Below are 115,343 nucleotides of genomic sequence, written 5' to 3'. Positions count from 1 at the left end.
TTCAATGGAGATGTTGCGGCGCAGAAAGTCGTTCTCGAAGTCCGTGAAAATCCTGTCACCGTACAAGCCTAGATAAGCGGCCGTGAAACTGCCACCGGAGACTGAGCTGATGATGTCGATCTTGTCCAGCAGTCGTTGTGAGCGGCCATCGAGCGTGACGCGGGTATCGCGTAGCGCTTGCAGAACGCCATACGCCAGCGCGGCAGCGCGCGTGCCGCCGCCTGAAAACGCCAGGATCATTGTCGCGTCATCGGAACGACCGGAATGCACCGCTTGCGTCATCGAGTATCTTGCAGACGGCTCGACCTCGGCGATGGGTGCGTTGCTGATCTTCCCGTACGACACGCAGGCAGAAAGCAGCGGCAGGGAAAGCGCGAGCACGCCTGAAAGACGCAGAGGGTAGAAGAAGGAATTGGTCATTTGATCCTTTTGAGCGGGTGCTGAATCAGCGAGCCAGCAGCGGTACAGGGTTCGCCACCGATACTCACCATGCCGTGGCCTTTGCCACGCGGCGCTGCCGCGGCGGCCAGCGGGGCGCCTCACCGCCGCCGTCGCTCCACTAGAGGGTCTTGAGAAATTCTAGCAGGGCTTGCTTGTCCGGCGCTGCCAGTTCGATGCCGTAGCGATGGCCGCCGTTGCCGTTGCCGCGCTGGCGGGTGTCGAAACGGAAGCCGTTCGCTTGCGCTGCGTCACCACTGGCGACGAATCCCACCTTGGTCGTGTCGAGCACGTCGTAGCCCCGATAGAATACGGTCGGGCGCTGCGCCGGCGGCGCCAACAGATCTTGCAGCGTCGGCACCGAACCGTTGTGCAGGTAGGGCGCAAGCAACCATATACCCACCAGCGGGCGCGCCACATAGCCTTCTGCGCCTTGCAGTTCGGCGTTGTCCATGCCAAGCGTCGCGGTCACACGATTCATGCGCTGGGCGTCGCCGGCCTGGAAAGTCAGCACGTGCTCCGGATCGGTGCCGACTTCCATGACTGGGATTGCCTGTCCGGTGCGTTCGCCACCGCTGCCGTGACAGCCGGCGCAATGGCTGGCGAACACCTCGCCGCCGCGTGCGGTCAACGCAGGGTCGGTCGGGGCCGGGAACGGTGGCGGCGCGAGAGCGCTCAGAAAGCTTTCGAGCCAGCGATTGCGGGCGTCAAATCCTCCCCAGGGCAGGGCGCCGGTGCCGAGCATGGAACTGGCGATCACGGCGGTGACGCTACGCGCCTCGCCGCCGGAGTGCAAGAGATGTCCGCTGCGTTCGCCGAGCCGCCACAGCGCGGGGAAATCGGTATTGCCGACGGTATCGTCCCAGGGGGCTTGGGTGAGGACGAATTTCGGCAGGTTGAAAGCGTCGTCGCGTCCCGGCCCCCAGGCAGGTTTTTCTTCCATCCAGGAGAGCTGATCGCCGGCGATGCGCAGCGCCAGGCGCGTCAGCGGGATCCACAGCGCTGCATACATTGCCCTTTCGCTCAAGTCCAGCGTCGATTGCTGTTCAATAATCGGCAACATTCCGGAAGCAGTGAAGCGCGGGTCGTGCGCAGCGGCAAACAGGAAGCGCAGCCAACCCTGAATGTTGACCGTGTGTCCGGGGCCGCCGTGAGCGTGGCGCGGCGCCTCATCCGGGGTGAGGCGATAGGTCGTCGTGTGGCATAGCGCGCAATTGATGGTGACACGCTCTACGCCCAGGCGCTTGATGGAGAAGCCGATCGGCAGGGGGCGGTCGGCTTCTACTGCGAGTCCGAACGCATCGTAAGCCGCGCCCCCGGATCTGTCGGCGCCCGGTCCCAGGCTGGCGTGGCGTTCGAGCAGATCGGGGAAGACCTGCGGCAAGGCGCGAAAGATCGGATAGGGAATGCCGGCGACCAGTTCAGCGCCCAGTGAGCCGTATTTGAAGCGATCGAGCTCGTTCGCGAAGTCTTGCTTGCCGCCGCGGAACAACTGCCAGCCGACGAAGACGAGGAGCAGGACAAGTGCGGAAATCAGATAGTGCTTTGTCTTCCTTCGACTCATGCTTCGTCCTCACGACTATTTCTGTTGTTCGCGCCCGGCAGCTTCCGGGTGGCGTAGGCGGGTCCCGTAACGCACTGGAACGGTGATCGGCACTCGACCCGGGGAAGAGTACTGCGCTGCGGCGAACATGCCAAACCGTGGCGCGAATACCGCTGGCGGATCGCCGACGTAGAAGTTGAAGGGTAGCGAGATCGCCGTCAAGCGATCACCCGCGCGCAACACCGTTTGTACAGCGAAATGAAGGTGTGGCCCGGAGGAATAGCCCGTAGAGCCGGACAGGCCGATCTGCATTCCGGCCTTGACCCGTTGTCCGGGGTAAACGCTCACCCCACCATGGGCCAGGTGCGCGTAGAGGGCGATGGTCCCGTCGCTGTGCTGTATGCGCACTGCGTTGGCCCTGCTGATCAGGTCGGGGTGCCGCCCGCCATAGCTCTGCCTGGCCTCGGTGTAGACCACTATCCCATCGCGCGCAGCGAGCACGGGCGTGCGCTCGGGCATGCCGATATCGACCGCGTACTCGCTGTCGGGTGTGCCGTGCGTGCTCAGCGGGCCGCCGGGCGCCTGGCCAATGTGGAAGGCCAGTCCGTTCGCGTAGGGCAGGCGATAGATCGCGCCGGCGCTCTGTCGTGCATGGTAATCGCCGAGCAGCCACGCACTTTCCGTGCGGAAACTGTAGCCCGTCCCGGTCACCGCTGGTCGAATGCGCGCCAGAGGGACGCTTCCGCTTTCCGGGGGAAGCACGACGTAGAGCGGAAATAAGCGATCTGCGGCGGCATTGCGCGAATTGGCGAGAGAAATCCTGAGCGAGACTGCTGCCGCGCCGTTGTTGCGAGCGACGATACGGTGGCCATTGCCTTCCTTCCTCGTCTCCACGGCAAAGGGGTAGTTCTCCCGAGCGGCAATCGGCTGCAGGTTGCAGAACACGGCCAGGAAGATGAGCAGGATCCTTTTCAACGCGACATCCCCGGAAATCCTCGTCGACGCCGATGATAGCGCAGCCACCCGTGGCTGCCGCCTGCCGAGGTCGCTGGCTGGACCAGAAAAGCTCACTGTGCCTACGAATGCTCACCAATCGGCAAGCGCTGAGCATTTCCTGGATCGGTCATTGCGATTGACCGCGATTGATTGGGCCAAATATACTTTCGTGGCTGGCCGGCTGCTCTTTCGGCGCACCCGCGCGCACACCTAGGCAACGACCATAGCAGGAGGATCAACGGCATGAGAGTCTTTCAGATCCAGGACGACTGGGGCATGGATCGCTTGCAGATGGCCAGCCGACCGGATCCCCGGCCTGGTCCGGGACAGGTCCTGCTGCGCATCAAGGCGGCCTCGTTGAACTACCGCGACCTGGTCGTTCCGAATCGGGGCTACGGCGCCTTCACCGGCGTGCTGCCGTTGATTCCCGTTTCCGACGGCGTTGGAGAAGTCGTCGAGCTGGGTGCCGGGGTGACTCGTGTCGCGGTTGGCGATCGCGCCTGCCCGTGCTTTCATCAAGGCTGGATCGCCGGCGCGCCTGACCTTGAGCGGATGACGCAGACGTTGGGTGGCCCGGTTGACGGGATGATGGCCGATATGGTCTGCCTACCCGAAGACGGAATGGTCAAGGTGCCAGAGCATCTCAGCGACGCAGAGGCGGCGACACTGCCCTGCGCGGCGCTCACCGCCTGGAGCGCAATCGTCAGCCACGACGCCCTCGGTCCGGGGTCGCGGGTCCTTGTGCAGGGGACCGGCGGGGTGGCGATTTTCGCCCTGCAGTTCGCGAAATTGCTCGGCGCCCACGTGACGGTGATCTCGTCGAGCGACGCCAAGCTCGAACGCGCTGAGGCGCTCGGCGCGGACGCGGGTATCAACTATACGACGACCCCCGAATGGGCGAAGCCGGCGCGCGCCCTCACCGCTGGCCGCGGTTTCGACCACATCGTCGAGCTCGGCGGCGAAAAAACCTTGCCGCAGTCGCTACGCTGCATCCGTCCGGGCGGGACCTTGTCGATGATTGGTGTGTTGTCCGGTTCGAGTCTGGCGGCGCCGCTGGGGCTGGTGGTCACCCGCCTGGTACGTCTGCAAGGCATTACGGTGGGTTCCCGAGACGACTTCGAGGCGATGCTGCGCGCCATCGACCAGCATCGGCTGCAGCCGGTGGTCGATCGCGTCTTTGCCTTCGAAGAACTCAAGGAGGCGCTGGCCTACCTCAAGAGCGGCGCACACTTTGGAAAGGTTTGCATCCGGCACTGAAGGGCCGCGAGTGGCCACTTCACGCATGGCGTGTGCGGCGCATGCCAGGAGCGCACTGCCGCCCTCCGCAGGCGCTTGCCGTCCGCCGGAAGCTGCGTCGCCTCGGTACGCGCTGGCTTTGCGCGGCCGGAATTGCTGGCCGCAGGGCTTCAGCTACGGTAGTCTGACGTTGCGTCATCTTGCCGTTTGCTCGACGATGGTTCGGTGGGAATGCTTTTCGGCTGTAATACGCCGGTGAACTGCTGCTGCGATGGCTTGTGCACAAGCCATCGAACAAGCGGCAAAGACGGAGCCGCCTTTGATAAGATGCACAGCGACAATGTTGTCAGCGCAGTGCCATGCTGTCGCTTTGTCGATGCAACGGCGAGCGCGTGTCTACCCGCAGCCGGGTCGCGGGTGCTTCCGACCGTCGTGGTGCACAGGGGGTGGTGATGTTCAGAAAACTAGTCTTGCCGGTACGGAAACTACTGCACGGGACCTTGAGAAAGCTGTTCAACGTCCTCCCCAAGAAGAGGCGTTTCGCTGTCTATCGCAACTTCGTCGATTGCGATCCCGCGCCAAGTGAGCGGCTGGTATTGAAGATCGCCGACACTCAGGAGGAGCTCGAAGCCTGCTTTACCCTGCTGCACGATGCCTATGTCGGTAGTGGCTTCATGACCCCGGATCCGTCCGGAATGCGCGTCACCCTCTACCACGCCCTGCCGACGACGACGACCTTGTGCGCGAAGTATGATGGGCAGGTGGTTGGCACGCTGTCCCTGATCCGGGAGAGCGTGCTGGGTTTTCCGCTGCAGAGGATTTTCGATCTGACCGCAGTGCGCGAGAAGACGGGGAACATTGCCGAGGTTTCGGCACTGGCCGTGCACCGGAAGTTCCGCCGCACGGGTGGCAGCATCCTGTTTCCGCTGATGAAGTTCATGTACGAGTATTGCACGACCTTTTTCGATACCCGTCATCTCGTCATCGCCGTCAATCCACGCCATATCGAGATGTACGAATCACTGTTGTTCTTCCGCCGCCTGACGCAGAACGTCGTCGAAAATTATGATTTCGTCAATGGTGCTCCCGCGGTCGGTGCGACGCTGGATCTTCGTGCGGCGCAGGAGATCTTCCGGAAGTACTACGGGAGCAAGCCGCCGAGGCGGAATCTGTACGCATTTTTCACGCAGGTCAATCTGCCCAATATCCGCCTTCCACAACGTCGTTTCTACACCACCAACGACCCCGTGCTGACGCCTGAATTGCTCGATCACTTCTTCAACGTGCGTACGAACGTCTTCGCCGAGCTCAGCGATCAAAGGAAATGCCTGCTGCACACGATCTACAATCTGCCCGCCTACAAGGCCGTGCTGCCCGCTGTCGAGGAAAGCAGCCAGGACGAGAGGGAGCGTCTGCGCCATCGGCGCTTTTCGGTGCGCTGCCCGGCGAAGTTCGCAATTACTTCGGCAGACGGTGCGGAGAGCAAGATCAGCCTGGAGATCATCCAGCTTTCGCGCGAAGGCTTCCAGGCACTCGCGCGGGTCCCGGTTCCGCTTGGCGTCTGGGGTGACATCACGATTCAACTCGGCCCTGCCGAAACCTCGCAAATCAAGGTTGCGGCCAACAGGGTGTCGGACGGCGGGGTCTACGGTTTCCGTCTCGGCGAACCGGATTTGATCTGGCGAAAATTTGTCAATGCCCTGTACAGTGGTAGTACCCACGCCGACCTCGAAAACGCGACGCGTTTCATGACCGATCGTTGACGCTGCGCCGTTCCCGTTCCCGCCATTCTGCCTCACCCCCTTCTGTCTGCACGTTACCCGCTGCTTGCGGCCGACGCGCCTGGTCATCTGCTGGCGGGCGATTATTCTGCTGCCCCGTCCGATGCCACCGGCGACGCAGCAGAGTCCTGGCGGCGTTTTTTTGGCCCATTCCCGGTTGCCGCGTGCAGCCGCCGTCGATAGTACGCTGGCGCCATGCCGGTCCAGCGCACGAAGGCGCGGTAAAAGGCCGCGGCGTCGGCGAAGCCCAGTTCAGCGGCGATCTGGGCCAGCGCCTGCTTGCTCTTGGCCAGACGGTCAATGGCCAGGTCTCGCCGCAAGGCGTCCTTGGTGGCCTGAAAGCTGGACCCCTCGTCTTCGAGCCGACGATGCAGGGTGCGTGGCGATAGGTGCAGTTGATGCGCGATGGCCGCCAGCGACGGAGAAGCGGGCAGTGCATCGCGCAGCGCGTTGCGCACGCGCAGCGCCATTTCGCGGTCGCGGCGGTAGAGGGTCGTCAGCTTGCCCGGCGCGCCGGTGAGGAAGGTCTGCAGGGTCGCCTCGTCGCGGCGGATCGGCCAGTCGAGCAGATTGGCGGCGAAGCTGGCGGTCAGCGTCGCAGCATCGAAAGTCGAGTCGGCCGTGAAGATCAGTGCGTAATCGCCGGCGTGTTGCGGGCGAGGGTAGGGAAAGGCCACCGAGTCAAGGACGATGCCGCGGCCGATCAGCCAGGATAGCAGCCCGTGCAGCAGGCGCAGCAGCCATTCGAAGGCGAATACCCGTCCGATCAACAGCGGGCGAGTTTCGGTGATGCACAGGCGGGCCTGCTCGTGGGTGGTCTCGAGGCGGACGCTGAGGTCGGGAAGCACCAAGCGGAGAAAGCGGACGCTGCGTTCGATGGCCTCGGACAGTGTCGGCGCGGTGATCGTGCTGCGGCAGAGGAACTCGAAGGCGCCGCAGCGCATGGGCTGCGAGAAAAGCCCGAAGCCTTCGTCGTCGAGTTGCTCGTTGATCAGGTTGTAAAGCGTCGCATAGCGGTCGACAGGAATCCGCGCGCTCGGCTCATCGAGCAGTGCCGGCGTGATGTTGGCGCTTTCGAGCAGCGGCGCCGTAGGGCAGCCCGCATGCCGCAGACCGGCCAGCATTCCCCGGACGAAGGCAATGGCCACCGTCGCGCGGCCGGCGGCGGACACGCGGGTCGCGGCGGTGCTTGTCGGCAGATGTCTGGCAGTCTTCTCAGCGTGGGGCATGGTCTTCTTGCAAGGCTGTGAATTGACAGCATATTTCAAGTTGGCGAGATTTACACTGTTCAAGGCGTGTAGGGTAATGGCTTTATCGGGGTCAAGTTCCTACCATGGATGTACCCGTGAAATTCCCGATCACCGAGACATCTTCAATTTTCGTGGAGCACAAACGTCATGACCGATCTTTCGCTTGCCAAGAAGCTTGTACCGTACAAACCCAAGCACAAACTGCGCTTCGTTACCGCAGCTTCCTTGTTTGACGGCCACGATGCGTCGATCAACATCATGCGTCGCATCCTGCAGGGGACCGGCGCGGAAGTGATCCATCTTGGTCACAACCGTTCGGTGCAGGAAATCGTGAACGCGGCCTTGCAGGAGGATGTGCAGGGAATTGCCATCACCTCGTACCAGGGCGGCCACGTCGAGTTCTTCAAGTACATGATCGACCTGCTGAAAGCGGGCGGCGGCGAGAAGGTCAGGGTCTTCGGCGGCGGCGGCGGGGTGATCGTGCCCAGCGAAATCGACGAGCTGCATGCCTACGGCGTGGCGCGCATCTATTCGCCGGAAGACGGTCAGTCGATGGGCCTGCAGGGAATGATCAATGACGTCGCGGAACACTCCGACTTCGACCTCGCGGCGCTGGCGCCGCTGGATCCTGAAGTGGTGCTCACGACGCTGAAAGGTGGCGATCGCCGTCAACTGGCGCAGGTGATCACGGCGCTGGAGAACGGTGTCTATTCCGCAGCGCTGCGCAAGAAGATCGTCGACGCGGCAGCCGGACTGAAAGTCCCGATGCTGGGCATCACCGGTACCGGCGGCGCTGGCAAGTCATCGCTGACCGACGAGCTGGTGCGCCGCTTCCGGCTCGACCAGAGCGACCGCATCAAGCTGGCGATCATCTCCATCGACCCCTCGCGAAAGCGCACCGGTGGTGCCTTGCTCGGCGACCGCATCCGGATGAACGCCATCGAACATGCGAACATCTACATGCGCTCGCTGGCGACGCGCGAGACGGGCTCCGAGCTTTCCGCCGCCCTGCCCGAGGTGCTTGCCGCCTGCAAGCTGGCCGGTTTCGATCTGGTGATCGTCGAAACCTCGGGGATCGGTCAGGGCAATGCGGCGATCGTGCCTCTGGTCGACGCCTCGCTGTACGTGATGACGCCGGAGTTCGGTGCCGCGTCGCAGCTGGAGAAGATCGACATGCTCGATTTCGCCGATTTCGTGGCCATCAACAAGTTCGATCGCAAGGGCTCCGAGGACGCGCTGCGCGACGTGCGCAAGCAGTATCAGCGCAACCACGAGGCCTTCGGTCAGCGTAGCGAGGAGATGCCGGTCTTCGGCACCATGGCTGCGCGCTTCAACGACGACGGTGTCACCGCGCTGTATCAGGCGATGCTGCCGCGCCTGCGCGATCTCGGTCTGCCGCTCAAGAAGGGCAAGCTGCCGCCGGTCGGCGTTCGGCAATCGTCCAACCAGCGCGCGATTGTCCCGGCTCAGCGCGTGCGCTACCTGGCCGAGATTGCCGACACCGTGCGTGCTTACCACGCACACACCGCCGAACAGGCCGAGCTGGCCCGCGAGCGGCAGTCGCTGCGCACCGCCAAGGACCTCTTTCAGGCCCGCGGTAAACCAGCAGGTGGCGATTTCGACGAACTGATCGAATGGAAAGACGGGCAGCTCGACGCGCGCGCCAGGAAGCTTCTCGACATGTGGCCGAAAACCGTCGAGCTGTACGCGCAGGACGAGTACGTCGTCAGGATCCGCGACAAGGAGAAACGTACGCGCCTGACCAGCACCTCGCTATCCGGGTCGCGCATTCGCAAGGTTTCGCTGCCGACCTACAAGGACGACGGTGAAGTGCTGCGCTTCCTGATGCGCGAGAACGTTCCCGGCTCGTTCCCATTCACCGCCGGCGTCTTCGCCTTCAAGCGCGAGAACGAGGATCCGACGCGCATGTTCGCCGGCGAAGGCGACGCTTTCCGCACCAATCGTCGCTTCAAGCGCGTCTCCGAGGGAATGCCCGCGAAGCGTCTGTCGACCGCCTTCGACTCGGTCACGCTCTACGGCTGCGACCCCGACGCCCGGCCGGACATCTACGGAAAGGTCGGGAATTCCGGCGTCTCGATCGCCACCCTCGACGACATGAAAGTGCTCTTCGACGGTTTCGATCTGTGCGCGCCGACGACTTCGGTGTCGCTGACCATCAACGGTCCGGCGCCGATCATCCTGGCGATGTTCTTCAACGCGGCGATCGATCAGCAGATCGAGAAATTCCAGAGCGAAAACGGCCGCCAGCCGACCGAAGACGAGATCGACAAAATCCGCGAGTGGGTGCTGGCCAATGTTCGCGGCACCGTCCAGGCGGACATTCTCAAGGAAGACCAGGGGCAGAATACCTGCATCTTCTCGACCGAATTCGCGCTCAAGATGATGGGTGACATCCAGGAGTTCTTCGTCCATAACAACATCCGCAATTTCTACTCTGTATCCATTTCCGGGTATCACATTGCCGAAGCCGGTGCCAACCCGATTTCGCAGCTGGCATTCACCCTGGCCAACGGTTTCACCTACGCCGAGGCCTATCTGGCGCGCGGCATGCACATCGACGACTTCGCGCCGAACCTGTCGTTCTTCTTCAGCAACGGCATGGACCCCGAGTATTCAGTGATCGGCCGGGTTGCCCGTCGTATCTGGGCAGTGGCAATGAAGAACAAGTACGGCGCCAGCGAGCGCAGCCAGAAGCTCAAGTACCATATCCAGACTTCGGGACGTTCGCTGCACGCGCAGGAAATGTCGTTCAACGACATCCGCACGACGCTGCAGGCGCTGATCGCCGTCTACGACAACTGCAACTCGCTGCACACCAACGCCTACGACGAAGCGATCACCACACCGACCGAAGAGTCCGTTCGCCGCGCCATGGCCATCCAGTTGGTGATCAACCGCGAGTGGGGTCTGGCGATGAACGAGAACCCCAATCAGGGCTCGTTCATCATCGACGAGCTGACCGATCTGGTCGAAGAGGCGGTGCTCAAGGAGTTCGAAGCCCTCGCCTCGCGCGGTGGCGTTCTCGGGGCCATGGAAACCGGTTATCAGCGTGGCAAAATCCAGGAAGAGTCGCTACATTACGAGCACAAGAAGCACGACGGTTCGTTCCCCATCGTCGGCGTCAATACTTTCCGCAACCCGAAGGGTGACGCGCAGATCGAAATCGAGCTGGCGCGCTCGACCGAAGAAGAAAAGCAGTCGCAGCTCAATCGCCTACGCGACTTCCAGGGGCGCAACGCCGCGGCGTCTGCTGCGCTACTCGAACGCCTGCAGCAGACGGTCATCGAAGACGGCAACGTTTTCGCGGTGCTGATCGACGCCGTTCGCGTTTGCTCGCTCGGACAGATCACCAATGCTCTTTACGACGTTGGTGGCCAATATCGTCGTAGCATGTAGCATGCAGGACCGGTCGGCGGGATGCGCTCTATGCGTGCCCCGCCTGCTGCTCTGGTGCAGGCAGGCAAGGCATCCAGAAAAATGCGCGTAGCCGGGTAGCGTCTAGTGCCGGAATACGGTTTGTTGGCCAATAGGACGGAGGGGATGAAACATGTCGGATATTTACCAGCGTATCTACCAGAGCAAGAAAATGACGGCAGCGGACGCCATGGGTCTGGTCGAGAACGGCGATCTGATCAGCGTGCCAACCGGCGTCGGCGAGCCACCGACCCTGTTGACGGCCCTGTCCGAGCAGCGGCAGCGTTTTCACGGGGTGACCGTGGCGCAGATTCTGCCGCTTCGCAAATACGCCTATTTCGACCCCGAGACGGTCGACAACGTCCGCCATCTCGCTTTTTTCTATGGCGGTGCGAGCCGGGCGGGTGGTCAGGAAGGCTGGATCGACTACCTTCCTAGCTATTTCTCCGAAATGCCGTTGCTGATCAAGAATCGACAGATTCGTGTCGACGTCGTCTTCACCATGGCCTCGCCAATGGACGAGCACGGCTATTTCTCGATCAGCCTGGCCACCGACTACACCATGGCGGCGATCAGTACCGCCCGGGTGGTGATCCTCGAGGTCAATCCCAACGTCCCGTTTACCAACGGCAACTGCCACGTGCATGTCTCGCAGATTGCGGGTCTCGTCGAGAGCGAGGATCCGGTACTCGAAGTGGGCCTGCCGCAGATCGGCAAAGTGCAGGAGGCGATCGGCGAATACGTGACCGATATCATCGAGGACGGGTCGACGCTGCAGATCGGTTACGGCGCCATTCCCGACGCGGTGGTCATGCAACTCGTCAACAAGCACGACCTGGGAATCCACACCGAGATGATCGGGGACGGCATCCTCAAGCTGCTCGAGTGCGGCGCGGTGACCAATCGCAAGAAGACCTACCTGCCCGGCAAGATGGTCGCCACTTTTGCGCTCGGTTCGCAGCGGCTCTATCGCTTCATGAATCGCAATCCGATGCTCGAAATGCATCCGGTCGACTACACCAACGATCCGTTTCTGGCGGCGCGCAACGACAAGCTGGTGACCATCAACGCCACGCTGCAGGTCGATCTGATTGGCCAGTGCTGCTCGGAGAGTTTCGGTCCGCAGTCGTACTCCGGTACCGGTGGGCAGGTCGACTTCGTGCGCGCAGCCAACCGCTCACGAGACGGCAAGTCGTTCATCGTCCTGCCGGCCACGGCCAAGGGCGACACCATTTCCCGAATCGTACCGACGCTGACCACCGGGGCGCACGTGACGACGAGCAAGAACGACGTCAACTACGTGGTCACCGAATACGGTCTTGCGCAGTTGCGCGGCAAAAGCGCCAAGCAAAGGGCGCAGGCGCTGATCGGCATTGCTCACCCTGATTTCCGCGGCGAACTGAGCGAAGCGGCGCGCAAATTGAAATTGCTCTAGCGCCGGCAACACGTAGCGCCGGCAAGTCTGCTCCGCACGCCGTCCTGCGGCAGCCGCACATCAAGGCTGCCGCAGAGTCGGTGATTGGGGACTTGCCCTGACCTGACGCCGTGAGCCTGTGGCCCGTCTGCTGACGGCAGCTGCCCGAATCGGGAACTCAGCGTCTTTCGTACACCAGTTCGACCTTGCGCATGCTCTGACGACAGGTTTCGCTGTCGCAGGCCTCCTTGCCGCTCTGTTCGCTGGCGCGCGGCAAGCGCCGCAGTTGGTTCCGTGGCACGCCAAGCGAGCGCAGTTTGTCGCTCGCCGCTTCGGCGCGTTTGTCGGCGACCGCTAGATTGTAGGCCGCGCTGCCGAGATTGTCCGTATGGCCGACCAGCGTCACGACCAGTTGCGGGTCATTCTTCAGGTGCATGGCGTTCTCGCGCAGGACCTCGATGCCCTCGCGGCTGATCGTCGCTTCGCCGAGGGCGAAATAGATCGTCCTCTTGGCCGGTTCGTCGGCAAAGGGGGTGTTTGGCAGCGCCGGCGTAGGCGGCGTCGGCTCTCGCGCAGCCTTGGCAACCCGCGCGGAAGGGTCAGCTGCTGGTTGGTCGAGGGTGCCGCAGGCGCTTAGCAACACGGCACCGGCCAAGCAGAGAAGGCGAAGACGAAGGTATGAAGGCATTGGCGATGCACCGGCAGGTCGAGACACAACTCCCAAGTCGGGAGCCGGCTAGTTTAGCAATGATTCGCGTGCGATAGGGGCGCTGGCGAAAAGGCGGCGCCGTGACCGCTCTTGCCGTAGCCTGGTGCGTCTTCGTGCAGGCACCGCTTGACCGGCCCCTGGTCGCTCCCGATACTACGGGGTTTTCAGCCACTTCGTGTTCCCATGCCTGCCTCTTGCCCGCGCCGCTTCGCTCTTGCTCTGCTCGGCTCTCAGCTTCTCGGCCTGCCCGTGTCGGCTGCGCTGGCCGAAAGCGTTTCCTGCCACGTCACCTACGGCGGCGAAACCCGGCTAGTGCAGGCGCAGCCGGTCGCCTCGCCCTACGCCGTCCCGGTGGAGAAGATCGGCTCGTATTTCCTTTTTCGCGTCGTCTTCCAGAAGGAGCCGGCCGATCTGGCGGCGATCAAGGTCTATGTGCTGGCCGCCAGAGACATCGGCCCGACGCCGATCCACCAGGCCACGCATGCCTACCCTCCGCTGACGATGAAGGCCGCGCCTTGGGGCTTCACCGGAGTCAATCAAGTCTACGAGCCGCTCAGGGACGGTGAATTGCGCTACTGGTGCGAGTGGTCCGGCGCGGGGCGGCAATCGTGAGCGAGAGACGCCCCCTTCTTTTCCTGCTTGCTCTCCTACTCGGCCTGACGCTGGTCCACCCCGTCAGTGCACAGAACGTACGCCTGATCTTCGTTGGCGACATCATGCTCGACGATGGGCCGGGCAGTCTGATCCGTCGTGGCGGCGATCCGCTGGCCGCATTCGCGTCGCAGCTGCAAGATGCCGACTACCGTATCGGTAACCTCGAATGCCCGATCGCCACCCAGGGCCAGGCACTGGACAGCAAAATCTACAGCTTTCGCGCCGCTCCGCGCGTGGCGGCCGTTCTCAAGGGTCGCTTCGATGCCCTGGCGGTGGCTAACAATCATTCCGGGGACTACGGGCAGCAGGCTTTTCTGGAAACGCTCGACCATGTTGCCGGGCAGGGGATCGCCGCGTTTGGGGGTGGCCGCAATCTCGAAGAAGCGCACCGACCGCTGTGGATAGCGCGTGGCGGTCTGCGCATCGCCGTACTGGCGTACAACGAATTCAAGCCGCGTTCTTTCGAGGCCGGGGCTGACTGGCCGGGGATCGCCTGGAGCGAGGACAGCCATGTCGTCGCCGACATCCGTGCCGCTCGTGCGGCCGGCGCCGACCTCGTGATCCCGTTCATGCACTGGGGTTGGGAGCGCGAGGAACAGCCGAGCGAGCGGCAGCGGCAGCTGGCGCGGACGATGATCGACGCCGGTGCCGACGTCGTCGTTGGCGGCCATCCGCACGTCACCCAGGGTGCCGAGTACTATCGCGGCAAGTTGATCGTCCACAGCCTGGGAAATTTTGTCTTCGATGGCTTCGACAACGCCGCCACGCGTACCGGCTGGCTGCTGCGCCTGACCCTCGACAGGAGCGGGCTGGTCGCCTGGGAGACGCTGGCCGCGCACATGGACGATGACGGCAGCCCGCAGCCGATTGCCGGCGTTGCGACTCCCTGTGGTCGTGTCGGGGAGAGCATCGTTGGGGAGTGCGTTGGCAATCCCTGAAGGTCGTCCGGGCGGCCGCTCCTCAGGGTTGCTTCTCGGCGTCAGGTCGCCATTGCGGCGGCACGGCGCTGGTCCATTCGAGGCGCGCCAGCAGGCGGTAGAAGTCGTTCGCCAGCGGCGCGCGCAGGGTAAGCGGTGCGCCGCTGACCGGATGCGCCAGGCGCAGCTCGGTGCATGCCAGGAGCAGCCGGTGGCAAGTGAACAGCGTTTGAAAAAGGCGGTTGTGGCGCCCCTTGCCATGAGTGGCATCGCCGACGATCGGGTGCGCGATGTGTTTGAGATGCCGGCGCAGCTGATGGCGGCGTCCGCTCAGCGGCTCGAGCTCGACCAGGGCGTAGCGGCTCGACGGATAGCGGTCGACGCGGTACGGCAGTTCGACCGTTGCCAGCGTCCTGTAGCGGGTGAACGCGTCCTGCGCCGGGGCGTCGGCGGCGGGAGCGCCTTCGGACGTGTCGATATGACGACGCAAGGGATGGTCGATTTCGCCGGCGAGCGGCGGATGGCCGCGTACCACGGCCAGGTAGTTCTTGCCCACCTGGCGCTGTTCGAAGCAGCTGCTCAACGACCGCCCGATCGCGCTGCTGAGCGCGAACAGAAGGACCCCGGAGGTTCCCTTGTCGAGGCGGTGTACCGCGTAGACGCGCTGGCCGAGCTGCTCGCGCAGCATCTGCAGCGCAAAGCGTCGCTCACGGCGGTCGATGGCGCTGCGATGGACCAGTAAGCCCGCCGGCTTGTGGATGGCGACCAGATGCTGGTCCTGATACAGGATCGGCAGCGTGGCGCCGCCAGTCTCAGTCATTGCCGCCCACTTGCGCTCTTCGCAGACGCGTTGCCTTTTCGGCCCGCGTGTATGGTGGCTGCCGGTGATTTGCCTGCCGACGACTCGCCGGTTGCCGCCGGGAACTCGCCGTCGACGTAGTACCAGCGGCCGGCTTGCTGCACGAAGTGGCTGACTTCGTGCAGGCGCTGGGCGCGGCCGCCGACGCAATAGCGGGCGACAAACTCGACGATCGCCGATGCCGGTCCGGTGGTCACGTGGCGGCGCACTTGCAGCCCAAGCCACTGCGGCGCCAGTGCGCCATCAGGGTCGATCCGTGCCGGACGGGTCGACGGATGCCAGGTCGCCAGGAGGTAGGCTTCGATGGCCAGGACGTAGGCGCTGTAGCGCGAGCGCATCAGCGCTGCCGCGTCAGGCGCCGCAGCCCCGTCGTGCAGAGGGCCGCAGCATTCGGCGTACGCGAGTCGACTGCCGCAGGGGCAAGCGCTCCTTGAAGCCTCGCTCACTGCCGACTCCCGAGCGGACCTTGACATGGGTCAAGCCGGGTTGACGTTGGCACCGGCATCCGCAGCCGCGGGGCCTCAGCCGCCGCGCCGCGCCGGGCTGCGAAACAGTGCCGCCGTGGCGACGCCGCTCTCCGCGCGTGGACGTTGCGGTGCGCGCGGCGGGTTGTGCGGCGTGGTCGGATTGGCGCGGGCGGGGGACGGCGTCGCTCCCGGTCGCGCCGGTGGCGTCGCCGCCTTGGCCGGCGTGCGTGCGCGTCCGTCACGAGCGGGGCCGGCACCGCGCCGGTTGCCGTCGTGGCTGCCGCGTGGCGCGGGCGTTGCCACCGCTGGGGCAGCTGTCTTGCCAGGCTCGAAGCCTTCGACGACCTGTTTTTCAATGCGCCGGGTGAGCAGCTTTTCGATCGCCGCCAGCAGCGGGCGCTCTTCGGCCGAAACCAGCGACAGCGCTTCACCCGAACTACCCGCGCGGCCGGTGCGACCGATGCGATGGACGTAGTCCTCGGGGACGTTCGGCAGCTCGAAGTTCACCACGTGCGGCAGCTCCTCGATGTCCAGACCGCGCGCGGCGATGTCGGTGGCCACCAGCACGCGCACCGTGCCGTTCTTGAAACCGGCCAGGGCACGCGTGCGCGCCGGCTGGCTCTTGTTGCCGTGGATCGCGGTGGCCTCGATGCCGGCTTTGCACAGATATTCGGAGAGGCGGTTGGCGCCGCTCTTCATGCGCGTGAACACCAGTACCTGTTTCCAGTCGCCCGACGACACCAGGTGCACCAGCAGGTCGCGCTTGCACCAGCTATCGACCGGGTGTACCCGCTGCGCGACGAGCTCGGACTCGGCGTTGCGGCGTGCGACTTCGACCATCGCCGGGTTGTGCAGCAGGCCGTCGGCGAGCTTGCGGATCTCTTCCGAGAAGGTCGCCGAGAAGAGCAGGTTCTGGCGTTTCGCCGGCAGCACCGCGAGGACGCGGCGGATGTCGCGGATGAAGCCCATGTCCAGCATGCGGTCGGCTTCGTCGAGCACCAGGATCTCGACGTTCGACAGTTCGAGCGTCTTCTGCTGCAGGTGATCGAGCAGCCGCCCGGGTGTGGCGACCAGGATGTCGACGCCACGGCGCAGGGCGTCGATCTGCGGGTTGATGTTCACGCCGCCATAGATCAGCGTCGACTTCAGTTTCATGTACTTGCCGTAGGTGCGTACGCTTTCCTCGATCTGCGCCGCAAGTTCGCGCGTCGGGGTCAGGATCAGCGCCCGCACACGCTGGCGTGGCAGGGCGCTGGCGTCCGCACGGGCGGGCATGGTGGCCAGGCGTTGCAGCAGGGGCAGCGTGAAACCGGCGGTCTTGCCGGTGCCGGTTTGCGCGCCCGCGAGGACGTCGCGGCCCTCGAGAATGAGTGGAATGGCCTGCGCCTGTACCGGCGTCGGGTCGGTGTAGCCTTGTTCGGCGACAACACGGGTGAGCTCGGCCGACAGGCCGAGAACGGAAAACGATTGAGTCAAGGTGAATCTCCGGTGAACGACCTGCTGCGGCATGATGCCAACAGAGCCGGTTCAGGCGTTTGGAACTTTGGGGGAGGGGTGTGCCGCGGGGCGATCGGCAGGTGCCGATGGGGGATCAACCGCGAGAGGACCGAGCTGCCGACCGGATGAAACGCGGCTCAGTTCTGCTCGGCACTATACACGCTTTGTTGCCGCATCACGAAAAAAGGCCGTCGCGCATGCGCAGCCGGCAAGCGATCGACGCTGCCGGATCCCCGCGCCGGCTGGCTGATGCACGATCTACAGAATGACTCTCCTCTGGCGCGATGGCCGGTTTTGCCTCCGCGGCCAAGGCACGCCATCACGCCGCTCACATCGGCAAATCCTTCGGAAAGCCGACCAGTTCGTCGTGGTCGAGCTTTTCAATCGCCTCCGGCCCCAACTCGCGGCTATTCCAAGCGTAGTTGAGCTTGGCGTAGACCGCTGGCAGCAACTGTGGCAGCAACTCGTCGACCGCGTCTGGATCCGATTCCAGTTCGCCGATCGCTTCTTCGAGCGCTTCCATGGCGTCGGTGAGGGTGGTGAGAACCCATTCAGCGTCCATTTCCTGTTCCTTCAAGTCTGGTGTGGGTGCGAATGTTAATCCGGGAAAGCTGCTTTGGCGATGGCGGCACTCGCATGCTCGCTCCCCGCTTCGGGTACGGCGCGCCCCAGGCAATGGTACTTGGCCACGGTGGCGACCGGGTTCAGAATGGGCAGGATGGCGGAGCCTGCCAGTTGCAGGCACTCTGCCGGGCGATCGCGCTGTGTCGCCGGCAGGGCCGGTGATGAGGCTCAAGGCAAGGTAAATCGCCATTTCTTCCAAGGAGAACAGCGATGCTGCCGCTATGTTTCGTACTCATGCCCTTCGGCAAGAAACCCATACCGTCCGGAGTCACTGTCGATTTCGATGCCGTTTACCACGACCTGATCGCGCCGGCCATCGAGGCGGCGGGGTTGGAAGCGCTGCGTGCCGACCAGGAGGTCAGCGGCGGGGTGATTCACAAACCGATGTACGAGCGGCTGATTCTCTGTGACTTCGCCGTTGCCGACCTCACCGGCGCCAACGCCAACGTCTTCTACGAGCTCGGTCTGCGCCACGGTGTTCGCCCCTCGACCACGGTGCTGCTCTACGCCGGGAGCGAGCGCATGCCTTTTGATGTTGCGCCTCTGCGCGCGCTGCCCTACAAGTTGGCGGCGGACGGCAAGCCGAGCGATGTCGAGGGCGCACGCCAGGGTTTGCGCAAGCTGCTCGAAATCGCCAAGGCCGCGCGTGGTGACGAGAATACCGACAGCCCGGTATTCCAGTTGGTCGATGGCTACACCGCTCCCGATATCGCGCGCCTGAAGACCGACGTCTTCCGTGATCGGGCGCACTATGCGGTCGAGGCGCGCAAGCGGCTCGCCGACGCTCGCCGCGCCGGAACGGACGCCCTCAAGAAAGCTGCTGGCGAACTTGGCGAGGTGCAGAATCTCGAATCGGGGGTGGTCGTCGACCTCTTTCTCTCGTATCGCGCGCTCAGTGACTGGCAGGCGATGGTCGAGCTGGCGGCGCAGATGCCGGCGCCGCTTGCGCGCAGCGTGCTGGTGCGCGAACAGCTGGGCTTTGCCCTCAATCGGCTCAAGCGCCGCGACGAAGCCGAACAGTTGTTGGCCGAACTGATCAAGGAGCGCGGCCCGAGCAGCGAAACCAATGGGCTGCTCGGACGCGTGTACAAGGATCGCTGGGACGAGGCCCGCAACGCGAATGACCTGCTGAAGGCTGCGGGCTGGCTGAGCAAGGCGATTGACACCTATCTGCTGGGTTTCGAAGCCGACTGGCGCGACGCCTATCCGGGCATCAACGCGGTGACGCTGATGGAGCTGAAGAACCCGCCCGATCCGCGCCGGCTTGAACTGCTGCCGGTTGTCAGCTATGCGGTCAAGCGGCGCCTGGCCAAGGGAACGCCCGATTACTGGGACCATGCGACGCTGCTCGAACTGGCCGTCCTGCAAAAGGACGAGGGCGCGGCGATCGAGGCCGCGGGCAACGCCCTGGCCGCGGTTCGCGAAACATGGGAAGCGGAAACCACGGCCCGCAACCTGGCGTTGATCCGCGCCGCGCGTGAGCTGCGTGACGACGAAGTCGCCTGGGCGGCAATGATCGAGGACGAACTCACCAAGCGTTCTGCCGGCTGACGCGCGCGGCGGCGCTGGCCGCCTGGGCCACTACTTCGGCGCGCTCTGCCTGGCCAGAAAGCGATCGAGCTGCGCGGCAAAAGCCTGCCGGTCGCTGGCGCCGAAAGCCGCCGGTCCGGAAATGTCGACGCCGCTGCCGCGCAGTTCTTCCATGAAGTTGCGCATGCTCAGGCGTTCGCTGATGTTTTCCGGAGTGTAGAACTCGCCGCGTGGATTCAGGGCGTGCGCCTGGCGTTCGATGACCAGCGCGGCGAGCGGGATGTCGGCGGTGATCACCAGGTCGCCCGGCTGCACGTCCTGGACGATGCGCTGGTCGGCGACGTCGAAACCGGACGGCACCTGCCGGGCGCGGATGTACGGCGAGGGCGGCACGCGCAGCATCTGGTTGGCGACCAGCGTGGTCATGATGCGTGTCCGCTGCGCGGCGCGAAAGAGGATTTCCTTGATCACGCCGGGGCAGGCGTCGGCGTCAACCCAGATTTGCATTCTTTGCTATCTTCATGAAGGCCGCTACGGGTCGCGAAGGCGGCGCTTCGCTTGCCGCATACCCAGGGCTGGGGCTATTTCTTCTGCCTGGCGAGCGCCGCCATGGCTGTGGCGTGCGTCTTGTCCGCTGCCGCCTTGCGCGCGGCAACATAGGCCTGGAGGGTATCGTTGATCGATTCACCGGTCTTGCCATGGGTATCGAGGGCGGCGAGCAGCTCGAGCTGGCTGGCCTTGATCTGCGCGGCGTCGCGCAGATGACCCGCGTAGCGCCGGCAGGCAGCGAAGATTGCCGTAGCGTCATCACCGCTGCGCTTGCTGACCTGCTCGAGCATCGTTCGCGTTCTGATCACGGCCGGATCGCCGGCGGCGACTGGGTGGCCGAGCGACAGCGAGGCCATCTCCTGGGCGACGGTGTCGGTCGACATCGCTGCGGCGCTGCCGCAGGTCATTGCGGCCAGCGAGATCAGGGCGAGCATGGCGAAAGTCTGTTTCATCGGGTGGGAGGCTTTCAGGTGAGTGGCTGGGATCAGCGTGGTTGGCGACTCTCGCGCAGCCGCTTCTCGACGCCGACGACAAGATAGGCGAACAAACCGACAGCAACGATCTCCAGCCACTGGCGCAGGCCGATCGGCGCCGTGGCGAACAGGCGGTTGAGCAGCGGCAGGTAGGTGAGCAGCGCCTGCAGCACGGCCATGGTCAGCACACCGTACCAGACCGCCGGGTTGGAGAACAGGCCGACGTGCAGCGCCGAGCGGGTCAGCGAGCGGCAGTTGAAGAGGTACATCGCTTCGACGACGACGAAGACGTTGAGTGCGACGGTGCGTGCTTCAGCCAGCGGATTGCCCAGCGACAGTTCGCGCAGGAAAAGCCCGAAGGAGCCGGCCAGCAGCAGCAGGCTGACCAGCACGATCCGCCAGACCAGCGCGGCGTCGAGAATCGGCGTTCCCGGCCTGCGCGGGCGGCGCTGCATGACGTTCTCCTCGATCGGCTCGAACGCCAGCATCAGGCCGAGGAAAACGGCGGTGGTCATGTTGATCCAGAGAATCTGCAGCGGCGTGATCGGCAGGGTGGCGCCGGCAAGAACTGCCGCCAGGATGACCAGCCCTTCGCCGAAGTTGGTGGGTAGCGTCCAGGTGATGAATTTGACCAGATTGTCGTAGACGCCGCGTCCTTCCTCGACGGCCGCTTCGATGGCCGCAAAATCGTCGTCGGTGAGGACCATGTCGGCGGCGTCCTTGGCCACCTCGGTGCCGGCCAGGCCCATGGCGATGCCGATGTCGGCCTGCTTCAGCGCCGGCGCGTCGTTGACGCCGTCGCCGGTCATCGCTACCACCTCGCCGTTCGCCTGCAGCGCCCGTACCAGACGCAGTTTCTGCTCCGGCTCGACGCGGGCGAAGACGTTGACTTCCTGGGCCACCCGGCGCAGCGCCTGGTCATCGAGCGCCGCCAGTTCGACACCGGTGAGCGCCGTCTCTCCTTCCTTGGCGATATCGAGCTGGCGGGCGATCGACAGCGCGGTGACGGCGTGATCGCCGGTGATCATCTTGACCGTGATGCCGGCGACGTGACAGGTGTCCACCGCGGCAATCGCTTTCGGACGCGGTGGGTCGATCATGCCGATCAGGCCAATGAATACCAGGCCGGCGTCAGCACTGTCCTCGTCGAGCGCCGTCGCCGTGCCATTGCTGACGCTGGCCAGCCGGGCGATCGCCAGTACGCGCAAGCCCTCCCTGGCCATGGCGCGCGCCGCATTTTCGATTTCGTCGTGGCGCAGCGCCACCGGCTGGCCGGACGCGTCGAGCATCTGTGGCGAGCGCGGCAGCAACTGTTCTAGAGCGCCCTTGAAATACGCCACGCGCTGGCCGTCGATTTCGTGCGCCGTGGCCATGTACTGACGCGCGGAATCGAAGGGAATTTCGTCGAGGCGGGGGAAGCTCTTGTGCAGGCTTGTTTCGTCGAGGCCGGCCTTGCGGGCGACGACGAGCAGCGCGCCCTCTGTCGGGTCGCCGACGATGACCCATTGCTCGCCGTGTTCGCCGTCCGCGTCTTCCTTGCTCAGCGCGGCGTCGTTGCACAGCACTCCGGCGAGCAGGCACTCGCGCAAGGCGCCGCCGATCGCCGCGCCGTCGCCGACCTTGCCTTCCGGCGAGTAACCGTTGCCGCTGACCGTCGTCTGCACGCCGCCCGCGTAGAGTTCGCGGACGGTCATCTGGTTTTCGGTCAGCGTGCCGGTCTTGTCGGAACAGATGATCGTCGTGCTGCCCAGCGTTTCGACCGCCGTCAGCTTGCGGATGATTGCGCGTCGTTTGGCCATTCGCGCGACGCCGATGGCCAGGGTGATGGTCATGGCCGCCGGCAGCCCCTCGGGGATCGCACCGACGGCCAGCGCGACGGCGGCCATGAACATTTCGAAAGCCGAAGAACCCCGCCACATGCCGACAATGAAGGTGAGCACCGCCAGCAGGCCAATGGCGATCAGCAGCCAGTTGCTGAAAACCGCCATCTTGCGCGTCAGGGGTGTGGTCAGATCGGGGGCTTCGGCGATCAATTGCGAAATGCGGCCGGTTTCGGTGTGGTCGCCGGTCGCCACCACTACCCCCGCGCCGCGGCCGGTGATCATCACCGTGCCGGCGTAAGCCATATTGCAGCGGTCGGCGAGGACGGTTGCTTCGGGCAGCACGTCACCGTGTTTGGCCACCGCCGTCGATTCGCCAGTCAATGCCGATTCTATGGCCTGCAAGTCCTTGGCGCGGAACAGGCGCAGGTCGGCCGGCACCTTGTCGCCGGCCGCCAGCAGAACAACGTCGCCGGGAACCAGTTCGGTCGATGGCAGGCGTTGCTTGCAGCCTTCGCGCAGGACGGTGACTTCGCTGCTTACCGAACGTGCCAGCGCCGCTAGGGCATCCTCCGCACGGCCCTCCTGGATGAAACCAATCGCCGCGTTGATCAGGGTGACGCCAAAGATCACGCCCGAGTCGACCCATTCTCCGAGGAAGGCAGTGACCGCGCCGGCCAGCAGCAGCACCAGCACCAGCGGCTGGACGAACTGCAGCGCAAAGCGCAGCAGCGGTCCCTTGCCCGCTTTCGGGGTGATCCGGTTCTCGCCGTGCACGGCGCGGCGGCTGAGGACTTCACCTTCGGCCAATCCCTCGTCGTAGCTGGCCTGCAGGCGCGTTGCCGCTTCCTCAGCGGCGATGAAATGCCAGGCGACTCGTTCCGGGGTTTTCGCGTTCATTCTTCCCTCTGGTCAAGGCCGGCCGCTGGTCTTGGAAGATCGGCGGTTTCAGTGCATTTTTCTGAATTATAGGGCAGTCTTGGACTCGCCCCTGCGCACCCATCCCTTCTGTCACGGTAGCCTGGCAGCCGCGCCAGCGCCGGGCGATGGTGTCGGGAAACTTGACAATGGCCAGATCGCTGGTCCCGGGTTGCGGGCAATGCGCTTGATTTAAAGCGCTGTTAGAAATAGGCGTGATTTTTGCTTCTATGTTTCGGAATCTTTCGGATCCTTGGCATGATGGCACGTTTCAAGCGACCGCGCGGGTTCCCCGGTCTTCTCGTCGGGGTCCTCCTTGCAACTCAGGCGGCCGCGCACCCTCTTGACGACTATGACCTGGCACCGAAAGCCGGTGTCGGTCGCGACGCGTTCGTCGAGTTGCCGGCGGCCACGAACGCCAATGGCGACCCCTGGTCGACCGGCTCCTTGCTCGGCATTGACCGCGAGATGCCCGTCCCCTTGTTCGTTGACTCACCGGCCGTCGGACACCAGGACGCAGACTTTGCCAGCCCGGCGCAGGCCGACCCGCTCGGACGGGCGCTGCGTTCGGTGGTCAACGTGACTGCCAGACGGCAGCCGGGATCGTCTGTGCCGCGTGTGACTTTGCCCGCGGAACAGCTCGACCAGGTTAGCCCAATTCTGGTCGAGGACATCGCGGCAGCCGTTGTCAGAATGGAGGAAGGGCTTGCTCAAGTGATTACCGAAGCCCTTGACGCGCGCGTCGACGGCGAAGGTCGGGTCACTTTTTCCCTGCTTGGTGTGCAAGGTTTTCACGTGACCGCTGGCGACGGTCAGCTGTCGTTGGGCCATGGCGAGACTGCGGTGGCCTTCAACCAGGGAGCGGGGGCCCAGCTTGAGCGGCGGATCGCCGCGCTCGATGCTGCCCGCGAAGCCGCGCAGCAGGCGCCGCGCAGTACTTTCAATCCGGTGCGTGAGCTGGCCGAGCTGGGCTCCCGCATGGTTCAGTATCCTCTGTTCTGGGTCCTGGTCGTTCTGGCGCTGATCGGTAAGCTGGCGCTGGTGATTGCCAGCTCGCACAGCCGCCGGCACTCGCGTCGGACGAGTTCGGGCGGCGAGCAGCCCAAGGTCAAACGCACTCGCACCCGTATCAGGCTCAAGCGGGTGCGTACCCGAATCAGGCTGCGGCAGCCTTCGTAGGTGGTGCCGGCGGCGTTGCCGCCGTGGGGCCTTGGCGCCCGGCGTGCCCGCCCATGAGAAGACAATCTGTTCGCTCCTGCCGGGGTCGGCGGCTGCCCGTCTGCGCGAACACGATTCCTCGCCGATCCCGGCCAGACGGGCTTGGGGGTATACTGCAGCTGACGTCGCGGGCTTATCGCTTGTTCGGGTTCCTGCGGCCTACCTTCTGACCTCTCCACTCCCCAGGAATCCATCATGTTGCAGAAATCTGCCTCTTTCCCCGGTATTCGGGGCCCGATTGTAACCATCGTCATGGACGGCTACGGGATTGCCAAGTCCGCCGTCGGCAGCGCCATTGCTGCCGCCACGAAGCCGACCCTGGATCGCCTGTTTGCCAATTATCCGAACATCACCCTGCGCGCGCACGGCGTCGCTGTCGGCATGCCTTCCGACGACGACATGGGCAACTCCGAAGTTGGCCACAACGCCATCGGCGCCGGCCAGGTCTACAGCCAGGGCGCATCGCTGGTCGCCGACGCCATCGCCGCCGGCTCGATCTGGCAGGGTGCGGCGTGGCGGGAAGTCGTCGCCGCTGTCAAGGGCGGCCGCGGCGTGCTGCACTTCCTGGGCCTCTTTTCCGACGGCAACGTGCACAGTCACGTCGACCATCTGCGGGCGATGATCGCGCGCGCCAAGGAAGAGGGCGTCAAGGCGGTACGGGTGCACATCCTGCTCGACGGCCGGGACGTTCCCGAGACCAGCGCGCTCGACTACGTGCTGCCCTTCGAGGCCTTCCTGGCCGAGACCAGCGACGACAGCTTCGACGCCCGTATCGCCTCGGGTGGTGGGCGCATGAACATCACCATGGACCGCTACGAGGCGAACTGGAACATGGTCGACAAGGGCTGGCACACGCACGTCCTCGGGGAAGGTCCGCAATATGACAGTGCTGCCGCCGCGATCGAGGCGCTGCGCGCCGAATTCCCAGGGACGATCGACCAGGACCTGCCGGCATTCGTCATCGGGCGCGCCGGGGTTCCCGTCGGGACGATCAATGACGGCGACGCGGTGGTGTTCTTCAACTTTCGCGGCGACCGTTCGATCGAGATCACGCGTGCTTTCGAAGACGCCGAATTCGACAAGTTCGATCGCCTGCGCGTGCCCAGTGTTACCTACGCCGGCATGCTGCAATACGATGGCGACCTCAAGCTGCCGAAGCGCTTCCTGGTCGATCCGCCAGCGATCCTCGACACCATGGGCGAGTGGTTTGCCAAAGCCGGGATCACCCAGTTCGCCTGCTCGGAAACCCAGAAATTCGGCCACGTGACCTATTTCTGGAATGGCAACCGCTCGAACAAGTTCGACGGTGAAACCTACCAGGAGGTGCCCAGCGACGTGGTGCCCTTCGAGCAGCGTCCGTGGATGAAGGCTGCTGAAATCGCCGACGCCATGATCGACGCGCTGAAAAGTGGCAAGTACAAGACGCTGCGCTGCAATTTCGCCAACGGCGATATGGTCGGCCACACCGGCAGTTTCCGTGCTGCGACGATGGCCATCGAGGCGGTTGACCTGGAACTGGCGCGCCTCCTGCCGGTCATCGACGCGCTGGGCGGCGTTGCCTTGATCACGGCCGACCACGGCAATGCCGACGAGATGTACGAAATCGACAAGAAGAGCAAGCAACCGGCGAAAAATGCCGATGGCTCGTTCAAGGCGAAGACGGCGCACACTCTCAATCCGGTGCCCCTCATCCTCTACGACAATGTTTCCGGCGGCAAGCTTGCTCTACAGGCGAGTGAGACCGCGGGCCTCTCAAACATCGCAGCGACGATCGCCAACCTGCTCGGCTTCGAGAAGCACGTCAAGTGGGATGACAGCCTGCTGGTCGTCAAGTAGCGCTGAAGGGGCGTTTCAGGAAAGCTCAGACGGCCGCCGCAAGGCGGCCGTTCTGCTTGCCAAGTTGCCCTACCCGTGTCGACGCCAGCGGTCACCGGAAATCGACGCGCCGAAGAACCGGGTGGCGATCAGGATTTGCAGGGCCTCTTCTCGGATCGATTGGGGCCGGGGCAAAGCTTCCGTAGAATGAGCGAATATTTGCTCAGGGAACTGCCGTGGCCACTGCTCGCAAGAAAGCGTCTTCGACGCTGCTTACCTTGAAGATCGAACTCGTCGACACGACACCACTCATCTGGCGCCGGCTGGTAATTGGTGGGCAGGCGAGCTTCGCCACGCTTCACCACGTCATTCAGGCCGCGATGGGTTGGCACGACGCTCATCTGCACGAGTTTCGCGTCGGCGATATGAGAATCGGCGTTCCGGACGAAGAGTTCGACGAGCCCGACCACCCGACCGTGTTCGAAAAGCGCGTTCGACTAGACAGGCTGCTCGCGACGGGCGCCACCTTCACGTATCTCTACGACTTTGGCGACAGTTGGCTGCATCGCATCAGCGTCGAGCAGGTGCGGAAGCACGCCAATCAATACGACGACGGACTCGCTGTCGGCGTCGAAGGGGGCGAGCGTGCGTGCCCGCCAGAGGATGCCGGTGGCGTTGGTCAATACCAGGAGTTCGTGGCCAGCTTCGAGAACGACCCGTACGGCGAGGAGACCGAGCCGGTACGCACCTGGGCGGGGCTGGACTTTGATCCCGCCCGTTTCGATCGACCGGCGGCGAACGCGGCGATCGCCCGCATGTTGTGGAACGGCTGGATCAAATGATCCACCTTCTTACGGCGACAAGAAGCCCTCACATCCGGGAGGCGGCTGGCCGGCCCGTATTCTTCGCCTGGACGAGTTTGCGGGTTTGCGGAAGCGGGCGAGAAACCGGGGGGCTGACGTGATTCATCAGCTTTTGCGGGTGGCTTGGCTTGGCCTTGCCTGCGTCTTGATGGCTGGATGCGTCAGATTTCCGGCGGGTTCTGAACGGGCCATCGTGGTGCCCTCGCCAAACCACAATGCCCGGCGGCCAAATTTCGTGATCCTCCACGACACCACGAGCAGCAACGTCGAGCATGCCCTCCGGACGCTGACCAACCCGGTCCGCGAAGTCAGCTCGCATTACCTGATCGGACGCGATGGTACCCTATACCAACTGGTCGATGAAGAAAGGCGCGCCTGGCACGCGGGGATCTCTTACTGGGCAGGCAACACTGATCTCAACTCGGCGTCGATTGGCATTGAGCTCGACAACACGGGTGCCGAACCATATTCGGAAGTACAGATCATGGTTCTCCTCGATCTGTTGAAAGGCTTGCAGCAGCGCTACCGGATTCCGACGAACAATTTCCTCGGGCACGGAGATGTGGCTCCACGCCGAAAAATAGATCCGAGTCGGCTCTTCCCCTGGGAGCGCCTGGCGGCGGAGGGGTTTGGCTTGTGGTGCCGCGAACCAGCGGCGATGCCGGTTGCGGAATCTTTCGATCCTCAACTTGCGCTCCAGGACATCGGCTACGACACTTCGGACCCGGCCGCCGCCCTGGCGGCGTTTCGGCGGCATTTTCTTGGCGTTGATAGAGGAGGGGAAGCGACAGAGGCGGAACAACAGTTGATGCAGTGCCTGGTCGTCGCGAAGCGCCCGAAAGGCGCCTCCTGAATCCAAACGCTGCTCCAGCGCTTTGCGCCTGGCGATCAGGTCGGCCGCCTCATCGGTCGGTCAGCCCCGCAGCGATCGACAAACGACGCGGCCGCGCTCGCCTCATTGCTGCTGGCTTGGACGTAGTGTTAAATATGTCCTCTACTTCGTGGTGCGGCCTTCGCTAGACTCGAGGCATGTCGAAGCAGATTCCGCCTCCAACTCCGGAAATCAACCGTCTCAGGGCTGCCGCAGCCCTGATCCCGATCATTGAGTCTGGCTTGTTGGCCTCAAAGCTCTCCATCGAGCGTGCTTCACTCATGGCCTCGTTCTGCGAATGGACGGTGGAACGACCATCCGACGATCCAAACGTGGTCAAGCTGGCGGAAACGGTGGGTAGTGGCCTCAAACGCATCAAGATGGTGTTGTCTTCGGCAGGGTGAAACCTCCCGGCGGCTCTTGCTTTCATAAGCTTGCCGTCCATTGATTCTGGGTCGCAGATCATCGACGAAGTGCCATAGAAAATCGCTGAACGACTGTCCATCGGCGGTGAGCGCCAGGTACGCTTTGGCGTTGTGGATGGCGGCGGCGACCTTGGCTCGATTCCGGACGATCCCCGGATCCGCCAACAGGGCTGCAACTTTTTCTTCGTCATAGCAGGCAATCCGGGCCGGATCGAAGGCATCGAAGGCACGTCGGTGGTTTTCTCGCTTCTTGAGGATGGTCGCCCAAGACAAACCGGCCTGCGCGCCTTCCAGAAGCAGCCGTTCAAACAGGGATCGATCATCGTAGAGCGGCACGCCCCATTCCGAATCATGGTATTCACGGTAAAGGTCGAAGCCTTCGCACCAAGGACAACGTTGCATCGGCGGCAGCTTGGCAGACAAAAATTCAGTCTATGCGAAGTGCCCAGAAATCGCCGGTTTCCGGATGTCCGGGGTGAGCGGCTACCGACGACCAGATCGCTTGCCGGGCTTTTCCGGGCAGCTTCCGCTCCGCCGGGTCGCTTGTTTCTGGCAGGCCCGGGCCTTGATGAGAGGCGGCTCCTGCGCGGTTCGTCGGGTTGCCAAGCAGGCGCGCAGTCAACGGTGCTTGGGGTGCGCGCGTTAGTAGACGACATCTACACCTACAGGGCCAGCATGAAACGTCTTTTCCTCGCCGCCGCACTGATCGTCTCGACATCGCCTGTGCTTTCCGCCGACCTTGGCGTATCGGTAAGCATCGGCCAGCCTGGTTTCTACGGGCGCATCGACATCGGCGGCTATCCGCCGCCACAACTGATCTACCCACAGCCGATCATCATTGAGCGAGTGCCGGTCATGCGCCCGCCGATCTACATGAACGTGCCTCCTGGTCATGCAAAGCACTGGAGCAAGAACTGCCACAAGTACCGCGCCTGCGGGGAGCGGGTCTATTTTGTGCAGAACAACTGGTACAGCCGCGAATACGTTCCGTACTATCAGGATCAGCAGCGCTATCGACGTGAGGAATACCGCGAGGACTACCGCCGCGACTACCGTCATGACCACGATGATCAGCGCTGGGATGACGATCGCGGCAAGCAGAAGAAGGACAAGGGCCACGGCAACAAGGGTAACCACGGCGGCAATCGCCAGGATTAGCGAACGCCGTACTGCCTTCGCCCCGGGGTTCGAACCTTGCCATAGCCTTCTCGTTAGGTTTCGACCCACAGTGCAGCGCACCTAATAGCCTGAACCGGCCGAGGGGGCAACCGGTGCCCTGTGAAATGTTCCCTATCCAGAAGGGGATTCTCGCGGTCGGGGCGATTCCCCAGTCCATGCGTTTTTGCGGCCGCCGTGAGCGTGATACCGCTCAGGGCGCTGCAAAGAACTTCTTCAGCGCCGCCGCAAATTGCGGCGCGCTGCGCGGATCGGCCTCGTAGGTCTGGCAGCGGCGCTTGGCCACTGCAGGCAAAGCGGCTTTCACCAGCCGTTCGGTGCCCTGCTCGCCGATCAGAAGCGTCGGGCGGCCGAGCGCGTCGGCGATGCCCAGTTCGAGGCAGACGTTCGGGTTGAAGCCGCTGATGTCGACCGTGACGTGTGTCGCGCGGCAGATCTCGTGCCAGATTGATTCGATGATCTCCTGCCCATCGGCCTGGTCGCCACGCACCGGCTCTACGCCCGCTTGCCGCGCGCTGGCTTCAATCACCGCATAGGCCGCCTCACGCTCGCGGCGGAACGGCATGACGGCGAAGGTGCGCCGCGCACGCGGGACCGGGTACAGGCCGGGCCAGCGCGTTTGCAGCAGCTCGTGCTGACCTGTGCCGAGATAGGTATTGAAAGTCGTCAGCGCATTGCGGAACTTGATCGGATCATCGCCCGCGGCACACATCACCTTCAGTGCAACGGCGAGCAGTGGGTTGCCTGGCTCGCCGGTGGCCACCCGTTGGGCATAGTCGAGTGTCGCTGCCAGACTTGATTCCTTGCCGCCCCTGACCTGCAAGCCGTAGATCGCCGTGTGCACTTCGTTGGCCAGCCATGGGCGCAGCGCCTCCCCCGGGCGGTAACGACTGACATTCTGCGCGATGTCGAACGGGATCTCGGTATCGTCGGCGGCAATCAGCAGAATCTGAGTGCCGATTGTCAGTGCAATCCCCAGTTCGTAGTAAACCTGCGCCTGCGCCTCGGAAAGATCGAACACCGCGACGTTCGAGGATTGCAGCTCCTGCCATCGATGGGTTGCGAAATCCGCCCCTACGGGAGCGTCCACGGCGAGTTCCAGGCCCGAGAACATCAGTGCCCCCGCCAGCTCCTTGCGCATGCGCAAGCCGCCCGAGAAGAAGATTCTATTGGCATCGGTCGTTGCTTCGCCACGTGGCCAGACTGGCTGCGCCAATAGCGGGTGCCGGCGTGCGGCATACAGGCGAACCTCGTGTGCCAGCGCACGTGCCTGATCGCGCTCGAGCTTGTCCAGCGTCGCCGTGTCGTCGCCGGCCTGGCTGACCCAGGTGGTCAGCCGTCCGAGCCGCGCGAACAGGTCCATCGCGGCTTCACGCATTTCGGCTGAACTGTCCGGCGCCATGCCGGCCGCGCCGACGAACATTTTCAGCTCCTGCAGCGCGGCCAGTAGCCGTCCGCCGCGCGAGCCTTGCGCCGCACCCGGCCCCTTGAGGCTCGGGTTACGGGCCTGAGGGCTGAGTTCGCGTTTGAGCGCATCAATTTTTCCGCGATTGGCCATCATCGCTTCGAGCGACAAGCCCTCTGATGTTGTCGATTCCACCACTCCTTGCAGCCGTTGCATGAGACTCGAAAGTCCCGCCTGGCGGGTCGGATCGAGCGAGGGTTTCTCTTTCTCGAACTGTTGATTGAGGACATCGAACATGGCGCTGATGTGCTTCGCTTCGGCAGCGCGCTCTGGGTTTCGCTGTGCGTGCATCGGCTCGCCAGCGTCGGCAAGCCCGAGCTCGTCCTTCAATTGAGCCATCCGCTGATCGAGCTGGCCGGCTTCGCCCAGCAAGGTGACGATCTGCTGCGCGGTTGCGAGTTCCTCCCGGACGCTTTCGACTCCGTCCGGCATGTGGAGGCGCGTCAGCGTGAGAGCCGCGCGCAGGCGAGTGCACGCTTCAGTGGCGAGCCCGGGGTCTTTTCCTTCGCTCAACTGCAGGAGCACTTTCCCGAAGCAGTAGTTGAGCTTGACCCAATCGACCGCGTCCGCAGCCTCGGCGGCTACCTCCAGAGCGTTCTCGGCCTTGCGGTAGGCCCTTGCCGCATGTTCGAGCGCGCGGCGCTCCTTGCCTGCGCCGAGATCGTAATAGGCGTTGCCCGCCCAGCGCCAAGTGCGCGCACATTCGACGGCATCGCGCTCACTGAGCGGCGTCGCTTGCGCAAGTACTTCGAGCCCGTCTGCGACCGCCTCCATTTCGCTTGTGAAGCCCGCCCCGGTGCGATCCGGCCAGCGTTCGAGTGCCGCGTCGCTACGGGCGATCAGCGCCTCGCGATGCCTAAGTTGGTCGGGAGTCATGGCTGCGACCTAGGTCGACCAGGAAGTCTTGCCGTCGTCGAAGAAGAGGAAACCCTCGCCGTCGCCGCCGACCGTGCCGGCCCGGCTCGAGGCCGTCCAGGGTCCACTCTGCGCACCCGGCATGTGCATGGACGCCGCCAGGTTGCCAACCGCCGGACCGCCTTCCCATCCGAAATTACCGACCGCGTCCACCCAATAGCGACCTGGCCAAACCTGCATCACGCGGGTCAGCGCGAAGACGTCCTGAGGATGAAGCTCGCGTCCATTGACGAATACGCCGGTGCCGCCACCTGAGGCATTCGCCATCAGTGGCCCGCCGAGCGGGAGGCCGGCCGGGATGAAGCCGGTACATGGTCCTCCTTCGACGCCACAGGCGCCGTTTGCCCGGTCGTACCAGTAGCGGCCATCGAGTAGTGCGGTGTTCCATGCCCGCTCCATTGCCCCGACATCGTCATCGCTGATGCGCGCACCGTTGATGTAGATGGCACGCCCTGGCGCCTGAGCAGCGGCAGAGTTGGCGCACGTGCCTTCGGACAATTCGTGATAACGCAGTGCAAGGTCGGCCCCGCCGATGTCGTAGAGGCGGGACAGCGTGCTTTGGGAACCCGACGATCGTCTGTTCATCGCAATCTCCTGCTAACGTTTAGAAGGATAGGAAACCCAGGGCTGCCGATGCAGCATAGACAACGACCGCGATTTATTTGTTTCGATCAAGTGGCGCGAACCGGGAATCAGGTCGCGAAGGCCCGGACACCCTGGTTAGCCCTGCCGCGCTTGGTTTCCGGAGTTCCTCCAAAAATCCAGAATCAAGGAGTCGCGCAGAAGGAACACCGGCGAAAACATGGAAGGCGACAGCAGCAAGGCCTTCGGGCGAAAAGAGATCAGCGCCCCTTTTGATAGGTGCCGACCAATTGCGTTTCGGCAACGATGTGCCCCTGCATGGCCTGCTCCAAGGTCTTCTTGTTCGGCTCTTTCAAGTCGGGCAAGACGACGTCCAGCGCGTAGAGCTTATGGAAGTAACGGTGCCGGCCGATGGGCGGGCAGGGGCCACCGTAGCCGGTGCGCTGCCAATCGTTCAGTCCGTCCAGCGCGTCGGCAGGGCGCGACGGCAGTGCCTCGGGCAGCCCAGTGCTGTTGGCAGGCAGGTTGTACAGCACCCAATGAACCCAGGTCATGCGGGGCGCTGCGGGATCTGGTGCATCAGGATCGTCGACGATCATGACCAGGCTCTTTGCCCCCGCAGGCACTCCACTCCAGGTCAGTGGCGGGGAAATATCCTTGCCCTCGCACGTGTACAGCTTGGGGATCGAGCCGTTGTGCACAAACGCACTTGAAGAAATGCTCATGCCCATGGTCTTGTCTCCCGCTTGCGTGGTTGCGGACCAGGCGCCAAGAAGGGCCAGGCACGCCAAATGGGGCGCCCACCACCGGATTGTCACGGTCCTGTCAGGCATCGATACGACCCCTCTGTTAAAAAACGAGCATAGAGCTTAACCGCACGATAAAAGTATGCGGGTTTTCTCCGTGAGGTCAAGCTGCGCCGATGGCTGTTCGCCATCGGCTCTGCCCGGCAGCCCGTGCGAGGTCCCCGTTACGCTTCGGTCGACACCCCCCGATTTGGTCGCTATCGCTGCCGTGGTGCTCGACCGGGAACGGGATGGCATCGTAACCCCTGCCACGACCAACAGCACGAGCATGGCATTGGCGGCGCGAAGTCAGGCGACGTGCCGTGGGGGGGCGAGGTCAACAGGTATAAACGAAAAACCCCGCAGAACATGGCGTCCGGCGGGGTGATCGTTTTTGTCGCAGAGCTTTGCTGCGACGTTCCTGGCGGAGACGAAGGGATTCGAACCCTTGATGCAGGTTTATGCCCGCATGCTCCCTTAGCAGGGGAGTGCCTTCGACCTCTCGGCCACGTCTCCTAGGAGGGCGTGATGATATCGGTTTCGTCACGGCCGGTCAAACTCAACTTCGACTTCGGCGGCTTCTCCAGGCCGAAGGCCTTGTGCAGGACGCGGACGGCCAGTTCCAGGTACTTTTCCTCGATGACCACCGAGATCTTGATCTCCGAAGTCGAGATCATTTGCAGGTTGATCCCTTCCTTGGCCAGCGCGCCGAACATCTTGCTGGCGACGCCTGGATGGGAGCGCATTCCGACGCCGACGGCAGAGACTTTGCAGGTGCTGGTGTCGCCACTGAGGTCGCGGGCGCCGATCTTCTGCCGCACGGTCTCCAGGATCGCGAGGGCCTTGTTGTAATCACTGCGGTTGACGGTGAACGAGAAGTCGGTGGTGTCGTCGCGGCCAATGTTCTGGATGATCATGTCGACGTCGATGTTGGCGTCGGCGATCGGTCCCAGGATCTGGTAGGCGATGCCTGGGCGGTCGGGAACGCCGAGCATGGTGAGTTTGGCTTCGTCGCGATTGAAGGCGATCCCGGATATGACAGGTTGTTCCATGGTACTTTTTTCCTCAACAGTGATCAGCGTGCCCTCGCCTTCGTCCTCGAAGCTCGAAAGCACACGCAGTTTGACTTTGTACTTGCCGGCGAACTCGACCGAGCGGATCTGGAGCACCTTGGAGCCGAGGCTGGCCATCTCCAGCATTTCTTCGAAAGTGATGGTGTCCAGTTTGCGTGCTTCCGGCTCGACGCGCGGGTCGGTGGTGTAGACGCCGTCGACGTCCGTGTAGATCTGACACTCGTCGGCTTTCAGTGCGGCGGCCAGCGCGACGGCCGAGGTGTCCGAACCTCCGCGGCCCAAGGTGGTGATGTTGCCGTGTTCATCGGCACCCTGGAAGCCGGCGACGACGACTACGTTGCCTTCGGACAGGGCCTTGCGAATTCGCGTTTCGTCGATCTTGAGGATGCGCGCCTTGGTGAACGAGCTGTCGGTCAGCACGGTGACCTGCGAGCCGGTGAAGCTCTTGGCTTTGAGGCCCTGCGCGTGCATGGCCATGGCCAGCAGCGCGATAGTCACCTGTTCTCCGGTCGAGGCAATGACGTCGAGTTCGCGCGGGTCTGGCGAGGGCGAGATCTCGTTGGCCAGGGCGATCAGGCGGTTGGTTTCGCCGGCCATCGCCGACGGAACGACGATGACGTCGTGTCCTTGTGCCTGCCAGCGCGCGACGCGTTTGGCGACGTTTTTGATACGATCCGTCGAGGCCACCGACGTACCACCGAACTTCTGAACTATCAGCGCCATTGCAAATCCAATTTGAGGTCCGAAAAAATCGGTATTCTAAAGCATTGCTTGACATGGCGGCAAAGGGCGTCGGTCTTTATGAACCGATCAGCATTAGTCAAATGTTCTAATCAAATGCCACTTGCAATTCTTTTTGATTCGCCTATAGTGTGCCGTGTGTTACTAGGGTCATAGGGTGTCGATCTGTGGCAGGAGGCTGGGTTTCCTGCTGGTTCGCGTGGAGTAATTGTACGAAAGGATAGCTATGAGCACCGTCAAAGTCGTCGAGAGGGTCGATCCCCGCGAAATTCGTCGTAAACTTGGCCTCAATCAACAGCAGTTCTGGTCGAGAATCGGCGTGACACAAAGCGGTGGTTCGCGCTACGAAAGTGGCCGCAACATGCCCAAGCCGGTCCGTGAGTTGCTGCGCTTGGTGCATGTCGAGCAAATCGATATTCAGCGCCTCAAGCGCGAGGACTACGAGGTCATCGAGTATCTGAAGGCGGAAGACCCGGAACAGTTCAAATCCCTCAAGAAAGCTGCCCGCGGCAAGGGCAAGAAGCCCGTTTGAGCCTTGCTTGACCGTCGTGGCTGGCGCCGCCGGTAGTGGCGTTGCTGGCCTTGGCCAGGCTCTGGCTACCCGATGGGCCGAGGTTTTCGCAGCCCACATTCACCGCAACATTCCTACAAGCTCTCGCGTATTTCTCGTCTGACGGCCCCGCTGTCGCGGGATTTTGCGGCCTGGCGGGCAGCGCCGTTTGCACCGCCGTGAGCGTCAGTCACCGTCCTGCAGATGATCACGGGAGCTGCAGCATTTCCTTGGCGTGCTGGCGGGTGATTGGCGTGATTTCTATGCCCCCCAGCATGCGGGCGATTTCTTCGACGCGTGCTTCGGCGTCTAGCGTGGCGACACGGCTGCATAGCTGACCGGCCTCGGAAACCTTGCTGACTTGCCACTGCCAGTTGGCGCGTGCGGCGACCTGTGGCAGATGCGTTACGCAAAGGACCTGTCGTTCGGCGCCCAGTTCGCGCAATAAACGGCCCACGACCTCGGCCACCCCGCCGCCGATGCCGACGTCAACCTCGTCAAAGATCAGTGTCGGAACGCTTGCCGCCTGACTGGTGACCACCTGGATGGCCAGACTGATTCGCGATAACTCGCCGCCAGAGGCGACCTTGGCCAGGGAGCGCGATTCATTCCCGGCCAGCCCGGCAATGCGAAACTCTATCTGCTCATGCCCGCTTGCGCTGCCGCCTTCGACCGGCAGCAGCGCAACGTCGAAGCTCCCGCCACCAAGCGCCAGTTGCTGCATGACCTGGCTGACTTCGCGGCCAAGCGCCGCGGCGGCGCCAGCGCGACCGGCGGTCAGCCGGCGGGCAAGTTCGCCATAGCGTTGCTTCGCGGCTTCGACGCGTTCGGCCAGTCCGGCGAGATCGGCGGCGTCGCCAAGCACGGCCAATCTCTCCTGCCAGCGCGCCAGCAAGGCCGGCAGTTCATCCGGAGTGCAGCGAAACTTGCGCGCACAATCCAGGACCGCTTCGATTCGGCTTTCGACTTCCGTCAGGCGTTGTGGATCAAGTTCGACGCGGTTGGTGTAGCGGCGAAGTGCGGAGATCGCTTCGCCAAGTTCCGCCTGCGCCGAGTGCAGCAGGACGGCGATTTCGGCGAGAGCAGAGTCGTATTCGGACAGGTCGTCGAGCCGGTTGGCGACACTGGCGACCTGTGCCTCACACGCCGCGTCGCCTTCGGCGAGGACCTGCAGCGAGAAGTGGGCGCCCTCGACCAGGCTTGCGGCGTGCGCCAAGCGCTTGTGTTCGTCGTTCAACGCCCGCCATTCTTCGCTGGAGAAGCCGAGAGCGGTCACTTCGCCAAGTTGCCAGCCCAGTTGCTCGCGCTCGGTGGCCAGGGCTTCTATGCCGTCGGCCGCGGCGTCGAGCCGGTTGCGGGCGTCGCGCCATTGCCGCCAGGCGTCTGCGACTTCGGCCGCCAGGGGGGCTAGGCGCGCGTGTGAATCGAGCAGTGCGCGCTGTGCGTCGCCGCGCAGGAGCGACTGGTGGGCATGCTGACCGTGAATGTCGACCAGCGCTTCGGCAACCTCGCGGATCTGCACGAGGGTGACCGGCGAGCCGTTCAGATAGGCGCGCGATCGGCCGTTGGCGTCGAGCAATCGGCGCAGCAGCAGACCGTCCTGCGTGTCGAGATCGTGCTCCCGCAACCATTCTGCGGCCGCCAGAGAATCGTCCAGTTCAAACTCGGCAGCAATTTCGGCGCGCTCGGCTCCGGCGCGTATCAGGCTGGCGTCCGCACGCTCGCCGAGCGCAAAAGCCAGCGCGTCGACGAGAATCGACTTGCCGGCGCCGGTTTCGCCGGTGAGCGTGCCGAAACCGCCCTGAAATTCGAGTTCAAGGCGATCGACGAGGACAAAGTCGCGGATCGTCAGCCGGCGCAGCATGATAGGGTCGTCGCAGGAATCGCCTAGTGCTCCTTCGGTCGCTCGCTCCAGTGCAGCTTCTGACGGAGCATGGCGAAGTAGCTGTGGCCGGGGGGGTGGAGCAGGCAGATCGAGTATTCGGAGCGACGGAGGCGTACGCAGTCGCCGTTCTTGAGGTCGACCGTCACCTGACCGTCGAAGTGGGCGCGTGAATCGATGCCATGGACGATGCGGATTTCGATCTCGTTGCGATCACCAACCAGGATCGGTCGGTTGGTCAGGGAATGAGGGCAAAGCGGGACCAGCGCGATCGCCGAAACCTGAGGATGCAGGATCGGGCCGTTGGCCGATAGCGCGTACGCCGTGGAGCCGGTGGACGTGGCAACAATCAGGCCGTCCGAGCGCAGGTGATAAATGAATTCGCCGTCAACGAAGAGTTCGAATTCGATCATGCGCCCGATGGCGCCCTTGTCAACGACCACGTCGTTGAGCGCCAGATGGGCAGCAACGAGGCGCTCGTCGCGCGTGACCTCGGCTTCGAGGAGCATGCGCGTTTCGGGAACGAACTGGCCGTCGAGCAGGCTGTCCATGGAAGCCAGCATGTCACTGCGTGAGATGTCGGTCATGAAACCCAGGCGCCCCTGGTTTACTCCGACCAGGGGCACACGATAACGGGCCAGTTGACGTGCTGCGTTGAGCATCGTGCCGTCGCCGCCGAGGACGATCGCCATGTCGGCATGCGCTCCCAACCAGGAAAAGCTGCCGCTGGCCCAGCTGCGCAGGTCAAGTTGCGAGACGAGGTTACGGGCGGTTTCCTCCTCGATCAGGACGGTGATGCCGCGTTCGTGCAGGTATCTGGCCAGCATGCGCAGCGATTCGGCGATTTCCTGGCTGTGGTACTTGCCGATCAAGGCAATGGTCTTCGGCAGATTTGCGCAATCGGTCGATGTCGATTCGTGAGGAAAGGCATTGTTCATGGCGCCAATTAGACCACAATTCAGCTTGCCTCCGCGGCGCCCCGCTAGGGGGGGAATTTTTGTAGAATCCGACCCATGCTAGACGAACGCGCCAGACGGCTGCTCAAGACGCTCATCGAACGCTACATCGCGGACGGACTGCCGGTCGGGTCGCGCGCGCTGTCAAAGTTCTCGGGCCTGGACTTATCGGCGGCGACCGTGCGCAACGTGATGGCCGACCTTGAAGACAACGGTTTGATCGCCAGTCCGCACACTTCGGCCGGGCGCGTGCCGACGTCGCGTGGCTACCGTTTCTTTGTCGATAGCCTGCTCACCGTCGAGCCGCTCGAAAAAGCGAAAATCGACGCCATCGAGGGGCAGTTGCTGCTTTCCCAGCCGCGCCAGTTGATTAGCAATGCGTCGCTCCTGCTCTCCGGCTTGAGCCGTTTTGCGGGCATCGTCATGACGCCGAGGCGTCGGGTGCCGAAGATTCGCCAGATCGAGTTCGTCAGCCTGTCGGAGAAGCGCATCCTGCTGATCCTGGTGACGTCCGACGGTGACGTGCAGAATCGTCTGCTCTTCCCGGGGCGGTCTTACACCCCTTCGGAACTGGTCACCGCCACCAACTACCTGAACCAGCATTTCATCGGCGGTGATTTCGAGCACATTCGTTCGCGCGTCCAGGAGGAGGTGCAGAGGCTGCGCGGTGACCTACAATCGCTGATGGCCGCCGCGCTGGCCGCTGGCGACGAGGCGATGAAGGGTTCTGACGAGCGCTACATCATTTCCGGCGAGCGCAACTTGCTCGAAGTCGAGGAGTTCTCGTCGAACATGAAACGGCTGCGTGAGCTGTTCGACCTCTTCGAACAGCGCACGTCGCTGATGCAGTTGCTCGATCTGTCGCATCGCGCCGACGGCGTGCAGATCTTCATTGGCGGCGAATCGGGCCTGGCACCCCTTGATGAATGCAGTGTGGTTACCGCGCCCTACGAGGTCGACGGCCAGGTCGTCGGTTCGGTGGGCGTCATCGGTCCCACCCGCATGGCCTACGAGCGCGTCATCCCGATCGTCGACATCACCGCCAAACTCCTCTCTTCAGCACTCTCTTACCAGGCTAACTCCTGATGCCTCGTTATCTTCCCGAGCCGGCCTACCGTCATGGCTCGCCGGAAAAAACCGCCGTTCTGTTGATCAATCTCGGGACGCCCGAAGAACCGACGGCGCCGGCGGTGCGACGCTACCTCAAGGAGTTTCTCTCCGATTCGCGCGTCGTCGAGATTCCACGCCCCGTCTGGTGGCTGATACTGAACGGCATCATCCTCAGGCTGCGGCCGCGACGCTCGGCCGAAAAGTACGCGTCGATCTGGACCGCCGAAGGTTCGCCGCTGAAAGTGCATGTCGAGCGCCAGGCGAAGCTGTTGCGTGGCTTCCTGGGCCAGGCCGGGCATCAGGTGGTTGTCGATTACGCGATGCGTTATGGCGAGCCGTCGATCGCCGCGACGCTTTCTCGACTCAAGGCGGCAGGCTGTACGCGGATTCTGTTGCTGCCGCTCTATCCGCAGTACGCGGCAAGTACCACGGCCACCGCGATCGATGCCGTAGGCAGCTGGCTGCAAAGCGTTCGCAACCAGCCGGAAATACGCTCGCTGAGGAGTTTTGCCGACCATCCGGGCTACATCGCCGCACTGGCTGCCAGCGTGCGCGAGCATTGGGCGAGCAGTGGGCCGCCGGGTGACTCGTATCGGCTGATCATGAGCTTTCATGGGTTGCCGCGCTACACCCTGGACAAGGGCGATCCCTACCACTGCGAGTGCCAGAAGAGCGGCCGCTTACTGGCCGAAGCGCTTGGTCTGACGGCCGAGCGCTACCAGGTCTGCTTTCAGTCGCGTTTCGGTCGCGCCGAGTGGCTGCAGCCGTACACCGCGCCGACGCTGAAGGCGCTCGGCAAGCAGGGCGTGCAGCGGGTCGATGTGATCTGCCCGGGGTTCCCTGCCGATTGCCTGGAGACGCTCGAAGAGATCGCCATCGAAGGTCGCGCCGAGTTCCTCCATGGGGGCGGCAAGGAATTCCACTACCTGCCGTGCCTCAACGAGCGCGACGACTGGATTCGCGCTCTCGCCGATATCGCGGAAACGCAGCTGCGCGGCTGGCCGACAAAGCTCGTACCCGACCCGGCGGGACTCGAGCTCAGCGCGTTGCGCGCCAAGGCATTGGGAGCGTCATCCTGAGGCCTGCGCCAGCGCGCCTGCCCTCTAGAGCAGTTCCAGTGGCGGGGTCAGCCCGAGCGAGGACGCCGAAAGGCTGCCCTGGACGGCTGTCTGCCCCAGTTTGGCGAGCACTTTGTTGGCGTCGCGCAAGCGAGCGAGCACCCTGGTCAGGAGAACCTTGTTGAAGCGTTCGCGCAGTTCGTCGGAAGCCAGTTCGAGGGCTGCGCTGTTGACTTCCAGGAACAGCGTTCTTTCCAGGGTCACTACCGTGGCGTGACGCAGGGTATCGGTGGGGTGCAGGAAAGCCATTTCGCCGATCACGTCGCTCGAACCAAGGCGGCAGATGACACGGCCATTGGTCGATACTTCGACGAAGCCGTCGATGATCACGCCAAACTTGCGGTGCGTGTCGCCTTCACGGATCAGGGTCACTTTTTCGGATATCTCTTGCCATCTGCTGATGCGCAGCACTTCCCAAAGTTCGATATCCTCGAAGTCAACGAAGAAGTCGAGCTTGCGCAGCGTTTTGAAGTGCGTCAAATCCTGTTGCGTCTGGTCTTCGTCGAGCATTTGGTAGCGCACTGCCGAGAGGTCCTTGGCGAAGGCGGCGCCATTTCGGTAGCGGCTGTAGAGGTCTTTCTCGAGCGACTTCTTGATGATCGCATCTAGCCCGGTCGGCAGGTTGGGGTTCAGCGCACAGACCGACGGTGAATCCATGTTGACGATCTTGTAGACCAGCGTCGCGGGATTGTTGGCGCGAAACGGCAAGCGCCCGGTGAGCAGCTGAAAGAGCAGGACCCCGAGCGAATAGAGGTCGGTCTTGTGATTGAGCGGGTAGTTCTTGACCTGTTCGGGAGACATGTAGGCCGGCGAGCCGACGCCCATCACGAAGGTCGAGTCCTGGCCCATGTCCTTTTGCAGGTTCAGCCCCAGGCCGAAGTCGGTGATGCGTGGATTGTCGTCGGCATCGAGCAGGATATTGGCCGGCTTGATGTCGCGATGGACGACGCCCTGGCGGAAAGCGTGATCAAGCGCCAGGCAACACTTGAAGATAATGCCGATCACCCGGTGCATGGGCAGCAGGCGGTTGATCGAGCAGAAGCGGTCGAGCGCGCCGCCGTCGACGAATTCCATGACCAGGTAGGCCTGATCCTTCTCGACGACGGCGTCGTATACCTTGACGATGTTCGGGTGATCGAGTCGCCGGCCGATCGCGTCCTCGGTCTGGAAGATCTTGCGCAAGCGCCTTGACATCGCTGCACTGTCCTTGCCGAAGCGGATCAGCTTGATGGCTACCTGCCGATTCAGGTCCGGATCCTCGGCCAGGTAGACGACCGCCGTCGCGCCCTTGCCAAGCGTGCGAATGATCTGATACTTGCCGATTTTCTCCGTCATGCCGGTACCAAGTCCTGTTCGGGACTAGAGAGAATTGAAATGCTAGCAGCGAAGCGAGGCGCCGAATGAGCAATTATGCGCGAATTGCGTCGCTCTTCCACCTCCGGGAGCCCACAAAAAAACCTTGAAATCGAAAAACTCGCCCCAACCTGCCTGCAGTTTTCTGGGAGATCATCATCTATGCAAGTTAACGACACACCGCCTGATAATGGCAACGATGCGCCCGCAGCATCAGAGCCCGTTGAAGTGATTGCCGAAAGCGCGCCTGCTGAAGAGGGCGTGCCGAGTCTCGAAGGTGCCTTGCGCGAAGCCGAGCTGAAAGCTGCCGAGCATCACGATGCCTGGTTGCGCGCCAAAGCGGAAACCGAGAACGTGCGGCGGCGCGCTCAGGAAGACATTGCAAAGGCTGCAAAATTCGCGATCGAGCGCTTCGCTCGGGAGCTGCTGGCGGTCAAGGACAGCCTGGAAATTGCGCTGGCCACCGATGCGCAGAGCGTCGAAAGTTTGCGCGCGGGTAGTGAAGTCACGCTCAAGCAACTGGTCGCCGCTTTCGAGAAGTCGGCGCTGAAAGAAGTCAACCCACTTGGCGAGAAGTTCGATCCCAACCTGCACCAGGCGATCAGCGTCGTCGCATCGACGCAGGAGCCGAACACGGTGGTCACCGTGTTGCAGAAGGGCTACCTGCTGGCTGACCGCGTCTTGCGCCCGGCGATGGTCGTCGTCGCCAAGGCCGAGGCTTGAAATTCCTGCGATGAGCCCCAGTTGGAGCTTGTCACCAGACATTCGGCCAGTGGGCGGATGTCGTCACAATTTACCGAAATACTGAAAGGATCCTCATATGGGCAAGATCATCGGCATTGATCTGGGCACAACCAACTCCTGCGTTGCCGTTATGGAAAACGGCAAGCCGAAGGTTATCGAGAACTCCGAGGGCGCACGCACGACGCCGTCGATCGTTGCGTACACCGAGGATGACGAAATCCTCTGTGGTGCGCCGGCCAAGCGGCAGGCGGTGACCAACCCGAGGAACACGCTGTACGCGATCAAGCGTCTGATCGGCCGGCGTTTCGAGGAAAAGGAAGTGCAGAAGGATATCGCCCTGATGCCTTTCAAGATTCTCAAGGCGGACAACGCGGACGCGTGGGTCGAGGTGCGCGGGAAGAAGATCGCCCCGCCGCAGGTTTCCGCCGAAGTGTTGCGCAAGATGAAGCGGACCGCTGAGGACTACCTGGGCGAAGAGGTCACCGAAGCGGTGATCACCGTGCCGGCGTACTTCAACGACAGCCAGCGTCAGGCGACGAAGGACGCCGGTCGCATCGCCGGTCTGGAAGTCAAGCGGATCATCAACGAGCCGACTGCAGCGGCGCTGGCTTTCGGTATGGACAAGAAGCAGGGCGACAAGAAGATCGCGGTCTATGACCTCGGCGGTGGCACGTTCGACATCTCGATCATCGAAATCGCGCAGGTCGAAGGCGAGCATCAGTTCGAGGTTCTGTCCACCAACGGCGACACTTTCCTCGGCGGCGAAGACTTCGACCAGCGCCTCATCGACTACATCATCGACGAGTTCAAGAAAGAGTCCGGGGTCAACCTGAAGTCCGACGTGCTTGCCCTGCAGCGCCTAAAGGATGCTGCCGAGAAAGCCAAGATCGAGCTTTCGTCCGGCCAGCAGACCGAGATCAACCTGCCGTACATCACCGCCGACAGTTCCGGGCCCAAGCACCTGACGCTGAAGATCACCCGTGCGAAGTTCGAAGCCCTGGTGGACGAACTCGTCGACCGGACCATCGAGCCTTGCCGTATCGCGCTCAAGGATGCCGGCTGCAAGATGAGCGACATCGACGACGTGATTCTCGTCGGTGGCCAGTCGCGGATGCCCAAGGTGCAGGAAAAAGTGAAGGCCTTCTTCGGCCAGGAGCCACGCCGCGACGTCAATCCGGACGAAGCCGTTGCCGTTGGCGCGGCGATCCAGGGCGGCGTGCTGCAGGGCGAGGTCAAGGACGTCCTGCTGCTCGACGTGACGCCGCTGTCGCTCGGTATCGAGACGCTTGGCGGGGTGATGACCAAGTTGATCAAGAAGAACACCACCATCCCGACCAAGGCGAACCAGGTTTTCTCAACGGCCGACGACGGCCAGTCGGCGGTCACAATTCATGTCCTGCAGGGTGAGCGTGAAATGGCCAGTGGCAACAAGAGCCTCGGGCAATTCAATCTTTCGGACATCCCGCCGGCGCCACGTGGAATGCCACAGATCGAAGTGACGTTCGATATCGACGCCAACGGAATTCTGCATGTCTCGGCCAAGGACAAGGCGACCGGCAAGGAGAACAAGATCAAGATCCAGGCCTCTTCCGGCCTCAGCGAGGAGGAAGTGCAGCGCATGGTGCAGGATGCAGAAGTGCACGCCGAGGAAGATCGTAAGGCGCACGAGCTGGCGGAAGCGCGCAATCAGTGCGATGGCATGGTTCATTCGGTCAAGAAGTCGCTTGCCGAATACGGCAAGGAGCTTGCCGATGAAGAGAAGGCCGTCATTGAAGCCGCGATGAAGGAGGCCGAGGAGTCGATCCGTGGCGACGACGTCGAGAGTATCAAGGCGAAAACCGAGGCACTCGGCACGGCGGCGCAAAAACTTGGCGAGAAAATGTACGCCAAGCAGCAGGCCGAGGCGGGTGGCGGCGGCGAGCATCACGCTCCCGGAGCCGAGTCGGCAGGTGAGGCGAGAAAGGACGATAGCGACGTCGTCGATGCCGAGTTCACGGAAGTCAAAGACAAGAAGTAGGCATCCTGCTGCAGGGCGGGGCGTATAATCGCGCCTCGCTCCGTCCCACAACGTGCTTGAGAAACGATGGCTAAACGCGACTTTTACGACATTCTGGGCGTCAATCGCGACGCATCCGATGAAGAACTCAAGAAGGCGTACCGCAAGCTGGCGATGAAACACCATCCGGACCGCAATCCGGATAACCCCAAGGCCGAAGAGCACTTCAAGGAAGTCAAGGAAGCCTACGAGATTCTCGCGGATTCCCAGCAGCGTGCGGCTTACGACCAATACGGCCATGCCGGGGTCGACCCCCAGTCGGGCATGGGCGGTGGAGGTCCGGGCGGTTTTTCCGACGCTTTTGGCGGTATTTTCGACGAGATCTTCGGCGGTGCTCGTGGCGGGCGCTCGAACATCTATCGTGGTGCAGACCTGCGCTACAACCTCGAAATCACCCTCGAGCAGGCGGCCTTCGGCACCGAAACCAAGATCCGCATTCCGACCATGGAAGTCTGCGATGCTTGCCACGGCAGTGGCGCCAAGGCGGGTACGCAACCGAAAACCTGCCCGACCTGTCAGGGGAGTGGCCAGGTTCGCCTGCAGCAGGGTTTTTTCTCGATCCAGCAAACCTGCCCGAAGTGCCATGGGACCGGTCGCTTCGTCGCCGACCCGTGCGCTCCCTGCCAGGGCGCGGGTCGTGTCAAGCAACACAAGACGCTGGCGGTGAAGATCCCCGCCGGGGTTGACGAGGGCGATCGGATCCGGCTCTCCGGCGAAGGCGAGCACGGCGTCAATGGCGGCCCGTCGGGAGATCTCTACGTCCAGATTCACCTCAAGGCACACGCCGTCTTCCAGCGCGAGCAGAGCGACCTGCACTGCGAGATGCCGATCAGCTTTACGACGGCGGCTCTCGGCGGGGAGATCGATATCCCGACTCTCGACGGTGCGGCCAAAATCAGGATCCCTGCGGAAACGCAGTCTGGCAAGGTCTTCCGCCTGCGCGGAAAAGGCATCAAGAGCGTGCGCAGCCATGCGCACGGAGACTTGCTGTGTCACGTCGTCGTCGAAACGCCGGTCCACCTGACTGAACGCCAGAAGGAGCTGCTGCGCGAACTCGAGGAGTCGAGTCGGGAAAACTCGGGGCGTCACAATCCGCGCGCCAAATCCTGGATGGATCGGGTGCGCGATTTCTTCGCGGCGACCTGAGTGTTTGCCGGGCGGGCCGGCAGGAGCCTGCCCGTTTGGCTGCCCGCGTCCGCTGGCCAACTGCCGCGCGGCGATGATTCGTAAGCTTCAAACCCGTTACTTCTCAAGCCTGTAAGCAGCCTGTCAGGTTTTCTTGCCATCCTTCCCCGTCTGGTCGAAACGGTCCGCAGACGACCGCGACCCCTATTCGAGAGGAGGGCAAGCGCATGAGCATGAGGTTGGCAAAGGGGCTGCTGTGCGCTCTTTTGAGCTGCTTTGGCTGCGTCACCGCGGGCGAGACGGGCGTTACCGCCAATGGCGTTCTGATCGGCATGACGGCGCCTTTTTCTGGTCCCAACGGCGCTTACGGACTGGATATGAAGAGAGTCATCCAGACCTACTTCCGCCAGGTCAACGAAGCCGGCGGCATCAACGGCAGGATGCTTTCCTTGCGCGTCCTTGACGACGGCTACGAGACCGAACGCGCGGTGGCCAATACCAAGGCCTTGATCAACACTGAAAAGGTTTTTGCCTTGCTCGCTTCATACGGATCGAGCCCGACGACGGCCGCCATGAACGAGGCTTTCGGGGTCGCCAGGGTGCCGCTGGTGGGCGCGATTTCCGGCGCCGATTCGATTCGCCAGTCGCCTAAAGACAGTCCGAAGAACCGCTACATGTTCAACGTCCGGGCCAGCTACGCGAACGAAACCGAAGCCCTGGTCAAGCATCTGGTCTCGCTCGGCATGAAGAACATTGCCGTCGTGTACCAGAACGACGGTTTCGGAAAGTCGGGCCTCGATGGCGTCGTTGGCGCGCTCAAGCAGCATCAGCTGGCGCCGTCTGCGGTGGCGACGGTTGAGCGCAACTCGGTCGACGTCGTGCAGGCGGTAGAGCAGATCGCCCGGGTCAGTCCGCAGGCAGTGATCATGGTGACGCTTTACAAGCCGACGGCCGCCTTTGTCCGGTCCATGAAGAAGGTCGATCAGATGCCGCAGTTCATGACCCTGTCTCCCGTTGGCGCCGAATTGCTGGTTCAGGAACTCGGTGAGCAGGCGCGCGGTATCGGCATCTCGCAGGTCATGCCGTCGCCGTGGAACGACACAACACCGCTGGCGCACGAATACCGGAAGCTGATCGGGACGCAGGGAAAACCCTCGTACTATGGGCTCGAGGCCTATGCGATGGCCAGGGTACTGGTCGAAGCGCTTCGCAAAGCGGGCAGGGAGCCGACCCGTGAAGGGCTGGTCACTGCGCTGGAGAGCATGAACAACTTCGATCTGGGGGGGTATCGGGTCAGCTATTCAGCGCAGGAGCGGCATGGTTCGCGCTTCGTCGACCTGACCGTTATCGGAGCCGATGGCCGCATCATGCGATAGCGTTCCCGCGCTTTCAGCGCGCCGCTGTCCGGCTTTCGCGCATTTTTTTCGCGCCGGTATAAGGCAGTGCTTACGAGCGTCGCCAGGTGGTTCCGGCGCTGCTGTCCTCGAGGATAACGCCAGCCGCCAGGAGGTCGGCGCGGATGCGATCCGCTGCCGCATAGTCCTTGCTCTTCTTGGCAGCAATGCGCTCGGCGATGCGCGCTTCAATGTGCTCGACACTATCCGCTGCCTCGTTGCTCGGTGCCGCTTGCAGGAAGATCTGCGGATCGCGCGTCAGCAAGCCGAGCAAACCTGCCAGTCCGCGCAATTGCCCGGCGACAGCCGGCGACCTCCTGCGGTTGAGTTCGGCCGCCAGGTCGAAAAGTACCGCGCACGCTTCGGGGGTGTTGAAGTCGTCGTCCATGGCCTGCCTGAAACGCCGCGCGTGCGGCTCGTCCCAGTCGACTGACGAGGCGCCGGCGTCCGCGGCGCCCACGCTCTTCAGCGCCGTATATAGTCTGGTCAGCGCCTGCCGTGCATCGTCGAGATGGTGGTCCGAGTAGTTGAGCGGGCTGCGGTAATGCGCGCGCAGGATGAAGAAGCGGACAACTTCGGCGTCGTAGTTCTTGAGGATTTCCCGGATCGTGAAGAAGTTGCCGAGCGATTTCGACATCTTTTCGTCGGCGACACGAACGAAGCCGTTATGCATCCAGTAGTTCACAAAGCGGCAGAGGTGGGCGCCCTCGGATTGCGCGATCTCGTTCTCATGGTGGGGAAACTGCAGATCCTGGCCGCCACCGTGGATGTCGAAGTGCTTGCCGAGCAGATCGGAACTCATCGCCGAGCACTCGATATGCCATCCGGGACGGCCATTGCCCCACGGAGAAGGCCAGAAGGGCTCGTTGTCACGGGCGTGCTTCCAAAGCACGAAGTCGAGCGGATCCTCCTTGGCGGTGTCGACCTCGACACGTTCGCCTGCCCGCAGGTCGTCGATCGACTTGCCCGAAAGCTTGCCGTAGCCAGCGAACTTGCGCACCGAAAAGTTTACGTCGCCATCCGCGGCCTGGTAAGCGAGGCCGTTCTTTTCCAGTTCTCCGATCAAGTCGAGCATCTGCGGAACGTAGGCGGTGGCGCGAGGTTCATGGTCGGGCGGCTCGACGCCGAGGGCGGCGGCATCCTCGTTCATGAAGGCGATGAAACGCGCCGTCAGCTCAGCGATGCTCTGCCTGTTCTCGGCTGCCCGTTTGATGATTTTGTCATCGATGTCGGTGATGTTGCGAACGTAGGTCACCTGCAACCCGCTCGCCCGCAGCCAGCGTTGGACCATGTCAAAAACCACCAGAACGCGCGCGTGGCCAAGGTGGCAGTAGTCGTATACGGTCATGCCGCAGACGTACATGCGCGCGCTGCCAGGGATGATCGGCACAAAGTCCTGTTTTTCGCGCGTCAGCGAATTGTAGATTTTCAGCATTTTCGGACTCACGAGAGTGCTCGGCGCCGGCCAGCGCGAGTGGGGAGTGCTTTGGTTTCGACGTACTTCTTGTTAGAATCGACCGGCTAAGTAACATCCAACCGCTGCACCGGTCAGTATACCATAACGATGCGCTCGATCTCCCAGAGGCCCTTGTCCGCCTCCTTCCCTGCCCTGCTTTTCGGCCTGCTCCTGATTGCTTCTGCATCCTGGGCGATTGTCGATTACCTGCCCGACGTGCAGCGCTTGATGAAGGGTGGCCAGTGGTCGCAGGCGCTCGATAAAGTGGATGCCCATCTCGCCAGCCAGCCGAAAGAGGCGCAGGGGCGCTTTCTCAAGGGCGTTATCCTCACCGAGATGGGGCGCCCGGCCGAAGCGATCGTCATCTTCAACAGGCTGGCCGAGGACTATCCGGAACTGCCCGAGCCCTACAACAACCTCGCCGTGCTCTACGCCCAGCAAAAGCAGTACGACAAGGCGCGCACGGCGCTCGAGATGGCCATCCGGACGCATCCGAGCTACTCCATCGCGCACGAGAATCTCGGTGATGTCTATGCCAAGCTCGCCAGCCAGGCGTATGACAAAGCGTTGCAGCTGGATTCGTCAAACCAGGCGACGCAGTCCAAGTTGTCGATGATTCGTGAGCTGATCGGCACCTCTTCCGCGGCGTCGGTCAAGCCCGCTGCCGCGGTGCAAGCGGCCGACGATGCCGGCAAGAAAGCCGCTGTCCAGCCAACCAGGGCGCCGCCAGTGATTGCTGCACCAGCGCCGCCGCAGACAGCGCCGGCAGCCAAACCTTCCGAACAGCCGCCCGCGAAGGCGGTGGACAAGGTCGCCGGGAATTCCGTAGGCAGGCCCATGGCCGCTGCGCCGGCAGAAAAAGCGCCACCCGCGCCGGCGCCGAGAGAGGTCGCCGCGGCGCCTGCGTCGCCAAAATCGCCACCGCCGCCAGCCAGCGAGCGGGCCAGCGAGGAGGCCGGCGTCAAGGCGGCGCTGCAGGCCTGGGCCAAGGCCTGGTCGGACAAGAACATGAAGGTTTATCTTGCTCATTACGCTGACGATTTCAGGACGCCACGCGGAATCTCGCGCAAGGCGTGGGACGCCCAGCGCAGAAAGCGTATCGACAAGCCTGGCAGGATTCAGGTCGATCTCGAGGAGATCACGATCTCCTTCGCTGACGACAAGGCAACGGTCAGCTTCAAGCAGCATTACACGTCGGACAAGCTCGAATCAACCGTACGCAAGACACTTGTCTTCGTTAAGACACGGGGCAAATGGTTGATCGAGCAGGAGCGGATCGGTTGATCAACAGGGTCCGCGTCACCTTGGCCATCGTTGCCGCCTGTGTGGCCGCTGCGGCCATTCCTGCCGGCGCCGGTGGCGCGGTGGTGTTCCCCGATGCGGGTCCGGAATCGCAACTCGCCACCATCCTCGGAGAGATAGAGAAAAATCGTATTGATGCGGCACTCCAGAAAACCGAAGCACTGCTCCTTCAATATCCGAATTTCCGGCTCGGGCATCTGATCAAGGGCGACCTCCTGCTCGCTCGCAGCAAGCCGCTGGAGACCTTTGGTAACGCCGACAATGCGCCACGGGAGAAGCTCTCCGATCTGCGCGACGAGGCGCTGGTGCGCATCAAGGCCTACCGCGAGAAGCCGGCTCTGGCGGATCAACTGCCCAGCTCGCTGCTGCAGATGGAGCCCGGGCAGAAGTACGCGATGCTTGTCGACACGCAGAAGTCGCGCCTCTATCTGTACGAGAACGACGGTGGCCGGCCACGCTTCGTCGCCGACTATTACGTAACGCAGGGCAAATCGGGCGCCGACAAGATGCGCGAGGGTGACCGGAAGACGCCGTTAGGCGTTTACCATGTCACCGCCGCGCTGTCGGCCAAGAAGTTGAGTGATCTCTACGGCACCGGCGCGTTCCCGATCAACTACCCCAATGAATGGGACAAGCGTCAGGGGCGCAAGGGGCACGGCATCTGGCTGCACGGGACACCGGCCGACACCTATTCGCGCCCACCAAAAGCATCGGAAGGCTGTGTGGTGCTGTCCAACGCCGACCTCGAAGTTCTCGCCAAGAATGTCCAGGTGGGCGTCACACCGGTGATCATCAGTGATTCCATCGAGTGGTTGTCGCCTGGCGACTGGCAGCGCGAGCGGGAGGGCCTGCGCCGGGAAGTCGAAGCCTGGCGACTGGCTTGGGAGAGTGGCGACGTCGACCGCCTGCTGGCTCACTACTCGCGGGCCTTTCAAACCGACAAGCAGAACTTCGCCGAGTTCGCGGCGCGCAAACGACAAGTGCTTACCGGCAAGGAATGGGTCAAGATCGACCTTTCCCGGCAATCGATGTTTCGCAGCCCGGGCAAGGATGGCGTCGTTTTCGTCACCTTTGAGCAGCAGTACACCAGCAACAACTTCAAGAACCTGATGAAAAAACGCCAGTACTGGATACGTGAAGACGGTCGCTGGAAGATTATTTACGAAGGGAGCGCCTGATGTACAAGAGAATTGCCGCCTTGGCGGCTGCACTGTTGCCTTTTGCGGCCTTGGCCGCGCCAACGGTCGAAATGCAGACCAGCATGGGCAAAATGGTCATCGAACTCGATTCCGAGAAGGCTCCGAAGACCGTGCAAAACTTCGTTCAATACGTCAACGACGGTTTTTACAACGGCACGATCTTTCACCGCGTCATCCCGGGATTCATGATCCAGGGCGGCGGCTTCACTCCGGCGATGGAACAGAAATCGGCGCCGCGAAAAGTTGAAAACGAAGCCAAGAACGGCCTCAAGAATGATCGCTGGACGATCGCCATGGCGCGTACTTCCGACCCGCATTCGGCAAGTTCGCAGTTTTTCATCAACCACCAGGATAATGGCGCACTCAACTCCCCTGGATCCGACGGCTGGGGCTACACGGTCTTTGGCAAGCTTACCCAGGGTATGGACGTCGCCGACAAGATCGCCAAGGTCCCGACCGGCAATCGCGCGATGCACCAGAACGTCCCCGTCGAGCCGGTCATCATCCAGTCGGTCAAAGTCATCTCCGAGAAAAAATAAGGAATCCCGCATGATCAAGCTGCACACCAATTTTGGCGTCATCGCTATCGAACTGGACGCCGAGAAAGCGCCTCTCTCAGCCCAGAATTTCGTTGACTACGCGACCGCCGGCCATTACGACAACACCATTTTCCATCGCGTCATTCCCGGCTTCATGATCCAAGGGGGTGGCTTTGCGCCAGGCATGAAGCAGAAGCCCTGCAAGGCGCCGATCAAGAACGAAGCCGACAATGGCCTCAAGAATGCGGCCTACACGCTGGCCATGGCGCGTACCAACGAACCGCATTCGGCGACCGCGCAGTTCTTCATCAATGTGGTCGATAACGCGTCGCTCAACTATCGCGCGGCGAACGCCGAAGGCTGGGGCTACTGCGTATTCGGCAAGGTCGTCGAAGGGAGCGAGGTGGTCGACAAGATCAAGGGCGTGCGCACCGGCTCGTCCGGTTTTCATCGCGACGTTCCGGTCGACGATGTGCTGATCGAACGCGCCGAAGTCTGCTGAAGTCTGCTCCGCCGCACGATCTGCAGCATCCTTGATTCTTTTCATTTCCGACCTGCACCTGGCGCCGCAAGCGCCAGCTGTCACCCGCACCTTCCTCGATTTCCTTGCCGGTCGGGCGCGTTCTGCCGAGAAATTGTTCATTCTTGGCGATCTCTTCGAAGCCTGGCCGGGCGACGATTGCCTCGACGATCCCGGGGACTCCTTCGCCGCGGACATCGCCGCAGCGCTGCACGCGCTATCCAGCAGCGGCGTCGAGCTGTCGCTGATGCATGGCAACCGCGATTTCCTGCTCGGCGAATCCTTCCTGGCGCGCAGCGGTGCACGCCTGCTCGCCGACCCGCATGTCCTGTCGCTGCCAACATGGCAGTTCGTCCTCACCCACGGCGATGCGCTGTGCACCGACGACCGCGAGTACCAGGCGTTTCGCGCGCTCGTTCGCCAGGCGGATTGGCAGACAACCTTTCTGGCCAAGCCGCTGCCCGAACGTAAGCAGATGGTCCTTGCGCTGCGCCAGCAAAGCGAATCGGCCAAGCGTGGCAAGGCCACTTTCCTGATGGACGTCAATCCCGCTGCGACTGACGACTTCCTGCGCGCATATGGCTACGCCACGCTCATCCACGGCCACACGCACCGTCCGGCAAGACACGATCACATTGTCGATGGCATTCACGTCGAGCGCTGGGTGATGGCGGACTGGAACGAGCGTGATGGGGCAGGGGAGTGCCTTTGCTGGGACGGCGAAACCCTGACCCGCGAGCGTCTGGCTTGAGGCATTTTTCCTTGCGCAGTTCCCAGCGACGATGAGCGCGGCGGTGGCGGCGACGGAACTCCTGCGCCGGATTTTCGGCTATCCCTCGTTTCGTGGCCAACAGGCGGAGATCGTCGACCAGCTGGTCCGTGGCGGTGACGCACTCGTGCTGATGCCGACCGGCGGCGGAAAGTCGCTCTGCTATCAGATCCCGGCGCTTCTGCGGACGGGCGTCGGCGTCGTCGTCTCGCCGCTGATCGCCCTCATGCAGGACCAGGTGGATGCCTTGCGCCAGGTGGGCGTGAAGGCTGCTTTCCTCAACTCGTCGCTGGATTTCCGGGCGCTGGTCGAAACGGAGCACAGGCTGTTGCGCGGTGAGCTCGACCTGATCTACGTGGCCCCCGAACGCCTGCTTAGCGATCGCTTCATCGGCCTGCTCGAGCAGCTCGTCGCGCGCCAGCAGGTGGCGCTGTTCGCCATCGACGAGGCCCACTGCGTGTCGCAGTGGGGGCACGACTTTCGTCCCGAGTACATGCAGCTCTCGCAGTTGCACGAGCGTTTTCCCGACGTGCCGCGAGTTGCCCTGACGGCGACGGCTGACCAGCTGACCCGGCAGGAAATCAGAACCCGGCTCGGTCTCGAGCAGGCGAGAGTCTTTGTTGACAGTTTCGACCGCCCCAACATTCGTTACACCATCGTCGAGCGCGACAGCCCACGCCAGCAGCTGCTTTCCTTTCTTGGCGCGCATCAGGGCGAGGCGGGAATCGTCTACTGCCTGTCACGTCGAAAAGTCGATGAGACGGCGGCCTGGCTGAACGAGCAGGGCGTCACCGCCTTGCCCTATCACGCCGGACTGGTGGGCAGCGACCGGCAACGCCACCAGCAACGCTTCCTGCGCGAGGACGGCCTGGTGATGGTTGCCACCATCGCCTTCGGGATGGGAATCGACAAGCCCGATGTGCGTTTCGTCGCCCATCTCGATCTGCCGAAGAGCCTCGAAGCCTATTACCAGGAAACCGGCCGAGCCGGGCGTGACGGCGAGCCCTCGGAAGCCTGGATGACCTACGGTCTCAACGACGTGGTGATCCATCGCCAGATGATCGAGGAGTCGGCTTCGCCGAGCGAACAGAAGCGCGTCGAAAGGCAGAAGCTGGAGAGCATGCTCGCCTATTGCGAGTCGGCCCGCTGTCGGCGGGTGATCCTGCTCGACTATTTCGGCGAGCCGGCGACGCCGTGCGGAAATTGCGATGTCTGCCTCGAGCCGCCGATCGTGTGGGACGGCACGGTGGCGGCGCAGAAGGCGCTGTCCGCCGCCTTGCGCACCGGCCAGCGTTTCGGCGCCGGCCACTTGATCGACATCCTGCGTGGCAAGAACACCGAAAAAGTACAGCAGTTTGGCCATCAGCGTCTGCCGACCTTCGGCGTCGGCGCCGACATCGACGAGCGCGGCTGGCGTTCGGTCTTTCGCCAGCTGCTCGCCGCCGGCCTGCTCGATGCCGACGCCACGGCGTACGGCGCGCTCAAGCTGACCGATAGCGCGCGACCGATTCTCAAAGGCGAAAGCCGTCTGCAGCTTCGCCGGCAAGTCGAACGGCCGAAGACCAGGGTGACCCGGAGCAAGGTCGGTGGTGCCAGCAGGGCCGTGTCAAGCGGCGTTTCCGGGCCCCGCGATTCGCCGTTGCTAGCCAGCCTGCGCGCCTGGCGACTTGCGCAGGCGCGCGAGCAGGGCGTTCCGGCCTACGTCATTTTGCACGACCGGACGCTGGGCGAGATTGCCGCCCTGCTGCCCGATTCACTGCCGGCGCTGCTCGCCGTCCCGGGCATCGGTGTCGCCAAGGCCGAACGTTACGGCGCGGGCCTGTTGGCCATTGTCGCGGCGTGCGCCTGAGGCGAGAACTCAGGAAGTCGCTACGGCGGGACCGGCAGGATAGGGTTTGAGCACGTCGAGAGCGATGCTTTGCCCGCCCGGCTGAGCGATGCGGACGTGCTCGCGGCGCAGTTGGCGAGCATGGCGCAGGCCGCAGGAGTGGGCGATCATGGCGACCTCCTTGTTCATGTTGCGGCAGTAGGAGGCGACGCGTGCGGCCTTGTCCTCGACCACCAGGCCGCGTTGCAGACGTGGGTCGTGGGTGGTGACGCCGGTCGGACAGGTATTGGTGTGGCAGCGCAAGGCCTGAATGCAGCCGAGAGAAAACATGAAGCCGCGCGCCGTGTTGACGAAATCGGCGCCGCTCGCCAGCGCCCAGGCAACTCGCGCCGGGGTCAGCAGCTTGCCGGCGGCGATCACCCGAATCCGCTCTTTCAGGCCGCTGGCGATGAGCGCGTCGACGACCAGCGGCAGCGCCTCGTCGATCGACATCGCCATGTGATCGGCCAGGGCCTGCGGTGCGGCGCCGCTGCCGCCTTCGCCACCGTCGATGGTCAGGAAGTCGGGCGCCGCCTGCAGGCCGCGCCGCGCGATCGCGGCGCTGAGTTCGTCGAGGAAGTGCCGGCCGCCGATGGCGGTCTTCACGCCGACTGGTTTGCCGGTCACTGCGCGGACGTGCTCGACGCAGTCGAGCAGTTGGTCGATGTTGCTGATCTCGGGGTGGCGGTTCGGACTCAGCGAGTCGCGGCCGACGGGGATGCCGCGAATGCCGGCGATCTCCGCGCTGACCTTGTTGCCGAGCAGGACACCGCCCTTGCCCGGCTTGGCTCCTTGTGACAATTTGATCTCGAACGCGCGCACCGTCTCGTGCGCGGCCAGTTCGCGCAGGCGCGCGTCGGACAACCGCCCGCGCTCGTCACGGACGCCGTATTTCGCCGTTCCGACCTGAAAAATGATGTCGCAGGCACCCTCCAGGTGATACGGAGAGAGTCCGCCCTCGCCGGTATCCAGCCAGCAACCGGCGGCTGCCGCGCCGCGCGACAGCGCGCGCACGGCCGGGCGGGAAATGGCGCCAAAGCTCATCGCGCTGATATTGACCAGTGATTTGCCGACGAAAGGCGTTGGGCAATACCCTTCGCCGATGAGCAGCGGCGGTGGTTCCTGCTGCTCGTCGTCGAGGATCGGGAACGGCGCATTGACGAAGACCAGCGCGCCGGGTTCATGGATCGGGTAGGTCGAGCCAAAGCCGATGATGCCGCCCTCATTCTTGGCCATGCGGTACACCCAGCTACGCGTTGCCCGGTCGAAGGGCTGTTCCTCACGGTCGCCGAGAAAGAAATATTGCCGGAAGTACTCGCCGAGGCTTTCGAAGAAATAGCGCAGGTGGCCGACGAGCGGGAAATTCCGCAACACGGCGTGCTTTTCCTGCGTCACGTCCTGCACGTAAAGGGTGATCAGCGCTCCGATGACAAGGAGAGCGAACAGTACTCCCAGGCTAACAAGCAGTAGGTCGAGCATTTGCGCTTCCCTTCAGTGATAGAATCCCGCGGCCAAGTTCTCAGTCTACGGGAATGCCATGCCCATTGCAGCCTTGCTCGATGCCGAAATCGAGCTCAACGTCACTGCCGCGCTCAGCGAGGACGTTGGTAGCGGCGACCTCACCGCACAACTCGTTCCCGCCGGGGTGCGCAGCCGTGCGTCGGTCGTCGCCCGCGAGAGCGCCGTTCTCTGCGGGACCTCGTGGTTCAGCCGCTGTTTCAGCAAACTGGATGCGGCGATCGAAATCGACTGGCGCGTCGAGGATGGTCAGCGTACCCACCCGGACCAGGTGCTCTGCGAGATCGAAGGACCGGCCCGCGCCTTGCTCACCGGCGAGCGCAGCGCGCTCAATTTCCTGCAGTTGCTGTCAGGCGTCGCCACCAAGGCCCGGCAGTACGCCGACCTGGTGGCCGGAACGCGGGCACAGGTGGTCGATACGCGCAAGACGATTCCCGGCTTGCGCCTGGCCCAGAAATACGCTGTCAGCTGTGGCGGTGGCGGCAATCACCGCCTCGGTCTTTATGACGGAATTCTGATCAAGGAAAACCACATCCACGCCGCCGGGAGCATCGCCGCGGCGCTGCTCGCGGCCAGGCGGATTGCCGAAGGGGCGGCCCGCGCCTGCCAGTTCGTCGAAATAGAAGTCGAGACGCTGGTCGAGCTGCAGCAGGCGCTGGATGCCGGTGCGGAAATGATTCTCCTCGACAATCTGAGTCTTGATCAGCTTCGCGAAGCCGTCGCCCTGACCGCCGGTCGGGCGATTCTCGAAGCGTCGGGCAACGTCAGTCTCGACAGCGTACGTGGCATCGCCGAAACCGGCGTTGATCGCATCTCGATCGGCGGTTTGACCAAAGACGTACGGGCACTCGACCTGTCGATGCGCTTTTCGGCGTAGCAGGACACGCCGCGCTGACCGTCGGGGGCTGGCCAATGCGTTATATAATCGGCGCCGGTCGACGTGAGGCAGGATGGAAGTTGTGGTTGGTGGATTTAGGGAAAGGGGGTTCGGATGCTGTTTGCGTTGTTTTACGTGGTGGCGATCGCGATTCTGATCATGCACTTCACCGGATTCCTGGCGCGTCATAACCTAGAGTGGCTGGTGCTGGTACTCGCCGCCGCCGTTTTCCCGGCCGTCATCTACCTCTGAAGGAATCGCTCGGCAGCAGAATTTGCGCGCTACTCGGGGGGCGATGCAAGGGCAAATCTGTAGCGAGGAGAAGGGCGCCACAAGGCGCCCTTTTCAATTCCTGGTCTTAGGTGATCAGTCCAGGTGTCGCCGAATGATCGCCTTCACCGCATCGACGCTGACGTCGATCACCTCAACCCGTTGCGGCAGGTCTTCGATACCCTGCAGAGCCGCAGGTCGCTCGGGTCGGCGGCCCAGTGCTTCGCCGATGGTTTCCTCGAACTTGGCCGGCAGGGCGGTTTCGAGCACGACCATCGGCATGTCCGGACTGCGCAGTTCGCTGCCGACCTTCAGTCCGTCGGCGGTGTGCGGATCGATCACCAAGCCATATTTCTCGAAGGTCTGGCGTATTGTCGCCAGGCGGTCGGCATGGGTGCTCCTGCCGGCGGCAAAACCGAAGTCGGAAAGCTTCGCGAAAAACGACGTCTTGGAGAGGTCGACGCTGCCGCCTGCGTCAACGGCGCTCCACAGGTTTCGGATCACGCTGGCATTGCGGCCGACGAGATCAAAGGCAAAGCGTTCGAAGTTCGACGCCTTTGATATGTCCATCGACGGACTCGATGTGGCGTGCGTTTCGGCGCTGACACGTGGGCGGTAGACGCCGCTTTGGAAAAACTCCTTGAGGACATCGTTTTCGTTGGTTGCCAGCACCAGGCGGCCAATGGGCAAGCCCATCATGCGGGCGATGTGGCCGGCACAGATGTTGCCGAAATTGCCAGAAGGTACGGCAAAGGCCACCTGTCGATCACTGCTCCCGCCAACCCCGCCGGTGGCCGCGAAATAGGCCTTGAAGTAATACACGATCTGTGCGGCAATGCGCGCCCAGTTGATCGAATTGACCGCGCCGATCCTGTAGCGCGCCTTGAAGGCGTGATCGCTGGACACCGCCTTGACGATATCCTGGGCATCGTCGAAGCTGCCGCGCACGGCTATGTTGTGGATGTTTTCATCGTGCAGGGAATACATCTGCGCGCGCTGGAAAGCGCTCATCCGCTGGTGCGGCGAGAGCATGAAGACGCGCAGCCTTTCCTTGCCGCGCATCGCGTACTCGGCCGATGAACCCGTGTCCCCCGAGGTTGCGCCGAGGATGTTGATCTCCTCGCCACGCTTGGCCAGGACGTACTCGAAGAGATTTCCGAGCAGTTGCATGGCCATGTCCTTGAAGGCCAGCGTTGGGCCGTTGGACAGTTCGAGGATCGCCAGGCCGCCTTCGTCGCGGGCCTCGTCGGGTTTCTCCAGCCAACGCAAGGGCGTTATTTCGGCGGCCTGCTCACGGCTGCGACCGTTGCCGTACACCTGCGCGGTGTAGGTTCTGGCGATCAGGGCCTGCAGATCGGCGGCAGGGATATCATCGATGAACCCGGAGAGCACCGCGTACGCCAGATCGGCGTACGACAAACCGCGCCACTCTTCGAGTTCGGCTCTGCCGACCTGTGGATACGACTCGGGGAGGTAGAGACCGCCGTCGGGTGCCAGGCCGGCGAGGAGAATCTCGGTGAACCTCGGCGCCGCCGAGTTTTTGGTGTCGGAGTTGCTCTGGCCGCGAGTCGAGAGATAGCGCATGTTGATGACCGTAAGTGGGAATGCCGCTGGACGCCGGCGGAGTCGCAGTTTATCACGCCGGGGCGCGGCGCCCTTGGCGCCGAACCCCGCCGCAGGGCAAGCGCTTGGCCAGACTCAGCCGCCGATCACGCAGTTCTTGCCCGCGCGTTTGGCGGCATAGGTCGCCGCGTCGGCACGGAGAATCACGTCTGCGAGCGATTCGCTGCTCTGCCGGACGACGACGCCGGCGCTGAAGGTCACCGGAACCTCGCAGCCGGGCATGGGGCTGGCGGCGAAGCGGCGCTGGAAACGGGAAATGGCGGCGACTGCCTCGTCGAGTGCGGTCTCGGGCAGCAGGAGGACAAACTCCTCGCCACCGAAACGGCACAGGATGTCCGACGGACGCAGCGCCGCGCGCAGGGTCTTGACCAAATGCACCAGCGCTTGGTCGCCCGTCTGGTGGCCCAGGGTGTCGTTCAGGCGCTTGAAGTCGTCGACGTCGATCAGGGCAATGGCCAGTTGACTGCCATTGCGACGCGATCGAGCCAGTTCGCGCTGATAGGCTTCGTCAAAGCCGCGCCGGTTGAGGGCTCCGGTCAGGGCGTCCGTAAAGGCCGCTTGCCGTGCTTCGCTCAAGGCGCTCTCGAGTTCCGCGATACGCGCTTCGGCGACCAGTAGTTCCAGCGCGCTTTTTGCAGGCACGGGCGCTTCGACGCGACGGATGTGCGGGTGATGGACGCGGCCGTTGCCCGTCGGCAGGACGGCATGGCCGAGCATCGGCAGGGGCAGGTGGGCGAGATCCGGCAGCCGGTGCGGCCGGCGTGACGCGTGCCGGGATGACTGTAGAGGGGAAGACTGATCGTGCTTGAACATCTCGTTGGCTCCGTCTGGGGGCCGCTGTGCGTCGGCCATAGTTCCAGATACGGATAGGCTTCGCAGATCTTGAGACTTTTTTCTCAGATATCTTGTAAGAAATTGTTTGGCAATGAGAATTATGTCCTTATTGCGTCGTTCGGCGAGCCCCGGCGGTGGCCAGCGAGCGGAGCAGGGCGACCACGAAGGAGAGCAGCGCCAGCGCCGCAAACCACAAGCCCTCGCCCATTCCCAGCGCCAGCAGGGCGCCGCCGACGAGGAGCAGGATGGCGCGCAAGGTGCCGCCACAGCGGAGTTCGGCGTGCATCCGGTCACGCGCCGGCGTTCGCCTGCCGGGCAGGTACCAGACCGGCAGCAGTTCCGACAGGGCGCCGCTGACCAGCGGCAGGAGGAAAGCGACGACAAACGCCGGCACCGCGTCACCGCCGTTGCCAAGGGCAAAGGCATGTGCGCTGCCGAGGATGAGCAGCAGCGCAAAGCCGGCCAGCGCCGCGAAAAGCGCCGCTGCCGTACCATTGGCGCTCAGGGTTTGCCAGCCGTGGCGGCGTAGGCAGGCGTTGGCGATCTGCAGCGTGACGGCCAGCAATACGAGCGCCCCCGCCAGCGACAGCGGTGGCCAGAAAGCGGCGCCGAAGGCAACGGCAAGCACCGCGCCGGCGGCGAAGGGCAACTGGCGGCGCAGCCGTTGCGCGGCTCCGGCGTCGGGTGTTCGCAAGACCGTCGGCAAGAGAACCTGCAAGCTTCCCAGCGCAGTCAAGCCAATGAAACCCAGGGTATTGAGATGCAGGTGTAGCAGGCGCAGCTGCGGTCGTGCCTGTGGCCACCCGTTCATCGCCGGGATCAGCAGCAGCGCGGCCGCCAGGAAGGCGATGGCCAGCAGGTACCAGCGCCAGCCGGGGTGCGCTCTGCCCAGCGTTCGTCGGGCACGCAGAATCATCCAGCCGGAAAACAGCAGTGCGACGAGAAGGGTGACGCTCGCCGCCGCGTACACAGCACTCTCCGGCAGCGTGCCCCGGAAGGCGAGAAAGGTCACCACGCCGGCCACCTGCAGCAGCAGTGGCAGCAGCACAACGCCGCGTGGGGCCGCGCGGCTGCGCGTCAGCACGGGAATGAAATGGCTGATGGCGGCAAAGATCAGCGGCACCACGGCGACCGTGAATACCAGGTGTGCGACTGCCGCGACCGACGTGCCGCCGGAATGCAGTAACACCAGCGCGGCAAGGAAGACCGCGACGGCAGAAAACCCCAGGTAGATCAGCACCCTGTCACACGCTCGCCAGCCGCCTTTGCGCCAGGAACAGGTCGCCCAGCCCCTGGCTGGCGGCGGCTATAGGCCGTCGTTCGCGCGCAGTTGGCCGCCTGCTGGCGGTGAATGCGGCGGTCTGCCGTCAAGCCATTCTGGTGAAGTCGATGACGATGGCGCCCGCTTCGCGCTGGACGTACTTGATCTGCAGCGCGTCGCCGAAGCGCGCCTGCAACTGGGCGAGCAAGGGCAGCGGATCGTGATCGTTGCAGAAGCGCATCGTTTCGCCGGCGAGCAAGGCATCGAGGGCGCCAAAGATCGCCGCGTGGCGAAAGCGCTTCGCGACGCCACGTGCGTCGAAGGGATAGACGGCTTCCTGAGTGGGCTGGTCGCATGCATGCATGGTGGTCTCCGTGAGCAACAAGGGGGTTGAAAGAGCGGATTTTCCGACGCCGGCCGTAGACTGTCTTTGATATGGGCCGGCAATATCCGTACCGCCGGCTCGGGAGTGCTACGCAAGCGGCGGGAATGACCGGGGAAAAGCCGCTGGCGAGCCGGGCCAGCGAGCAAGGCCCGGGGATGGGCCGGTGTCTGCAGCGAACGGCTGTTCTCGCGCATAATGAGCAGGATGCGCAGCTATCTCAAGAAATACCTTCCCGCTCAGGAAACCATCCGTAACAACCCGTGGCTGCGGCCGTTCCAGTCGTCCTTGCTGCACCCGCGGCTGTGGCATCTGAACCGCCATTCGGCCGCCGGCGCCGTGGCCACCGGTCTGTTCTGCGGGCTGATTCCCGGCCCGCTGCAAATGATCGGCGCGGCGCTTGCCGCGGTGAAGTTTCGCATCAATCTGCCGCTGGCTCTTCTGGTCACTCTGTACACCAATCCCTTCACCATCGTGCCGCTGTACCTGGTCGCGTATCAGCTGGGGCGCTTGCTGACTGGCGATAGCGCGGGCTTCGTCGCTCCGCCGGAGTTCAGCGTCACCGCCTTTGCCGCGTGGACCGAGGCCATGCAGGCATGGATGCTGGTGGTGGCCAAGCCACTGGCACTGGGCCTCGTCGCTCTCGCCAGCGCACTCTCGGCGTTGGGCTATATGGCGACGCGGGCGGCCTGGCGGCTGTATCTGATCAAGGCCTGGCGCCGGCGCCGGCAAAGGCTTGCCTGATCGCAATCGGCAAAGGATACTCAATCCCTGCTGCTGTCGGCCACTAACCGGTGCATTGCGCAAGGGTGCCGACGGGGGCAGGAAGGTCACAACAACACTCAGGAGAGGTCGATGGTCAACGCATCCAACGCACGCTTTTGCTGGGACGACCCGTTACTTATCGAGGCGCAGTTGAGCGAAGACGAGCGCATGCTGCGCGACGCCACGCGCGACTACTGTCAGGGCCGCTTGTTGCCGCGCGTTCAGGATGCGTTTCGCCACGAGCGTACCGATCCGGCGATTTTCCGCGAAATGGGCGAGATGGGCCTCCTGGGCGCGACGATTCCAACCGAGTACGGTGGCGCCGGCCTCAACTACGTCAGCTACGGTCTGGTCGCCCGCGAGGTCGAGCGGGTCGACTCGGGCTATCGCTCGATGATGAGCGTCCAGTCGTCGCTGGTGATGGTGCCGATCCACGCTTTCGGCAGCGAGGCGCAGAAAAGCAAGTACCTTCCACGTCTGGCGAGTGGCGAACTGATCGGCTGCTTTGGACTTACCGAACCCAACCACGGTTCCGACCCCGGCGGCATGACCAGCAGGGCGCGCGCAGTTGACGGCGGCTACCGACTGTCGGGCAGCAAGATGTGGATCACCAACTCACCGATCGCCAATGTCTTCATCGTCTGGGCCAAGGACGACGCCGGCGCGATTCGCGGCTTCATCCTCGACAAGGGAATGCAAGGCCTGTCGGCGCCGGCCATCCACGGCAAGGTCGGACTGCGCACCTCGATCACCGGCGAAATCGTCATGGACGAGGTCTTCGTTCCCGAGGAGAACGCGTTCCCCGACATCCGTGGCCTGAAGGGGCCGTTTACCTGCCTCGATTCAGCGCGTTACGGCATCTCCTGGGGGGCGCTTGGCGCGGCCGAGTCCTGCTGGCACACGGCGCGCCAGTACACCCTCGATCGCCAGCAGTTCGGTCGTCCGCTGGCCGCCAATCAGTTGATCCAGAAGAAGCTCGCCGACATGCAGACCGAAATCACCCTGGCCCTGCAGGGCTGCCTGCGCCTTGGGCGCATGAAGGATGAAGGCACGGCGACTCCGGACATCACCTCGATGATGAAACGCAACTCGTGCGGCAAGTCGCTCGACATCGCGCGCTGCGCACGTGACATGCTCGGCGGCAACGGTATCTCCGACGAGTTCGGCGTCATTCGCCACATGGTCAACCTCGAAGTGGTCAATACCTACGAAGGCACGCACGACGTGCATGCGCTGATCCTCGGTCGGGCACAGACCGGCATCGCCGCTTTCTGAAGCCGCCGGCGATGTCCACCGTTTCGCGGGCGAACAGCGGCGGCGCACTGTCGCATCTGCGCGTGCTCGACCTGTCACGCGTACTCGCCGGCCCCTGGGCCAGTCAGTTGCTCGCTGACCTCGGCGCCGACGTGATCAAGGTCGAGCGGCCGGGCTGCGGTGACGACACGCGCGCCTGGGGGCCGCCGTGGCTGGCCGATGGCGACGGCCAGGCGACGCGCGAGGCAGCGTACTTCCTGTGTACCAACCGCAACAAACGCTCGCTGACCGTCGATATCACCCGTCGCGAGGGGCAGGAAATCGTTCGCCGGCTGGCGTGCAACTCCGATGTGCTGATCGAGAACTTCAAGGTCGGCGGTCTGGCCGCCTATGGCCTCGATCAGCACAGCCTGCGCGCGCTCAACCCCAAGCTCGTCTATTGCTCGATCACCGGTTTCGGGCAGCAGGGACCCTACGCGGAGCGCGCCGGTTACGACTTCCTGATCCAGGGCATGGGTGGCCTGATGAGCCTTACCGGCACGCCGGATGGCGAGCCCGGCGCCGGGCCGCAGAAAGTCGGCGTCGCGCTCACCGACATCCTCACCGGTCTCTACGCCGGCAACGCCATTCTCGCCGCGCTGGCGTATCGCGACCGGGACGGGTTTCGCAGCGGCGACGGCCAGCACATCGACCTCGCCCTGCTCGACGTGCAAATCGCCTGCCTGGCCAATCAGGCCATGAACTATCTGGTATCCGGGACGGCACCCCAGCGCATGGGCAACGCCCACCCGAACATCGTCCCCTATCAGAACTTTCCGACCGCCGATGGCGACATGATCCTGGCCATCGGCAACGACGGCCAGTTCGCACGCTTCTGCGCCGTTGCCGGGCGTCCCGAGTGGGCCGGCGACGAGCGCTTCAGCAGCAACGCGGCGCGGGTCAGGAACCGCCAGGCGCTGATTCCACTGCTCCGGCAAAACACCGTGCTGCGCACGACCGGCGAATGGATGGCCGCGCTCGAGAAGGCCGCCGTGCCCTGTGGCCCGATCAACGATCTGGCCGCTGTTTTCGCCGACCCGCAGGTCCTGGCGCGTGCCATGCGCCTCGACATGCCGCACGCCAGCGGCGGCAGCGCGCCGCAGGTCGCCAACCCGATACACCTGTCAGCGACGCCGGTCGGCTACCGCAAGGCGCCGCCGGCACTCGGCGAAGATAGCGTGACCGTGTTGCGCGAACTTGGCCACAGCGACACGCAGATCGCGGCGCTTCGCCAAGCGGGGATCGTCTAGTCGTGTCGGAGCCTCCTGGCGGGTGCGCCTGCCGACAAAGCGAGCGGCAGTCTTTCATCCATCCGGATGCCCTGAAAGTGGTCAAGCCTGCCACCCTGATGGTCATCCCTTGAGTCCGCGACCATGCTCATCCGCAGCCAGCTCCGTATTGCCGCCCTTTTGCCTGCCCTGCTGGCCGTTCTGGTAGGTGGCGTCCTGTGGGCTTCCTGGAATGAGATCGCGCGCATTCGCCAGGGTGCAGACATCGCCGAGCAGCTTGGTCGCGAGGTGTCCAACATGAACATCCTGACCCAGGAATACCTGCTCCACGGTAGTTCCGGGGCAAGCACCCAGTTGCGCCGACAACAGATCTCGCTGAGTAGCGTGTTGGCCGGCGCGCGCTTCAGCGAGCCCGGGGGTGAGCAACTGCTGGAAACCCTCCGCCAGGACCATGAGGACGGTGTGCGCCTGCTGGACCTGCTGCTCGAGGCTCACCCCAGCGCACGCGAGCAGGTCATCGGTGCGCTGCTGGTGAATGTGCAGGGCCTGGGCTTCAAGGCGCAGCAACTGGCCGATCTTCAGCGCGCGGCCATGGGGCGCGTCCGCGGTGCAGCGAATACGCGGATCATCGTTGTGCTGGTCACCCTGTCGTTGCTCAGCGTGCTTTTCCTGAGCCTCTTGTCGCGACGCCTGAACCGGGGCTTCGAGGTGCTGCTCGAGGGGCTGCGCCGGGCAGCGAGTGGCGATCTGGAGCAGGTCATTCCGGTCGCCGACAGTAACGAGTTCGGGACGCTTTCACGCAGCTTCAACGCCATGGCGGAGCAATTGAAGAAGGTCGAAAGTGCGCGCGCCATGGCCACGGAAGAACTGAGAACGCTGAACGCGGAGTTGGAAGGAAAGGTCGTCGAGCGCACGGCGAAACTCGAAGCGGCGCACCAGGCGCTCGAGCAGTCGCAGGCACAAATGCTGCAGATGGAAAAGCTGAGCGCCCTGGGAACGCTGGTCGGTGGCGTCGCCCACGAAGTGAACAATCCGCTGATGGGCATCCTCGGTTATCTCGAATACGCCATCGGGAAGCTGGAGGCGGGGCGGCCGCGCAGCATGCTCGAGCGTGCCGTCGGCGAAGTCGAGCGCATTGCGCGCATCGTCAAGAACATGCTGGTGTTTTCACGCATGCCACTTTCGGTCGCCGACCAGAACTGCGACCCGGCGCGGGTCCTTGCCGATACGCTGGTGCTCATCGAGGGCGAGCGCCGGCAGGCAGATGTGCTGGTCGACCTCCGCCTGCCGGCGCCCGTGCCGCGCCTGCGTTGCAGTCACGATGCGCTCCAGCAGGTGCTGCTCAACCTGTTGTTCAACGCCTGCCACGCCTTCAAGGAGTCGCCAGCGCCCCATTGCGTGAGTGTCACGCTCGAGCAGTTCGACAACTCGCGTGCCGTGCTACGTGTCGCCGACAATGGTCCTGGTGTTCCGGACGCCATCAAGGCCAGGATCTTCGATCCATTTTTCACCACCAAAGAGACGGGGAGCGGCACCGGATTGGGTCTGGCGGTTTCTCGGCAGTTGATAGACAATGCGGGCGGAAAATTGACCCTGGCCGACATGCTGGACGGCGGCGCGGTGTTTTCCATTGAACTTGATGTTTTCCCCGAGGAAGCCTGATGACGGCAGGAGTGGTTCTGGTAATCGACGATGATCGCGCCGTGCGTGACGCCTTTGAACTCGCGCTGGCCGATGACGGTTACGAGGTTCAGCTGGCAGACAGCGGGCAGATCGGTCTGGAGCTTGCGGCTGCCCGGCGTCCCGACCTGGTGTTCCTGGACCTCAAAATGCCCGGGTTGGACGGTGTCGAAACGCTGCGCCGTCTGCAGGCCACGGATGCGACGATTCCGGTCTATGTTGCCACCGCTTTTGCCCAGGAGTACATGGAAGGGCTGCGCCGTGCCCAGCAGGCCGGCCTCCGTTTCCAGCTTGCCGCCAAGCCACTTTCGCCCAAGCAAATCCGCATCATCGTGAAGTCGATCATCAACGGCGATTGACCACCCCCGCGAGAAGGAAGGCAAGCCATGAGCAAACTCCAACTGACCCTGTACGTTGCCGGGGTCAATGACGAAATCCGGCAACAGGTCGCCAGTCTGGGCCGGACAATGGACACCGAAGTCGGCTTGGACAACTGGGTGCTCGACGTGGTCGACGTCCTCGAGGAGCCGGAGAAAGCACTTCAGGGCGACGTTTTTGCCACCCCTACGCTGGTCCGCCTGGTGCCCTTGCCGGTCCTCAAGCTGCTCGGCGCCATTTCCCAGTCCGAGAAGATTCTCTCGATCATCGCCAGCGATGGCACAGGTGGCGAGGGCGGCTGATCGATGTTTCGCTCTTCGTTCCTTGCGCATAAGCTTTTGACCGACCGATGAGCCCGCGCCCAAAAATTCAGGAGGATCCGTCTTTCGACAAGGACGCCGTTCTCCGCCTGTTCGCGGCAATGCCGGACGGGATGATCGTCCTTGATGCGATGGGCATCGTTCTCTATGCCAATGACAGCGCGCATCGCATGTTCGGGGGCCGCCGGCTGCTCGGCAAGAATCTTGGCCTGCCGATTATGGCCGGCGAAAGGCATGCCGACATCGAGGTGATTGACAGTGCGGGCCGAGTCGGCTGTGCCGAGCTGCGCGCCGCGACATTTGACTGGTTGGGGCAACCGGCCACCGTTGCCAGCCTGCGTGACATTACCGAACGACGCGCCCTGGAAAGGCAATTGGCGCTGGCTGGCCAGGTCTTCGAGAACGCCCGCGAAGGGATCATCGTTACCCGACCCGATGGGGTGATTGTCAGCGTCAATCGCTCGTTTACGACCATCACCGGTTACTCGCTTGAAGAAGCGCTCGGCAACACGCCGCGTCTGTTGAAATCGGGCGAGCACGATCGCGCCTTCTTCGAGCGGATGTGGGAGTCGATCGCCGGGCAGGGCTTCTGGCACGGCGAAATAGTGAACCGGCGCAAGGACGGCTCGCTCTATCCCGAGTTGCTCTCGATCTCGCGAATTCAGGACGGCGATGGCCAGGTTGCGCACCTGGTCGGTATCTTTTCCGACCTGACCCAGCACAAAACCGACCAGGCTGCGCTCGAGGAGGCGCGCCTTCAGTTGCAGCAGTCGGAGAAGCTCCTTGAGGAGATCGAGCGACGGTATACGGTGGCTAACTCTCCTGTATTATCCGTCGTCGGTGGCATGTATGGTTCGGCCCCCCTTTCACGCTCGGCCGCGGGCGTATTTGACGAATTGGTGCACAGGTACGGCAGGACGCTGGAGCTGGCGGTGGAGAATCTGGCCTTCAAAGTCGATAATCCCGTTTCAGATCAGCTGCGAGAACTCGCCGACGACCTGGGTTATCTGCAAGCCGGTGCGCGCGATGTCGCGGACTTGCACGCGCAGACGCTGACAAGGAACACCAAGGGCATTCCCGCGGCGAAGGCGAAGGCAATGATTGAAGAAGGGCGCTTCCTGGTGCTTGAACTGATGGGGGACCTGTTGTCGTTCTATCGCAAGAACTACTCCCGCGTCCCGGCCGCGGCCCACAGCGTGCGGGAGTCGAATACTAAAGCGGTGCACAGCAGGTCGAAGAAGGAATCCACATGAACAAATTCAGACTGACCCTTTACGTGACGGGGCATACGCCGCGTTCGGAGAAGGGCATCAGGAACCTGCAGCGGATTTGCGCCGAAGAACTCCAGGGAACGTACGAAATGACCGTGATCGACGTCCTCGAGCAGCCGCAGCTGGCGGAGGACCAAAAGATACTGGCTACGCCGACCCTGGTAAAAGAGCTGCCGCCGCCCTTGCGGCGGGTCATCGGGGATCTCAGCGATACCGAGAAGGTCTTGCTCGGACTCGACATTGCGGCGCTGGGTGGCGCCAAAGAAAGAAAGGGGAAATAGGTCATGTCCGGCTCAGTGATCACGGCAGTGGAAAAGCTCGAAACCGGCATTCCGGGTTTCGAGCATGTCTCCGTGGGCGGGCTTCCCAAGGGTCGCACCTGTCTCCTGTCGGGGACCGCGGGAAGCTCCAAGACGGTCTTTGCCGTCCAGTTCCTTGTCGAGGGGATCCGCCGCGGCGAGGGAGGCGTCTTCGTCACCTTCGAAGAGTCGCCGGACGATGTGATGAGCAATATGCTCAGCTTTGGTTGGGAACTTGGGGAGTTCGTGCGCGACGGCAAGCTGGCCTTCGTCGACGCCAGTCCGCAACCGGACCAGGAGGTCGTCGAAGCCGGGAGTTACGATCTGGGCGCGCTGGTCGCGCGCATCGAGTATGCGGTCGGCAAGGTGCAGGCCAAACGCGTATCGGTCGACTCGCTGGGCGCCGTATTCAGTCAGTTCTCGGACGTCGCGACGGTTCGCGGTGAGCTCTATCGCATGGCCGTGGCGCTCAAGAAAATGGCCGTGACGGCGATCCTGACGGCTGAAAGAACCGAGGAGTACGGTACGCTGGCCCGCTTTGGCGTCGAGGAGTTCGTCGCCGACAATGTGATCATTCTGCGCAACGTCCTCGACGACGAGAAGCGGCGCAGGACGGTGGAGATCCTCAAGTTCCGGGGTACCGACCACGCCAAGGGCGAGTTCCCCTTCACGGTAATTCCCGGCGAGGGCGTGGTGATCATTCCCCTCTCGGAGACCAAGCTTGAGCAGAAGTCGTCGACCTTGCGCGTGACGTCCGGTAACGACACGCTTGACGAAATGTGCGGCGGCGGCTTTTTCCGTGACTCGATCATCCTTGTCTCGGGGGCGACTGGTTGCGGCAAGACGCTGCTGGTGACCGCCTTCGTCAGTGGCGCACAGAAGCAGGACGATCGATGCCTGCTTTTTGCCTTCGAGGAAAGCCGCGAGCAACTCTTTCGCAATGCCTCCGGCTGGGGAATGGATTTCGAGACCATGGAGCAGGAAGGCAGGCTGAAGGTGGTCTGCGTGTACCCCGAGGTGATGGGCCTCGAGGACCACCTGATCCGGATGAAGAAGGAAATTCGCGCCTTCGCGCCGACGCGCGTCGCGGTGGACAGCCTTTCCGCACTTGAGCGGGTGTCCACCGGCAAGGGTTTTCGCGAATTTGTCATCGGCATCACCTCGTTCATCAAGCATCAGGAAATCGTCGGGCTGTTCTCGTCCACAACGCCGACCTTGCTGGGCGGCGCGTCGATCACCGAGGAACACATTTCGACGATTACCGACTCGATCCTCCTGCTTCGTTACGTGGAAATGTTCGGCGAGATGCGGCGGGGCATCACGGTGCTCAAGATGCGTGGCTCGATGCACGACAAGGGGATCAGGGAGTACGCCATCGACGGGCAGGGGATGCACATCGGCGCGCAGTTCCACGGCATCGCCGGGATTCTTTCCGGCCAGCCGATGCAGATCTCGCAGCCGGAAATCGAGCGCATGGGTTCGCTGTTCAGGGAAGAACTCGGCGAGTAGGTCGGCAGGCGAGGGCATGCGATGTCGATTGGCGAGACCACGCGAGCGCCGAGAAAACCACGGCACGGAAGTCGCGAGCGCTTCAACGCCATCGTCGAGACGACCAGCGACGGCATTCTGATTCTTGATCTCAGGGGCAAGGTTCTTTACTGCAACCCCAGCGCCTGCGATCTGTTCAGCAGACCAGCAGCTGACCTGCTGGGCGCAGGGCTCGGGGTGCCGATCGTCGCCGAGGGCCAGGCCACTGAAATCCAGATTCTGCGCTCGATCGGGAACAAGCCTGGCTATGCGCAGGTGCGCGCCCAGAAGACCCACTGGGGTGGGCTCGATGCCTATCTGGTGGTGCTCACCGACATCTCCGAACACCTGCGGCACGCCGAGGCCGAGCTGCACCTGGCGGCCAAGGTCTTTACCTACGCCCGCGAGGGGATCGCCATTACCGACGCCGCGGGCACCATCGTCAAGGTCAACGATGCCTTCAGCCGAATCTCGGGCTACAGCCGCGAAGAAGTCCTGGGCAGAAACCCGAGCATGTTCGCCTCGGGTCGGCAAGCAGCCGACTTCTATGGCGGCATGTGGCTCGCTCTGACGACCCTGGGGTATTGGTCTGGTGAAATCTGGAACCGGCACAAGAACGGTGAGTTCTATGCCGCGTTGTTGACCATCAGCGCCGTGCACGATGTCGATTGCACAACGCAGAACTACGTCGGCTTTTTTTCCGATATCACGATGATCAAAGAACACCAGGAGCGGCTCGAACAGGCTGCGCACTATGATGGCCTGACCCGGTTGCCCAACCGGGTCCTGTTGGCGGACCGCCTGCCGCTGGCCTGCGCCCAGAGCCAGCGGCGAAATCGTTCGCTGGCCGTGGCCTTCCTCGACCTTGACGGCTTCAAGGCGGTGAATGACCTGCATGGCCATGACGTTGGCGACCAGTTGCTGATCGTCATCGCACAGCGTCTGAAGGACGTGTTGCGCGAGGGAGATACGCTGGCCCGCCTTGGCGGCGACGAGTTTGTCGCCGTGCTCATCGACCTCGAGCATCCGCAGGACTGCGAGCCGGTGCTGGCGCGCATGTTGCAGGTTACAGGCGAACCCGTGCGCATTGGCGATGCCGTCGTTGAAGTGTCCGCCAGCATTGGTGCGACGCTTTACCCGCAAGACGCGGCCAATTCCGATACCTTATTGCGCGATGCCGACCAGGCAATGTACCAGGCCAAACGGGCGGGCAGAAATCGCTACCACTTGTTCAGCGTAACTGACGACGCAGGGACCGACCGATGATCAATAACTTGCACACTCTTCAACAACAAGCCCCGTCGTACGACGAAAACACTATCCTTGGTTTGCTGGAGGCGATTCCGGACGGCATCTTGGTGCTCGATGTGGTGGGCGTCGTTCTTTACGCCAACCGTGGCGCGTATCACATGTTTGGTGGCCGCGAACTCGTCGGAAAGGATCTTGGCCTGCCGATCACGCTGGACGGCAGGCATGCCGAAATCGAGTACATCGATCGTGCGGGTTGTATCGGTCGGGCCGAGCTGCGTGCCTCGCGATTCGAATGGCTCGGCCAGCCGGCAACCGCAGTCAGCCTGCGCGACACCACTGTACGATACGCGATGGAGGAGCAGCTGGCGCTGGCCGACCAGGTGTTCGAGAGTGTGCAGGAAGGCCTCGTCGTCACCCGGCCCGACGGCGTCATCGTCCGCGTCAATCGCGCTTTTTCCGAGATTACCGGCTATTCGGCGGAGGAGGCGCGCGGCATGACGCCGCGTCTGCTTGGCTCAGGGGAGCATGGCCGTGCCTTTTTTGACCGGATGTGGGCGGCCATTTTCGAAGAGGGCTGCTGGCATGGAGAAGTCATAAACCGGCGCAAGGACGGCTCACTCTACCCGCAGTCTCTCTCGGTCACGCAGATCCACGACGGCGATGGCGTGCTCACGCATCTGGTGGGCGTGTTCTCCGACCTGACTCAGGACAAGATCGCCCAGGGAAAGCTCGCCGAGGCGCACAGCCAGTTGCTGCGATCAGAAAAGATGGCGGCCATAGGACAACTGGAGAAGATGTCTGCGATCGGCCAGCTGGCCGCCGGTGTGGCAAACGAGGTGAACAATCCGGTCGGTTTCGCGCTCTCCAATCTCGACGTCCTGGGCGAGTATGCCGACCACCTGCTGCGGCTGGTGGATGCCTACGAACAAGACGGATCGCACAGCAGCGAGTGCTCTGCCCGGGTCGACCAGATCAAAGAGGAGATCGGTTACACGGAGCTGTGCGTGGACCTCAAGAGGTTGGTCAACGAGTCACGCGAGGGCCTGGACCGTGTACGCCGCATCGTTCTCGACCTCAAGGACTTCTCGCGGCCAGGCGAGCCCAACTGGCAGCGGAGCGACCTGCACCAGTGTCTCGAAAGCACCCTGAACATTGCCTGGAATGAAATCAAGTACAAGGCGAAAGTCGAGAAGCGCTACGGCGAACTGCCACTGGTGAACTGCGCGCCTTCACAAATCAATCAGGTATTCATGAACCTGCTGGTCAATGCGGCGCAGGCGATCGACAAGTATGGCCGGATCACCATCAGGACCGGCTGCGAAGCCGACACCGTCTGGGTCGAAGTCAGCGACACCGGCAAGGGCATTGCGCCGGAGAATCTGGCCCGGGTCTTCGAGCCGTTTTTTACCACCAAACCGGTTGGTCAGGGCACCGGGCTGGGCCTGTCGCTCGCGCACAGTATCGTTCAGCGTCACCGCGGACGCATTGAGGTGCGCGCGCAGGACGGCGAAGGCTGCTGCTTCCGCGTCACTCTGCCGATCGGTTGCCCGGTCGGCGACGAGGCGATCGATGGCGTTTGACGCGAAGGTCTTCATTGCCGGAGATCGGCGACGATCGCACCGTGCATCGAACAGTTGAATCGGGGCAGCCAGTCTGCCACTGGCGCCCACCGCACAGCTCTTTCCCGGCATCGCCGGCAAGCCAGCATGAGCGCTGCAAGGCCAACTGCTGGGACAACGCCGTCGTGACGCACTTCATCAGCCGACGTGGCAATCCATGGATTTTGCGCTGCGCATTGGCGATGCGGCGGAAAGGCAGTGAGAGAATGGCACTGGATTGCCGCGTCGGCTGCGCCTCCTCGCAATGACGGTGGGTGCGGGATGGGCGCCGGATTAGCCGCTGCCTTCAAGCTTTCTTGAAGTCTCGTCAAGAAGGCAACCCTACCCTTGGTCAACGATGAACTTGTCGGCTTCTGCAACCGCGTTCGCCTGCACGCGAAACCGCTTGCCTGCCGCCGGACGTCGGTAGACGTGATCCAGGCGCTTGTCGTCAAGCAGTAGACTGTCGTGCCCTGGGTATTCTTTGCTCATCAGCGATAGGTCAAATACGAGGCCCCGGGCGCGAAACGGCGGAGACGCATGGCACAATGGTGGCTCCTTCGAAAAGGAGCCACCATTGCTGCTGAGAGTCGTCCCGACGTACGCGGCGCAGCGCCCTGCGCACGACCCCGGACTCCTTGCTGTTCGCGAACGCGCTGACCGGGCTTTGGCGTGGTCACCATGCCTGCCAAGGCGCCAGTGAGCGGCCCCATCTCCGACCCGCCGACCGAGTACACCGTGCACGCCGGGATGGCCAGTGACGTCGGCCGCGTGCGACGCAGCAACGAGGATGCTCTGGCCTTTGTTTGCCCGGACGACGTCGCTCTGCGCAGACGTCTCGGCGTGCTGGCGATGGTCGCCGACGGCATGGGAGGACATCGCGGCGGCGAGGTGGCGAGCACGCTGGCGGTGGACACCGTTTGCCGCGGCTATTTTGCCGCGCAGCCGGGAGAGGATCGCTTACGTGTCCTGGAACGGGCGATGCTCGACGCGAACCGCGCGATTTGCCAGGCCGGCCTGGCGGATCCCTCGCTGGAGGGGATGGGAACGACGGCCACCGCGCTGGTGATCGTGGATGGCAGCGTGTTTTTTGCGCACGTCGGTGATAGCCGCCTCTACCACTGTGCAGACGGCCATTGTCGGCAACTGACCGAGGACCACACCCTGGTCCAGCAAATGGTCAAGAATGGCGTGCTCAGCGCCGAGGCCGCCCGCCTTTACCCGATGCGCAACGTCCTGATGCGTTCCCTGGGGACCTATTCGGGCCTGAAGATTGCCACGCGAAGTTGCGCCGCGCCGCAGATCGGCGACACCTTCGTGCTCTGCTCGGACGGCTTGCACGCATCGGTCGACCCCGCTGAGATTGCCGAGGTCGTCGCTTCTCGGCAGCCTCGGGAAGCGAGCCAGCGGCTTGTCGAACTCGCCTGTGAGCGCGACGGCAGCGACAACGTTTCGGTGGCTGTGGTCGTTGTCCGGCCAGCCGCCAGCGGCGAGGAAGCGGCGGCGATGGCCGATCGATGAGTGCTGGCGAAAGCTCGGGTTTGCTCAGTAGCGCAAGGCAATCGTCAGCCACACCGGCAGCGTGAGCATGGCCACCAGCGTGTTCGCCGAAACCAGCCAGGCGACGCCGGGGCCGTCGCCGCCCATGCGTACGGCCAGAATGTAGGCTGAGGTTGCCGTCGGCAGGGCGGCGAAAACGATCACCGTATCGAAATACACCCCGCTCAGGCCGAGGCTGCTGGCGGCCAGCAGCCCAGCCGCCGGCACGGCCAGAAGCTTGACCGCCAGCAGGTAGCAGGAAGCCGCGTGCGATCCGGAGGTGCCGCGCAACTTCAACGCTGCTCCGACGGCCAGCAGCCCGAGGGCGACCGCCGCGTCGCCGAGTCTGCCCAGCAACTGGCCGGCGGCGGCGGGTAGCGCCAGGCCGCTGGCGCTGAACGCAAAGCCGGCCAGGGTGGCCAGGATCAGCGGATTGCGGACCATTTCGCGGAGCAGGCCGAGCTTGCCTTGCCGGGCGAGCATCCAGACCGAGGCGAGGTTGGCCAGCGGCACCATCGCGCCGATGAGAATTCCCATCGCGGCGATTCCCGGGGCGCCGTGCAGCTTGCCGATTACCGCCAGTCCGAGATAGGAGTTGAAGCGGAAAGCGCACTGGAAGCGTGAGGCGAAAACCGTTTTGTTGTGCTTGAACAAGGGCGCTGCGAGGAGGCCGAAAAGCACTCCACAGCCAAGCGCCGCCGCGCCGCTGGCGAACAGCGGGGCGGCGGTGGCGAAATCGATTCTGGTGCCGGCCAGGGCCTTGAACAGCAGTGCCGGAAAGAGTACGAAATAGACGAGTTTTTCCAGCCCGCTCCAGAATTTCTCGCCGAAATCGACCAGCCGGTAAAGCGTCCAGCCGAGCAGGATCAGGCCAAAATCGGGAAGCAGGAGCAGGATGCCTTGCATGGCGCGGGCTTCGGCCGGTTCGCTTCAGATCACTTGCTGTGCGCGCAGGGTGGCGATCTCTCTGGCGCTGAAACCGGCTTCGCCAAGGATCTCGGCACTGTGTTCGCCGGCGGCCGGGGCGCCGTGGCGGACTGCGAAAGGGTGCTCGCTGATCTTGAACGGCGGCGCGAACTGCTTGACGCCAGCGACCTCGACGATCATCTCGCGCGCTCGCAACTGCGCGTTGTCGACACTCTCCTCGAGGCGCAGGACGGGTGCCACGCAGCAGTCCACGCCGTCGAAAACGGCGGTCCATTCGGCCAGGCTGCGGCGGGCGAAGATCGCTTCCAGTTCGCCGCGGATGCGCTGGCCCTCGGCGCCGGTGGCAAACGCACAGGGACGCAGGTCGGGGCGGTCGAGGGTATCGCACAAGGTCTGCCAGAACTTCGGCTCCATGGCGCTGACCGCCAGGTGACGGCCGTCGCTGGTCGCATAGACGCCGTAGCTGGGCATGCCCCCGGAAAGCAGGTCTTCGCCGCGCGGCACGGCGTGTCCGCGGTCGAGCACTGCCAGCAGCGGGAAGAGGGTGTGGGCGAAAACGGCGTCGGTCATCGACACGTCGACGTAGCGCCCGCGGCCGCTGGTACGGGCGTCGACGACGCCGGCGAGCAGCCCGATCAGCGCGCTCAGCGAGCCGCCGAGCAGGTCGCCGATCTGGAAGTTCGGAATCGCCGGCGCGCCGCCTGCGACGCCGATCTGGTCGAGCAGGCCGCTGTAGGCCAGATAATTGAGGTCGTGGCCGGCGCGGTCGCGGTAGGGGCCGTCCTGGCCGTAGCCGGTGATCGCGCAATAGACGATGCGTGGGTTGATCGCCGCCACAGCCTGGTAGCCGACGCCGAGCTTGTCGACGACGCCCGGGCGAAAGCCCTCGACGATGACGTCCGCGTTGGCGGCGAGGCGCATGAACGCCTCGACGCCGGAGCTTTGCTTGAGGTCCAGGGTGAGGCTGCGCTTGTTGCGATTGACCAGTTCGAAATAGCTGGTCTTGCCGTGCACCGCGCCCGCGGTGCGCGCGTAATCGCCGCCGCCGGTGTCCTCGATCTTGATCACCTCGGCGCCGAGATCGCCGAGGTGCATGGTGGCCAGCGGGCCTGGCAGAAGTCTGGTCAGATCAAGGACGCGAAGTCCGGCGAGAGGAGGTGGGCGCATGCGGAGGGGCTTTCGAAGGGTTGGGCTGGCAGGGCTCGATGGCCACACGGCAAGTCCGCGCCGAACTGCGAAGTGGGACGCGTCGGGTGGTGGAGTGGCGTGTGGTCAAGGGCCGGAAAGTCGCAGCATGGCCAATGCTGGCCAATCGCGGCAAATGGTGCATTGTAAGCCTTGCGCGCCGAGCCTGGCGCGAGCGCTGGCCGTTATGCTCCACGGCTACAACGCGTTATCATGAATCGCGGTTGGCTCGGCGTGTCCGGGTTGTCGAGGTGCGTGGCCAGGCGTCCGGAACAAGCATCGCACTCGCGCTGTCGGAACCGGCTGTCCCGTCAGATGCGAGAGAGTTCCTGGCGGGTTTGCCAATGCTCAAGCGCCGCCACAGTGCGGCCGTGCCCAACCCGTGTCGCTGGCACCCACTACGGAGGTCTAGCCGTCGTCTAGGCGGCGGAAGCGCCCATTCATGCTCAACAGCTTGCGAATCTTCTTTTCCAGAAAACCGGTGATTGTCGCCGTGCTTCTGTTCGCCCTTTATGTGCTCGGCGGTTTTTTCGCCTTGCCGGCAATCATCAAGTGGCAGGTCGAAAAACAGGTCCCGGCGCAACTCGGCCACCCGATCAGCGTCGGTGACGTGCGCTTCAATCCGCTGCTCTTCAGATTCGAGGTCGACGATCTCGCTCTTTCCGACCCCGACGGCCAGCCGCTGCTCGGCTTCAAACATCTGCTGGTCGATTTCGAGCTGCGCAGCGTCACCGATCGCGCCTGGACCTTTGCCGAAGCTCGTCTCGAGGCGCCGGTTGTGCACTTGGCCCTCGACCGGAACGGCCGGCACAACTTCGCCGCGCTGCTCGAACGCCTGCCGGAAAGCGAGCCCGCTGCGGAAGACGCAGGCTTGCCGCGGTTTGTCGTCCACCGCGTCGCGCTGAGCGACGGCCGCGTCGATTTCTCCGACCAGTTGCTCGACGAGCCGCTGGTCGCGCACATCGAGCCGATCGTGATCGAGATCGACAATCTCTCCAGCCTGCCCGAGAAGGCGGCCAGCTACCGCTTGTCGGCGCACAGCGCTGCCGACGAGAGCGTCGAGACGAGCGGCGAACTGGCGCTCAATCCGATGGCCAGCCAGGGGCGGCTGACGCTGAACGGTGTGCAGGTGACGACGCTGGTCAGGAGTCTGCCGCGTCTGCTGGCGATCGAATCGCCCGCCGGAAAAGTTGACTTCAGCGCCGCCTTCGACCTCGCGCTCGACGCCGGTGGCACGCTTTCGGGGAGCGCGCAGGAGGTCGGTCTGGACGTCAGCGGCTTGTCGGTCAGCGTGCCCGGAGCTTCTTCACCACTACTCGCCCTGGAGACGTTGTCGTTGACGCAGGGGCGCGTCGATCTCGCTGCGCGCGAGGCGCGGCTGACTGCTTTCCGGCTGGCGAAAGGCCGCGTCGCCGTCGCTTTTGACGACGACGGCAAGCTCAACTGGGAAAAGCTGCTACACGCCACGGCGAAGGTCCCGGCCGCTGGCGCGGTGGAAGAAGCGGACAAGGCGGACAGGAAAGCCGGGCCAAGCGCCGCAGCACAAGTGGCGGCCGCCCGGGAAGCCGACCCGGCGGTGGCCGTGAACACGGAAACGGTCATCGCGCCCGCCGCCGTTCCTGCCGATGCGGCGGTAAGCGCGGCGCCCCGCTGGCGGGTAGTGGTCGACAGCGCCGAAATTTCGGCGCTCGAGTTCGCCTATGCGGACCCGGCGAACGCGCTGGCCATTGACGTCGCTGCGCTCGCTTTCGAGACGTCTCCGTCCATCGAGTTGGCGGCGGCCGGAACGCGCGTCGAGCTGGCGCAGCCCAAGCTGTCACTGAGCGGCGCGCGGCTCAAGAGTGGCGCCGACACTCTGGCTTTTCCGGAGGGGCTGGTCGCTGCGGGGAAGATCGCCATGCGCATCGCCGACGGGCGTTTCGACCTCGGTATCGAAAAACCACAAACGACCTTTGCCGGGCTGAAGGCGCAGAGCGGGGCCGATGGTCTTGATCTGCGCAAGCTCGCCATCGGTGGCGAGAAGCTGTCGCTGGCGCAGAACGACGCAGCGCTCCGCATCGACGCTGGCGCTGCACAGGTGTCGATGGCCGGCCTTGCCGCACGCCAGGGCGCCGATCGCCTTGCCTGGCAGGACGCAGTCCTCGACGTGCGTGCGCTTGCCGCGACCCTTGGTGGATCGTCCGCCGCGCCTGCTTCCACTGGCGTGAACCTTCGCCTTGACGGTGTGGCGCTTGCCTTGAAGTCTCTCGCTGCCGTTGCCCAGGGCGCGTCGTCGGAAATCGCGCAGATCGCGGCGGCGAGCATTGCGGCCAACTCGCTGCTGGTCGCCTTGCCCGCCGGTCCGGTCGAGGTCAGCGGCGATGGCCTCAGCGTGGCGCTGACGAATGCGGTTGTGCGCAGTCCTGCCGATCCGGCGACGGAAATGTTGCGCTTTGCGCACGCCAAGGTCTCGGGCGGCGTGCTGCGCCTGAAGGATCGGCTGATCAGCGTCGACAAGATCATTGTTGACGATGGACAGGCGCAAGCCTGGCTCGACGAAGAGGGCAGGTTCAACGGACTGATCGTCACTCGCGGCGCTGCCGCGGCGGCGGCAGCTGCCGCGCCTGAGGCCGACGCCAATGGTGCCGCGGCGGCGGCGGATGCTGGCTGGCGGGTGGCGGTTAAGGCGATCGAGGTCGATCGCTTCGCGCTCGGTTTCGCAGATCGCAGCGGCGGACCGCCGCTGGCCGTCGGGCTGCAGGCCATCCGTGCGCGCATCGCCGGGTTCGCGACCGGGGTCAGCACGCCGATGCAGTTGGAGTTGAAAGCCAAGGTCGCCAGCGGCGGCGAAATCGAGGCCAGCGGAAGTGTTCGTGCCGACAACGGCACAGCGGACCTGCAACTCAAGCTGGCGGCCATCGCGCTGGCGCCCGTTCAGCCCTACCTGGCGGAGTTCGCCGAACTGAATCTGGCATCGGGTACGCTATCGACCGCCGGGCGTCTGCGCTACGGCGATCCCGCCGCCAACGCCAGGCTGGTCTACAAAGCCAGTTTTGCGGTCGATCAGCTACGCATCGACGAGAGCGAAGCGCAGCGGCCGTTCGTCACCTGGGATGCGCTGGCCAGCGACGATTTGCTGCTGACCGTCGAGCCGAACCGCCTGGACATCGGCGAGCTGCGGCTGGTCGCGCCGGCGGGGCGCCTGATCATTGCCGAGGACCAATCGGTGAATCTGACCGACGTTCTCAAGAAGCCCAGGGACGGCGAGTCCGCGGCTGCCGCCGACCAGCCGGCGGGAGGGGAGGGTGCTGCAGGGCCCGCCGAAGTGGCAGTGGCGGCCGCTGATGAAGGCGCGGCGGTCGACGATCCCTTCCCGGTGACGATCGCGCGCATCCGGATTTCCAAGGGCGTTCTCGAGTTTGCCGACCTCAGTCTGCGACCCCAGTTCGGCACGCGCATGCACGAGTTGAAGGGGGTGATCACCGGTCTCGGCACCGATCCGAAGGGCAGTGCCAAAGTGCAGCTCGACGCGCGCGTCGACAAGTACGGTTCGGCGAAGATTCGCGGCCAGATCAGCGTTTTTCGCCCGGCAAGGCTGACCGACATCGAGATGACTTTCCGCAACCTGACGATGAGTTCGCTGTCGCCGTACGTCATCAAGTTCGCGGGCCGCAGGATCACCGGCGGACAATTGGCGCTCGATCTGCAGTACAAGGTCAAGGACAGCAAGCTGCGTGGCGAGAACAAGATCGTCCTCAAGCAGGTGAAACTCGGCGAAAAGGTCGATACCCCCGGCGCAGCAGACCTGCCGCTCGAACTGGCGATCGCCATCCTGAGCGATTCGCAGGGGGTCATCGACATCGGGTTGCCGGTCAGCGGCGATCTCAACGACCCGGAATTTGCCTACGGGGCAGTGGTCGGCAAGGCCTTCGGCAACCTGATCGGCGGCATCATCACGGCGCCGTTCCGGGCGCTCGGTGCGCTTTTCGGTGCCGGTAGCGACAGCAAACTCGACAGCATCGACTTCGAACCTGGCAGCGCCGTTCTGGCCCCGCCCGAGCGCGAAAAACTGGCGGCAGTGGCGCGCGCGATGAAGGAACGGACGACGCTGAAGCTTCTCGTGCCGCCAACGCAAGCGGCCGAGGTGGACACGCCAGCGCTGAAGTCGCTGGCCGTGCGCAGCGACCTTGTCGTCCGCATGGGCCTCGAAGTGACGCCTGGCGAGGACCCCGGTCCGGTCGACGCCGCCAACCCGCGCGCGCAGGTGGCGATCGAGGCGCTGTTCAGCGAGCGCTATGCGCCTGAGGTCCTGGCGCTGGTGAAGCAGCGTGCACTTGCCGCCGGGCCGCCTGGCAAGCCGGCAGGGGAATCGTCCGCCGGCACGCCGCCGGCCGGGAAGCCGGCCGCGGGGCCGCCGCTGGCGTTCTACGAGAGTCTTCTCGAGCGCATGATCAAGGAGCAGCCGGTTTCCGACGAGGCTCTGGCGCAACTTGCCACTCGTCGCGGCGAAGCGATCATTGCCGAAATGACCAGCGCCGACGGAGTGGGCGCCAAGCGCGTGCTGCTCGGCAAGGCGCGCCCGGCGAGCGCGGCAAACGACAAGGCGGTCACCTTGCAACTTGAACTCGAGGTCGCCAAGTGAAGCCTGCAGTCGGTGCGAATCTGCGCAGTCGTCTGGACGGCATCATCTGGGGGGGGCAGGGCGCAAGCCTGTCCTTGTGGCAGGCGCGCGGCATACGCGTCGTGCGCACGCTCCTGCTGTTGATCCGTGATGTCGTCGACGGGCAACTGACCCTGCGCGCCATGAGTCTGGTCTACACGACGCTGCTGTCGATTGTGCCGCTGCTGGCGCTGAGCTTTTCGGTGCTCAAGGCGTTCGGCGTGCACAACCAGATTCAGCCGATGCTGTTGAACTTCCTCGAACCCCTCGGTGAAAAGGGCGAGGAAGTGGCGACGAGTATTACCGCCTTCATCCAGAACATGAACGTCGGCGTGCTTGGCGCGCTCGGCCTGGCCTTGCTGCTGTACACAGCGATTTCCCTGATGCAGAAGATCGAGGAGTCGCTGAACTACATCTGGCATATTCAGCGCCCGCGCTCGCTTGCCGATCGTTTCAGCCGCTACCTGAGCGTGCTCATGGTGGGTCCGATCCTGGTCTTCGCCGCGCTTGGCATCACCGCCACGGTGATGAATGTCGAGACGGTGCGCGGACTGCTGGCCATCGAGATGCTGGGTCAGCTGGTACAGACGATCAGCCGGCTGACCCCCTATCTGCTGGTCATTGCTGCCTTCACCTTTGTCTACATGTTCATTCCGAACGCGCGCGTGCGTCTGCTTCCGGCGCTGATCGGCGGTGCTGCCGGCGGTATTGCCTGGCAGACCGCCGGGTGGGGATTTGCGGCCTTCGTGGCGACTTCGAACCAGTACGCGGCGATCTATTCGAGCCTGGCGATTCTGATCCTGTTCATGATCTGGCTTTATCTGAGCTGGCTGATTCTGCTTTTCGGCGCCAGTGTCGCTTTTTACGCCCAGCACCCGGAGTATCTCTACGCCGGCGCCGGCGAACCGCGACTGAGCAACCGCATGCGCGAGCGGCTGGCCCTGTCGACCATGGCTCTGGTGACGGGCAGGTTCGTGGCCGGTGAGCGCACGCCGTCGCTGGCGGAATTCATTCGCCTGCTGGGCATGCCGCGGCACGTCCTGCAGACCGTTGTCGATGCCCTGGAAAGCGAGAAATTGCTGTTGCAGAGCAGCGACGACCCGCCGCTCTACCTGCTCGGGCGCGACCCGGCGCTGATCAGCGTGACGCAGGTCCTGGAGACGGTACGCAGCGCCGGTGAGGAACGCTTCTTTTCACCCGTCGGCCTGCCGGCAGCACCGGCGGTCGACGCCGTCTTCGAGCGCATGCGGCTGGCGCTCGACACGGCGGTTGGCGGCATCAGCCTGCGCGACCTCGCCGCGCAGGGGTCGGCAGCGATGCCGCCGATGCCACCCGCTGCGCCAGCTCCTAGAGAAGTTCTTCCAGGCGCAGACGGACGATCGCCCCCTTGACGGCGTCGAGCGACGCGATGCGGACAATCGCCGCGTCGATGTTGCGCTCGCGCGTCTGGTGGGTGAGCATGATGATCTCGGTCTGTTCTTCCCCCTCGGCAGGCTCACGCTGGATCATGGCGTCGATCGAGATTTCCTGATCGGCGAGAATGCGCGTCACGTCGGCGAGCACGCCAGTCCGGTCGGCGACACGCAGGCGCAGGTAGTAGCTGGTGATCACGTCGGCCATCGGCAGAATCGGCAGATCGACCATCGCGTCGGGCTGGAAGGCGAGATGAGGCACGCGATGCTCCGGGTCGGCGGTGTGCATGCGCGTGACGTCGACCAGGTCGGCAATCACCGCCGAAGCCGTTGGCTCGGCGCCAGCGCCCTTGCCGTAGTAGAGCGTCGGGCCGACCGCGTCGCCCTTGACCAGGACGGCGTTCATCGCTCCCTCGACGTTGGCGATCAGGCGCCTGGTCGGAATCAGGGTCGGATGGACGCGCAGCTCGACGCCTTCGCTGGTTCGCTTGGTGATGCCGAGCAGCTTGATGCGGTAGCCGAGCTGTTCGGCGTACCGGATGTCGGCGGCGTCGAGCTGGCTGATGCCTTCGATGTGCGCCTGGTCAAAACTCATCGAATTGCCGAAGGCGATGGCCGACATGATGCTCAGCTTGTGCGCCGCGTCGACGCCTTCGACGTCAAAGGTCGGATCGGCCTCGGCGTAGCCGAGACGCTGCGCTTCCTTGAGCACCACGTCGAAGGACAGCCCCTTGTCACGCATCTCCGAGAGAATGAAGTTGGTCGTGCCGTTGATGATCCCGGCGATCCATTCGATGCGGTTGGCGGTCAGTCCTTCGCGCAGCGCCTTGATGATCGGGATGCCACCGGCGACGGCGGCTTCGAAAGCGACCATCACGCCCTTTTTCTGGGCCGCGGCGAAAATTTCGTTGCCGTGCTTGGCGAGCAGCGCCTTGTTGGCCGTCACCACGTGCTTGCCGTTGGCGATCGCTTGCAAGACCAGTTCCTTGGCGACGCTATCGCCACCGATCAGTTCGACGACGATGTCGACGTCCGGGTCGCTGACCACCGCGAACGCGTCATCGGTGACCCGGCAGCTATCCTTGGTCAGCCGGCGGGTGCGTTCGAGGTTGCGGTCGGCAACGACGCTGACCTGAATGGGCCGGCCGGCACGGCGGGCGATCTCTTCGCCGTTGCGTGCCAGGACCGAGAAAGTACCGCCACCGACGGTGCCGATTCCGAGAAGTCCAACATTGATAGGTTTCATAGAGCAGCCAGGAGTAGAGGTTGAGGGTCTGGAAGTTGCGGGTCGGGGGTGGAGATTCGCGAGCAGGGTGCGCGGGCGCGGGAAGGCCACGGCCTAGGCGGGAGTGGCCGCGCGCTGCCGATAGCCTTCCAGAAAACGCGCGATACGCGCGATCGCGTCGCGCAGGTCGTCTTCGTGCGGCAGGAAAACCAGGCGGAAGTGGTCCGCATGCGGCCAGTTGAAACCGCTGCCCTGGACCAGCAGAACGCGTTCCTTCTGCAACATCTCGGCGATGAACTTCTGGTCGTCCCGGATCGGATAGACCTTCGGGTCAAGGCGCGGAAACATGTACAGCGCCGCCTTCGGCTTGACGCAGCTGACGCCGGGGATGGCGGTGATCAGCTCGTACGCCAGATCGCGCTGGCGGCACATGCGGCCGTTCGGTGCGACCAGGTCGTCGATGCTCTGGTAGCCGCCGAGGGCGGTCTGGATGGCGTGCTGGCCGGGGACGTTGGAACACAGGCGCATCGACGCCAGCATGTCCAGGCCTTCGATGTAGTCGCGCGCGTCGCGCAGATCGCCGGAGACGACCATCCAGCCGGCGCGATAGCCGCAGGAACGGTAGTTTTTCGACAGGCCGTTGAAGGTCACCGTGAGCACGTCGGTCGACAGCGATGCGATTGCGGTATGCGTTGCGCCGTCGTAGAGAACCTTGTCGTACACCTCGTCGGCGTAGATGATCAGGTTGTGCTGACGGGCGATGTCGACCAATTCGAGCAGCACGTTCTCCGGATACAGGGCGCCGGTGGGGTTGTTCGGATTGATCACCACCAGCGCGCGCGTGCGCGGGGTGATCTTGGCGCGCAGATCCTTGAGGTCGGGCAACCAGTCGTTGCCTTCATCGCAGAGATAGTGGCGCGGCGTGCCGCTGGAAAGGCTCACCGCCGCGGTCCACAGCGGGTAGTCCGGCGTCGGCACGAGCACTTCGTCGCCGGCATTGAGCAGGGCGTTCATGGCCATTACGATCAGCTCGGAGACGCCGTTGCCGATGTAGATGTCGTCCAGCGTCACGCCCTGGATGTGTTTCTGCTGGGTGTAATGCATGACCGCCTTGCGCGCCGAGAAAATCCCTTTCGCATCCGAGTAGCCGGCCGCACTGGGCAGGTTGCGGATCATGTCGAGCTGGATTTCCTCCGGCGAATCGAAGCCGAAGGCGGCGAGATTGCCAATGTTGAGCTTGATGATGTGGTGGCCTTCTTCCTCCATCTTCCTGGCCTGTTCGAGGACCGGGCCGCGGATGTCGTAGCAGACACGGTCCAGCTTGTTCGATTTGCGGATCGGCTTCATGGCATTGCTCTTTCGCGACCGCCAGCCGACGGCAGCAGGCCGTCCTTCCTGAACATGTCGCGGATGCCGCGCACCGCCTGCCGCGTGCGCTCTTCGTTTTCGATCAGCGCAAAGCGCACGTGATCGTCGCCGAATTCGCCGAAACCGACGCCGGGCGAGGCCGCGACCTTGGCTTCGAGGAGCAGTTTCTTGGCAAACTCCATCGACCCCAGGTGCCGGTAGAACTCGGGGATTCTGGCCCAGATGTACATCGACGCTTTCGGCACTTCGACCATCCAGCCCGCTTCGTGCAGCCCCTTGGCGAGCACGTTGCGGCGCCGCTGATAGGTCTGGCGCACATCTTCCACGCACTGCTGCGATCCTTCGAGGGCAATCACCGACGCCACCTGGATCGGCGTGAAAGTGCCGTAATCGTGATAACTCTTGATGCGCACCAGTGCCCGGCACAGCTCTTCGTTGCCGACCATGTAGCCGACCCGCCAGCCGGCCATGTTGTAGCTCTTGGACATGGTGAAGAATTCAACCGCGACCTCGCGTGCGCCGGGCACCTGCAGGATCGACGGTGCCTGATAGCCGTCGAAGACGATGTCCGCGTAGGCTAGGTCATGGACGACCAGGACGTCGTGCTCGCGGGCCAGGGCGACGACGCGCTCGAAGAACTCGAGGTCCACGCAGCGGGCGGTCGGATTGCTCGGGAAGCCGAGAATCATCATCTTCGGTTTCGGCGTCGTTTCGATGAGCGCACGCTGCAACTCGGCGAAGAAATCGACGTCCGGCGTCATCGGCACCGAGCGGATATCGGCGCCAGCGATGATCGCCCCGTAAATGTGAATCGGGTACGAGGGATTGGGGACCAGGACGGTATCGCCGCGGTCGACGGTGGCCAGCATCAGATGGGCGATGCCCTCTTTGGAACCGATGGTCACCACCGCTTCCGTTTCCGGATCCAGGCTCACGTCGTAGCGCCGCTGGTACCAGTCGCAAATCGCCTTGCGCAGGCGCGGAATGCCTTGCGAGACCGAGTAGCCGTGCGTGTTTTCGCGCAGCGCCGCCTCGACCAGCTTGTCGGTGATGTGCTGCGGCGTCGGCCCGTCCGGATTCCCCATGCTCATGTCGATGATGTCTTCGCCGCGCCGGCGAGCGGCCATCTTCAGCTGGGCGGTAATGCTGAAGACGTAGGGCGGCAAACGTTGGATGCGGGAAAACTCTCTCATGATCCGGGCTCGAGTAGTGGCAGCGCTGTTGATGACGCGTCGATCGGTGAGCGCTACGGGGCGGCGCTTGCGCACTGTCCCTCTCTGGAGGCGATCGGCAAAAAAGCTATAATCGTACTTTAAGGTTTTGTGCGCCGCAATTTTCATGAAACTACAGCTCGACAGACCCGACGGCCTGAACACCTTCACCGCTTACGGCGAGGGCTACGTCAGCGTGAACGGTATCCGCCACAGCTGTAACCTGGCGGTGCTGCCAGAGCGCCTGATCCCGGATTGGACGCAGGCAACTTTCGACACCCTGCGTGTCGAGGACTTCGCATGGCTGGCCTCGCTCGACGCCGAAATCATTCTGCTCGGCACCGGTAATCGGCTGCGCTTTCCGACTCCCGACCTTATGCGTCCGCTGGCACAGGCGCAGAAGGGTCTGGAAGTGATGGATTTGCCGGCCGCGTGTCGTACCTACAACGTTCTAATTGGCGAGGGCCGCAAGGTCGCCGCCGGCCTGCTGCTGGCCTGACGGCGCGGCGTCTCCCAGGCGCCAGCCGGTCAACGGAAAAGGGCGGCCGCGGCCGCCCTTCTTCTTATGCCCTCTCGCCGATCAGTCGCGTTCGCCGCTGAGCATCAGCAGCAGGTTCAGAAGGCTGACAAAGACGTTGTAAATGCTCAGATAGACCGACAGTGTCGCCGAGATGTAGTTGTCCTCACCGCCATTCACGATGCGGCTGATGTCGTAGAGGATGTAGGCCGAGAAGACGAGCACCGCAACAGCCGAGATGGTCAGCGACAAGGCCGGGATCTGGAAGAAGATGTTGGCCACGATCGCCAGCAGAACGACAATCATCCCGATGAAAAGAAACCGGCCCAGGAAGCTGAAATCCTTCTTGGTGATCGTGGCCACGGCGGCGAGCGAGAAGAAGATCACGCCGGTACCGCCCGCGGCCATGGCGATCAGCGGGCCGCCGTTACTGAAGCCCAGCGCCACCTGCAGAATGCGTGACAGCATCAGCCCCATGAAGAAGGTAAAGCCGAGCAGCAGCACAACTCCCATGCCGCTGTTCTTGGTACGCTCGATGCCCCACATGAAGCCGAAGGCAATGCCGAGGAAGAGCAGGAAGGACATCAGCGGGCTGCCGGACATGAACGTGAACTGCATCTGTATGCCAGCCAAGGCGCCGAGAACGGTTGGCACCATGGTCAGGGCGAGCATCATGAACGTATTGCGCAGAACCCGGTTCTGCTGCAGCGACACCTCGCGAGTGGCTTGGCCGGTGATCTGAAACTGGGGTTGCATGGACTTCCTCCTGTTGATCGAATTAGGATTACGGCGCTGAGACTAGCCAACTACGTGAAAAGTTTCAATCACTATTGCTGTCTGGTGCCGGGTTGCAAGCGTCGTTGGCAGGTAGACTGTGGCGCGTCCGGGGGGCGGCGCCGTGCTATCATTCGCCCCGCCGTTGCGGCAGGTGGCGAACACCGACGGTGAGCTTGCAGGAAGTGTGGCAGAGTGGTCGATTGCACTAGTCTTGAAAACTAGCGACGGGCAACCGTCCGTGAGTTCGAATCTCACCGCTTCCGCCGGTATGTTGACTTAAGTGCATGAAAAATATAAATAGTAGAGCTTTTTAAGCAATCAGACTCACAAAACAACCCACAAGAAAAGATGCGCCAATGAGTTGTCCCTCAAGGGGGAACGCCGGAGGCCGAGGCTGCGTCTGTACCTTGCCGAGCAGAGTGACTCGGGTGGAGAGGTCTGCGAGATGGCCGAGCCGAGCGGCCGGCTTTCGTCCTGTAACGACACCGGCAGAGGGCAATGCCAAGCCAGGTGATCGAGGCTTTCCGCAAACGCTGCGCTTCTTGCGTCGTTGATCTGGCCACGGCTTCAAAATGTGATCGAAAAAGATGCCTCGCGGTCTCAAGGGGAGGCTGGGGGTGCCTACGATTGCACCCACCCAATCCTTCTTCCATAAGGATTGGGTGTAAGCGGTAACTACGCGGCGTCAGGCCCTACGTGCCGAGGCGGTACAAAGGCGTGCGAAGTGGATCGGCCGCGAAGAGCTGCTTCCAGAGACGAGGCGTGAGTTCCCGGACGCGCTCTGCCGGATGCTGGCCGACGCGCTGTAGCACATCGACCAGGTAGTCGTACGGGTCGATCTGGTGCAATCGACAGGTGGCGATCAGGCTGTGGATGATCCCCACCTGCCTGGCGCCCAGTTCGGTCCAACAGAACAGCCAATTGCGGCGCCCCATCGGGATCACGCGCAAGGCACGCTCAAGGTGGTTGGTATCGATCGGCACGTCCGGGTCGGTGAGGAAGACCTCCAGTCCGTATCGTCGGTCGCGCGCATAGGCAAGCGCCTTGGTCAGCGGATTGCTGGGGAGCAGCCCCTGGGCCGCGAAGCGTTCGCCGATCCAGGCGAAGAAGCGCTCGACGATCGGCTTGGCATGCGCCAGACGATACTCCCGCTTGCCGGCGCCAGAGAGCTTCTGTTCTCGGATGGATTCTTCCACTTGATAGAGCGCACCGATCAGTTCCAGCGCCTGGCTCGCCGCTTCCGGCTCGACTGCTTGCGCCTCGAAGAAACCGCGGCGGGTATGCGTCCAGCACTGGGCATGGGTGATCCCGGTCCTGGTCGCATAATGCGCATAGGCGTGGTAGCCATCCGACAACAAGACCGCCCGCTCGGCGGGCGTCAGTCCCAGCGCCGCCTCGACGTGTTTGATCTCCCGGCTCGGGAAGAACGGGAAACAGATTTCGTCCAGTTCGCCATAGACTGGCCAGAAGAAGGCTTTCTTCAGCTTGCCCGGTCCCGCCTGTCCGGCCTTGATCGGCGTCTCGTCCATGGCTTTGACGCGTGACTCGCGAATCGAGGCGAACTGGGCCTCGTAGATCGGTTCGAGCAGGGCGATGCCCTGTTGCGCGATCTGCGTCAGCCAGGGGCGACTGACCGTGATCCCGGCGTCGGCGAGGCGCTGGTGCTGGCGATACAGCGGCAGGTGGTAGGCAAACTTGTCGAGCAGCAAGCCGGCAACGAAGCTCACGTCCGCCCGGCTGCCGTCGATCACCCCGGCCGGTGCGGCGGCGCAAACGAGCGCTTCACTGGCCTTGATCTTGACCACCGGCCGCCGATACTTGATCACCACGTAGCTTCCCGGCCGTTGCGCCAGGCGATAGCTTTCCTTGTGGCTGATCACCTCGTACTCTTCCGCAGTAAGGCCGTCGGTTTCCGGAGCCGCGAGTTCGATGACTTCGACCGGCACGCGTGACTCGTCGAAGAACGGGACGGCTTCGTCGTCCTGGCGGCGGGTCGCTGGCTTGCGGGTGTGGGCGGCTACCTGCTGGCCCGGGGGTGCCGGTAGCGTCGGCGGTGGAAGACACTCGCCGAAACTCATCTGGCCATTCGGACCCGTCTCGATGCGTCGTTCGCTCTTCTGCCCGAAGAGCTGGCGCTTGAACCAGTCGAGTTGCTGTTTGAGGGCGGTGATTTCCTGGCGCAGGAGCGCTTCGGTGTTCTCCTGACGGCGCAGGGCGCCGATCAGTTCGGCGGTCTGTTGCGGGGTCAGCGCGGCCACCTCGTCGAGGCTTTTGAAAGGGGTCGCAAGCGCCGGATTCATGCCGCTATTATACCGCGGGAGTCGTCTTCAAGCCGCTGTTTAACATGCATTTTATGTCCGTTTCTTGCCATTTTGCGGGTGCTGGTAACGCTTCTTGAAGCGCTTGGGCTCGATGCCTTCCAGGAGGAGCTTCAGGCCGGTCCAGTCGGTTTCCCGCGTGCTCACTTTCGACCAGTCGGAGACGAAACGACCGGCTTCGAGGCGCTTGGCCCACACGCAGAGGCCCGTGCGATCCCAGTAGAGGACCTTGACCTGCGTGGCGCGGCGGTTGAAGAAGGCAAACAGCTGTCCGCTCAAGGGGTCCTGACCGAGCGCGTGGCGCGTCAGTGCGTACAGGCCGTCGAAGGAGTTGCGCAGGTCGACGGGGCGGCCATAAACATGTACCCGGATCTGGCCTTCGGGGAAGAACATCAGCCGCGCACCAGGTGTAGCTGCAGGCCGCCGCCGAGATCCAGGGTCAGCTCGATACGTCCCGACCGCCCGGTTTCGCTTTGCAGCGGGCCGACATCGACGAAGCCTGTCGACGCCGAGTTGACCAAGGCGTCGCATCGGCCCATCGGCGCGCCCAGTCGGCTGCGCCACCGGTAGAAGCTGGTATCGCTGATGCCTTCGCGATTGCAGAAGGCCTCCACCGCCAAACCGCTGCCGAAAAATCGCGACAGCACCTGCCGCCACTCGTCCGCGCTACGCCGTGCCCGCCGGCTCTCTTGATTCGTCGCCATCTTGACCTCCTCATCTTCTCGCGTGTCAATGAGGAAATTGTCGACGCCAGCGCCGCGCCTGGGAAGAACGCCGCGGAGTTACCGGTTACTATTTCAATGCGGTCCCCCTTCGCCAGCGTGTTGCTCAGCGCTTCAAGAATGGCCTTGACCACAAGTTCAGTATCTTTGGGGGTGAACTGCGGGAAAAGGGCGGCGAGTCGGTTGATGAGTTCGGAGCGGATCATCGGCAAATTTTAGGCGGCACTTCCACTCGGGAGCTGTGGCAAACCACACAACGCCAGGCGCGACAGCATCGATGACGCATGGCAACTTCGACGCCCTCTTGATGTTGAGCTCCGTCCCTCAGCTCAAGCCACGGGGAGTCACGCCTCCGACGCGACCCAGACGCCTTGCCGCTCGCCGACGCGATGCGCCCCGTTGGCAGGCTGTCGCGGCGGAAATCAAGAGCAAAAACCCAGTGGCAGCTCCTGACTGATAAAGGACAATAGCATTCTCTAATAGGCGATTTTGAAGGTCGGACTGTCCTCCGGCCGGGTCTTGCGGTGATCGTAAATTCGGGTCGTGGCGATGTTGGCATGACCCAACCATTCCTGCACCTTGGCAATGTCGGCCTGGTGGTCAAGCGCATTGGTCGCGGCGGTCGCCCGCAGCGCGTGCGCTCCGATCGCGAAACCCAGCGCCGCTGAGTATTGCCGCACCAGTTTGTAGACTGCGTCAGGCGTGATTGCTCTTTCCAGTGTGCCGGTGCAGTTGTTGCGGATGGGTCGGAACAGGGCGCCGGCATCGTCTGCGCCATGCCCCGCGATCTCAAGATAGTCCCCGATCAAGCCGCTGGCCGCGGGGTGCAGCGGCACATAGCGGATCTTGCCGCCCTTGCCGAACACCTTGAGGTGCGGCACGCCGCGCCGCTCGTGCTTGAAGTCCTTGACCGTCAACCGGCACAGCTCGTCACGCCGCAGGGCGTGATAGAGCAGGGTGGCCAGGATGGCGCGGTCGCGCTTGCCCTTGAGCGACGCACCATCGGGCGCGTCCAGCAGCTTGCGCGCCTGGTGGTCACCGAGGGCAGGGGTCTTGCCTTTGTAGCTTTCCACCGGCGGGCGCTTAACGCCCTTGACCGGGTTATGGGTCACGGCGTTCTTCTCGCACAGAGACTCGAACAGCGACGACAGCGCCGCCAGGCGATGGCGGACGGTCATGCCGCTCAAGGCGCGCTGCACCAGGTCGTCACGCCAGGCGATAACGTGCGCGCGGGTGACGGTGCGAAATTCCTCGGGCTTCGCGATGCCGGTGAACTTCATGAAATCCCCGAGGGCGTTTTCGTAAGCGCGACGGGTGGCCTTGTTGCCGAGATTGGCGAACCATTCGATCTCGGGGGGGACGTCGGCCAGGCGCTGAAACTGTTCGGCGGTCAGAAGCCGGGAAGCGACTGGGGAAACGACGGGAAACGGGTCGGAGGTCATGGGTAATCTCGTCAACGTCAAGTGCCGAGCAAGGTGACGCCGAGCGCAGCAGCCGCGGCGCGTACTTCCTGGTCAAGCGTCGCCAGCGGCAAGCCGCGTCGCTGTGCCAGTTCGAGATAGGCCGCATCGTAGACGGTCAGCCGAAACCGTGCCGCCAGTTGCGCAGTGACCGCCCATGCCTGGCTGGCCGTCTCTTCGTCGATCGCCACCGGAAGATCGCACAAGAATCCGGCGAGGCGTTGCCGGCGTTCGGCATCGATCCGATTCCGACGTTCGGCCATCGCCAGCGCGTTAAGCACCTCCAACGGCCACAGCGTGGGTGCGTCAGCCCCGGATTCGACGACCTGCTCAAGCAAGGCGTCCGTGGCATCCGTGCGCTCATCGTCGAAGCACCAGGTCAGGCTCACCGAACTATCCAGCACGAAACTCACGGACGGCCCTCGTTGATCAAATCCTTGATCTTGAGGCCGCCGAGCGTGATGCCACGCCGGGCTTCAAGGATCCCGTCCGCCGCCCGACGGGCTTTGGCGCGATCGAAACCAGGTTCGGCCGGTACGAGCCGCGCCACCGCTTTGCCGCGCCGGGTGATGAGGACTTCCTCGCCGCTCTCGACCCAGTCAAGCAGGGTACCGAGTTTGTTCTTGGCCTCGAAGGCGCCGATCTCACGCATGGGGGTTTCTCCACTAGACGGCTAGATTATAGGCTAGCTTATCACATGGCGGCCGCTGGGAGCCAAGGGGAGAAAGGCGTCCATCTTGTTATTGATAAAATAGGTTAGCAATAGTTCGACAACCTTGCCGAGCCCATTGCCAAGCAGATCTTTGCCGGCACGGCTGATACAGCACAACTCGCCTTGTTGCACTTTTCGAGTGCGCGCGTTGTGATGATTATGTATATACTTTGCAAGTACCCTTTGGCAGGAGACCTGATCATGTCGAAAGAAGCCGTTTTCACGATGAAGCTGGAACCCGAGCTGCGCGCCGAGTTCATGGCGGAAGCTGAAGCCGCCCACCGCCCGGCGTCGCAGGTGCTGCGCGAGCTCATGCGCGAGTTTGTTCACCGCCAGCGCGAGGCACGGGACTACGATGAGTTCCTGCGCCACAAGGTCGAGGCCGGCCGGGCCTCGATGCGTGCTGGGCAGGGGCGATCGAACGATGAGGTCGAAGCCGAGTTTTCCGCACGGCGTGCCGATGTGACGAATCGCCCGTGAGGGTCGTCTGGACACCAGAAGCGCAGCAGGACCGCACCGACGTATGGGACTACATCGCTGCCGAAAACCCGCGTGCGGCCGCACGAATGGATGAGCTGTTCAGCGACGCAGCCACACGGCTGGCTCAGCATCCCCATCGCGGCAAGCCGGGAAGGATTCCCGGCACCCGCGAGCTGATTCCGCACGAAAGCTATCGCCTGGTGTATGAGATCGACGCCGAAACAGTGTGGATACTGACGCTTGTTAATACGGCCCGCCAGTGGCCGCCTGTGCGTGCTTAAAAAGGGCCATCTGTCCCCTGTTGGTATGCGCGACTACCACGACACTGTCCGCCAGCTCGCCAAGGGAGCTGGCGCTGGCTCGACCGGCGTCCTCGACCTGTTGCACGACGCGAGCCTCGCCGGATCGCCGAGGCGGCGTTCGCGCGCTGCTTGCGCGAGCGCCACGCTTGAGCTCGCCCTGTCAACCGCTGGCCAGGGTACGCATGCCCAGCACCCTGGCGGACTTCTCCAGCCGGGTATCGAAAACGGCGAAGTGGAACTCTTCGTCGGTTGCTTCCTGCAAAATGCGCGCGGCGGCGAGTTGAACGCTGTCGTAGCCGCGCAGGGCAAAGGTGTCGGCATACTCACCGGCGAGTTCCACCAGTGACTGCGTGACCTCGACAATCGCATAGCGGGGCCAGTCGCTACGCATACGGGTCCGGATGGCCGTGATCAGTTCGGCATCGGCCGGGTTCTCACGCGCGCGGCGGGCCAGCGCCGCCATCGCTTCAGTCCAGGCCAGGCGGCACACGGCGATGGTATCGGCCGACCCGGCAAGCGCCACCATGCGCTCGCTGGCCTCTTCTCTGACGTACAGCTTGACCAGCGCCGAGGTGTCACAGAAGAGAATCAAGCGCGATCAGCCAGCACGATCCGGCTGACGGCTGTTCCACCCGCGACCATTTCAACGGGGGGCTGCAGCTGTGGCTTGCTGCCACTCCACGACAAGCCGCCGCTGGCGATCAGGCCGCGGATCCCTTCGTCCGCCTGCGGCGGAATGCCGACGATGCGGGCGATCGCCTTGTTATGGGAGGTGACTTCGATGACTTCGCCTGCCTGCGCGCGATGCAGTACGCGCGAGAGGCTGGCTTTGAGTTCGCGAATGGCGATGGGCATGGTCGTTCCTCGTACGCTAATGTGGTCACATTCTAAATCCATTCGCGACAATTGTGGGCTCAGGTCTCGTCATGTCACGGATCCGTTCCCCAAGCGTTGCGTGCGCTTTCGGCCAGGCAGCCCTTCTGCAACAGCCACTTACCCGGGCGTGCGTCTGGTTCAGGCCGACCCAGAGCCGGCCGACTCATTTCCGCCAGTAGTCGCAGGAGCCGCTGCAACCTTAGCTCGCCGGTGTCTTGGGCCTTGTCGCACTGCCAGACGAGGTAGAGGGCGATGCCCCTGCGCGGCAGTGCTTGTGCTCTTCGCCAGTCTGGTCCGGGACGGGGCTGAATCGATGCTGCCGTTGGCACGACATGGGCAGTGATGCGATTGCCCGACCCCTGAATTCGCAGGTGCCTGCGACGGCCTCGCGCAGGATGTCCACGTACTCCACCGCATCCACACGTTCATCGGGAGGCTTCGATCCCTGCTCGTGTTCTGGGTGCAAATTACTGAACGTCCTTGGTATGTTTGCTGCGCGTTCACGCGATGAGGAGCGCAGCAGGATTCGGCTCCCGCCGCACATGCGCATCCTGGCGGTAATTGCTGCTTGTCGCCCAATCCAGGATGGACTCGATGCGCCCGCGAACTCGCGAGGCGGTCTCGGTCTTCTTGGTCCAAATCCCGGACAGGCATTTCATTACAAGATCGGTGTCGATGGCTGCAACCGAGAGCTCGCCGATCACTGGATGGACGTAGCCCTGCAGGGTGCTCTCCCATTTAGCGGCGTGTTTGGCATTCCTCCAGCCGGCCCGGTGCGTCTCGATGTACTGCTCGGCACATTGCTTGTCGGTGATTGCACGCGCATCGTCCAGCCGTTTCGCGAGCTTGGCAGCCTTGCGCTCGCCTATCGGGTCGTGACCTTGCAACAGCTGCTTTCGGCATTCGGCTGCGTCGGCTCGGGCCTCTGTCATGTTCATCGCATGTGTCGGCCCCAGTCCCGTGGCGCGCGCCTTGCCGTGAAGCATGAAGCGGAAAATCCACGACTCGGCGCCAGTCGGCCCGACCTGGAGATACAATCCAGCGCCATCGGGATACAATCCGCGCTCTATTGCTTTTGCAACGGCTAACGGCGTCAGCCTCTTGATGGTCCTGGCCAGCGCTTCAATCAGTAAATGATCGCTTGCCTCACGATCGAGAACGTTTGCGCCTGGCTTCTCGTCACTCTCTTCATCCGCACGCTGGCGTCAGCCCCTGGCCCTCGGGCCAACCAGAAAATCTGCGCAACTGTCAGCCAGCTCGCCACTTTCCCCGCCCCTCTTCACTAAATTCAGAGGTGAACGACATGCCCGACTGCCAGGGTGCGCACAGCGCATCGGCCAAACGCTGCGCGTGGGTCGTCAGGGCCACCTGCCGACGATTTCAGGTTCTTCCCGGACAATGAGCACGAACTACAATCTGGCCAGCGCGATTCATCGCCATGGCCTGCAGACGCCCGATGCCGTCGCCGTTGCCTACAAGGGCCAGTCGGTCAGCTACCGAGAACTCGCCGAACGCGCGGCGCGCCTCGCGCAGGAGCTCAGACAGAGCGAGCACTGGTCAGCCGATGACGGCCAGCCGCCGCGGGTCGGCATTCTGGCTTCGCGTGGGATCGACGCCTGCGTGGCCTTGCTTGGCGCTTGCTGGGCAGGCGCAAGCTACGTGCCGATCGGGCTGAAGCTTCCCGAGGAGCGGATCCTCACCATTCTCTCGCTGTGCAAGCTGACGGCGATCGTTGCTGACGCCGACGGGGTCAAGTTGCTCAGCGAGCGCGTGCGAGCCGCCTGTCCGCCGCTGGTCATTTGCGCGGCGAGTGATCCGGATGCTGCGCTGGCGAAGCCCGGGGAAAGCCCCGCCGCCGCGCCTGGCGGAGGGTCATCGCCGCCGCAAGGCCTTGCGGCGCCCGAGCCGATGGCCGCCGGCGATGTCGCCTATATCATCTTCACGTCGGGAACGACCGGCGTACCCAAAGGGGTGATGATCTCGGCGGCTGCGGCGAGGCACTACGCGCAGATGATCGCGCGCTATCTCGACCTGCGCGCTACTGATCGCGCGCTCGAGACCTGCGAACTCACTTTCGACTTTTCGGTGCATAACATGTTCAGCACCTGGGAAGCGGGTGCCGCGCTGCACATTCTGCCGGCGACGGTGGTGATGAATGCCGTCAAGTTTGTGCGAAATGCACAGCTGACGGTGTGGAATTCGGTGCCCTCGCTGGTGGGCATGCTGCGTCAGGTCAAGACCCTGCATGCGGGCAGTTTGAAAGACCTCCGGGTCACTGTCTTCGGCGGGGAGGCGCTGCCGGAGGGAACCGTCGCGGCGTGGCGAGTGGCCGCGCCGAACACGGCGATCTTCAACCTCTATGGTCCGACCGAGGCGACTGTCTTCTGCCTGGGGCAGGCGGTTGAGCACGATACGGCGATCACCGCCGGGCGAGACTTCATCGCCATTGGTACGCCCTTGCCGGGGAACGAAGCGATGATCGTCGATGGCCACAAGCAGGTCCTGGCCAACGGGGAAGCGGGTGAACTGGCGGTCGCCGGCGTGCAGTTGGCCGATGGTTACCTCAACGAACCGCAACTGACAGCGGAGCGATTTCCGACCATCAACGGCAAGCGCTGGTATTTGACCGGCGACCTGGCCAGCGTCGATGCCGCGGGGACCTTTCACTGCCTTGGCCGAATCGACAACCAGGTCAAGGTCCTCGGGTACCGCGTCGAGCTCGAGGAAATCGACGCGCACTTGCGGGCGGTAAGCGGCATTGACCTCGTCGGTGCCGTCGCCTGGCCGACGGTGGACGGCATGGCACGCGGAATCGTCGGTTTCGTCGCGGCGAGCTTGCTCGACTCGGTCCAGGTGATCCGGGACCTGAAGGCGAGGCTGCCGGCGTACATGGTTCCCAATCAGTTGATCGCTCTCGCAAGCATGCCGCTCAATCAAAGCGGGAAAGTCGACCGGCAGGCGCTCCGAAAACAGCTTGAGCAAGATCCGCCATGAGCTTGCAGCCGGCGGCGGATAGCCCTGCGCGGGTGCGCACAGGCCAGCGCAGGGCTTTCTTCGGGCAAGCAAATCTGCGCGACCTGCTGGCCATCGACGAGCGCCCGCAGGTCGTCGCCGCGGCGCAGACCTGGTTGGGTCAGCTGGCCATTTTCCTGGTCGCCGCGCTTGCTGCTTGCAGCTTCGAGGATTGGTGGCTGGCGGCCCTGTTGGTCGGTCTGGCCATGGCCTACGCGCGTTGGCCGAAGTATCGTGACTGGATCCTCCTGGGCGGCACCTGGACGGCAGCGCTTCTAGCGCTGTGCCTGGCGCAGAACGATATCCAGGAGAACATCCGCCAGATGATGGTCGTGGAAAACGTTGACGCCCTGTCGCCGCTGGCGCTCGGTCTACTGGCCATGGCGACCTTCTTCGTCGGTGCCTGGAGCGTGTTGGCGATGAGCCGCCGCGACAAGACGCTGTTCGTTGCGCGTCGTCCGGTGCTCGCCTTGCTGGGTGTCGAGGTTGTCCTTTGTGGGCTCTGTTCGCTGAGCGCGATCGACGGTCTGCCGCGCGTGCTCCTGTGGTCACTGCTCATCGTCTTCACCCCCTACCTCTGGTTTCTCGCCTACGCGCTGGCCGATCAACGGTCACGTGACGCGAGTCCGCCGATTTTTCAAATGGGCGTGCTGCGGCCCTTCTGGTCGCCTACCTTTCTCCCCTTTGGCAAGGGCGCAGCCTTCCTCCGCAAGACCTTCGCCAAGTCCCCGGAAGATCTGGCGGTGACGCAGATCAAGGGTGTAAAGCTGCTCTTGTGGGCCAATGTCCTGCTGGCCATGAAGATCGTTCTGGTCGGCGTTTTTCAGGATCAACTGCAGGTGCCGAGTCTGGAGGCCGCCCAGGATGCGTTTCTGGCCCAGCAGTCCCAGTCGCTTGCGCAGGCCTGGGCAGCGGTGATCCTGTCCACGGCGACGTACTCGTTGCAGATCGCCTTCTGGGGGCATCTCTTCATCGGCATCGCACGCCTTGCCGGTTTCAGATTGCCGCGCAGCACCTGGCGTCCGCTCGGCTCGAAGACCTTGATGGAGTACTTCAACCGTTTCCACTATTACTTCAAGGAACTTCTGGTCGATTTCTTCTTCGTGCCGACGTTCTTCAAGATGTTTCGTGGTCATCCGCGCTTGCGTCTGTTCTTTGCCACCTTCATGGCGGCCGGGGTGGGCAATGCGATCTGGCACTTCCTGCGCGATATCGACCTCATCGTGACGATGGGACTTGGCGGCGTGCTGGCGAGCTTCGAGAGCTACGCCTTCTACTGCCTGGTTCTGGCCACTGGTCTTGGCCTGTCGCAGGTGCGCATGAACATGGGCTTCAAGCCCTCGTTGAGCCTTGCGGGGAGGCTGCGGTCGTTCCTTTTCGTCTGGTCTTTCGTCGTCTGTCTGCATGTTTTCAGCGATGGGTCGCGCAGCCACACGCTTGGCGAGCGACTCGCCTTTGTCGGTAGTCTTTTTGGAGTGAGCTAATGAACAGTGATGGCAAGTTGAAGTTGCGCAAGTTTCTCAAGGAAGCCTTGGAAAAGCATGGTGACCACGGCGAGCTGGATGACAGTGAATCGCTTTTCGTCAGTGGCCGGCTCGACTCGTTTTCCATGATGCAGTTGGTGATGCAGCTGGAGGAAAGCTTTGGGCTCGATTTCTCGACGGTCGACTTCGACGTCAGCCTGATTGATTCGCTGGACGAGATCGAGGCGTTTGTCGATGCCAACGCGAGTAGTTGAGTTCACAGGGAAGGCCGCCGCGCTGAAGATCGACGGCAGCTTTCCGGACCGGTTCACGGGGCTAAAGTGGCACCGCCCGGCGCGCCTGGGCAATGACGGATACGGATTGCATTCTGCATGAGCGGTGCAGCGGGCCGCTCGACCCTGCGCAGCTTCCTGGCGATCGATGAACGCGAGACGCTTGTCCAGCTGGCGCAGACGGTTCGTGGCCGCGTCCTTCTGTTTGCCGTTGCCGTGTTGGCTGTCTCGACCTACAACTCCTGCTGGGAAGCTGCCTTCGTTGTCGGCGCGGCGATGGCCTTTGCCTACCTGGAGAAGCAGCGCCAGCTGATCCTCTTTGCCGCCACCTACCTGATGGCATTTTCCGCCTTGTGGCTGTCGGAAACGGCTATCGAGGAAAGCATCGCCGTCGTCGCTGCGCAGGAACGGGCCGCTCAGTTCTCGCCGTTGCTGCTCGCACATCTTGCGCTCATCACGTTCATGATCTTCTCGTGGTTGACGTTGATGGTCGTCCGCAGCCACAAGGGCTTCATCCTCGCCCGCCGGCCGGTGGTCGCGCTGCTGACCGTCGAGTTCGCTCTCTGCGGGCTGACTTCCCTGGACCTGGTGCACGGCCTGCCGCGTCTGGCGCTGTGGTCTTTCCTGAGCGTCTATACCCCCTATATCTGGTTCCTGGCCTATGCCATCGTCGACCAGCGCGCGCGCGATCGCAGCCCCGACGCTTTTCAACTCGGTACTTTCCATCCCTTCTGGGGCGGGCCGTCTTCGATTCCGTTTGGCAAGGGAGCTGGCTTCCTGCGCAAGAACCTGTCGAAAACTCCAGCAGATCTGGCGATCACGCAGATCAAGGGCGTCAAGTTGCTGCTCTGGTCCAACGTCCTCCTGGCCATGAAGGTGGCGCTGACCTGGATTTGTGAGCAGAAACTGAGTATCCCCAGTGTCGAACTGGCTTTGGGCGCCTACCTCGATGGTCAGGCCTTCCCGGTTCTGATTGGCTGGTCGGCGCTGGTCTGGTCTACCGCCAAGTTCTGTTTGCGGACCGCGTATTGGGGACATCTCTTTATCGGTGGCGCACGGCTTGCCGGCTTCCGCTTGCCACGCGCCACATGGCGCCCACTCGAAGCACGGACGCTGATTGAGTACTTCAATCGCTTCTCCTACTACTTCAAGGAGTTGCTGGTCGACTTCTTCTTCGTGCCGACCTTTTTCAGGGTGTTTCGCAAGCACCCGCGGCTACGCATGTTCTTCGCGACCTTCATGGCCGCCGGCGTCGGCAATGTCATTTTTCACTTCGTCCGCGAAGTCGACCTGGTCGCGGCGATGGGTGTGTCGGCGGCGATCGAATCGTTCACCAGCTACGCGTTCTACTGCCTCGTTCTGGCGACAGGTATCGGAATCTCTCAGGTGCGTGCGAACGCGGGTTACCGCCCCTCGTCCACGCTGGCGGGAAGGCTGTGGTCGTTTGTAACGGTCTGGGGTTTTGTCGTTTGCCTGCACGTCTTCAGCGACGAATCACGCCGCCACACGCTGCTCGAACGCTGGTCATTCCTGGCCAGTCTGTTTGGCGTCGGTTGATCTCGGCGTCCGGCAAGTGAGCGCGGCCGTAGTCGACGCGCAATCGAATCAGAGCAGTGGCCGGCAGGCGGCGAGGGTGACCGGCTCGGCGCGGGGGGCTGCGCCTTTCTTGGCCGGTTGCCGGGCCTCGGCGCTGAACCACCAGTCCAGTTCGTTGCCGCAGCCGTCGCCGGCCGGGATGACGGCCTGCTGCTGGCATTGCTCGCTATCGGCGGGGCAGTGCAAGCGGACGTGGAAGTGAGCGTCGTGTCCGAACCAGGGGCGGAGCTTGCGCAGCCACGCCCTGTCGTTTTCGCTCGCGCACAGGCCACGCTTGATGGCGGCGTTGACGAAAATGCGGTCGACCCGGGAATCCTCGGCTGCTGCCTTGAGCAGGGCCTGCTGATCGTCGCCCCACAGCGTGCCCAAGCCTTCGCCGTCCGCGGTGACCATGCTGGGCGGGTCGGGCTGGTTTGCGGTATCGCGGTTGGCGGCTGCCGCAGAGGGCGCGAGCTGGAACCAGATGTCCACATCCAGCCCGTTCTGATGGCTGCGGTGCGAGGTGGACATCAGTCCGCCCCTGGGTTGGCTCAGGTCGCCGATCATCACCAGGCCGGGGCCGCGCCGCGCCTGTTCGCGGCCGAGGTCGGAGACCAGGTGCAACAACTCTGCGTGTCCGTAGAAGCGGTTGCGGTAGCGGCGAATACTGACATATCCGTCGCCTTCGGCGGGGAGGCTTTGGGCGCCTGCTATGCAGCCGTTGGAGACTGCGCCGATGACCTGGGTGGGGCCGTCGCTGGGGAGCTTTACCTGCGCCCAGGGGCTGGCCAGCGCCGAGGCGGTGAGGCCGACAGTGAGCCAGGTGGCGAGCAATAGGGTCGGGGCCTTGGTGGCGAGGAAAAGGTGTCGGTTCATGGCGGAAGGTCTAGGTAGCAGAGGGCTGGCTGCGGTAAAGGCGTGGCTTCGGTCGGCGGCGTTCCTTGCCGGGTGGTGAAACAATCGAGGCGGCGCCGGCAGCCACCGAACGCCTTCTATCGTCGGCAAGGCAGGCCACGAGCAATTTCACCGTATGTTGACGGCTCTACCTCTGTGCCACCAGCAGGAAGACCGGGTACTCGCGTTGTGCCGGGCCTTCGCCCTTGGTCATGCTGAAGGCGGTCGTGAAACGTGGTTTCCGGAATCCTGCCGAGGCGGCCTTTGCCGCCAGCTCACGACGATCAAAACCGTTGTGGCCGTCGAATCCCTGGCCATGAAAAGAGCCGTCCTCGGCGTCGAGGTCGGCAATACAGAGATAGCCCGACGGCGCCAGCAGGGCGTAGAGACTGCGCAGGAGGGCGTCGGTGTCGGTGATGTGATGACAGGTCATCAAGGTGTAGATCAGGTCGTAGCGTTCCGCCGGGAGGGCGTCGGTAACCAGGTCAAGCTTTGCGGCACGCATGTTCGTGATGCCGTTGGCGGTGATTTTCTCGTTCAAAACCGCGAGCATTCCTGGCGAGCTGTCGGCCAGGGAAATGTGCCCGAGCTTTGGCTGCAGGGCAAAGCTGAGCAAGCCCGTTCCACAGCCGTATTCCAGCGCCTGCATGTGCAGCGACAGCGGCACCTGTTCCTGAATTTCCCGGGCCACCGCGAGCGCTCGCGCCTGCTTGACGGGATCGGCGTCCCAGGTGGCGGCGTTGACGTCGAAGTGATTGGTTGCGCGTGTACCTGTCATGTGACTTCCAGCCATTTTCTCCAATAGTAACGCAGGTTCGCCGGTGTTGTGGGTGAGCCGTGCGCTGCGTTGGAGTTCGGCACAGGCTTCGGCCCGGCGTTGCATGAGGGCCCGTGCTTCGCTGCGCACGCCTGGTCCACGTGGCGTGCCAGCGAGGACGCGGCTTCGGCCTTTGGCTCATTGCTCAGGGCGGGTGCGGCCAGCGTGCCGGAAGCCGCTTCGACGGCGGCAAACAGTGCTCTCGATGGGCTTTTGGCGGCGAGCAGAAACCTCCTTGCGGCAGGTTGAAAAAAAGACCTTAACAAGGGCAATTTTCCTTGTCCCCATTTTTCTGGAGTGACATAATGGCGGCCAATTTGTAGTTGGCCAGTAAAACTATTAGCCTAGGAACTTTATGGCGTTGTCGTGTTCACGCGCGAGTCATGTCTCGTGGTTGTCGGGGCGCGCCCGTGGGGGCCTTTGCCACGTCTACGGCTCGATAGGCTACCAAGTCATGATCGCAACGCCCGTGCAGGTGCTCGTCCGAGCCACAAGGGACGTAGCGACCCCGAAGCCAGCGTTTACCTCGAGGATCAGGGCTGGCAGTTCCCCCGGCTGTTCCATCAGAAGCGTGGCTGTTGAACGGGCCTGCGGCCCGTTTCGACCCTGGCGCAGCGCGCGGGAACCTGTGCGCTGCGGTCGAGCGTCCGTAGAAGTAACGCAGGGGCGCGGTGACCAGGCCGTCCCCCACGCATTAAGGAAGGTCGGAGTTGCTCGCTCTTCGCCTAGGCAGCGCGAAAGGGTGGAGCAAGCGTAAGAGCAGGAAGAGGGCTGACCAAGCAATCAGCTCGCGGGACAAGCGATTCCCTGGAGTCGCCGTCCAGGCGGGTCTCCAAGCCGAGGGGAGTCGGCAAAGGCCCGGGAAGTGCCTGGCGTGTATCTGGTAGTCGCTGCAAAGGGTGCCGAGGTTCGCTCGGCGTGGGGGTTATGGCTGGTGGGTGCCCGAACGGGCACAGAACATGGGGGGGTAGGCGTATGTTTAGTAGTCTGATGCCGCAGCGTAGAGAGTTTTTTGAACTTCTCGCTGCGCACTCCGAACGAGTAGTGGCGGGAGCCAACGCGACCTTGCGCCTGATCAACGGCCTGGGCGAGGGTGGCGAGGATATTCCGGCTCTGGTCGCCGAGGTTAACCTCAATGAGAAAGAGGCCGACAAGATCAAGGCCACCTTGATCGAGCGGCTGCACAAGTCCTTCACCACGCCGATCAACCGTGACCAGATTCACGCGCTGACCACCGATCTCGACAAGACGCTGAATGCTCTGCAGGACGTTGCCAATGCACTGGGCATGTACAGCATCAAGCAATCGACCGTTGAGGCCCGTGAGATGGCGTCCCTCAGTGCCGACGCCTGCATGCGCCTCAACCGCGCCGTCATGGCGCTGTCCGACAAGACGCGCAGCGCGGAAACGCTCAATCTGTGCAAGGAAATCGAGGAGATCGAGAGCAAGGCCGACCGGGTTCAGCGCAAGGCGATCACCGCCCTCTTCCAGGAGGGGGTCAATGTTTGGCAAGCCATGAAGATGCGGGAGTTCTACTCGCTCCAAGAGGGCGTCCTGGATTGCTGTCAGGACGCAGCCAAAATGATCGAAGAGATCCTGATCGAAAACTCCTGAGAGGTAGGCCAAGATGGAAGGTTTGACTATCAGCATTTGGGTGCTGGGGTTGCTGATCGCGATCGCGTTGGCGTTTGACTTCATGAACGGATTTCATGATGGCGCGAATGCCATTTCGACGATTGTTGCGACGGGTGCGCTGACACCGAAGCAGGCGGTGATTTTCGCCGCCTTTTTCAACTTTGCCGCCTTATGGGTGTTTGAGCTCAAGGTGGCGGCCACGATCGGCAAGGGCACGGTGGGTCCGCAGTTCGTCGATCACTACGTGATTTTCGGGGCCTTGGTGGGAGCACTCGCCTGGAACATCATCACCTGGTACTACGGAATCCCGTCGTCCTCGTCGCACGCCCTGGTCGGTGGGCTGGTTGGCGCGACGGTGGCCAAGTCTGGCTCGGGTGCGCCCATCGTCTGGGAGGGGTTCGGCAAGATACTGGCGTTCATCATCATTTCGCCGCTGGTCGGGGTGATCATCGGGGGCTTGCTGATGGTTCTCGTCTCCTGGATCTTCCGAAACCACTCGCCCCATCAGGCAGGGAAATGGTTCAAGAGTGGGCAGTTGTTCGCGGCGGGTGCCTATAGCCTGGGTCACGGTGGCAACGATGCGCAGAAGACGATCGGCATCATATGGCTGCTGCTGATCACCGCGGGTGTCGCAACCAAGGACGTGGCCACCTTGCCGACCTGGGTGATCTACTCGTGCTACTTCGCGATCGCCTGGGGTACCTACCTGGGAGGCTGGCGCATCGTCAAGACCATGGGCACCAAGATCACCAAGCTAAATGCGGTCAGCGGTTCGTGTGCTTCGATGGGTGGCGCGATCACCCTTGGACTGGCGACGCTCGGGGGTATTCCGGTATCGACGACGCACACCATCACCGGTGCCATCATCGGTGTCGGTTCGGCCACCGACGTCAAGGCAGTGCACTGGGCGATCACCGCCAATCTGCTGGTTGCGTGGATCTTGACGATTCCCGCGGCAGGGCTGATTGCAGCGATATTCTGGTATATCGGAACCAAGTCGTTCTAGGCGCTGCTCACCGTAATGGTGGAGAACGCGCCTCGCTTTGACGGGGCGCCGTTCCCGCCTTGCCTGCTGCATTGCTGCCGCGTTACGCCAGAAGGGGGGCTGCGCGCCCATGTTGACCGCCGACCGGCATCGCCTGCGGACCCCCTGGCCATCGCCCACTAGCATCTGCTGGGACTGCCGCAGTCATTGCGTCCTGTTGCCAAAATTTGTCGTACAAATGTCTATCAAGGGGAACTGACCATGTTACCGAAGCGTTCCGAATTTTTTGCTCTTCTCGCGGCACATAGCGAGCGTGTTCTGGCAAGCACCAATGCCATGTTGCGTTTGATCACCAGTCTGGGCGTCAGCAAGGACGACGTCGCCGCCCTGATCGAAGAAGTCAACATGAACGAAGCCAGCGCCGACCAGATCAAGCAGGACATGCTCACCATGCTGCACAAGGCTTTCGTCACGCCGCTCAATCGGGAACAGGTCTATGCACTGACCCTCGAACTCGACAGTGTGGTCAATGCGGTCCAGGACGTTGCACAATCGGTGGACATCTACCACGTCACGGAGGCGACCGCCGCGTCGCGTGCACTGGCCTCGATGGCCGTTGACGCCTGTACCCGTCTCAATCGCGCCATCAACTCGCTGAAGGACAAGGAGCGTAGCGAAGAGACCGTCAACCTGTGCGTGGAGATCGAACGTATCGAGGAAAAAGCCGACGCCGTGATGCAGGGGGCCATCAAGACGCTGTTCGAGAATGAGGGCGACGATGATGCCGCATTGCTGGCCATTCGGATGCGGCAGTTCTATTCACGGCAGGAAAAGGTTCTCGCGCGTTGCAAGGAATCGGCTCAGATCATCGAAGGCATCCTGATCGAAAATTCCTGAGGCCAGATTCGGTCGGCGGGGGGGGCGCCAAATCTCTGGATTGCCACGTCGGCTGCGCCTCCTCGCAATGACGACGTGTCGGCTGATGTCGTGCCGCGCGGCTTCCCGCCGCGCCTTGCGGCTCAACGATCATCAGCAAGCCAGGGCGTGGCCTTTCGTCACTTCGTTCCCGCTTGCGGACAGCCGGAGTCGCTCATCATGGCGGCGGTGATTTCCTCGGGGCTGAGGTCGCGCTGGTGGGTGGCGACCGACCAGTGGTGGCCGAAAGGGTCGACCAGGCGTCCGTAGCGGTCTCCCCAGAACATGTCGGCAACCGGCATGGTCACTTGTGCGCCGGCAGCGACGGCCTGGGCGACGGTGGCATCGACATCGCTGACGTAGAGGTGGATGCTTACCGGCGAGCCGTTCAGCGACAGCGGGCTGAGCATTCCCTGCTCCCGATACTCGTCGACCAGCATCACGCAGGCGCCGCCAATGCGGAGCATGGCATGCGCCAGCTTGCCGTCCGGACTGGCCAGGCGGGCTTCTTCGCTGGCGTCGAAGGCCTGCTTGTAGAAGTCGATTGCCTCGACCGCGTCGCGGCAGGTCAGGTGTGGGGTGATTGCCGTCATGCCTGGCGGAATGGCTTGGCTCATGATGATCTCCTGGTTGTCTCTGGTTGAAATTCAGGCGGGCGTGTCCGGCGCCTTGAAGCGTTTGACGCTACCCGACGACGGAAAATCCTCGAGATTGTACAGCCCCCCTGGCTCGCTGTCGGCCGGCCCTTGCCTTGCGGGTTGGTGGGGCGCTGGCTTCAAGGACAGCGCTTCTTTATCAGGAGCCGTTCCAGCGCCATTTGCGCCTGGCTGTGTGCTCGACGGTGGTGCAACGCCGCGGTGAGAGGCCCCACTTTCGGGCGCCAGAGAGGGGTCTTGCCGACCCCGTTCTCTTGCTTTCAGGCGCTGCGCAGGGCGGCAGGCATGCCAGAACGCTGCTCGGGCAGCAGTGCCGGTCGGACTTGCGCCAGCCAGCTCTCCACACGTTGTCCGGTCAATCCCGGCTGGTTGATCTGGTCAAGTGCCAGCCCGAGAAAATGCCGGCCAGCGACGGCTCGCGATGCGGTGAAATCGTAGCCGCTGGTCGGCCAGCGCCCGACGATGCGCGCTCCGCCTGTCAGGAGCGCGTCCTGGATAACGGCAATCGCATCGACGAAGGCACCGGGATATTGCTAAAAAAAAAGGGGGGGGGGGTTTCGGTTGGGGGGTCGCACTGAGCGAGCGCGCCAAAAAGTAGATGGCAGCCCAATGGTGGTCCGACAGGTCGTAACAACAAACACAAAAAAAAAACACATCTTTCAGTAACGCCTGCCATCTCGGCGGCCACGCGGCCAGCGAGCGGGAAACGCTGCGTGTAACGGGAAGGGCCGAGGCCGTGCGCGTTGACATCTGAAAAGAGCGCAAGAATCAAAGTTCGTCGTAGGGTATAAAAGTCTGGGCGCTTGTTGGTCTAGGCGTGACGCTATAAAGGAAGATAACAAGTAAAAGTGTGTGGGGGGGTCTAAAAAAACACATAAGAGCGGTCAACCCGGGCTCTTGTGCGTAGTAGTTACGCTGACCACCACTCGCGCACACCCGCGGTCAATGTCGCGAAAACTATGTCCAGTGCCGGGGCTCAAATGCAGAAACGCGTCATGCAAGCCGCAGTTGTTGGTGCCAAAAACCAAACGTCTTCGCCACCCGAAACCATACAATCAAACGCTGAGGAACGTCGCGGCGACAAGGCAGAAATGGCGTGCACAAAGCGTGTAGGGTGGAGGTGTGCGTGCGCTACTCAACAGCACCAAACTAAAGGCTGGTGACCAGCAAGGGCATACACACGCGCGTTCATTACCACAGATTGTGCACAGGGTTGTCACTGTAGAAGGTACAGTCATAACAAAAAGACGATTTGCAAGCGAAGGGGATGTCTCAAAACGTCGTCGTCACACGGCCCTTAAACCGGAAAAGCGCGAGCACGGGCGACACATTCATTCTTATGGGCTTCCGCGCCATGCCGCGGTGACCTCGAACATGAAAGCCGGTAAATGAAGTCCCGCTGGCGTCAGGCCGTCCGCACAAGCGCGCTCGAACACCCTCGAGGGTGCAGTGTGTAGGCGTAAAAGAAATAGCCCTGTGTGACAAGTAGTCAAACAACCGCAATCCTCGTGACTTCCGTGTTTGCACCGGAGTGTTTTTCCACCCAACAGCGCGCTGCGACAATCCGGCCACGCGAGATCACACAGCGACACAAAAAAAAAAACGCTCCTCGATGCGGGGGGCGTCGGGAGCCGTGAGATAATCGAACATGCAAACTGCGACTGTCTGTGGCGTCACAAACGGAAACACAAGGGAGCAGAGCGCTCAACAGACCGCGGGAAGAGCCGTTTCCGAAGCGTCGAAGCGAGAACCACAACACAAGGGCCGCTCCTGGAGGAAAACGCCACCCCAGCTTTGTCGATGCTGGTGTACACAACAATGGCTGGTCTCTGCGTGACAAAATAGACGATTTCCGTCAACGGCGCAGTGTGCAAAAAGCGGCTGTGTACGGGGACAGGCAGCCAAAAGGGTGCGCGCGAGTATATGGCCAGGACTAACACAATAAATCCCACAACAAGTGGGCTTCACCGGACTGACTTACAGCGCTGACATTCAGCACGTGGCGCAGCCGTGGGGGCCTCGCCGGTCGCGTGGCCCCATGCTGCCAACTGCATGACAACCGGTCTCGTGAGACCCAGTACCCAAAGGTATGAGTCAAGTGCGTTCCTCTCCCGGCAAGGAACGTGCGGCGGGGGGGTGGACAATAGCCGCCTCAAATGCCGGCAAAAACAAACGCAGGCAGCAGCTTCGCATCCCGTGACCCCGGCGCCGGCGGCCACGTGCCTGATATACAACACCCCCACACACACAACACATTGCGCCGAATCGCCGGTGGTGACAAAAGGGGAAAAAAAAAAGAAGAAAAAAAAAAGGAGGGGGGGGGGGGGAAAGGGGGAAAAAAAGGTAGGAGAAAGGGGAAAAGCAGACACCAAGAGAGGAAAGTGGATCGGTGTAAAGTGCAAAAAAAAAAAAAAAAAAGGGGGGAGTCTCGCCCTCCAGGAGGCACGCGCGGAGACCACGGTCGCATCTCGGATCAAAGACATGCAGCTCTTGTTACGGCCCGCGTTCCTTAGGCACAGGGGGCTTGTGTACAAGCGCCCGATCGTCTTGACCATAACAAAACCAGTCGGCGATGGCCCGCTCGACGCCCCCGAACAAGGTGGCCCGATGCATCGCCGGCTGTGATGATCCGCATCGGCGAGCCGGTAGGTTGAGTGAGGCAGCGAGGACTTACGTCGCCGACCTTCTCGGTCCTGCGAAATAATAAGCGGCCTCGCCAACACATGCGGTTCAGGGCTTACCCATCTAGAGGGCGTGAGCGCGGGGGTCGGAACTCGTCACCACCCAGGCCGGGCCACGGTTGTCCGATTCACAGACGCCTGCCGGTACGACGTTTTGCCACTCCGCAGCAGAAGGTCCCTGGCGATGGCCCTGGGTTCCTGTTGACGTCTTGAAGTGATCGAGATCGCTACGCAGCGCAGCACCGAAGTCCCTGTTGCGCTTGGCCTGCCGTCATGCCCCTGCCTGCGAGTGACCGGCGCAAGATCGTGCGGGGGTGGAAAAAATAAACCAAAAACCGTGAGGGAAATCAAAGACGCCAGCCTCTATTCTTCCCTCGGCCAGCTTGCTTTGGTGATGTTCCGTTATTGCATGCAGACAGGTTAATTGGTCACTGCCCGACACGTCAGCCCTGAGCGGGCCGGCCGGAGTAGGGGGTATGGGGTTACCATTTTGGATAGACCCTCGCCATTCTTGGCGCCGTGTCCCAGACGTCTCCCGGCCAACAGCCCTTGCTATGACCGCCTCCCCACAATATCAACAGCGTGAAAACAGTCCTCGTCGTGACGCAGACTCAAGCACGACGGTCGATTTTTCACCACGGCTGCCTCTGGCGCGGACAACCGTCATCAGGGTGAAAGCGGATTGACGCGCAGGACCTCCAGCTATGGGCAGTGCTGGTGAGAAACACAAACACACATCCCCTGCTGCGACTTGTAATGCGACGGCAGGCGATGCGCAGTCGGCATCGGCCTGTTATGCGCCCTCGTACTGTCGCTCGATCAGCTAGTGCGCAGTTACGGCGCTCACGCCCTCGGCGCCGCTGCGCGAGACGGTTATCCCGAAGCACCCCACCCAGGCACGTTGCCTAGCAAAGGGTGAAAAGACCATGGGTCCAATTACGACGAACACAGCCAAGTTGCCCGCGCTCTTCCATAAGCTGATTGCGGGGTGCAGGTAGAAAATTCAGGTCGTTGCCTTGAGATGAAAGCCGGCTGATCACCTGCCAGTGGCCAGCTCACCCCGGCGACACCCAGGCAGGCTACGCGAGCGCAGAGGTTTGGCGTTCCAGGATCATCCCCGCTCGACTCAAGGTCATAGCCACCGGCGCCAGGACGTAGTATGTCGAAGTAGCGTGCGCGGTGGCGTCCCGAGCACAGAGTTTGCACCGCGCAGTTCGCGGTCGTACATCGCATCGCCAACGCGGGTCGTGCACGCGCAGTTCGTACAGAGCACATTGCTGTGGCTGCTGTTCCGTGGCCAGCCGGCCTCGATTTCTTTCCGACCGGTTGGGCAGCCATCCCCCGCGCGGTCTTCCGCCGCCTTCGCCGCGCCTCGGGCCCGCCCCGACGCTCGGCCATATCGGGAAGCGTTGCCGGGCTTTGAACCGCGTTTATTATCCTGAGCCGCACAACATGGGGCAGCAGCGCACCCCCGTTTCGCTGTCCGTCCTTCGTCGACTTGCGGTGCGGTCGGTCCGTGTGGCATGTCTGGCGCGAGGACCTCTGGCCGTCCTCCGGCCGTCAGGCGCTCTGCCGCAGCCATACCTAGTCGAAACCAACCGCTCCGAAAGAAGGGAGCCCTTGGTGAGGCGTCTGCGTGAGGCAGCGGTGTGCGCTTCCGGCCCGGCAAACTGCAGCGCCATGGCCGGGGCGGTCGTCCTCCATACCCGCGGATCGGTCAGCGCGTGCCTCATCAGCAGGGCCTCTGCCTCGCTCACAGCCATAGATCTTCGTTCCGCACCGGGATTCCAGGCCAGAATGCGCCATCGGAGATAGAGGGGGGTCCTGCACGGTGTCCCGGCGTCAAACGTCACGCGTAAACCTCGACGCCGAGACGGAACAGGCTGGCGCGGCTCTCCAGACAAGCTTCGACCCGCTTCATTTCGGTGATGTCCATTGACTTGATCACCGCACCTTGCGATTGGACGTGGTCCGAGTGCGAGAGGGGCGGACTCCGCATCGCGTACCAACGACCCGGTGCTTAGCTATTGCACTTGCGTCTCCAGCGGCGCATCTTATCGAGAGGGCACTCCCGATCGTCTTCCCCAGGAACATTTCGCGCCGACAAGTTGGAGACCATGGTGCCCACGGGCCGGACCGCCGTGCGCCCCGGAATGCTGTGTTGAATGATCTGAGAGTGCCGTGTGAAGCGCAGGATGTGCGTTGATTGTCGATAAAATGGTGGCGATGCCGGTGCCGCAAGCATTGTTTGTTTCATGGGGGGGGGTCGTTGATTGTGTGGCGTGGGCGCGGACAAGTCTCGACCTTGCTCTGCAACTCGGCGTTGACCGGTCGACCCTATCCTCATTCACCGAGTGAACTCGTCCTGAAGTCTCCAGTTCCTCGTTTGTGGACTGCATCTTCTTCACCCGACTGCAGTTCCTCGATCCCGACTTGAGTTGCCTCGTTAGGCGGGTTCCGAGTTTCCTCATGCGGTCTCTGCATGTCGTCACCTTGCACAGCATCTCCTCCCTTAGCGCGCAGAGCTGCGGGGTCGGCGTGCGCTACTCTGGCTCTTCGGTACGGTGGCGTAGCAGCCAGGGCTGGCTGACGGTGGGCGTCTATTCGGGCGCAAGGCGGCGGCTTCCGCCAGGATACCGGTAAGTCGGCGTTCCGGGGCTTTGCCGCCATGCCGGTCAGCACGGTGGTTGGAGGCTCAGGTTGAACCGCGTGAAGTGGGGCCGTTGCTCCTGCTGCAGCCGGCCAGGGGACGCTCTCTCTTGCTTGAACGCGGCCTTGTGCAGCGCTGGCGTAGAGTCGAACTGGAGCCCCGTTCGGCCATCCTGAGATTTGTTGATACCCCGTTTCGCACCTTACCTTTTCCTCAGTCTCCCGCTGAAACACCGGTAGCAACTTTTCGCTATTGTTTTGCGCCTGTGATATGGCGCAGCGGTGTGGGAAGGTGATGCCACTGGCGACGTACGGAATGGCCGTCGGCGTATCGGCGATACGCTCACTGTGCGGGCTGTGTGCTGCAAAGTCGTTTGCGAAGCCTTCGATTTTCTGGGACCCTTTGGGCGCTTCGCGAGATACGTGTCGCAAAGTCGGGCGAAGATGGCCGCGCGGGGATCGTTTCTGCCGGGGCGCAGCGCAGCAGTCCAGCCGCGAGGAGCGCGGTCCGTGGTGGAGAGCGGCGCGTTACCTTGACGAGTTTGGCCGAACGGGGTCGTGTCGTAGCGGTCTCCGTTTCCCGTGTTTAGGCAGCGGGGGGGGGGGCTGCGCCGGTGTGGATGGCCTCATTGACACTCACCACTAACGGGGCAAAGTGCCGGCCGTTGCTGTTGCGCACGTTGCACAATCTGATTCGCTGCGAACACTTCGCTGCTCGTTGGTCCCTGAGCCTTCTCGCGTCGCGTGCCCGCCGTCCTGGCATGACGCGAGACGCCTGGCTGGTCTTGATCGAGACGAGCGTCGGGAGCACTCCAGCCGAGATGTGGCCTTCATGCGCGCTGAAAAAACAGAGCTTCTGCTCTTCCCGGTGGGATTCGCTGTGCCCCACCTGGCTTCGCATGTGCTTGGCGTTGGCCAATCTCACGCTTGAGGAGTACGTGACTGCCGAAGCGTGTTACGGTGGGGTCGTGGCCCGGTGGCGCTCCAAAAAGACCTTACACGTTGCCAAACGCCAGCTCGTCACGATCTACCAAAGGAGCGGCACACCACAAACAAATATATACGCGAACAGTCGTAATAAAAAAAACCGACAAGATCGTGGCCCTTGCAGGAGCCATGCTGACACACAGGGGGGGGAAGGGGACCTGTCGAGCTGTGGGAGCGGCGAGAAGTGCGGTGTTATGTCATAGCCCTCATCGAGCCCCCGCGGTGATTCCTTGCTCTGCACAGGACCAACACCGTCAACATACCACAGAGGGCTATAACCGAGACAGGGCTGCCGGACGGAGTTTGCGGGGTGTTGAACGAGGACGCGCGGTTGACAGCGTCGTACAGTGGCCTGGCGCGCGCGCGTGATCAGCCTGGTCCACGGCCAAGACCTTCCGCGACCATGCCCGAAGCCACCTGGGCAACCGAGCATCAGGGCCTTATCGCTTGTTCGCACCGAGATGAGAGTCACACATCGGGCTGATACCCAAAAAATACCAATGCTCCTCATATCAGTCCACCAGCCCCGCTGGCCCAGGAAACCGCTGGGTGCGCGTGTGGCGCGGCCGGCGACAGCCGCGTTAAATGACTAGCTCAATACCCTGGCCACACGAGCGGGCTGGGCGGATCGCAACGACTGTGGTCAGGGGAGGGTGTCCGTTCGGTACTGTGGCTGCATGAGACCGCTGTCGTACCCCGTGTGCGGGCTCCGCTCGGGGCATGATCGACGTCCACGCATTGCGGGCGTGCCCCGCGGAGAGGTCGCAGATAGCGCAGGCTCGCAAGAAGCTGCCGATCGAAGAAAAGAGGAAAACGGCGCTGCTCAAGAGTTCGACCGGATAGATTCGCCCAGCGTCCTTGTCACACAATCCCTATGGGGATGGTCTCCGACCGCGAGTCGGAACATCATGAATTCTTTAGTCAAGGCCGCGCCGCCACACCAGGCGTGCTGTTCCGGGCACTGCAGACAACACCGGCATCGTGCTCGAACCGACACACCCGCCTCTATGGCCGGCCTGGCCGCCGCGCGCGTGTCCCGAACCCTTCCCCTGTGCAGTCGCGGCCGGCAATTGCAGGCCACGCGCGAGGCCACCCTCACCGTGCGTGGCAGCCGCACCCTCACACCGCCGCACGCGACCAGACGTACTGGGAAACGACCGGTGGTCGGCCATCGGGCGCACAGGAAATCCCCGAGGGCAAGCTCTGGCCCTGGAATGGATGCTGCTGACCACCGTGCCGACCCGTACCTTCGATGAATGCCTGTAGCCGTATCGAGTGGTATTGTCGCCGCTGGGGGAATCGAGATTTTATCACCGCACGCTGAAAGCGGCCTGCCGCATCGAGGACCGCCAACCTCGGGCTCAGGCCAAATCACTGAAGGCCTGTCTGGCGATCGACATGGTCGTTGCCTGGCGGATCTTCCCCATCGTCCATCCTCTCCCGCCAGCACCCCGACTTGCCCTGCACCACCTATTTCGATGACGATCACTGGAAGGCGCTCTACGGCTTCGTGCACCGCACGCCCCATCCCCCCGGACACGCCACCGACTCTTCATCAGGCGGTGCAAATGGTCGCTCGCCTCGGTTGGTGTCCTCGGCCGTAAAGCGACGGTGCGAACCCGGCGCCTCAAGTCCTCTGGATCGGCATCCAGCGACTCGATGAACCTGACCCGCATGTACCACGCGTCTCGCTACCCCTCCACCACAAGCTCCTTGAGCCCCGCGCCAACCCATGCCCAGTCACCTTACAAGACCA

Annotated in this window: 95 protein-coding genes, 2 tRNA genes and 1 pseudogene (1 of these 98 running past the window's edge); 52 read left to right on the top strand and 46 right to left on the bottom strand. The window is 63.1% G+C overall.

Annotated elements, in window-relative coordinates:
- The 3 genes from QZ634_RS13555 to QZ634_RS13545 all read right to left on the bottom strand — a co-directional run.
- A protein-coding gene (locus tag QZ634_RS13555; protein WP_291989194.1) for a patatin-like phospholipase family protein crosses the window boundary here: on the bottom strand, positions 1 to 240 show its 5' end (the start). 936 nt of this gene lie to the left of the window's left edge; 240 of the gene's 1,176 nt are visible here — the first part of the coding sequence; the start codon lies at positions 238 to 240; its stop codon lies off the left edge, out of view.
- A 319-nt stretch (positions 241 to 559) separates the two neighbouring features.
- Entirely contained in the window at positions 560 to 2,002 is a 1,443-nt protein-coding gene (locus QZ634_RS13550; RefSeq protein WP_291989192.1) for a cytochrome c, read from the bottom strand.
- A gap of 15 nt (positions 2,003 to 2,017) precedes the next feature.
- Complete coding sequence (locus QZ634_RS13545; protein WP_291989190.1) at positions 2,018 to 2,956, bottom strand: M23 family metallopeptidase; 939 nt, start codon at positions 2,954 to 2,956, stop codon at positions 2,018 to 2,020.
- A 264-nt stretch (positions 2,957 to 3,220) separates the two neighbouring features.
- On the opposite strand from QZ634_RS13545, the gene QZ634_RS13540 reads away from it, so the two are divergent.
- Both QZ634_RS13540 and QZ634_RS13535 read left to right on the top strand, forming a co-directional pair.
- Positions 3,221 to 4,234, top strand: coding sequence for an NAD(P)-dependent alcohol dehydrogenase (locus tag QZ634_RS13540; RefSeq protein ID WP_291989188.1), 1,014 nt, complete (start codon positions 3,221 to 3,223; stop codon positions 4,232 to 4,234).
- Positions 4,235 to 4,665: 431 nt separating this feature from the next.
- Positions 4,666 to 5,976 (top strand): GNAT family N-acetyltransferase, encoded by a 1,311-nt coding sequence (locus QZ634_RS13535; protein ID WP_291989186.1) that lies wholly within the window; start codon positions 4,666 to 4,668, stop codon positions 5,974 to 5,976.
- Between the two features lie 101 nt (positions 5,977 to 6,077).
- Here the strand turns inward: QZ634_RS13535 and QZ634_RS13530 are convergent, their stop codons facing one another.
- Entirely contained in the window at positions 6,078 to 7,223 is a 1,146-nt protein-coding gene (locus QZ634_RS13530; RefSeq protein ID WP_291989184.1) for an AraC family transcriptional regulator, read from the bottom strand.
- A gap of 168 nt (positions 7,224 to 7,391) precedes the next feature.
- Here QZ634_RS13530 and icmF point away from each other — a divergent pair, with 168 nt between their 5' ends.
- Together icmF and QZ634_RS13520 are read left to right on the top strand one after the other, a co-directional pair.
- Positions 7,392 to 10,661, top strand: coding sequence for a fused isobutyryl-CoA mutase/GTPase IcmF (gene icmF, locus QZ634_RS13525; RefSeq protein WP_291989182.1), 3,270 nt, complete (start codon positions 7,392 to 7,394; stop codon positions 10,659 to 10,661).
- A 151-nt stretch (positions 10,662 to 10,812) separates the two neighbouring features.
- Complete coding sequence (locus QZ634_RS13520) at positions 10,813 to 12,114, top strand: acetyl-CoA hydrolase/transferase C-terminal domain-containing protein (RefSeq protein ID WP_291989179.1); 1,302 nt, start codon at positions 10,813 to 10,815, stop codon at positions 12,112 to 12,114.
- Between the two features lie 157 nt (positions 12,115 to 12,271).
- Here QZ634_RS13520 and QZ634_RS13515 read toward each other — a convergent pair whose 3' ends face one another.
- The gene (locus QZ634_RS13515; RefSeq protein ID WP_291989177.1) at positions 12,272 to 12,781 is read right to left on the bottom strand and encodes an OmpA family protein; all 510 of its coding nucleotides are present in this window, start codon (positions 12,779 to 12,781) and stop codon (positions 12,272 to 12,274) included.
- A gap of 204 nt (positions 12,782 to 12,985) precedes the next feature.
- Here QZ634_RS13515 and QZ634_RS13510 point away from each other — a divergent pair, with 204 nt between their 5' ends.
- Positions 12,986 to 13,414 carry a hypothetical protein gene (locus QZ634_RS13510; protein ID WP_291989175.1) on the top strand — a complete coding sequence of 143 codons (429 nt, stop codon included), beginning with the start codon at positions 12,986 to 12,988 and terminating at the stop codon, positions 13,412 to 13,414.
- Entirely contained in the window at positions 13,411 to 14,394 is a 984-nt protein-coding gene (locus tag QZ634_RS13505; RefSeq protein ID WP_291989173.1) for a CapA family protein, read from the top strand. The genes QZ634_RS13510 and QZ634_RS13505 overlap by 4 nt, the downstream gene beginning before the upstream one ends.
- A gap of 22 nt (positions 14,395 to 14,416) precedes the next feature.
- Here the strand turns inward: QZ634_RS13505 and QZ634_RS13500 are convergent, their stop codons facing one another.
- The 4 genes from QZ634_RS13500 to QZ634_RS13485 all read right to left on the bottom strand — a co-directional run bounded on the left by QZ634_RS13500 (position 14,417) and on the right by QZ634_RS13485 (position 17,758).
- Positions 14,417 to 15,193 (bottom strand): pseudouridine synthase, encoded by a 777-nt coding sequence (locus QZ634_RS13500; protein WP_291989171.1) that lies wholly within the window; start codon positions 15,191 to 15,193, stop codon positions 14,417 to 14,419.
- Complete coding sequence (locus QZ634_RS13495; protein ID WP_366145400.1) at positions 15,190 to 15,678, bottom strand: YchJ family metal-binding protein; 489 nt, start codon at positions 15,676 to 15,678, stop codon at positions 15,190 to 15,192. The genes QZ634_RS13500 and QZ634_RS13495 overlap by 4 nt, the downstream gene beginning before the upstream one ends.
- Positions 15,679 to 15,753: 75 nt before the next feature.
- Complete coding sequence (locus QZ634_RS13490) at positions 15,754 to 17,208, bottom strand: DEAD/DEAH box helicase (protein WP_291989169.1); 1,455 nt, start codon at positions 17,206 to 17,208, stop codon at positions 15,754 to 15,756.
- 316 nt (positions 17,209 to 17,524) lie between these two features.
- A complete protein-coding gene (locus tag QZ634_RS13485) occupies positions 17,525 to 17,758 on the bottom strand; it encodes a hypothetical protein (protein ID WP_291989166.1) in 234 nt (77 codons plus the stop codon).
- 272 nt (positions 17,759 to 18,030) lie between these two features.
- Between QZ634_RS13485 and QZ634_RS13480 the strand changes: the two genes are divergently transcribed.
- On the top strand, positions 18,031 to 19,371 hold the full coding sequence (locus QZ634_RS13480; RefSeq protein WP_291989164.1) for a TRAFs-binding domain-containing protein: 1,341 nt from the start codon (positions 18,031 to 18,033) through the stop codon (positions 19,369 to 19,371).
- A gap of 30 nt (positions 19,372 to 19,401) precedes the next feature.
- Here QZ634_RS13480 and QZ634_RS13475 read toward each other — a convergent pair whose 3' ends face one another.
- The 3 genes from QZ634_RS13475 to QZ634_RS13465 form a co-directional block, all read right to left on the bottom strand.
- Positions 19,402 to 19,857 carry a YaiI/YqxD family protein gene (locus tag QZ634_RS13475; protein ID WP_291989162.1) on the bottom strand — a complete coding sequence of 152 codons (456 nt, stop codon included), beginning with the start codon at positions 19,855 to 19,857 and terminating at the stop codon, positions 19,402 to 19,404.
- 74 nt (positions 19,858 to 19,931) lie between these two features.
- Positions 19,932 to 20,351, bottom strand: a complete 420-nt coding sequence (locus QZ634_RS13470; RefSeq protein ID WP_291989160.1) for a hypothetical protein — start codon at positions 20,349 to 20,351, stop codon at positions 19,932 to 19,934.
- Between the two features lie 32 nt (positions 20,352 to 20,383).
- Entirely contained in the window at positions 20,384 to 23,092 is a 2,709-nt protein-coding gene (locus QZ634_RS13465) for a cation-transporting P-type ATPase (RefSeq protein ID WP_291989158.1), read from the bottom strand.
- Between the two features lie 276 nt (positions 23,093 to 23,368).
- On the opposite strand from QZ634_RS13465, the gene QZ634_RS13460 reads away from it, so the two are divergent.
- The 4 genes from QZ634_RS13460 to QZ634_RS13445 all read left to right on the top strand — a co-directional run bounded on the left by QZ634_RS13460 (position 23,369) and on the right by QZ634_RS13445 (position 27,859).
- The gene (locus tag QZ634_RS13460) at positions 23,369 to 24,289 is read left to right on the top strand and encodes a hypothetical protein (RefSeq protein ID WP_291989156.1); all 921 of its coding nucleotides are present in this window, start codon (positions 23,369 to 23,371) and stop codon (positions 24,287 to 24,289) included.
- 234 nt (positions 24,290 to 24,523) lie between these two features.
- The gene (gpmI, locus tag QZ634_RS13455; RefSeq protein ID WP_291989154.1) at positions 24,524 to 26,164 is read left to right on the top strand and encodes a 2,3-bisphosphoglycerate-independent phosphoglycerate mutase; all 1,641 of its coding nucleotides are present in this window, start codon (positions 24,524 to 24,526) and stop codon (positions 26,162 to 26,164) included.
- 257 nt (positions 26,165 to 26,421) lie between these two features.
- A complete protein-coding gene (locus QZ634_RS13450) occupies positions 26,422 to 26,985 on the top strand; it encodes a plasmid pRiA4b ORF-3 family protein (protein ID WP_291989152.1) in 564 nt (187 codons plus the stop codon).
- Between the two features lie 118 nt (positions 26,986 to 27,103).
- The gene (locus QZ634_RS13445; RefSeq protein ID WP_291989150.1) at positions 27,104 to 27,859 is read left to right on the top strand and encodes an N-acetylmuramoyl-L-alanine amidase; all 756 of its coding nucleotides are present in this window, start codon (positions 27,104 to 27,106) and stop codon (positions 27,857 to 27,859) included.
- Between the two features lie 293 nt (positions 27,860 to 28,152).
- On the opposite strand, the gene QZ634_RS13440 is transcribed toward QZ634_RS13445, so the two are convergent.
- A complete protein-coding gene (locus tag QZ634_RS13440) occupies positions 28,153 to 28,704 on the bottom strand; it encodes a DNA-3-methyladenine glycosylase I (RefSeq protein ID WP_291989278.1) in 552 nt (183 codons plus the stop codon).
- Between the two features lie 231 nt (positions 28,705 to 28,935).
- Here QZ634_RS13440 and QZ634_RS13435 point away from each other — a divergent pair, with 231 nt between their 5' ends.
- A complete protein-coding gene (locus QZ634_RS13435; RefSeq protein ID WP_366145399.1) occupies positions 28,936 to 29,460 on the top strand; it encodes a hypothetical protein in 525 nt (174 codons plus the stop codon).
- 211 nt (positions 29,461 to 29,671) lie between these two features.
- On the opposite strand, the gene QZ634_RS13430 is transcribed toward QZ634_RS13435, so the two are convergent.
- The 5 genes from QZ634_RS13430 to QZ634_RS13410 form a co-directional block, all read right to left on the bottom strand.
- The gene (locus QZ634_RS13430; protein ID WP_291989148.1) at positions 29,672 to 31,819 is read right to left on the bottom strand and encodes a hypothetical protein; all 2,148 of its coding nucleotides are present in this window, start codon (positions 31,817 to 31,819) and stop codon (positions 29,672 to 29,674) included.
- A 9-nt stretch (positions 31,820 to 31,828) separates the two neighbouring features.
- Entirely contained in the window at positions 31,829 to 32,443 is a 615-nt protein-coding gene (locus QZ634_RS13425) for a hypothetical protein (protein WP_291989146.1), read from the bottom strand.
- A gap of 257 nt (positions 32,444 to 32,700) precedes the next feature.
- Positions 32,701 to 33,171 (bottom strand): YbhB/YbcL family Raf kinase inhibitor-like protein, encoded by a 471-nt coding sequence (locus QZ634_RS13420; protein ID WP_291989144.1) that lies wholly within the window; start codon positions 33,169 to 33,171, stop codon positions 32,701 to 32,703.
- A 476-nt stretch (positions 33,172 to 33,647) separates the two neighbouring features.
- Positions 33,648 to 33,741: transfer RNA gene (locus tag QZ634_RS13415), tRNA-Ser, on the bottom strand.
- Positions 33,741 to 35,021, bottom strand: coding sequence for an aspartate kinase (locus tag QZ634_RS13410; RefSeq protein WP_291989142.1), 1,281 nt, complete (start codon positions 35,019 to 35,021; stop codon positions 33,741 to 33,743). Before QZ634_RS13410 ends, QZ634_RS13415 begins: the two co-directional genes overlap by 1 nt.
- Before the next feature lie 244 nt (positions 35,022 to 35,265).
- On the opposite strand from QZ634_RS13410, the gene QZ634_RS13405 reads away from it, so the two are divergent.
- Positions 35,266 to 35,571: a helix-turn-helix domain-containing protein gene (locus QZ634_RS13405; protein ID WP_043565565.1), complete on the top strand. Its 306-nt coding sequence runs from the start codon at positions 35,266 to 35,268 to the stop codon at positions 35,569 to 35,571.
- 226 nt (positions 35,572 to 35,797) lie between these two features.
- Here the strand turns inward: QZ634_RS13405 and recN are convergent, their stop codons facing one another.
- Entirely contained in the window at positions 35,798 to 37,453 is a 1,656-nt protein-coding gene (recN, locus tag QZ634_RS13400; protein WP_291989140.1) for a DNA repair protein RecN, read from the bottom strand.
- A 23-nt stretch (positions 37,454 to 37,476) separates the two neighbouring features.
- Positions 37,477 to 38,409 carry an NAD kinase gene (locus tag QZ634_RS13395; RefSeq protein WP_291989138.1) on the bottom strand — a complete coding sequence of 311 codons (933 nt, stop codon included), beginning with the start codon at positions 38,407 to 38,409 and terminating at the stop codon, positions 37,477 to 37,479.
- Between the two features lie 75 nt (positions 38,410 to 38,484).
- On the opposite strand from QZ634_RS13395, the gene hrcA reads away from it, so the two are divergent.
- Complete coding sequence (gene hrcA, locus QZ634_RS13390; RefSeq protein WP_291989136.1) at positions 38,485 to 39,513, top strand: heat-inducible transcriptional repressor HrcA; 1,029 nt, start codon at positions 38,485 to 38,487, stop codon at positions 39,511 to 39,513.
- A complete protein-coding gene (gene hemH, locus QZ634_RS13385; RefSeq protein ID WP_291989133.1) occupies positions 39,513 to 40,616 on the top strand; it encodes a ferrochelatase in 1,104 nt (367 codons plus the stop codon). The genes hrcA and hemH overlap by 1 nt, the downstream gene beginning before the upstream one ends.
- A gap of 24 nt (positions 40,617 to 40,640) precedes the next feature.
- On the opposite strand, the gene QZ634_RS13380 is transcribed toward hemH, so the two are convergent.
- Positions 40,641 to 41,990, bottom strand: coding sequence for a serine/threonine-protein kinase (locus tag QZ634_RS13380; RefSeq protein WP_291989131.1), 1,350 nt, complete (start codon positions 41,988 to 41,990; stop codon positions 40,641 to 40,643).
- Positions 41,991 to 42,170: 180 nt separating this feature from the next.
- Between QZ634_RS13380 and grpE the strand changes: the two genes are divergently transcribed.
- The 4 genes from grpE to QZ634_RS13360 all read left to right on the top strand — a co-directional run bounded on the left by grpE (position 42,171) and on the right by QZ634_RS13360 (position 47,309).
- Positions 42,171 to 42,731 carry a nucleotide exchange factor GrpE gene (gene grpE, locus QZ634_RS13375; RefSeq protein ID WP_291989128.1) on the top strand — a complete coding sequence of 187 codons (561 nt, stop codon included), beginning with the start codon at positions 42,171 to 42,173 and terminating at the stop codon, positions 42,729 to 42,731.
- 97 nt (positions 42,732 to 42,828) lie between these two features.
- Positions 42,829 to 44,769, top strand: a complete 1,941-nt coding sequence (dnaK, locus tag QZ634_RS13370; protein ID WP_291989126.1) for a molecular chaperone DnaK — start codon at positions 42,829 to 42,831, stop codon at positions 44,767 to 44,769.
- Positions 44,770 to 44,835: 66 nt separating this feature from the next.
- Positions 44,836 to 45,954 (top strand): molecular chaperone DnaJ, encoded by a 1,119-nt coding sequence (dnaJ, locus tag QZ634_RS13365; protein WP_291989125.1) that lies wholly within the window; start codon positions 44,836 to 44,838, stop codon positions 45,952 to 45,954.
- Positions 45,955 to 46,160: 206 nt separating this feature from the next.
- Entirely contained in the window at positions 46,161 to 47,309 is a 1,149-nt protein-coding gene (locus QZ634_RS13360) for an ABC transporter substrate-binding protein (RefSeq protein WP_291989123.1), read from the top strand.
- Between the two features lie 70 nt (positions 47,310 to 47,379).
- On the opposite strand, the gene cysS is transcribed toward QZ634_RS13360, so the two are convergent.
- The gene (gene cysS, locus QZ634_RS13355) at positions 47,380 to 48,762 is read right to left on the bottom strand and encodes a cysteine--tRNA ligase (RefSeq protein ID WP_291989121.1); all 1,383 of its coding nucleotides are present in this window, start codon (positions 48,760 to 48,762) and stop codon (positions 47,380 to 47,382) included.
- A 153-nt stretch (positions 48,763 to 48,915) separates the two neighbouring features.
- Here cysS and QZ634_RS13350 point away from each other — a divergent pair, with 153 nt between their 5' ends.
- The 6 genes from QZ634_RS13350 to recQ are packed head-to-tail and all read left to right on the top strand — an operon-like array spanning position 48,916 to position 54,961.
- Positions 48,916 to 50,067: a tetratricopeptide repeat protein gene (locus QZ634_RS13350; RefSeq protein WP_291989119.1), complete on the top strand. Its 1,152-nt coding sequence runs from the start codon at positions 48,916 to 48,918 to the stop codon at positions 50,065 to 50,067.
- The gene (locus QZ634_RS13345; protein WP_291989117.1) at positions 50,064 to 51,263 is read left to right on the top strand and encodes a L,D-transpeptidase family protein; all 1,200 of its coding nucleotides are present in this window, start codon (positions 50,064 to 50,066) and stop codon (positions 51,261 to 51,263) included. Before QZ634_RS13350 ends, QZ634_RS13345 begins: the two co-directional genes overlap by 4 nt.
- A complete protein-coding gene (locus QZ634_RS13340) occupies positions 51,263 to 51,823 on the top strand; it encodes a peptidylprolyl isomerase (RefSeq protein WP_291989116.1) in 561 nt (186 codons plus the stop codon). Before QZ634_RS13345 ends, QZ634_RS13340 begins: the two co-directional genes overlap by 1 nt.
- Positions 51,824 to 51,833: 10 nt before the next feature.
- Positions 51,834 to 52,325: a peptidylprolyl isomerase gene (locus tag QZ634_RS13335; RefSeq protein WP_291989114.1), complete on the top strand. Its 492-nt coding sequence runs from the start codon at positions 51,834 to 51,836 to the stop codon at positions 52,323 to 52,325.
- A 31-nt stretch (positions 52,326 to 52,356) separates the two neighbouring features.
- Positions 52,357 to 53,094 carry a UDP-2,3-diacylglucosamine diphosphatase gene (locus QZ634_RS13330; protein WP_291989112.1) on the top strand — a complete coding sequence of 246 codons (738 nt, stop codon included), beginning with the start codon at positions 52,357 to 52,359 and terminating at the stop codon, positions 53,092 to 53,094.
- Between the two features lie 31 nt (positions 53,095 to 53,125).
- Positions 53,126 to 54,961, top strand: coding sequence for a DNA helicase RecQ (recQ, locus tag QZ634_RS13325; RefSeq protein ID WP_291989110.1), 1,836 nt, complete (start codon positions 53,126 to 53,128; stop codon positions 54,959 to 54,961).
- A gap of 9 nt (positions 54,962 to 54,970) precedes the next feature.
- Here the strand turns inward: recQ and QZ634_RS13320 are convergent, their stop codons facing one another.
- Positions 54,971 to 56,458, bottom strand: a complete 1,488-nt coding sequence (locus tag QZ634_RS13320; RefSeq protein ID WP_291989107.1) for an FMN-binding glutamate synthase family protein — start codon at positions 56,456 to 56,458, stop codon at positions 54,971 to 54,973.
- 58 nt (positions 56,459 to 56,516) lie between these two features.
- On the opposite strand from QZ634_RS13320, the gene nadC reads away from it, so the two are divergent.
- Both nadC and QZ634_RS13310 read left to right on the top strand, forming a co-directional pair.
- On the top strand, positions 56,517 to 57,374 hold the full coding sequence (gene nadC, locus QZ634_RS13315; protein WP_291989105.1) for a carboxylating nicotinate-nucleotide diphosphorylase: 858 nt from the start codon (positions 56,517 to 56,519) through the stop codon (positions 57,372 to 57,374).
- Positions 57,375 to 57,488: 114 nt separating this feature from the next.
- Complete coding sequence (locus QZ634_RS13310) at positions 57,489 to 57,626, top strand: hypothetical protein (RefSeq protein WP_291865204.1); 138 nt, start codon at positions 57,489 to 57,491, stop codon at positions 57,624 to 57,626.
- A 114-nt stretch (positions 57,627 to 57,740) separates the two neighbouring features.
- On the opposite strand, the gene thrC is transcribed toward QZ634_RS13310, so the two are convergent.
- The 4 genes from thrC to QZ634_RS13290 form a co-directional block, all read right to left on the bottom strand.
- Positions 57,741 to 59,228, bottom strand: a complete 1,488-nt coding sequence (gene thrC, locus QZ634_RS13305; RefSeq protein ID WP_291989103.1) for a threonine synthase — start codon at positions 59,226 to 59,228, stop codon at positions 57,741 to 57,743.
- A 114-nt stretch (positions 59,229 to 59,342) separates the two neighbouring features.
- Positions 59,343 to 60,080: a GGDEF domain-containing protein gene (locus QZ634_RS13300; protein ID WP_291989101.1), complete on the bottom strand. Its 738-nt coding sequence runs from the start codon at positions 60,078 to 60,080 to the stop codon at positions 59,343 to 59,345.
- Between the two features lie 127 nt (positions 60,081 to 60,207).
- Positions 60,208 to 61,341 carry a hypothetical protein gene (locus QZ634_RS13295; RefSeq protein WP_291989099.1) on the bottom strand — a complete coding sequence of 378 codons (1,134 nt, stop codon included), beginning with the start codon at positions 61,339 to 61,341 and terminating at the stop codon, positions 60,208 to 60,210.
- 127 nt (positions 61,342 to 61,468) lie between these two features.
- Positions 61,469 to 61,726: a DUF2249 domain-containing protein gene (locus tag QZ634_RS13290; RefSeq protein ID WP_043565601.1), complete on the bottom strand. Its 258-nt coding sequence runs from the start codon at positions 61,724 to 61,726 to the stop codon at positions 61,469 to 61,471.
- Positions 61,727 to 61,951: 225 nt separating this feature from the next.
- Here QZ634_RS13290 and QZ634_RS13285 point away from each other — a divergent pair, with 225 nt between their 5' ends.
- The 12 genes from QZ634_RS13285 (at position 61,952) to QZ634_RS13230 (ending at position 74,876) form a co-directional block, all read left to right on the top strand.
- Positions 61,952 to 62,488, top strand: coding sequence for a DUF2062 domain-containing protein (locus QZ634_RS13285; protein WP_291989097.1), 537 nt, complete (start codon positions 61,952 to 61,954; stop codon positions 62,486 to 62,488).
- Positions 62,489 to 62,599: 111 nt separating this feature from the next.
- On the top strand, positions 62,600 to 63,784 hold the full coding sequence (locus QZ634_RS13280; RefSeq protein ID WP_291989095.1) for an acyl-CoA dehydrogenase: 1,185 nt from the start codon (positions 62,600 to 62,602) through the stop codon (positions 63,782 to 63,784).
- Between the two features lie 11 nt (positions 63,785 to 63,795).
- On the top strand, positions 63,796 to 65,052 hold the full coding sequence (locus QZ634_RS13275; protein WP_291989093.1) for a CaiB/BaiF CoA-transferase family protein: 1,257 nt from the start codon (positions 63,796 to 63,798) through the stop codon (positions 65,050 to 65,052).
- 123 nt (positions 65,053 to 65,175) lie between these two features.
- Positions 65,176 to 66,693: an ATP-binding protein gene (locus tag QZ634_RS13270; RefSeq protein WP_291989091.1), complete on the top strand. Its 1,518-nt coding sequence runs from the start codon at positions 65,176 to 65,178 to the stop codon at positions 66,691 to 66,693.
- Positions 66,693 to 67,070: a response regulator gene (locus QZ634_RS13265; RefSeq protein WP_291989089.1), complete on the top strand. Its 378-nt coding sequence runs from the start codon at positions 66,693 to 66,695 to the stop codon at positions 67,068 to 67,070. The genes QZ634_RS13270 and QZ634_RS13265 overlap by 1 nt, the downstream gene beginning before the upstream one ends.
- A 27-nt stretch (positions 67,071 to 67,097) precedes the next feature.
- Entirely contained in the window at positions 67,098 to 67,391 is a 294-nt protein-coding gene (locus tag QZ634_RS13260; RefSeq protein WP_043565532.1) for a circadian clock KaiB family protein, read from the top strand.
- A gap of 47 nt (positions 67,392 to 67,438) precedes the next feature.
- Entirely contained in the window at positions 67,439 to 68,662 is a 1,224-nt protein-coding gene (locus tag QZ634_RS13255) for a PAS domain-containing protein (protein WP_291989086.1), read from the top strand.
- Positions 68,659 to 68,961 (top strand): circadian clock protein KaiB, encoded by a 303-nt coding sequence (gene kaiB / locus QZ634_RS13250; RefSeq protein WP_291989084.1) that lies wholly within the window; start codon positions 68,659 to 68,661, stop codon positions 68,959 to 68,961. Before QZ634_RS13255 ends, kaiB begins: the two co-directional genes overlap by 4 nt.
- A gap of 3 nt (positions 68,962 to 68,964) precedes the next feature.
- Positions 68,965 to 70,488 (top strand): circadian clock protein KaiC, encoded by a 1,524-nt coding sequence (kaiC, locus tag QZ634_RS13245; protein ID WP_291989082.1) that lies wholly within the window; start codon positions 68,965 to 68,967, stop codon positions 70,486 to 70,488.
- Between the two features lie 21 nt (positions 70,489 to 70,509).
- Entirely contained in the window at positions 70,510 to 71,772 is a 1,263-nt protein-coding gene (locus QZ634_RS13240; protein ID WP_291989080.1) for a diguanylate cyclase, read from the top strand.
- Positions 71,769 to 73,337: an ATP-binding protein gene (locus QZ634_RS13235; RefSeq protein ID WP_291989079.1), complete on the top strand. Its 1,569-nt coding sequence runs from the start codon at positions 71,769 to 71,771 to the stop codon at positions 73,335 to 73,337. The genes QZ634_RS13240 and QZ634_RS13235 overlap by 4 nt, the downstream gene beginning before the upstream one ends.
- Positions 73,338 to 74,036: 699 nt before the next feature.
- Positions 74,037 to 74,876 (top strand): PP2C family serine/threonine-protein phosphatase, encoded by an 840-nt coding sequence (locus tag QZ634_RS13230; protein WP_291989077.1) that lies wholly within the window; start codon positions 74,037 to 74,039, stop codon positions 74,874 to 74,876.
- A 24-nt stretch (positions 74,877 to 74,900) separates the two neighbouring features.
- Here the strand turns inward: QZ634_RS13230 and QZ634_RS13225 are convergent, their stop codons facing one another.
- Together QZ634_RS13225 and QZ634_RS13220 are read right to left on the bottom strand one after the other, a co-directional pair.
- On the bottom strand, positions 74,901 to 75,800 hold the full coding sequence (locus QZ634_RS13225; RefSeq protein WP_291989075.1) for an AEC family transporter: 900 nt from the start codon (positions 75,798 to 75,800) through the stop codon (positions 74,901 to 74,903).
- A gap of 24 nt (positions 75,801 to 75,824) precedes the next feature.
- Positions 75,825 to 76,988, bottom strand: a complete 1,164-nt coding sequence (locus tag QZ634_RS13220; protein WP_291989073.1) for a CaiB/BaiF CoA-transferase family protein — start codon at positions 76,986 to 76,988, stop codon at positions 75,825 to 75,827.
- Between the two features lie 460 nt (positions 76,989 to 77,448).
- Between QZ634_RS13220 and QZ634_RS13215 the strand changes: the two genes are divergently transcribed.
- Positions 77,449 to 81,627: a DUF748 domain-containing protein gene (locus tag QZ634_RS13215; protein ID WP_291989071.1), complete on the top strand. Its 4,179-nt coding sequence runs from the start codon at positions 77,449 to 77,451 to the stop codon at positions 81,625 to 81,627.
- Entirely contained in the window at positions 81,624 to 83,036 is a 1,413-nt protein-coding gene (locus QZ634_RS13210) for a YihY/virulence factor BrkB family protein (protein WP_291989069.1), read from the top strand. The genes QZ634_RS13215 and QZ634_RS13210 overlap by 4 nt, the downstream gene beginning before the upstream one ends.
- Here the strand turns inward: QZ634_RS13210 and QZ634_RS13205 are convergent.
- The 3 genes from QZ634_RS13205 to alaC form a co-directional block, all read right to left on the bottom strand.
- Positions 82,993 to 84,303, bottom strand: a complete 1,311-nt coding sequence (locus QZ634_RS13205; protein WP_291989067.1) for a homoserine dehydrogenase — start codon at positions 84,301 to 84,303, stop codon at positions 82,993 to 82,995. The two genes, QZ634_RS13210 and QZ634_RS13205, sit on opposite strands and share 44 nt — an antisense overlap.
- 93 nt (positions 84,304 to 84,396) lie before the next feature.
- Positions 84,397 to 85,629 carry a pyridoxal phosphate-dependent aminotransferase gene (locus QZ634_RS13200; protein WP_291989065.1) on the bottom strand — a complete coding sequence of 411 codons (1,233 nt, stop codon included), beginning with the start codon at positions 85,627 to 85,629 and terminating at the stop codon, positions 84,397 to 84,399.
- Complete coding sequence (gene alaC, locus QZ634_RS13195) at positions 85,626 to 86,843, bottom strand: alanine transaminase (RefSeq protein ID WP_291989063.1); 1,218 nt, start codon at positions 86,841 to 86,843, stop codon at positions 85,626 to 85,628. The genes QZ634_RS13200 and alaC overlap by 4 nt, the downstream gene beginning before the upstream one ends.
- A gap of 145 nt (positions 86,844 to 86,988) precedes the next feature.
- On the opposite strand from alaC, the gene QZ634_RS13190 reads away from it, so the two are divergent.
- A complete protein-coding gene (locus tag QZ634_RS13190; protein WP_043565521.1) occupies positions 86,989 to 87,360 on the top strand; it encodes an Mth938-like domain-containing protein in 372 nt (123 codons plus the stop codon).
- 81 nt (positions 87,361 to 87,441) lie between these two features.
- Here the strand turns inward: QZ634_RS13190 and QZ634_RS13185 are convergent, their stop codons facing one another.
- The gene (locus QZ634_RS13185; protein WP_043565520.1) at positions 87,442 to 88,134 is read right to left on the bottom strand and encodes a Bax inhibitor-1/YccA family protein; all 693 of its coding nucleotides are present in this window, start codon (positions 88,132 to 88,134) and stop codon (positions 87,442 to 87,444) included.
- Positions 88,135 to 88,333: 199 nt separating this feature from the next.
- Here QZ634_RS13185 and QZ634_RS13180 point away from each other — a divergent pair.
- A tRNA-Ser gene (locus QZ634_RS13180) sits at positions 88,334 to 88,418 on the top strand.
- Positions 88,419 to 88,847: 429 nt separating this feature from the next.
- On the opposite strand, the gene QZ634_RS13175 is transcribed toward QZ634_RS13180, so the two are convergent.
- The 7 genes and pseudogenes from QZ634_RS13175 to QZ634_RS13150 all read right to left on the bottom strand — a co-directional run bounded on the left by QZ634_RS13175 (position 88,848) and on the right by QZ634_RS13150 (position 93,307).
- On the bottom strand, positions 88,848 to 90,455 hold the full coding sequence (locus tag QZ634_RS13175; protein ID WP_291989061.1) for an IS66 family transposase: 1,608 nt from the start codon (positions 90,453 to 90,455) through the stop codon (positions 88,848 to 88,850).
- 51 nt (positions 90,456 to 90,506) lie between these two features.
- Positions 90,507 to 90,866, bottom strand: coding sequence for an IS66 family insertion sequence element accessory protein TnpB (tnpB, locus tag QZ634_RS13170; RefSeq protein ID WP_291986326.1), 360 nt, complete (start codon positions 90,864 to 90,866; stop codon positions 90,507 to 90,509).
- Positions 90,866 to 91,177 carry an IS66 family insertion sequence element accessory protein TnpB gene (locus tag QZ634_RS13165; RefSeq protein WP_291985082.1) on the bottom strand — a complete coding sequence of 104 codons (312 nt, stop codon included), beginning with the start codon at positions 91,175 to 91,177 and terminating at the stop codon, positions 90,866 to 90,868. Before QZ634_RS13165 ends, tnpB begins: the two co-directional genes overlap by 1 nt.
- 98 nt (positions 91,178 to 91,275) lie before the next feature.
- Positions 91,276 to 91,401: pseudogene (locus QZ634_RS21560) on the bottom strand (integration host factor subunit beta); the annotation flags it as partial.
- Between the two features lie 270 nt (positions 91,402 to 91,671).
- On the bottom strand, positions 91,672 to 92,637 hold the full coding sequence (locus QZ634_RS13160; protein ID WP_291989059.1) for a tyrosine-type recombinase/integrase: 966 nt from the start codon (positions 92,635 to 92,637) through the stop codon (positions 91,672 to 91,674).
- Between the two features lie 17 nt (positions 92,638 to 92,654).
- Positions 92,655 to 93,068, bottom strand: a complete 414-nt coding sequence (locus QZ634_RS13155; RefSeq protein ID WP_291989057.1) for a type II toxin-antitoxin system VapC family toxin — start codon at positions 93,066 to 93,068, stop codon at positions 92,655 to 92,657.
- Positions 93,065 to 93,307, bottom strand: coding sequence for a type II toxin-antitoxin system prevent-host-death family antitoxin (locus QZ634_RS13150; RefSeq protein ID WP_291989055.1), 243 nt, complete (start codon positions 93,305 to 93,307; stop codon positions 93,065 to 93,067). The genes QZ634_RS13155 and QZ634_RS13150 overlap by 4 nt, the downstream gene beginning before the upstream one ends.
- Positions 93,308 to 93,568: 261 nt before the next feature.
- On the opposite strand from QZ634_RS13150, the gene QZ634_RS13145 reads away from it, so the two are divergent.
- The gene (locus tag QZ634_RS13145) at positions 93,569 to 93,847 is read left to right on the top strand and encodes a hypothetical protein (RefSeq protein ID WP_043569245.1); all 279 of its coding nucleotides are present in this window, start codon (positions 93,569 to 93,571) and stop codon (positions 93,845 to 93,847) included.
- Entirely contained in the window at positions 93,844 to 94,128 is a 285-nt protein-coding gene (locus tag QZ634_RS13140; RefSeq protein WP_291989052.1) for a type II toxin-antitoxin system RelE/ParE family toxin, read from the top strand. The genes QZ634_RS13145 and QZ634_RS13140 overlap by 4 nt, the downstream gene beginning before the upstream one ends.
- A 181-nt stretch (positions 94,129 to 94,309) precedes the next feature.
- Here the strand turns inward: QZ634_RS13140 and QZ634_RS13135 are convergent, their stop codons facing one another.
- The 3 genes from QZ634_RS13135 to QZ634_RS13125 all read right to left on the bottom strand — a co-directional run bounded on the left by QZ634_RS13135 (position 94,310) and on the right by QZ634_RS13125 (position 96,122).
- Positions 94,310 to 94,741 carry a type II toxin-antitoxin system VapC family toxin gene (locus tag QZ634_RS13135; protein ID WP_291989050.1) on the bottom strand — a complete coding sequence of 144 codons (432 nt, stop codon included), beginning with the start codon at positions 94,739 to 94,741 and terminating at the stop codon, positions 94,310 to 94,312.
- Positions 94,738 to 95,004 (bottom strand): type II toxin-antitoxin system prevent-host-death family antitoxin, encoded by a 267-nt coding sequence (locus tag QZ634_RS13130; protein WP_291989048.1) that lies wholly within the window; start codon positions 95,002 to 95,004, stop codon positions 94,738 to 94,740. Before QZ634_RS13130 ends, QZ634_RS13135 begins: the two co-directional genes overlap by 4 nt.
- A gap of 521 nt (positions 95,005 to 95,525) precedes the next feature.
- Positions 95,526 to 96,122: an integrase arm-type DNA-binding domain-containing protein gene (locus QZ634_RS13125; RefSeq protein WP_291989276.1), complete on the bottom strand. Its 597-nt coding sequence runs from the start codon at positions 96,120 to 96,122 to the stop codon at positions 95,526 to 95,528.
- A 301-nt stretch (positions 96,123 to 96,423) separates the two neighbouring features.
- Between QZ634_RS13125 and QZ634_RS13120 the strand changes: the two genes are divergently transcribed.
- From QZ634_RS13120 to QZ634_RS13105, 4 genes are all read left to right on the top strand, one after another.
- On the top strand, positions 96,424 to 98,019 hold the full coding sequence (locus QZ634_RS13120; protein ID WP_291989046.1) for an amino acid adenylation domain-containing protein: 1,596 nt from the start codon (positions 96,424 to 96,426) through the stop codon (positions 98,017 to 98,019).
- Positions 98,016 to 99,521 (top strand): hypothetical protein, encoded by a 1,506-nt coding sequence (locus QZ634_RS13115; protein ID WP_291989044.1) that lies wholly within the window; start codon positions 98,016 to 98,018, stop codon positions 99,519 to 99,521. The genes QZ634_RS13120 and QZ634_RS13115 overlap by 4 nt, the downstream gene beginning before the upstream one ends.
- Entirely contained in the window at positions 99,521 to 99,775 is a 255-nt protein-coding gene (locus tag QZ634_RS13110; RefSeq protein ID WP_043569250.1) for an acyl carrier protein, read from the top strand. The genes QZ634_RS13115 and QZ634_RS13110 overlap by 1 nt, the downstream gene beginning before the upstream one ends.
- A 117-nt stretch (positions 99,776 to 99,892) precedes the next feature.
- A complete protein-coding gene (locus QZ634_RS13105) occupies positions 99,893 to 101,350 on the top strand; it encodes a hypothetical protein (RefSeq protein ID WP_291989042.1) in 1,458 nt (485 codons plus the stop codon).
- Positions 101,351 to 101,398: 48 nt separating this feature from the next.
- Here QZ634_RS13105 and mepA read toward each other — a convergent pair whose 3' ends face one another.
- Both mepA and QZ634_RS13095 read right to left on the bottom strand, forming a co-directional pair.
- Entirely contained in the window at positions 101,399 to 102,328 is a 930-nt protein-coding gene (mepA, locus tag QZ634_RS13100) for a penicillin-insensitive murein endopeptidase (protein WP_291989041.1), read from the bottom strand.
- An 82-nt stretch (positions 102,329 to 102,410) separates the two neighbouring features.
- Entirely contained in the window at positions 102,411 to 103,040 is a 630-nt protein-coding gene (locus QZ634_RS13095) for a class I SAM-dependent methyltransferase (RefSeq protein WP_291989038.1), read from the bottom strand.
- A gap of 1,014 nt (positions 103,041 to 104,054) precedes the next feature.
- Here QZ634_RS13095 and QZ634_RS13090 point away from each other — a divergent pair.
- The 3 genes from QZ634_RS13090 to QZ634_RS13080 all read left to right on the top strand — a co-directional run bounded on the left by QZ634_RS13090 (position 104,055) and on the right by QZ634_RS13080 (position 106,596).
- A complete protein-coding gene (locus QZ634_RS13090; protein WP_291989036.1) occupies positions 104,055 to 104,693 on the top strand; it encodes a DUF47 family protein in 639 nt (212 codons plus the stop codon).
- 13 nt (positions 104,694 to 104,706) lie between these two features.
- Entirely contained in the window at positions 104,707 to 105,720 is a 1,014-nt protein-coding gene (locus tag QZ634_RS13085) for an inorganic phosphate transporter (RefSeq protein WP_291989034.1), read from the top strand.
- 240 nt (positions 105,721 to 105,960) lie between these two features.
- Positions 105,961 to 106,596: a DUF47 family protein gene (locus QZ634_RS13080; RefSeq protein WP_291989032.1), complete on the top strand. Its 636-nt coding sequence runs from the start codon at positions 105,961 to 105,963 to the stop codon at positions 106,594 to 106,596.
- A gap of 158 nt (positions 106,597 to 106,754) precedes the next feature.
- Here the strand turns inward: QZ634_RS13080 and QZ634_RS13075 are convergent, their stop codons facing one another.
- Positions 106,755 to 107,231, bottom strand: coding sequence for a VOC family protein (locus QZ634_RS13075; protein ID WP_291989029.1), 477 nt, complete (start codon positions 107,229 to 107,231; stop codon positions 106,755 to 106,757).
- Positions 107,232 to 115,343: the final 8,112 nt, after the last annotated feature.

It is taken from the genome of Candidatus Accumulibacter sp. ACC007 (assembly GCF_907163205.1).
Taxonomy (GTDB): domain Bacteria; phylum Pseudomonadota; class Gammaproteobacteria; order Burkholderiales; family Rhodocyclaceae; genus Accumulibacter; species Accumulibacter regalis.
The sequence above is the reverse complement of the archived record's forward strand: the minus strand, read 5'-3'. Positions and strand labels throughout refer to the sequence as shown.

Bases quoted from the DNA above. Each gene is read 5' to 3' on its own strand.
- QZ634_RS13440 (WP_291989278.1), bottom strand. From the start codon at position 28,704: ATGCAACGTTGTCCTTGGTGCGAAGGCTTCGACCTTTACCGTGAATAC.
- QZ634_RS13220 (WP_291989073.1), bottom strand. From the start codon at position 76,988: ATGCGCCCACCTCCTCTCGCCGGACTTCGCGTCCTTGATCTGACCAGA.
- kaiB (WP_291989084.1), top strand. From the start codon at position 68,659: ATGAACAAATTCAGACTGACCCTTTACGTGACGGGGCATACGCCGCGT.
- QZ634_RS13085 (WP_291989034.1), top strand. From the start codon at position 104,707: ATGGAAGGTTTGACTATCAGCATTTGGGTGCTGGGGTTGCTGATCGCG.
- QZ634_RS13515 (WP_291989177.1), bottom strand. From the start codon at position 12,781: ATGCCTTCATACCTTCGTCTTCGCCTTCTCTGCTTGGCCGGTGCCGTG.
- QZ634_RS13080 (WP_291989032.1), top strand. From the start codon at position 105,961: ATGTTACCGAAGCGTTCCGAATTTTTTGCTCTTCTCGCGGCACATAGC.
- cysS (WP_291989121.1), bottom strand. From the start codon at position 48,762: ATGCTGAAAATCTACAATTCGCTGACGCGCGAAAAACAGGACTTTGTG.
- QZ634_RS13340 (WP_291989116.1), top strand. From the start codon at position 51,263: ATGTACAAGAGAATTGCCGCCTTGGCGGCTGCACTGTTGCCTTTTGCG.
- QZ634_RS13300 (WP_291989101.1), bottom strand. From the start codon at position 60,080: ATGTTCAAGCACGATCAGTCTTCCCCTCTACAGTCATCCCGGCACGCG.
- QZ634_RS13535 (WP_291989186.1), top strand. From the start codon at position 4,666: ATGTTCAGAAAACTAGTCTTGCCGGTACGGAAACTACTGCACGGGACC.
- QZ634_RS13145 (WP_043569245.1), top strand. From the start codon at position 93,569: ATGTCGAAAGAAGCCGTTTTCACGATGAAGCTGGAACCCGAGCTGCGC.
- QZ634_RS13520 (WP_291989179.1), top strand. From the start codon at position 10,813: ATGTCGGATATTTACCAGCGTATCTACCAGAGCAAGAAAATGACGGCA.
- QZ634_RS13235 (WP_291989079.1), top strand. From the start codon at position 71,769: ATGATCAATAACTTGCACACTCTTCAACAACAAGCCCCGTCGTACGAC.
- QZ634_RS13420 (WP_291989144.1), bottom strand. From the start codon at position 33,171: ATGGGCATGAGCATTTCTTCAAGTGCGTTTGTGCACAACGGCTCGATC.
- QZ634_RS13430 (WP_291989148.1), bottom strand. From the start codon at position 31,819: ATGACTCCCGACCAACTTAGGCATCGCGAGGCGCTGATCGCCCGTAGC.
- QZ634_RS13405 (WP_043565565.1), top strand. From the start codon at position 35,266: ATGAGCACCGTCAAAGTCGTCGAGAGGGTCGATCCCCGCGAAATTCGT.
- dnaK (WP_291989126.1), top strand. From the start codon at position 42,829: ATGGGCAAGATCATCGGCATTGATCTGGGCACAACCAACTCCTGCGTT.
- QZ634_RS13550 (WP_291989192.1), bottom strand. From the start codon at position 2,002: ATGAGTCGAAGGAAGACAAAGCACTATCTGATTTCCGCACTTGTCCTG.
- QZ634_RS13275 (WP_291989093.1), top strand. From the start codon at position 63,796: ATGTCCACCGTTTCGCGGGCGAACAGCGGCGGCGCACTGTCGCATCTG.
- alaC (WP_291989063.1), bottom strand. From the start codon at position 86,843: ATGAGAGAGTTTTCCCGCATCCAACGTTTGCCGCCCTACGTCTTCAGC.
- nadC (WP_291989105.1), top strand. From the start codon at position 56,517: ATGCCCATTGCAGCCTTGCTCGATGCCGAAATCGAGCTCAACGTCACT.
- gpmI (WP_291989154.1), top strand. From the start codon at position 24,524: ATGTTGCAGAAATCTGCCTCTTTCCCCGGTATTCGGGGCCCGATTGTA.
- QZ634_RS13460 (WP_291989156.1), top strand. From the start codon at position 23,369: ATGATGGCACGTTTCAAGCGACCGCGCGGGTTCCCCGGTCTTCTCGTC.
- QZ634_RS13230 (WP_291989077.1), top strand. From the start codon at position 74,037: ATGCCTGCCAAGGCGCCAGTGAGCGGCCCCATCTCCGACCCGCCGACC.
- QZ634_RS13500 (WP_291989171.1), bottom strand. From the start codon at position 15,193: ATGACTGAGACTGGCGGCGCCACGCTGCCGATCCTGTATCAGGACCAG.
- QZ634_RS13190 (WP_043565521.1), top strand. From the start codon at position 86,989: ATGAAACTACAGCTCGACAGACCCGACGGCCTGAACACCTTCACCGCT.
- QZ634_RS13475 (WP_291989162.1), bottom strand. From the start codon at position 19,857: ATGCAAATCTGGGTTGACGCCGACGCCTGCCCCGGCGTGATCAAGGAA.
- QZ634_RS13160 (WP_291989059.1), bottom strand. From the start codon at position 92,637: ATGACCTCCGACCCGTTTCCCGTCGTTTCCCCAGTCGCTTCCCGGCTT.
- thrC (WP_291989103.1), bottom strand. From the start codon at position 59,228: ATGCGCTATCTCTCGACTCGCGGCCAGAGCAACTCCGACACCAAAAAC.
- QZ634_RS13105 (WP_291989042.1), top strand. From the start codon at position 99,893: ATGAGCGGTGCAGCGGGCCGCTCGACCCTGCGCAGCTTCCTGGCGATC.
- QZ634_RS13320 (WP_291989107.1), bottom strand. From the start codon at position 56,458: ATGCTCGACCTACTGCTTGTTAGCCTGGGAGTACTGTTCGCTCTCCTT.
- dnaJ (WP_291989125.1), top strand. From the start codon at position 44,836: ATGGCTAAACGCGACTTTTACGACATTCTGGGCGTCAATCGCGACGCA.
- QZ634_RS13285 (WP_291989097.1), top strand. From the start codon at position 61,952: ATGCGCAGCTATCTCAAGAAATACCTTCCCGCTCAGGAAACCATCCGT.
- QZ634_RS13425 (WP_291989146.1), bottom strand. From the start codon at position 32,443: ATGAACAGACGATCGTCGGGTTCCCAAAGCACGCTGTCCCGCCTCTAC.
- QZ634_RS13280 (WP_291989095.1), top strand. From the start codon at position 62,600: ATGGTCAACGCATCCAACGCACGCTTTTGCTGGGACGACCCGTTACTT.
- QZ634_RS13265 (WP_291989089.1), top strand. From the start codon at position 66,693: ATGACGGCAGGAGTGGTTCTGGTAATCGACGATGATCGCGCCGTGCGT.
- QZ634_RS13270 (WP_291989091.1), top strand. From the start codon at position 65,176: ATGCTCATCCGCAGCCAGCTCCGTATTGCCGCCCTTTTGCCTGCCCTG.
- QZ634_RS13150 (WP_291989055.1), bottom strand. From the start codon at position 93,307: ATGCGTGAGATCGGCGCCTTCGAGGCCAAGAACAAACTCGGTACCCTG.
- recQ (WP_291989110.1), top strand. From the start codon at position 53,126: ATGAGCGCGGCGGTGGCGGCGACGGAACTCCTGCGCCGGATTTTCGGC.
- QZ634_RS13335 (WP_291989114.1), top strand. From the start codon at position 51,834: ATGATCAAGCTGCACACCAATTTTGGCGTCATCGCTATCGAACTGGAC.
- QZ634_RS13310 (WP_291865204.1), top strand. From the start codon at position 57,489: ATGCTGTTTGCGTTGTTTTACGTGGTGGCGATCGCGATTCTGATCATG.
- QZ634_RS13490 (WP_291989169.1), bottom strand. From the start codon at position 17,208: ATGCCGCAGCAGGTCGTTCACCGGAGATTCACCTTGACTCAATCGTTT.
- QZ634_RS13540 (WP_291989188.1), top strand. From the start codon at position 3,221: ATGAGAGTCTTTCAGATCCAGGACGACTGGGGCATGGATCGCTTGCAG.
- QZ634_RS13095 (WP_291989038.1), bottom strand. From the start codon at position 103,040: ATGACAGGTACACGCGCAACCAATCACTTCGACGTCAACGCCGCCACC.
- QZ634_RS13205 (WP_291989067.1), bottom strand. From the start codon at position 84,303: ATGAAACCTATCAATGTTGGACTTCTCGGAATCGGCACCGTCGGTGGC.
- QZ634_RS13530 (WP_291989184.1), bottom strand. From the start codon at position 7,223: ATGCCCCACGCTGAGAAGACTGCCAGACATCTGCCGACAAGCACCGCC.
- QZ634_RS13110 (WP_043569250.1), top strand. From the start codon at position 99,521: ATGAACAGTGATGGCAAGTTGAAGTTGCGCAAGTTTCTCAAGGAAGCC.
- grpE (WP_291989128.1), top strand. From the start codon at position 42,171: ATGCAAGTTAACGACACACCGCCTGATAATGGCAACGATGCGCCCGCA.
- QZ634_RS13130 (WP_291989048.1), bottom strand. From the start codon at position 95,004: ATGCCCATCGCCATTCGCGAACTCAAAGCCAGCCTCTCGCGCGTACTG.
- QZ634_RS13225 (WP_291989075.1), bottom strand. From the start codon at position 75,800: ATGCAAGGCATCCTGCTCCTGCTTCCCGATTTTGGCCTGATCCTGCTC.
- QZ634_RS13200 (WP_291989065.1), bottom strand. From the start codon at position 85,629: ATGAAGCCGATCCGCAAATCGAACAAGCTGGACCGTGTCTGCTACGAC.
- hemH (WP_291989133.1), top strand. From the start codon at position 39,513: ATGCCTCGTTATCTTCCCGAGCCGGCCTACCGTCATGGCTCGCCGGAA.
- kaiC (WP_291989082.1), top strand. From the start codon at position 68,965: ATGTCCGGCTCAGTGATCACGGCAGTGGAAAAGCTCGAAACCGGCATT.
- QZ634_RS13410 (WP_291989142.1), bottom strand. From the start codon at position 35,021: ATGGCGCTGATAGTTCAGAAGTTCGGTGGTACGTCGGTGGCCTCGACG.
- QZ634_RS13380 (WP_291989131.1), bottom strand. From the start codon at position 41,990: ATGACGGAGAAAATCGGCAAGTATCAGATCATTCGCACGCTTGGCAAG.
- hrcA (WP_291989136.1), top strand. From the start codon at position 38,485: ATGCTAGACGAACGCGCCAGACGGCTGCTCAAGACGCTCATCGAACGC.
- QZ634_RS13115 (WP_291989044.1), top strand. From the start codon at position 98,016: ATGAGCTTGCAGCCGGCGGCGGATAGCCCTGCGCGGGTGCGCACAGGC.
- QZ634_RS13395 (WP_291989138.1), bottom strand. From the start codon at position 38,409: ATGAACAATGCCTTTCCTCACGAATCGACATCGACCGATTGCGCAAAT.
- QZ634_RS13075 (WP_291989029.1), bottom strand. From the start codon at position 107,231: ATGAGCCAAGCCATTCCGCCAGGCATGACGGCAATCACCCCACACCTG.
- QZ634_RS13485 (WP_291989166.1), bottom strand. From the start codon at position 17,758: ATGGACGCTGAATGGGTTCTCACCACCCTCACCGACGCCATGGAAGCG.
- QZ634_RS13240 (WP_291989080.1), top strand. From the start codon at position 70,510: ATGTCGATTGGCGAGACCACGCGAGCGCCGAGAAAACCACGGCACGGA.
- QZ634_RS13470 (WP_291989160.1), bottom strand. From the start codon at position 20,351: ATGAAACAGACTTTCGCCATGCTCGCCCTGATCTCGCTGGCCGCAATG.
- QZ634_RS13255 (WP_291989086.1), top strand. From the start codon at position 67,439: ATGAGCCCGCGCCCAAAAATTCAGGAGGATCCGTCTTTCGACAAGGAC.
- QZ634_RS13290 (WP_043565601.1), bottom strand. From the start codon at position 61,726: ATGCATGCATGCGACCAGCCCACTCAGGAAGCCGTCTATCCCTTCGAC.
- QZ634_RS13175 (WP_291989061.1), bottom strand. From the start codon at position 90,455: ATGAATCCGGCGCTTGCGACCCCTTTCAAAAGCCTCGACGAGGTGGCC.
- QZ634_RS13480 (WP_291989164.1), top strand. From the start codon at position 18,031: ATGCTGCCGCTATGTTTCGTACTCATGCCCTTCGGCAAGAAACCCATA.
- QZ634_RS13260 (WP_043565532.1), top strand. From the start codon at position 67,098: ATGAGCAAACTCCAACTGACCCTGTACGTTGCCGGGGTCAATGACGAA.
- QZ634_RS13090 (WP_291989036.1), top strand. From the start codon at position 104,055: ATGTTTAGTAGTCTGATGCCGCAGCGTAGAGAGTTTTTTGAACTTCTC.
- QZ634_RS13185 (WP_043565520.1), bottom strand. From the start codon at position 88,134: ATGCAACCCCAGTTTCAGATCACCGGCCAAGCCACTCGCGAGGTGTCG.
- QZ634_RS13360 (WP_291989123.1), top strand. From the start codon at position 46,161: ATGAGCATGAGGTTGGCAAAGGGGCTGCTGTGCGCTCTTTTGAGCTGC.
- QZ634_RS13510 (WP_291989175.1), top strand. From the start codon at position 12,986: ATGCCTGCCTCTTGCCCGCGCCGCTTCGCTCTTGCTCTGCTCGGCTCT.
- QZ634_RS13165 (WP_291985082.1), bottom strand. From the start codon at position 91,177: ATGGCGACGAATCAAGAGAGCCGGCGGGCACGGCGTAGCGCGGACGAG.
- recN (WP_291989140.1), bottom strand. From the start codon at position 37,453: ATGCTGCGCCGGCTGACGATCCGCGACTTTGTCCTCGTCGATCGCCTT.
- tnpB (WP_291986326.1), bottom strand. From the start codon at position 90,866: ATGTTCTTCCCCGAAGGCCAGATCCGGGTACATGTTTATGGCCGCCCC.
- QZ634_RS13120 (WP_291989046.1), top strand. From the start codon at position 96,424: ATGAGCACGAACTACAATCTGGCCAGCGCGATTCATCGCCATGGCCTG.
- icmF (WP_291989182.1), top strand. From the start codon at position 7,392: ATGACCGATCTTTCGCTTGCCAAGAAGCTTGTACCGTACAAACCCAAG.
- QZ634_RS13215 (WP_291989071.1), top strand. From the start codon at position 77,449: ATGCTCAACAGCTTGCGAATCTTCTTTTCCAGAAAACCGGTGATTGTC.
- QZ634_RS13465 (WP_291989158.1), bottom strand. From the start codon at position 23,092: ATGAACGCGAAAACCCCGGAACGAGTCGCCTGGCATTTCATCGCCGCT.